Below are 115,343 nucleotides of genomic sequence, written 5' to 3'. Positions count from 1 at the left end.
ACCCTCCTTGAATGTAGTGTTGTTGGCGAACGGCCGCCGTAGCGCCCTGATCAAAAAAGCTGGCCCCCTCGATGTGGTCATCACCACATATGGACTGCTACAGGCGGAAGAAAAATTGTTGTCGACCGTGAAATGGCCTACCGTGGTGCTGGACGAAGCGCATACCATTAAAAACTTCCAGACCAAAACCTCCAAAGCGGCCATGTCGCTGCAGGCAGGGTTTAAACTGATGCTAACAGGCACGCCTATACAAAATCATATGGGAGAGATCTGGAACCTCTTTAACTTCCTTAACCCTGGCCTGCTGGGTACCCTGGATCATTTCAATAAACAATTTGTATTTCCATCTGTCCGCAACCCGGAAAGCACCGTGAAGCTACACCTGAAGAAATTGATAGCCCCCTTTATCCTGCGGCGTACCAAAACCGCGGTGCTGGACGAGCTGCCAGAGAAAACAGAGATCCTGAAAATGGTGCCTTTATCGCCCGATGAAGCGGCCTTTTATGAAGCGGTGCGCAGGAAGGCGCTGGAAAATATCAAAGCACAGGAAGGAAGTGCGGCCCAGCAACATATCCGCGCGCTGGCAGAAATCAGCCGCCTGCGCATGGCGGCTTGTAGTCCGCAGCTGGTGGATGCGGAAACGGATATCGCGTCTTCTAAATTACAGGTATTCCGGGAGATAGTGGAGGAGCTGGTATCCAACAATCACCGCGCGCTGGTGTTCAGCCAGTTTGTAAAACATCTCGACCTGGTGAGGGAAGCATTGCAGGCACAAGGCATTCCTTACCTGTACCTCGATGGCAGCACCCCCATTTCTCAGCGCGATAAACTGGTGAAAGATTTCCAGTCGGGCAAGGGCCAGTTATTCCTGATCAGCCTTAAGGCGGGTGGTCTTGGGTTAAATCTTACGGCAGCCGATTACGTGATTCACCTGGACCCCTGGTGGAATCCGGCTATCGAAGAGCAGGCCTCCGACAGGGCCTATCGCATCGGGCAAACCAGGCCCGTTACCATTTATCGCCTGGTAACACAGCATACTATTGAAGAAAAGATTATTGCCCTGCACAATAGTAAAAGAGACCTGGCCGACCAGCTGCTGGAAGGCAGCGACCAGTCGGGCCGTCTTTCTGCAAAAGAGCTGCTGGCACTGATTGCGGCGGAGCATGATGTATAAGCGAACCGTGGCAACAGCTTTCTGCTTTTTGCTCAAAAAGGAGAGGGACTGATGCTTGTCCATCCTCCATCAATGACCAGGCTTTGTCCGGTGATATGCCGGGCATAATCTGATACGAAGAATAGCGCTGCCTGGGCAATGTCCAGCGTGCCGGCGGGCCGCCCCATTGGCGTAATGGCCGCCCAGGTTTTTTCGTAAGAAGGATCATCCTGCGTACGTTCGGTGAGGGTGGCGCCGGGAGCAATGGTATTGACCGTAATTTTAAAAGGAGACAGTTCTATTACCAGGTTTTTAGCCAGCATTTCCAGGGCAGCCTTACTCATGCCGTAGGCTGCCAGGTCTTTATGTGCCTGGTGGCCTGTTACAGAGGAGGTAAAGAGGATGGCGCCTCCCTGTTCCTGTCGCTTCATTTGATTGGCCGCCGCCTGGGCCAGGAAAAAGGTACCTCCCAGATTCACCTGCATTACCCGGTTGAATGCCGTGGGACTATACGTAAAGAAATCGCCAAACAGGGTGATACCGGCATTGGCAATTACGATGTCCAGGCTGCCATAGCGACTTACTGCCGTGTTGACCATTTGTTGCAGAAAGGTTACATCACTGGAATCGCCAGGCATGGCGATGCAGATGCCTTTGTCGGAGGTAATTTCATCGGCGGCGTTGCGGGCCAGTGCTTCGTCGATATCATTGAGTATAACAATGGCGCCCCGTGTAACCAGCTGTTTGCATATTTCAAATCCAATGCCCTGGCCGGCGCCGGTAACGATGGCTACTTTATTTTCGAAATTCATAACGGTTCTTTTAGTGTGATCAGCCTAGTTAGTGAGAATCGCGGGTTACCTCGCTGCCGGAGCTGCCTTTGAGAAAGTCGAGGTCGGCGCCGAGATGGGCTTGTTCTACATGCTGTTGGTATAATTGTACATATCCGCGGGTCGACTGCGGGTATGCCGGGTGCCAGGCAGCTTTTCTCTTAGCTATTTCTGCATCGGAGAGTGCCGCATGCAGGCGGCGTTCATGTACATCCAGGGTGATGATGTCGCCGTCGCGGAGAATGGCGAGGGTACCGCCGGCAGCGGCTTCCGGTGATACGTGCAGCACCACGGTACCGAAGCCGGTACCACTCATCCGGCCGTCGGAAATACGCACCATATCGGTGATACCTTTTGCCAGGAGTTTGGCGGGCAGTCCCAGGTTACCTACTTCCGGCATGCCGGGGTATCCTATGGGGCCTGCGTTTTTAAGCACCAGTATACTGTTTTCATCCACCTCCAGCGCCGGGTCATCGATACGTTTTTTATAGTCGTCAATATCTTCAAACACTACCGCTTTGCCGGTATGCTGCATGAGATGGGGGCTGGCAGCAGAGGGTTTGATCACGGCGCCGTTTTCACAGATATTGCCTTTCAGCACCACGATGCCTGATACCGGGTTAAAGGGGGTATCTATACCAGTGATCACGTCGGGATTATAGCTGATGGCATGTGCGTAGTTGACGCCGATAGTTTTGCCATTGGCGGTGATACAGTCTTTGTGTAAATGGCCCAGTAGGGCATTGATCACTGCTGGTAGTCCACCGGCATAATAAAGATCTTCCATAAAATGGCTGCCCGAAGGCTGCAGGTTGGCGATCAGGGGGATGTTCGCCGAAAACGTGTCAATATCTTCCAGGTTCAGTGGAACGCCTATGCGGCCGGCAATGGCCAACAGGTGTATCACGAAGTTGGTAGACCCGCCGATGGCGGCATTTACCCGGATGGCGTTTTCAAAGGCTTCCCTGGTAAGGATGTCTGACAACCGCCGGTTGTCCTTCACCATTTTCACGATTTCTGTTCCTGACAATTGCGCCAGTACTTTCCTGGCCGCATCCGGTGCAGGGATGGCGGCGTTCTGTGGTAGTGATAGCCCCAAAGATTCTACCATGCAGGCCATCGTGGATGCGGTGCCCATCACGGCGCAATGGCCGTCGCTCCGGCACATCCCAGCTTCGGCCAGGGCCAGCTCTTCCTGTGTCATGCGCCCCGCTCTTACTTCTTCGCTGAACCGCCATATATCGCTGGTGCCAATGGCACGACCTTTATGCCTACCGGTGAGCATAGCGCCTCCCGATACTACGATGGTGGGGATATTCACGCTACAGGCGCCCATGACCAGCGCCGGCGTGGTTTTGTCGCATCCGCATAATAATACCACCCCATCCAGTGGGTTGGCACGGATCGATTCTTCCACATCCATACTCACCAGGTTGCGATATAACATGGCGGTGGGCTTTATGAGGGTTTCCCCCAGCGACATCACCGGGAATTCCAACGGGTAACCGCCGGCCTCCAGTATACCCCTTTTTACCGCCTCGGCCAACTCCCGGAAATGAGAATTACAGGGCGTAAGTTCTGACCAGGTATTACAAATACCTATAATAGGCTTGCCTTCCAGCTCATAGGCAGGAATGCCCTGCTTCTTCAGCCAGGCGCGGTAAATAAAACCATCTTTGCCTCCACGGGCAAACCAGTGACTACTTCTAAGTGAATGTTCCTGCATAACGGGAATGGATATAGTGTACTTTATTACAGATGTTGAAATTTACGGATTTTGACAGTGGTATGCAACCCTAAAATTATCAGGTGAAATAACCTGCTTTCCCTACATGATAACTAGGCTATTATTTAACAGATGTTTATCACACATGGTAATATAAGCTCAAAATAATTTATGGAATTTCGCCTTTGTTGCGTCTGTAATTAACAACCCGTAATTCCAACAATGAAAAAAATTCTATTCACTGTCCTGTGCATTATTGTGAGTTTGTGCTGTGCTGCCCAACAGGCTACCCTCAACGGAAATGTGTCGGATACACTAAATGGCGTCAAATTATCCAACACGGTAGTAGCATTGCTCCATGCTAAGGACTCCCTATTATATAAATTTGCCAGAGCGGATGACAAAGGTCACTTCGACATCAAAAATATTCCTGCGGGCAATTATGTCCTGCTGGTTACTTACCCCACCTACGCCGATTATGTAGAATCATTAACACTAACGGATACTTCTCATATTCATCTCAATAAGATTATCCTGATACAGAAATCCCGCCTCCTGAAAGAGGTAGTGATACAGCAAAAAGTGGCCGCCATCAAGATGAAGGGAGATACTACGGAGTTCAATGCAGAAAGCTTCAAAACTGCGGCCAATGCCTCTGTGGAAGACCTGTTGAAGAAATTGCCAGGTATCCAGGTCAATAGTAAAGGCCAGATTACCGCCCAGGGAGAAACAGTAAAGAAAGTACTCGTAGATGGGGAAGAATTTTTTGGAGATGATCCTACCCTGGTGACCAAAAATCTCCGCGCCGATATGGTGGATAAAGTACAGCTATATGATAAAAAGAGCGACCAGGCCACCTTTACCGGCGTAGACGATGGCGAAAAATCAAAAACCATTAATATCCAGTTGAAGGAAGACAAGAAACGGGGATACTTCGGAAAGCTGGCTGCAGGCGCCGGCGATCATGGCTTCCATAACACAGAAGGGTTGTTTAATTTATTCCGGGGAAAGAAGAAAATTGCAGCCTATGGTATTGCTTCCAATACAGGAAAGATTGGCCTCAATTGGGAAGACCAGGAAAAGTTTGGCGCCAGTTCCATTTCTGTAGACGACCAGGGTAACATGGAGTTTTTTGGCGCCCGTGGCGATGACCTCGATAATTGGAGTGGCAGATATGAAGATAATGGGTATCCACTGGTGCAAACCGGGGGGCTGCACTATGGCGATAAGTGGGACCAGGACCGGAAAAACCTGAATGTGAACTATAAATTCATGAAGCTGTATGTGGACGCTGATAAAACGATCTCCAGCCAAAATATCCTGAAAGATACCATCTACTCCAGTAACTCAGCGGAGCAATCGAAAAACAGTATCATGAGAAACCGGATCAACGGTCTTTATGAATTGCAGGTAGATTCTACTTCCTCTATTAAATTATTGGTAGACGGGGGGCTCGATCATAAAATCACCAGTATGCGCAATACTTCTGAGATGCAGAAGAATGATATGCTGATTAACAACGGGCATCGTATTACCAACAATACGTCTGATATCGGTAAACTCAATGCGAACCTGCTTTGGCGGAAAAAATTAAAGAAGAAGGGACGTACCATTTCCCTGAACATCGCTGAAAATTACAGCCGTACCAACGGGGAAGGTACCCTGGATGCGTTGACAGCGTTCTATCAGAAAGGGCAGGTGGATTCTACCCAGCGTATTGATCAGCTGAAGACCGTTAATAACGAGCAACTCAACATCAATACGAACATTACCTATACAGAGCCGCTTTCAAAGAAATCGTCGCTCGTCTTTAATTATGGCATTAATATCAGCAATAGTCATTCGAACCGTAACTCGTTTAACAAAAATAATGGCGGTAAATATAGCCTGCTGGATTCGCTGTACAGCAACGACTACGCCTTTAATGTACTCACGCACCGCGGTGGCATCAGTTACGCCTATACGTTAAATAATAAATTAAGGCTGAACCTTGGAGGTAATGTTGGATTCACCGATTTTAATCAAAAGGATATGTTCCGGAATCACCAGCAGGAGCGGAGCTTTGTAAACTGGTATCCCAATGCGTCGGCGCGGTATAGTTTTACCCAGCAGCGCCGTCTTAATTTTTTCTACCAGGGGTATACGCAGCAACCGGATATCAACCAGTTACAACCCATCCGTACCAACGATGATCCCCTGAATATCACCATTGGAAATCCTAATCTGCAACCGTCCTTCAATAACAGCTTCCGGCTGGCCTATTCAGACTATAAGGTAATGAGTGGCCGGAGTATCTGGGCCTCTGTTGGTTATAATTTTGTTTCGGATGCTATCAGCAGCCGGAGCGACCTGGATACTTCCGGTAAAAGAACGTCGCAGGCAGTGAATGTGAATGGTAACCGGAACATCCATTATAACCTGGATATGGGCTGGAAGATCAGCGCATGGGATTTAAGGATTGGCGGCGGTGTAGACGGCGATTTTTCCCGGAATGTGAATTATGTCAACTCCCTGTTGAATATTACCAACTCCAGCCGCACTGCTATCAGTTTCAACATGCAAAAAGAGGCGGAGAAGAAATACCAGTTTTATTTTACTGCCAGCGCTAATTATAATGTTGGTGTATCTTCTGTACAGAGCACTTTTCGCACAGACTACTGGTCGTATTATATAGAGCCTAACCTAAATGTGTATCTGCCTTGGAAGTTGCAGTTGCACGGAGATATGAATTATGCCATCCGGCAGCGTACTGCGGTGTTTACCGGTAATAACAATGCGATGATTGTGAACGCATTTCTTGCGAAGAAATTTGGAAAGAAAGAGTTGATGCAGGTAAATTTTTCGATGAATGATATACTCAATCAGAATATAGGGTTCGACAGGTCGGTGCAAACCAATACCGTTACGCAAACGCGCTACGGCACTATTGGCCGGTATGCGTTATTGTCTTTTATCTGGAATTTTAATAAACTGGGTCCGGGCGCCCCGAAACAATAAGTGACCATGAATAACATCCGATTGAAATTACGTTTAACCGTTTTAGTGGTATCAGTTGCTTTGTCCTTACAGGCGCAGGTATCCCCTTTTCTGTTGCAGGGGCGTATTGAATATGAAAAGCGGGTGAACCTGCATGCCCAGATGGATGAGGCATTCAAAAAGGAGCAGGATCATTCCTGGTACGAATCCATTAAGAAGAGCGCTTCCCAGTTCCAGGTCACTTATTTCGACTACTCATTTGCGGGTAATACCAGTTTATATAAACCGGGAAGAGAGAACCCTGAAAATAAGAACCCATTTATGGGGGAAGCGCCAGCGAGCGCGAATATTGTATATTCGAAGCTGGATAGTATGCAGTCGGTATCGCAAAAGAAAGTGTTTGAGCAACTATTCCTGGTAAAAGACAGTATCCGGCCTATCCATTGGAAAATCACCGATGAAACGCGCAAAATAGCGGGTTTTGATTGCCGCCGGGCTAATGCCATCATCATGGACTCCGTATACGTGGTGGCATTTTATACCGATGCCATCGTAACGCCGGGAGGTCCGGAATCTTTTGCCGGTTTGCCGGGGATGATACTGGGAGTAGCCTTGCCCCACGAGCATACTTCCTGGTTTGCCACCAAGGTATTGGTAGATGATATCAAGGAAGGTACCCTGGTGCCGCCCACTAAGGGAAAGGCGGTAAATAATAAAGCCCTGCGGGAAAGCCTTAACAAAACTATTGGGAAGTGGGGTGGATTTGGTCCGCTTTATCTACGGTCAATTTCCTTATAATTGCAGTTCAGACCACTGACATTATGGAGGGATTACAACATTTCCGGCAGCTTTATCAGCCCGTTCAGCCCGCAGCAGAACAGGAAAAGGGGCCGGTGTTGTATCGCGAATTATTGCCACATGCCGGATTGCTGGCATATGTATACTGCTACTGGGAACTCAAATCCACGGGTGCTTTAGCGGTGCCTTATCACTACCGGGTGATAGCAGACGGATGCATAGATATTTATTTTGAACCCCATCAGCCAACAGAAAGTTACCTGATGGGGTTTAGCAATTCCTATACAGCCTTTCCGTTGTATGAGGATTTTCATTTTGTGGGCATTCGTTTTTTGCCGGGTATGTTGCCCTTGTTGTTCCGGTTAAATGCCGCAGAGCTGACCGACCAGTCGGCGCCACTGGATGCTATTTGCCGGCCATTGGCTACTTTTTTGGCAGCGCGTTTTCATCCCGGTTTAGCTTTGGGAGAGATGAAAGCTTTGCTGGATGAATATTTGCTTGGATTGGTGGGTAAGGGTATCGTTACTGCTGATAGCCGCTTGTATGAGGCCATTTCGACGATCCTTGATACCGGGGGAATGATTGGTATCGAAAAGGAGTTAGCAGTCGGTATCAGCCCGCGGCAGTTGCGTCGATTATTTCAATTTTACGTGGGCGATACGCCTAAAGCTTTCAGCGAAGTAATCCGGTTCCAGAAAACATTGCAACGCATGACGCGTCATCGGAAGCAGCGTGCTTACCTGGATACCGGTTATTATGACCAGGCTCATTTTATCAAATCGTTTAAGCAATTATACGGTCTCACTCCTTCGAAAGTCCTGCTTTAATTTGTCCGTTTTTTACAATGTTTGTTTTCCCGGGCAGCCTAATTTTGCTGTCATCTAACTAAAAAAATATGAAGCAGGGCTTATTATGGGTATTATTATGCTGCTTTGCAGGGCCCATTTATTCACAGACAAAACCAGGAAAAATGAAATTGAATGCAGGTATTATTACGTCGAAAATAGCGGAGAGTAAGCGGTTTTACACGGAGATATTGGGCTTTGGGGTGACGTTTGAAAATGATTTTTACCTGTTGTTGCATACGCCGGACAAGCAATCGGAGATCAGTTTTTTATTGCCGGAACACGCGTCTCAACAACCCTTATTCCGGCCGGCCTTCGAGGGGAAGGGTGTTTATTTGACGATAGAAGTGGAAAAGGTAGATGAGATGTATGAGCGTATCAAAGCGCAGGGGGCGGTGATTAAAATCCCCATCCGCAATGAGCCCTGGGGCGACCGGCATTTCGCTATTGCAGATCCTAATGGTGTAGGGATCGATATTGTAACTTATTCACAGCCATAGCGCGTTAACATTTCTTTAAGATAATGAAATCTTAAAATCGGTTGGTACTGGGCTAAACAGGACTCATTTTTGTTTCGGTGATGGTAACTAAAAAATTTTAACCATGGCAAAACAAAGCAAGGATGCAGTAAAGCATGAGATCCAGGAATTAGCGATTGGCAACTACAAGAGTTATCCTGCCGATTATGAGACAGGCCCGGTAGCCGTTTCGCAGAATATTCAGTCGCTGGCCAGGGGCTACTGGGACTGCAGGGAATATAAAGAAGTAGAACGGGACGAGCGTTTGGGAATAGGATTGGAAGACTATCAGCATTGGACCAGTGAAGCCTACGATATCTTTATGCGAGCTAATGGACAAACGATGAATTAATATTCCTTCGTATTGTTGCGATAGGCCCGGTACCACGGTACCGGGCCTATTTTTTTTAATAGTGCAACTATTTAAAGCATAAAATTGTTTTATTGATTACGGTGGATTCACTGCCATTTATGTAGTGGGCACTACACCTGCTTAATGATCTGTTTACGCGAGCGTCACCGCCCTTTTGAGCTGGTGTTCTATACCCTCTAATGCATGGGACCAGTGGCTGAACCTGCCATTAATCCTAAAACTTCGACACATGAAAAATTTTATTTGTTTGGTGCTGCTGCTGGTAGCGGGCGTTGGGCTGTCTGCCCAAACTACTACCGCCGTTACTACTGCCGCCGCCGTGGTAAAGGAAGACGACCTGGTAACACAGATCTTTGGTAAGAACAAGGAGTCACTGTTCAGCGAGTTCCTTAAAATTTCCCCGGTAGAAGAGCGGGCTTTCCAGGAGGCGTTCCTGGAATATGAAACAGAAAAGAGTCCGTGGTTATCGGAACGTATTGCGTTGTTAAAAATGTACAATGAGGAATTTGCCTCCCTGGACGAAAAGAAGTTGAATTCACTGACCAAGCAGTTGATTAACAACGACCTGGAATTTGGTCGTTTGCAGATGCGTTATTTCCGTCGTATGAACAAATTGCTGGGGGCTACCCGTGCCGCGGCCTTTTTCCAGCTGGACAACTACCTGGAGCAATCATCGAGGGTATACCTGCAGCACAAGCTACCTTTTATCAAGGAGCTGGAATCCGACCGGCAGGAATATACACATGAGGGCAAGCCGTTGACCAGGAGATAAATCAAACTTTTTCTTCCACGAAGTCGTCACTACGTGGAATGGCATTAAATTTCTCGAGCAAATCTGGCGTAAGTCCTGTCAGCTTACGTTTGCGGGTATCTATCCAGGCGCCGTCCACCAGCACCGTAGCGGATTTGGTACCATCGCCCCTGAAAATTTCGTGTTTGATAGACCAACGGGAAGCGTCAGATTTGCATCGGGTCATTTCGCAGGTAACTTTCACGGTATCGTTGGGATTTATTTCCCGGTGATACAGTAATTCCTCCCGGAAAAGGATGGGGCCTATTCCCAGGCTCAGGAATTGACGGGCATCCAGTCCTACCCGTTCCAATAGGCTAAGCCGGGCTTGCGCCGCAAAATCCGCATAGGCCGAATGCCGCAGATGCATATTAGCATCAATCTGTGACCATAGTACAGGTCCTTCAAAAAATACGTTCATCTTTAAATTTACGGAAAAAAAGGATAGGAAGAGATAACTACCTATAACGGCTATACGTTGACAGTGGCCACCGGTGTATACCTGCCAGGACGGGCTATTTTAACGATTTTTTTTTGTAAAACAAATTTTTTTAGGATCGATAGGTTTTATACTTTCGCGGCATGGAGAGTTGGCAGAGCGGTCGATTGCGGCAGTCTTGAAAACTGTTGACTGTAACAGGTCCCGGGGTTCGAATCCCTGACTCTCCGCTGTGAGGGATAACTGAAAAGTTATCCCTTTTTTTGTCATATATCTTTCGATAGCCATGTTTCCATTTCTAAGAAAACCCAATTCGCGTGCTCTTATTTTGATATCGATTAATGGAACATTCTTTAGGTACATTTCATAAATCATCTGGACGACCTTAGCTTCTTCAGGATTTAGTTCTAAAGTGATAGTACTTTTCTTTCCATTAACACCCGCTTCTACCTTTTTTAAAAATCCAAATAGAGCGATGCGGTTGACAAATCGTCCACTGGTTCTTGCAGCATACATATCGCTGCGAAACTACGACTAACTTTATCAATTCTCCATAACAGATCAAAAGCGCCTATGGAGTCATGCATATCTGCAACACTTACACTAATTGCTATCGGCAGGCCTAAACTGTCAACTGCAAAATGTCTTTTACGGCCATTGATATTCTTTCCTCCATCAATACCGGTTTCTATACTTACAAACGCGCTTTTCTTTATACTCTGGCTATCAATTGCTGCCACTGAAGGAGCATAATTCCGGCCCTGACGCATACGTTCTTTTCTTACAGGTTTCAACATCACTTTTTCGATCAATCCGCTTCTTTTCCATTTGTTAAAATAGTAGTAAACTATTTGCCAGTAAGGAAAATAGCTGCTCAGGTTACGCCATTGACAACCCGTTCTAATAATATTCCGTTTAATATGCTGCGAAGGCAATATTTACGCTTTCTGTTGCTTGTTAATATTTTTTCTATACTTTGCCACTGCGAATCGGTCAGTAAAGTGAACTTTGTTCTCATAGTTTGTTTTGTAGTAAATCCAAACTAATTGATCGGTTCGTTTTTTTCTAATTTCCCGCCTTTAAATTTTTAAACAACTTCTTAAAAGTTAATTGCCCTGGTAATACAGGCGCAGCTGATTTCAATTCAATTTGAACCGGATGCTGAACAATGTGCTCCGGCAACTTTACTTTCGTTCCTTTACATCACAGGCTCCATTATCACAGCAGGTGGAATTGATAATTGCCTGAATAAGGACCATACTTCCCAATATGCCGATCATCAGCATTTTCATTTGTATGGCCAGAATAATGATACTTACACCGATTACTAATCTTACTATCCGGGAGATGCTCCATCTATTTAATATTCTTTTCATAATGCTGAAATTTTCACAGTTTTATTCACCCGCATATTACTGGGTTTCTAATAATGTAAATTTCCTTCTTTATTAACATGAATATGGTGACAATAGTCACACTATTTCTTAGCCGGGATAATTACCTGCTGAATCGTTTCATTGGCCCCGTCTGTTAATCCGGCGAATCATTTTCTTTCAATTGCCGGGAACCGAAATTTGCCTGGTATTCTTTTGGGGAGAGATAATTTTATTTACCGGTTAATTGTTTGGAACGCTGGAAAGAAACCGGATGATTTCCTTTGCAATTGCTTCCGGTGCTTCATTATTTTCCGGTGAAAGATGGCTTAAACCGGCAAGTGATCGCAATTGTGCGCCAGGGATGGTATTGGCTAATACCTGGTTAGTGGTATGCACAAATTCTGGGCTCTTGCCTCCGGACATCAATAATACACTGCTTTTAATTCCCTGGTAATGATGATAGCTGCCGCTTAACTTTTGTGTTTCTTTATGCTCACACAGGTTCGTGTCCAACAGTGCCACTGTTTCCTGCCAGTGCGTACCTCTTATCATCATCCGGAGAATGAAGCCTGCCAGCCAGCGTGGCATTTTACTCAGTGGCGTATGGCCGGCACCTTGTACAAAACTGGTAAAGGCTTGCCTGGGTTGTCCATTTTTTAAAGCCTGTTCATAAGTGGTGATCCATTCCCATGTTGCAGGATTATTCTGCAAATCAACACCTGGTTCATAAAGTACAATCCCCTTAAAGGATGGATGCCGGGTGGCAGTTTCCAGGGTTACAAGCCCTCCGAAACTGTGGCCAAATATATAAGTTGCCCCTGTGGCTTCCTGGACGGCTTTCACATCTTCACATTCCCTGCTCATGCTGTAGGAAGCACCTTGTGCCCCACTGCCACCACGCCCCCGGCGATCCATGATATACAACGTAAAAGAGGAAGATAACATTCCTGCCAGCCTGGTATAGTCTGCTGAAGTACTGAGCACGCCTGGTACAATGATGAGCCCGGGGCCTGTGCCTCCCTGCTGAAAGCCAATGGTAGTGCCATCTGTAGACTGAACGTTGGAATAGGTGAATTTGTGAGTGGTCATAGTAACTGTTTTATGATTGAATTATATTTCAATCATAAAACAAATGTGATTTTATTTTCTGGATAAAAAAAAATATTATTGAAAAATATTTCAATAATAAACGAACAGATGCCAAAGCAAAAGGAGCAATTTGAGGAAATGAGGCAGTTGACCATTTCCCGTTTAAAAAAATCGGGGCTGGAGCTTTTTTCCAGGAAAGGTCTGGCAGCCACCAATATTAAAGAGATTGCAGCACATACGGGTATCAGCCTGGGGTTGATCTATCATTACTATGCTTCCAAAGAGGAGCTGTACCTGCTGTTGGCTAATGAGGCCATGGATAAATCACAGGCGTTATTTGATCAGTTGCAGGCACAAGATATCTCCGTGAAAGATAAGATCACCCAATTTCTCGCCGCTTTTGTGCAGGGTGTGCACAAAGAAGAAGGGATTTATTATTTCATCCTGATATCGCAATTATTTGAAACAGGCAATAAAACGGAAGACCGGAAGCTGCTGAACAGAAAGATGCAATCTATCAGGAACCTTGCTGCCATTGTAAGTGAAGGGCAGCAAACGGGTGAATGTGTAGCAGGCGATCCCTTTGAACTGGCTGCTACCTTCATTTCTGCCACGCAGGGTTTGGCCGGGTTTAAACTGATGTTTAAAAGTAAATTTCACATACCGGATGCGGCCGTACTGACCCGTATATTGCTGAAATGATGGTATAAATTTCACAAGCCCTTTATTTGTTTAGTTTATCATTTAATACCTTCATAAAATAACCAGCCACCACGCTTCTTGCCTGAAATCCAGTCTGTTTCCCGTTGGTTGTTTCATGCCAGTCGCTCAAAGGCACTCTGCTGGGTGTTTCCAAAACATATTTCTGAAACGGTAAAATGAATTTTTCAAACTCAGTATTATCCTTCGCCAATACTGCTGTCCACATGATCCAGTCAGACTTGGTATAGGTTTTACGGGAATCCAGTGGAAGTCCGTAGTTCCGTTGTTTTAACAGATAATAGCTTATTTCTTTGTCAAATGCACTTTTCGGAAACAGATTGAAATCCAGCACTTTGGAGGGCTTTCTACTAATGCATGAGCGGCGATGCTTTGACGGTAAGCCAGCTCGCATAGTTTGGCATAAGCCGCTCCACCGGCATGAGGGGCATCTGCATAGATCTACATCCTGTTGCGCTGCTTCCATTATCATTTTACTATCCGCCGTTTCCATTCTTCTTACAATACCAGCATCCGGGAAGCGGTCGCCGGCAGTATTGCGCACATGAAAAGCCAGTACGTTTTTGCTAACCTTCAGGTTGGCTTTCAGTTGTTCTCCCAGGTTGAGGAAAATATAATTATTTACCCAGCCCTGCTTATAATAAATAGGTTTACCATTCAGATAGATGAATTAAGCGCTTGCATAAGAAACTATCCAAATGCAAAATGGTTTGCTCATTTCAGTTTTGGTGAGTAACAGCGTCCGGTTGCCATTGGTAGTTTACGCGGCTGTCATCTGTCTGTCCGGATATTTTAGTTTTCAGTTGTAACAGCAGATAAGTGGAGCGTAGAGGAGGCTGGCGATTTGATGGCGCCGGTGTTTGCGGGAATATTCAATTTGAGAAGCGGCCGTAGGATATATCTTCAGGATTGTTTCCGCATACTTTGCCTGATTTTTTCCCGGTGTTGTCCACCCCAGGCGCTCAGTTCTCCTATCAGGCCTTTTAAAGACCGGCTATACCCGGTGGCTTCATAGATAATGGTTACCGGCGTAGTCGGATATACATGACGTTTGATAAAGTCATTCAATTCCAGCTCTTTTAACTCCTTAGCCAGTATCCTGGAAGAGATACCGGTCATTTCGTGCTGAATCTCACTGAAGCGCTTTGAGGATTGCATTAAACAGAGGATCAAAGCCAGCTTCCATCTTCCGTTAATAACGGATAGTGCATCAAGGGCGTTTTTAAGCGAACTTGTACATTCTTCCTTGTCTGGAAGGGGCTCATTTATAGTCGTTCTCATAAACACAAATGTAATTGTATTACATAGATGTAACCGCTTTCCTTTGTGTAAGTAGCCTCTTTTGACGACCTGGTACCTATAATTTTGTTGTTGATAATTCGGGAACAGCATCCTTTTAGCTTTAAAAAAAATCGGATGACCCCGGAATTAAAATTGATAAAATTATTAAATAGGTAAATTTTTATGAAACGTATTCTTCATTTAATATCAAGTATACAAGAGAAAGGATCGCATAGCATTCAGCTGGGTCGTGCTATCGTCGAAAAAATTCAGGAGAAATATCCGGGCAGTATATTGGAAGAATTAAACCTGGTCGATATCGACATTCCTCATTTGAATCCTGCTGTTCTCCGCACATTCTTTATTCCCGGAGATCAGCTCACGGAAGAAGAAAAAGTATCGATACGTTTTTCTGATGAAATGGTTGCACAGTTGCTGGCGGCAGATATTATTGTTATTGGCGCTCCGCTTTACAACTTTACGATTCATTCTTCATTAAAGGCCTGGATTGATCATATCACCAGGGCGGGCATCACTTTTGGATATGGTGAAAACGGTCCTGTTGGGAAGGTAATGGGGAAAAAGGTGTACGTCGCCATGTCCTCGGGAGGCGTTTATTCAGATGGTCCCGGCAAAGCTAACGACTTTGTTGCGCCCTACTTGCATGCTTTCCTGGGCTTTTTAGGTATGAAAGATTTGACGGTAGTTCGTGCCGAAGGATTAAAAGTGCCAGGGGTAATGGAAGATGCTATGGAGAAAGCAATAGGCAGTATCAGTATTGATTAAAATGCGCAAAACGAAATGGAAGGAATTATTTCAATCAGAAATAACTCCTTCCAGGTTTTATATGTGGCGGATGTTATTAATTTGCCGGGGCTTTTTCTGCGTCATACCATTCAACCGTCTTATGAAGCACCTCCTCGAATTTAAAGAGGTCATCGATCGTGATAAGCTCTGTCTTTGTTTCTTTCTTTTGCTCGTCAAAAGTGCCAATATATTTTCGGGTGCTGTTAAAATACAACCGGCATATCGTTTTCCGGTTATTATCATCCAGTAGGATAGCGAAATAGGACTGCGCATCCCGATAGGCTATCCTGGCTGGCTTTATCTTTTGGCGAAGGATAGTCTTTACGATCATGTAGCCTTCTTTTTCCTCCTCGGTGGTTTCAATCACAGTCCCCTTTTCTTCAGTGACGGCAGCTACTGTTACTATTTCTTTTTCTGCCTCAGGTGGCCCGGCGTCATTTTCCTTTTTCAGCGCTGATTTAAGTCTTTCGGTGATTAGGTCATTGATGTATTGTTGTATAGACTTCTTCGTAAGAGCGCTCAACTGCTCCACGACTTTGGAAGTCAACATTCCCCTATATATCTGTTTGGCAAAGAATTTAACCAGCCCTTCAGACGGATTTTGGAATTCAGTATTTATCAGCGTTTTGAGCTCATTCATATATTTTAGCTCGCTCGCCGTAGTTTGAATACTTTCCAGGTTAAAATACGACTTGTGGAATTTCTTGAGTTCTTCGATCTGGTTGTCTTTTATATCCGTCACGTTAAACTCAAAGAATGGTTTATCATCCATTTTATTCTGCTCGGCAAGATCTGTATAGAACCGGTAAATAATGCCATTGGACAACAGGCCAAACTTGGCGCTGGTGGTATGGAAATACCGGAAAAGCTGGGAGTTGTGCGGATCCAGGCTTTCTCCCCAGTGTTTACATTCGATGAGTATAGAGGGCTTGCCTTCTTTCAGGATCGCATAGTCGACTTTTTCCCCCTTCTTGATGCCGATGTCTGCAATGAATTCCGGCATTACTTCAAACGGGTCAAACACATCGTAGCCCAGCACTTTAATGAAAGGCATGATAAAGGCATTCTTGGTAGCTTCTTCTGTTTGAATCTGGTTTTTGAGCTTTTCGACTTTGTCGCCGAAGAGTTTGATTTCATCTTTAAAATCCATCGTAAATTTTTTTTCGATATTGATGTTGTCAGCAATTTTATCATTCAAATCCTTTTCCCAGGGCATCGAGCCGCCGCATCTGTAAGTTCATGTGGTGCATGACTACCTTTTCGTAATCATTAGACTTGTCACCCATCTTACTGAATAGTACCAGCATCTCGATAAAGAGGAAAAACAGGATCCAGAGGCACCAGAAAGCCAGGGCAACGTGGGAGGCAGATAGCATCTGGATCATGATGGTTAAATCATCCAGGAATCCGGTATGTGCTTTCATTTCGTTTTCTATAGCCGGTCTGATATGTAGTAATTCGTTTTCCTTTTGCGCTTTTTGCTGCCGCATTGCGCCAATGGTAGAGTCGATCGAGGGAATCAATGCTATTTTGGGATTGGGTACCAACATAGATGAAACGGTGCGGTCAGTCACCGTCTTCCAGGTCTCCATATCCTTTCCGGAAGATGTGACTGTTTGTACTGGCACCCGTTTGGTGGTCGTTTGCACCGTGGTGGCAGTTGTAGTGGGATGTTTGCTAATATCCGCGACGTAATTATCTTTTTCCTGCTCTTTTTTACTAATCGTCGTATCCAGTGCAGCGATCTGCTTGCGTAGTTCTTCTGTTTTTAAGGGCAGTATCTTGTTTACTTTTTCCGATATGTACGAAATCTTTTCAATCTCAATATCTTTCTCGAACAATATCTGGTCGATGATCACCGCGCCCAGGTTAGACATGATAAAGGCCAGGCAGCCCCTGAGGATGAGCAACAGCCGGCTTGGATGGATGGAAAGCACGATCTGCTTTTCCACCTGTACAATGATCAGGGTGGAGAGCATGCCCGCCAACAGGCAACCTGGCAGGCTAAGTGACAAATACCGATGGGCAAAAGCAAAACCAATAAAAAACCACAGGATGCAAACAATCAGTATGGCAGCCGTAAATTTCTTCACGGATTTAAAAGCAGCTTCGCTGCAATTGCGTAAAATGTTATAGTTGTATCCTGTCATGAAGCAGCCGAAGCGAATCCATAGATGTTTCATAGCGCCCGATTTTAAAAGTTTTTGTTCAGTATGATGTGACTGGAAATAGCGGCCAAACCATTCCTGAATCCACGGCTGTAACTGATAATGATACCATGCCCGACGCCCTCGTTGAGCTTTGCCTGCGCTTCAATTTCTTTTACCTGGCTGATATGGCTCTCCGCAATTTCTTTCTTAATGGTGAGCTCTTCCACCGTATCGATCATGCCACTTCTGCTCCTGCTCGAAATGTGGAAATTGATTTGCCGGATAAAGTCTTCATAGAACGTTTTTACCTTTCGGATCGATCTTTCCAGGTCATTCTTTAACGCAATCACATTTTGCTCCAGGTGCGTTGTATCCGGATTGATCAATGCGTCGTTATACCCTTTGGATTCATAATTCTTGTCGAGGAACTCGTATAAGAGATGTATGCCGCCGCTAAATGGTGTAACTGGTTTTTCTTCAGCAGGCTCTTTTTCCGGTGGCGCTTTCTCAATAAAAGTTGTTTCCGGGATATCCGGTATGGCAGTATCAATGGCCATTGTGTGGGTGTGCCCATTCTGGCGTTGTCGGTTGAAAATATCAAATAAGCTCATATCTACTTTATTAAATAGTGATGGTGGGTACTTTGTATTTATGATGCCCTTTATTATGACAGGGTTCGCAAAGCGTGATGAGCAAATGACCGGGGTACTCCCAGGGAAGGCGGAATTGTTGCTCGCTTGCTATAAAGTGGTATTGCCGGTGATGCACCTGCAAGTCTTTGTCGCTGCGGCAATGCACACAACGATGCGTATCGCGTTGTAATATTTCCTTTCGTTTCGCCTTCCAGTGAGGATGAAATAAAAGTGCGCCGTAGCTGCCGTGAGATTTTCGATTGAGGAAGCCGGGGTCCGGAAGTTTTGCCGGGGGAGTTGTTGCAGGAATATCTTCCTGGATATACCTGCTATATAATTGATCTCCCTTAAACTGCAAATATCTATGCGGTGCATTGCCTGGAGTGATCATAATAACAACAATTGGAGTGTATTGAAATATATTTCCGGTCGTGGCCAGGTCATTGTTCCCACTTGCAAAGGGTCCTGGTGGCCATTGCTTTCTCGAGGGGAATACTGATGATTTGATGCTTGCAGTTGCTGAGTCCACGGCAATTAGCATTGTAATGATACCTGGTGGCGGATTTGCTGTCGCAGATAAACACGTTTACTGGCTTGCAGTGAACACAGCTTATAAGCAACCAGGCGTATAAGCGTTTCATGGATCAATGGATTCGGAGACAAGGGGTTACAAAAGAACTGGCAGTGTCGTTTAACTCGTATGGCAGGGTCTACAACAGGTAAAGCAGCCATTTGCCTTTGGATAGAGTTTCTTTGCTTTACGGATGGCGTCCTGGCAAGTTTCAAATTCTCCTATTTCTGTCCGGTTAAACATCATGGAAAAGTATTCACAGGTGCTAACATGTACTTCATAGTCACCGTTATACTGGACGTTGTTGTTTACATAGTATTTTCGTTTCATAGCGTTGGTTATTTTATGAAACAAAAATAGATGTCGTCCAACTCGTTTTTTTATGGGAAACCGTAACCGCGTATTTTTTTTGAGATGTTTATATAGCGCCTAAATCTTTGCAGTGGGCCACCAGTTGCTCATTCTTGGTAAAACCAAGGGCATCTTTCATCTGGTTGAGTTTTTTTTCTACGCTGCTTAAGCCAGAAGGTTTTATTCCATTACGTTGAAGATGTGCAGGTATGTCTTTCTGCAGCATTCCCTGTGCCAGCAACGTAATAATGGTGATATCGAATTCCGAAAAGGAGTAGGCGTTCTTTTTGTCGATCAACTGCCTGATATGTCGGGGGAAATAGCGCCGGTGCTGCTCTATTTCCTTGATAGCCTCTCCAAGATTCAGCATGTCGTTCCGGCCTTTGGATACAAAGCCGTCGATATCGTACTTGTTGTAAAGCTGATCGATGATGGCTGGTTTGTTTTCTATGGAGAATACCAGGATATTCAGGTCGGGCTGTACCTCCCTGGCGGCGGCAATCAGATCCACCCCTCCAGATAGAACTTGTTTGTTACCATCCGGAATGAAAGACAAATCTGTAATAAGAAGATCGAACGAGCTGCTGGCGTTAACGGCCTGTACTATTTTATTTAAGGCATCATCGCAGTAATAAGAATAAGCTATATCTGTGATGGCCAGTTCTTCCAGTATTCTCTGTAGAGAGAGATTAACGCTTTGGTAATCTTCAGCAATGAGTACCTTTGTAATCATAAGGATTGAGCTATTGGAAAGGAAATGCGAATTTTTAATCCTTTTGCAGGACGTTCAAATGTATATTGCCCGCCAATTCTTTTAATACGGTTTTCCGTATTCTGCAATCCATTCCCATACTTAACTTGCGGAGAAATACCGACACCGTCATCGGTATAGAGCACCTGAACCTGGCCCTGCTGATAGTCGAACTTTATCATGACAGCATTAGCCTGGCTATGTTTTTTCATATTAACCATCAATTCCTGTAGGATATGTTCCACCTCGTGCTGTATCTGCTCATTGGTCCGGCTCCAGAGTAGCGGGCCGTTGCCAACGATCAGGACTTTGATATGTTCGGAGCCGAAGGACTGGAGCAGTTCGTCAATTTTAGCATGAAAAGGAGTAGCTGAGGTGGTGGGGTGCTCGTACGAGATATCGCGGGATCGTTCATACAATACCTCGATCTTATCTATCAGCTGCTCCTTATCTATTGCTGCTTTATACTCCAGGTCTGTCATGATGCGGTACAGGCCATTGGCCACGACGTCGTGTACTTTCTGGGAGGTTTTAAGCTGATGCTCCTGTATAGCCTGCCGGGAGGCAAGTTCTATCTGTTGGCGGCGCCTGCGGTATCGAAGGACCAGCACAATTCCGGCGATGATGAAGAACAGGATGGTGAGTGCCAGTATGAATCGTTGTACCACCAGTTGGGTTTTCTTTTGGGCATTGTCCTTTTGCAGCTGAAGGTTATCGGCCTTATTTTTTGCGGCTTCATACCGGATTAAGGCAAACTGGTTCTTGGCGGCGTTCTTGGCTGTTTGGATGCTATCGGTCAGGTATTGGTAACGGGCAAAGTAAGATTTCAACAAATTGGTGGGGCTAAGTGTAATAAGTTTTGATAATGCCTCGACTTCGTCGTCCGGGCTTTTCATTTCCCTGGCCATTTCATACCTTTTCCCGGCATAGTAGAGTGCTGAATCGGGTAAGGAAACGGTATAATAGTCCGACAGATGGGCGTAGCTGGCATTGAGCCCCCTGATATCGTTGGAATCCTTGCGGATTTGTAATGCGCGTTGCAGCTCTGTCCCGGCTGGATAAGCGGAATCTTTCAGCCATTTGGTCCTGGCATAGTTGGAGAGTACCCGGGCATATTCTTTTTGCTTGTCCTTACTCCTCAGCAGCAGGGATTTGTATAAATCGATGGCCTGATCATAGTCGCCTTTTTTCTGGTAGGTAAGCGCTATACTGTTGAGGGCAATGGTTTCGAAGTCCGGATCTTTTATGTATTTAAGCGCTTTCCGGTAGTAGTCGATCGCCGCGTCATAGTTTTTAAGATTAAGACAAGCATTGCCCAGTTCATGGTAGTCGGAGCTTAGGCATCCCTGGTCTTCTTGTTTGTATTCATCAAGATAATTGAGGGATTTCAACAGGCTTTCCTGCCCTCCGTAATGGTCTCCTTCATATGCCTGGATAATACCCATATAGGTATAGGCCATGGCGATATCCAAACTGTCGGTAGCCTCGGTTGCCACCAGGTTGAAATAATAAAAGGCGGAGTCGTTATTCTTGTTGAAAAAAGATTCCCCTTTTTTCAATGTGGGAGCAGGGAACGGTTGCGTGGGCTCCGGGTTGGAAGTACAGGCTAAAAGACAGCCAAGGAATAAGGTCAGGATGATGTTTGAGGGGCGCACCAGGGATTATTTCTCTTAAAAGTATTGAATTTCTCCATTTTGAGAAATTATTATTAACCGCTACCAAAAAAAGTGAGGCAAGAAATTACTTGCCTCACAGAGATGATCTATCAGGGTTTTCTTGGAGGAATAGTCCCTGTTTCTCCACCAGTATCATCAAGAACAGTGACCTGTGGATCGTTATTATGGTGACCATTATTGGAATGGTTGGGGCTCAGGAGTGCCAGGAAAAAGGATAATATAATCTGGATCATTGTTTTAGTTTTTAGAATTTTTAAGAAATGGGCTGCCGGTTGCCGGAGCTGCCGGCAGCGGAGTTTTGAGTCGGTGAAGAAGCGCTTCTTGCTTTTTTGGGAAGGAGTGGGCGTGGATGGCGGAAGCTGATCATCGCTTCCCAAGCCGGTAACCGGCTTCCGCTTTCTTTGCCCGGGGTGCATTGGTTCTGTACAGAGAGCCTCTTAGCTAGGGAGGCGTTTACCCGATTGCAAAACAAAGGTAGATTGGTGTAAGAGGTTGATTTACAAACAATTCCGATAATTCCAATAATTCCTGGTATTCCATTTATAATTCCGGGAATGCGGGTTCAATTCCGATTATTCAGTTCTATACTTTCATTTATGGCAACAGTTTTTATCGACTATCAGCGGCTGGTTATGCAGGCGTATGAACAACAAAAGGAGAATAATACGCTACCCCACGGCCTGATGCATCTTACACCTGCAAAACTCAAAGAGGAGTGTATGAAGAAATGCACAACAGATGTAAGCAGGAAAGATGAAAAGGTGATCAGGGATTTCTGTGGGGATTTGAACGATTCGAAAAGCTGTCAGGTTATTCTTCAACGATGTGATACGGATAAGTTCAGGCCGTTGGTGAATTATCTGAAAGGGAAATCTGTAAGTACAGATGAGAAGAATATTGAGCTGCTGGCGTGGCTGATTGACTTTCCAGGCAGGCCGTGGGAGATGAGAAAAACGATTACCGGCGATGACGGTATAAAGGAAGGGGTGGTGTTAAATGACACCAGCGCGGCAGCAGGAATACCGGCAGCACGATTTGGTTTCCTGGCCATGCCGCCCGCGACAGGTAGTAATACCCACCCCGGAGATCCGGTAATTCCGGAAATTCCGATACATCTGTCCTCGACGGATGACGCAGGGGACAAGGAAAATGAGGGCATTAAAACCGTTGAACCCAGTCATCAAAAGCAAATAGGGAGAAAGTCAACGAAAATACTGGCGGCTGCGGTAATGGTATCGCTGGTATTGGGAACGGGCGGTATGTGGTGGTGGAGGGATAAACTGGGCTCCGGAGGATGCATGTACTGGCATGAAGATCATTACGAGCCGGTAGCCTGTGACCAGAAAATACCTTACACGACGGTCATCGCGTTAGATGCAGAGAAGCTGAAACATTTCAGGAAGATAACCAGGCCCGATACCATCACCTACGACGCTGTTGGAAAGGTTTGGTATGCTAAGATTAAAGGGAAAATGGAATATTATACATGGGCAGGAGAGCATCCGGAGGTATCGGGCTATCAGCTGAAGAAAATTACTCCTTATATTATTGACGTCCACATTCATCCGACGGTGAGTACAAAACAGTAGCCCCATGAAGGTAGTACCTGCATGGCACTAACCTGGAGGAAACCGTTGTGGTAAATGAAAAAGAGATAATATTGGGTTATTTTTCTCCCGAAACCAGATTTATGAAGAAAATAGGATTTTTATCGTTCGGGCACTGGTCTAACCATCCGGCCTATAGCACCCGCACAGCCAGCGACACATTGCTTCAATCCATCGATCTGGCGGTTGCTGCGGAAGAAATAGGTTTAGACGGCGCCTATTTTCGGGTACATCATTTTGCAGCCCAGTTAGGCTCCCCATTTCCTTTGCTTTCGGCTATCGGTGCCAAAACAAGCAAAATAGAAATTGGAACAGGCGTAATTGACATGCGTTACGAAAACCCGCTGTATATGATAGAAGATGCCGGGGCAGCGGATTTAATTTCAGAAGGGCGATTGCAATTGGGAATCAGCAGAGGGTCGCCAGAGCAGGTCATTGATGGGTGGCGCTATTTTGGATATGAGCCGGCCGAAGGAGAAACGGACGCCGATATGGGACGCCGTAAAGCATTGGAATTCCTAGACAAACTAAAAGGTGTCGGCTTTGCTGAGCCAAATCCGTACCCGATGTTTCCGAATCCGCCGGGCCCGCTGCGTTTAGAACCCTACTCAGAAGGCCTTCGGGAACGTATCTGGTGGGGAGCCGCTTCCAATGCAACCGCTGTCTGGGCCGCCGAAAACGGCATGCACCTTCAAAGTTCTACCCTGAAGTACGATGAAAGCGGCAAGCCTTTCCATATACAGCAAGCCGAACAGATCAGGTTGTACAGGGAAGCCTGGAAGAAAGCAGGACATACCCGCGAGCCAAGGGTTTCGGTAAGCCGGTCTATTTTCGCATTGGTAAATGACCAGGATCGCTATCTATTCGGACAGGAGACGAACCGGGTTGATAAAATCGGGATGATTGAGGCGGACAAACGCGCTATTTTCGGAAGGAGTTATGCTGCTGAGCCAGATCAGCTCATCAAAGAGTTGGCTAAGGACGAAGCGATCCAGGAAGCCGATACGATCCTGTTGACCATACCTAATACATTGGGTGTTGATTACAACGTGCATGTATTATCTGCTATTTTGGAGCATGTAGCGCCGGGACTAGGTTGGCGTTAAGTTCTAATAATGATGCTCCTCAGTAATAAAGAATAGGCCGCCTACCAGCGGCCTATTCGCATGTATGGGATTATAGAGGTGGCTGTATCTTATTATGCCATTTCTCCACTACCTGGGGATCCCAGGGTGACTTTTTGCCAGTGAGCACACAGGCCATATCTATGATAGATGTTGAAAATATTGAAAGAAAGAAAATTTGATGGTATATTTATTTGACCACGCTTCTCAAATGAGCTGTTATGCTCCATGGCATGCATATACGCTGGATTATATGAAGGCAGCTTTAAACTTGATGTAGAAATTAATCGTTATGAGCAGAAAGAAAAGTATATCAATTATTTCGTGTGCTTCCATCGTTTTATTGCTAAATGCTAACCCCTTGCCTGGGCAACAAAAGCAGCAGTTGCCCGTATCCATGGATTTTAAAGTACAAAGATTCTACCGGCATCGTCCGGATGGTAAGCCGGGCAGAGAAGTGATGATATATTTCAGGCAGGGAAAGTTCATTGGTAAAGGTACTTTAGGAGTGGAATGTGGAGGCGGGAAAGAAACAATACCATTGGAGAGTAGGGAGGGGATTGATAGTTTTCGTGTTATTCTCCCCCCGGGAGCTGGCGTAGCCGCTGATGGTGAAGCAAAATTTGTGCTGCACAGCGGTAATAAGGAACTGGAGGGCACCGTATTAGTGCCGGCGCTTCGCCAGTGGACGATATACATATACCCGCATGCTCATGTGGATATAGGTTATACTAACACCCAGGCAAATGTGCAGGTTATCCATTCCAGGAATCTTATTAATGGAATTGAATTGGCGAAAAAAACGGCCGACTATCCTGAAGGCGCCCGATATTCCTGGAACCCAGAAGTATTGTGGCCTGTGGAAAGGTATTTAAAGATGGCAAGTCCTCAGCAGAGACAATATATTATAGATGCTGTAAAAAGAGGATATTTAAATTTGGACGCCAGCTACGTCAACACAAACACCAGTGTGGCTGCGGATGAGGAACTTTTTGAATTTATTGATCATAGCAAAGATCTTGAGAAATTAACCAGCACCAAAATTAAGACTTATGTTCAGGTAGATGTTCCCGGCATGTCCTGGGGATTAGTTCCAGTAGCCGCCAGGCTCGGTATTAAATACGTCTTGGCGTTCAACAATGGTTCCGACAGGGTAGGTCGTTCCACAGAACTGAGTTTTAAGCCGTTTTGGTGGATGGGGCCTGATGGTAAATCAAAAATTCTTTTCCTGCAACCCGGTAGCTACACTCCAGGAGAAAGAGCAAAGGGTCATGACTACTGGCCCAAAATGCTGGGTCAAACAGATACTTCCAAATTATTACAAATTGTGAAAACGGATAATCCCCGCCGGCAATTTGTTGATAAATATCTTGCTGAAAAGTTGCCCGAACTTGAAAAATCCGGGTATTACCCTTATGATATATTTGCGATGTCCTGGGCTATGGCGGATAATACTCCTATTGATGCAGATTTACCGGATGCTGTAAAAAGTTGGAACGAGGACTACGCATTTCCACACCTTATTATTTCGGGTGCAACGGAAATTATGCAGGCATTTGAAAAAAAATACGGAGATCAATTACCGGTATTGTCTGGCGATTTTACTGAATACTGGACGGATGGTCTTGGCGCGGCAGCTAAACAAACCAGCATGAACCGTGTTACGAAGGAGAGATTGATACAAGACGAAACACTCTGGACCATGTTACATACCGGAAAGCCTGCACCACGTTCAGAAATGAAGGAAGCCTGGAGAAATGTAAGCATGGGTACTGAGCATACCTGGTGTTATTTCGATCCTTCCAAACAACCGATTACAAACGATATACTGCAGGTTAAGTTTGGGTATTTCCAGCGTGGTGCGGATATAAGTGATTCCTTAAAGGTTTTGGCATTATCTTCCGTTACTCAAAACGGTAGCTCAACAATAGCTGTATTCAACACCCTTTCGTGGAACCGCTCGGGACTAGTGCTTCTTTCCAAATCGCAAAGCGAAAAATTCAACAGTATTAATGATAACAATGGTAAACCAGTGTTATCACAGCGTCTATCAACAGGAGAATTGGTATTTGTAGCGAAGGATATTCCTGCTTTAGGTCAGCGGAATTATTTCCTCAAAAAAGGGAAGTATAATACCAATGGCGCATTAGCACACGACAATATACTGGATAATGGATTGGTTCGGGTGGCGGTTGATCTGAAAACCGGCGATATTTCCAGCTTATCAAGTGGAGGAGAAGAATTTGCTGATAACGCCTCTCCCACTAAGTTAAATAGCTATAGGTATCTGCATGGAGATGATAGCCCGGAGAAGGCAAGCGGAACGTCAGATGTTAAAATCTCCATTAAAGAAAACGGGCCATTGATGGCCACTATCAGGGTGATGTCATCTGCTGAAGGTTGCAATAGTTTAATCCGGGAGATCACTGTTATTGCAGGGCAACCATATGTGGACATAAAGAATACGGTTGACAAACAACCGGTTCTTAAGAAAGAAGGTATTCATTTTGGATTTGCATTTAAGATAAATACTCCTGTCACCCATATGGATATTCCGTGGGGAATTGTAAAAATAGACGATGATCAGCTCACTGGGGCAAACCGCAATTGGATAGGATTCCAAAGATGGGTGGACGTTTCAGGTCAGGATAGGGGCGTTACCTGGTGCTCGCTGGATGCACCGGTTTTTGAAGTGGGTAATATGACCGCAAATATTATAGGCAGCGCCACCAATTCGGAAAAATGGATTAAGAAAATTGATCCAAGCGCCACTATTTATTCCTGGGCGCTGAATAATCATTGGCATACGAATTTTCCATTAAGCCAGGAAGGGAAAATCACTTTTCGTTATCGTCTCCTTCCTCACAATACTGGCTATGATGCCGGACTGGCTAATCGCTTTGGACTCGAACAGATGCAGCCGCTGATTGTTAGCCCGGTGAAAGATAATAAGGAAACTACACCGCTCCTGTCCCTCCAGGGAAATAAAAATGTAGTGGTATCTATTCTTAAAACTGACAGCACTGGTGATGTCGTTCAAATCAGGCTTCGTTCGGTATCTGATAAAGATGAAAATGTAAAACTGAACTGGTTGAGTCGAAAACCTGTGTCTGTAGATTTATTGAGCAATAACGCAGCAATGGATAAAAGCCCGCAGGAAGAGATTCTTGTGCCCGCAATGGGAGTGGTAACAGTGGAGGCGAAATTTGGCAGGTAGTCTGGGCATGGATGCATCTATAGCGGTGATCCGTGGGCGTCTGTCATAAACAAAGGAGGGCACTTATGAATTAAATGCCCTCCTTTTTCCTGAAATGTTATGTATAGCTGATCTTATTGCTAATTATATTTCAGCTGAATGGTAATTTTCCAGATACCTTCTTTGAGAATCGACATGTCGAACCAATAGTTGAAATAGTCTCCATTAATATCCCCGTTATTATACATATCAATTCTCAGCACCTGTCCTGAAACAAAAGGTAGTGGGAACCCGGCTATTTCCAGCTCCAGGTGGTCAGGAAATTCGGTATACTTTGTTGGGTTATTTAGCCCGAGATTGTGCCAATCTTTCAGATCGGTAACCCCGGGTGTAGTGGAATAATCATATCCCAGCAGTGTTTTCGGATCTACCGGTGACCCATCTTTCTTCAGTACATATACGAGGATCTTATTGCCCGTATTTGCTTGCCTGTCGAAGTTTACGTCGATACCTGTTATATTACCATCCAGGCCTCTAAGTCTGTAGGTATAAGGCAGTGCATAACTTACGTCAATGGTCAATGCGCCCTTCAGCACCCGCTCGCCGCCGCTATTCTTTACTTTTACATCAATGATATACTTACCTTTAGTAAATATGGTGGTATCAGTAGCTTCCGGGTAAATCACTATATTTCCGTTATCAGGATTGATGTCAACTGCCGGACGGTTTACTTTTGTGCGTTTCTTATTCAGTTCCTCTACCGTTTTTTCCTTGCCTGTATATTCTGCCTTCCAGAAATAAGTATCTACTTTATAATTCATCAGCTTATCAGCGATTTTGCCATCTTCATAATGTATGGCTTCGATGGTAAATACCAACGGCTTTGTGGACTCGTCAGTTACCATTGCTCCTGATTGTATGAGGGAAGCACCCACTGCTATCTTAATAGAGGGGTTGGTATATTTGAGTGCCGGGCTTAAAAAGCCATCGGTGCTGTCTTTCTTACACGAAAACATAAACAGTGTCAGGGATAGCCATGACATCCATTTTATGGTCAATGATTTTTTCATGGTAAAATGATTTAGACTATCTGTTATATTTTTGTTTCAGTCCTGCTGCAAAACTGGAACCATTGGTTAATACGTGTACAATAGCATTGGCAGTAACCAGGTTATGTGTCTGAATGCTGGCAGCATACGTTACGGTGTCCACGCCTGGTATCTTTAAATGCGTATATACCATTCTATAGGCAGATGTTTGCAATGAGCTGCTTGCACTGGTGCCACCGTCTACGCCACTAAGTAACAGGGAATCTCCGTTGGCAGCAGGGTAATATCGCTGCTTGTCCTTTACTGCTGTTTCCAGGTCTACTTTGGCATTGGGCACTATAAACCGGGCAAGCAGGGTTGTTAGTGTATCTTTCCCGATATCGGCCAGGGGCTTTGGTGTTTGCCTGTCGTCCGGGTTGTAATTCATTTGGAGCCGCAATACTGCATTATTCGGGGCTGCAAAAAAAGTGATGTTAGCGGCATTGACAGCGGCCTTGGTGTTTGTCAGGTCAATGATCTTGACCAGGGAGTCGAACATATGATTGGATCTGCTCTTCAGAAAATCATATACTGTCATTCTTTTTTCTTCTTCCGATTGTTTAGACAAGCCACCGTCTATGTAGTAATCATTTTTCCTACAGGCTGAAAATACCAGCATACCAATTGCTGCCAGGAGTGCTGTTTGCTTCAGTGAAATATTTTTACGCATATGTTAAGTTATTTCCAGTAATCATTCTGAGTGATCAAAAAATTGCTTTTCGCGATAATGCCCTGGTCTATCGGAAGTAGCCATGCACCTTTTTCATACCAATCGGCCTGGGTGATTTTTGAATCTTTGTTCAGTTTCCTGGTTCTTACCAGGTCAAAGAAGTATTGTCCTTCCCCGATCAGCTCTTTTCTACGCTCGAGTAAAATGGTGTCTTGTATATTTCCGCCACCGGTATATGGCGTAGCAAATGCACGTGCCCTTACCTGGTTTAATAACATGGCTGCCTCTCCAGCTCTGCCTACGGAGGTGCTGGCCAACGCTTCTGCTCTTAACAGCATGATGTCTGCGAGGCGGGTGACAATAATATTTGATTCGTTGATATTCTGGGAAGCAGTATCTCCTTTCAGCTGCAATGTTTTGTATTTCCCAAAGTAAATACGGTCGTCATATACGCCCTTCAGGTAAGTTACCCGGTCAAACCAGGTAAACAAACGGGCATCGACAGCACTTGGAGGAAACATATTGTTCAGCTGTTGCCGGGTAGGACACAGTAAGAACTTTTCCGTACCGCCACCACCATCTGACTGGTCTTTATACCAGGGCCGCCCCAGTGTTCTATTATAGACGCGGTTTTTTTGTACTTCTCTTAAGTTGGCATCAAAATTAAGTTCAAAGATACCTTCCCTGGATTTTCCCACGAAGATGCTGATGAGATTTAAAGTATCTGTAACCAGACTATACGGTCCCCGGGTGATCACACTGTCGCACAATTTCTCGCATCCGGCATAATCCTGCAACCATCCCAGCACATGTGCTTTAATAGCCCATGCCGCTCCCTTGGTAGCTCTTACCGCTCTGTCGCCATCGCCGTAATCCAATTGCAAATCTGCAATCGCTATGTCCAGGTCCGCTTTTATCTGGTTAAACACATCTGCCTGCGGTGTCCTTGGCAGGTTATCAATATCTACGCTTCTCAGGTTCATCGGTACATCGCCCCAGAAACGCACCAGGTAAAAATAGGTGAGTGCCCTGATAAAGCTGGCTTCCCCGATATGCCGCTTTTTGAGTGTTTCATCATAATTAGGGATAGACGGAATTTTCTCAAGCACCAGGTTACACTGGGCAATGACAGTATAGAACTGATTCCAGTTGCCCCCACCGTTGCTGATCAATGCTGGCGCTGTATTAGTGGCAATAAGGGTTTCAGGACGAACATTAGAGCTCTGGGAGTAACTGGAAAACACGTCAGCCCGAACATCGCCCATCAGGAACACTTTATCCGGCACTACTGTACGTAGGTAAGCGTAAGCAGCGGCGACGCCTTTTTCTATATCGGCAGATGTAGAAAACGCATTGTCGGCCGTCGGCATTTCAATAATTTCAGGATCCAGTATTTTTTTGCAGGAAAATAACAATGCGCTGCACACCAGCAGGAAACACATTTTACTTTTCCAATCAGTTATTATCTTCATAATCTTAGAATTCAAAGTTAAAGCCGCAGTTAAATTTATAGGGGATAGGGTATCCATTACCCAGGTCATAACCGTACGAGTCCACGTTTTCTGGATCTACACCACTGTATTTGGTAAGGATAAACACGTTACTCATACCTGCATATACTCTAAGTTTCCTGACGTTGAAACGGTTGAGCCCAGCCGGTGAAAAATCGTAACTCAGGTTTACGTTGTTTAACCTGATAAAGCTGCCATTTTCCAGGAAGAGATCTGTATTGGTTTCATAGTTACCGATAAAGTCATAGCTGGAAGTGCCATAATACCTCCATGGATTAAGCACAGGGTATTTGGCATTGGTATGTGTAGGCGTCCAAAAATCCAGGTCAGATACATCCAGGAGGTTTCTTTGTCCGCCGGGATAGTTCACATTTTCACTGGCCGTCCAGCTTACCCCTTTAATACGATCTGCCAGTACTTTATTCATCACCTTATTGCCAATGGAGTAATTAAAGAACAGGTCCAACTGGAGTGTAGCGTTGTTTTTAAACCTATAGCTAAAGGAATGGGAAATACTTCCGGTAAATTTAGGGTTAGGGTCTCCGCAATACACCCGGTCGGTATTGTCGATTACACCAATCATGCCATCACCGTTTACATCCAGCAGCATAATATCGCCGCCCCTGTATGGATCCTGGGACGAAAATCCGCTGGTGTTGGGGAAAAGACGTTTACCGGTATATTTATTTACCGGAACCGATTCGTCTGTTGGATATACGCCCAGATACTTCATCAGGTAAAAACCGTTAAGCGGACGGCCTACCTGCAGGTAAGGCTGCCCTACTGCATAGCCGCTCCTGGAAACACTTCTGCCAAAATCCGGCAACTTGGTTAGTTCATTACGGTTAATTGCGCCGATGAATGTAACGGAGTACTGGAAGTTTTTACCTGGCTTTGTGATATACCCGGTAATGGCGGCTTCGTAGCCGTGATTACGCACAGCGCCGCTGTTAATATAACGGGAAGCATATCCGCTGGTGCCATTCAGTGCATCCGGGAACAGGAAGCCGTCTGTATTTTTATTGTAGTAGTCCAGCGCCATAGTCAGGCGGCTGTTGAAAAATTCGAGGTCCAGCCCTACGCCCTGGTCTTTGGTGGTTTGCCAGGTGAGGTTGGGTAACGGCATACCGTTGCCGCCGGCATAATTGGGGGCCAGCAGCGGGACCCCGTTATAGGTGGCATTGTCGCCACTCTTGGTTTGATAGGCACCTACGGCGAGATAGTTGTCTTCGTATTGCGTACCGGATTTACCCGTGCTTGCCCGGATCTTTCCAAAGTTTAGCCAGCGACCTATATTGTTATGGACAAACTTCTCCTCGGTGAATACCCATCCGGCAGACATCGACGGGAAATAACCCCATTGATTGTCTTTACCAAATTTGGAAGATCCATCTGCGCGTATTACCCCCTGGAGCAGGTATTTTTTATTGAAGTTATATGACAACCTTGAATAGTAAGATAACAGGCCATACTTGATGTTATGTGTTTCCAGTTGCAGGTTGGCCTGCGGGTATCCCAGGATCACTTGTTGTGCATCGCTGGGGCCACCAAATGCGCCGCCAAATATGCTGTTATTTTCGCTGGTATTGATGGTATTACCTACCACCAGATCGAACGAGTGCTTAGCGGCAAACGTGTGATATAAGCGGAGAAAAGTTTCACTCAGCAGGTTTACCTTTTCCTGTGAGTAGTAAGAAGCCGCTGCTTTTTGATCAGTTCTGGTAGCTGATGGCTCGAAACTGCGTGTACGATAAAACTCATAGTTACCCGATGCCCTCGAAGTAAGGTTCAGAAACGGCGTAAGATCGTAACTGAGTTCCAGTTGGGCTAATGCTCTCCTGGTCAGATCAATATTAACACCTTTGCTATATGATGCCAGGAAAGCATCATAGAAGCCGCTGGCGGGTCCGGGGCGGAAAGAGGAAGAAAAATTATTACCTACTACAGCGGCATTATAGGTATCGCCTCTTTTCTTGCTGGCATCAGTTTGGCTTAAATTTGCCCGGCCGGTGATCGTGAGTTTGGACGTAGGTTTAAAAACGCCGTTATAAGTCAGTGAAAACCTGGTAAACCCGGAGCCGAGCACGATACCTTTTTCGTTATAATAATCTACCCCGAGGCGATAGCTGGCATTTTCCGTAGCACCACTGATACCAAGATTAATATCCTTTAAGTCTGCGTCACGGAAGTATAGCTTTTGCCAGTCGGTAGAATTGTTGTAAAAACTATTTAAGCTGTCGCTCAGTTCAATGGGCATATCCGTATAGCCGCCACCTACTTTAGAGGACTTGTACTGATTATACAGATCAATTTTAAAATCGCGCTCCGCTTTACCGCCAAGTGTTTTACGTAAAGATGGGTAATAACTCAATCCATATTGTGTATTTAAAGTAACGATTGGTTTTCCTATTTTGCCTCGTTTGGTATTAATGATGATAACACCGTTGGCGCCTCTTGAACCATAGATGGCAGTTGCAGAAGCATCTTTCAATACATCTACAGATTCCAGGTCGAATGGGCTAAACCCCGCCAGCACGCTGGTGATCGCCTGGCGCGGATCGGACGGATTGAATACATCCTGTTCCAGCGGCACGCCGTCAATAATAAACAGGGGAGTGCTTACCACGTTGGAGTTAGCAGAATTGGAAAAAGAGGCTAGGCCCCTGATCTGCACCATACTGCGGGCTCCCGGCATACCTGAATTATTCTGTACCACCAATCCTGGTGCAAGGCCCTGGAGGAGTCCTTCAATAGAAGCGCTCGGCTTGTTCTGCAGTTGTGAGGCTTTGATAGATGAAATAGCCGCGGTAGTTTCTCTTCTTTTCTGCGTACCATAACCCACGGTTACATTTACTTCCTGTAGCTGGGAGGCAGAAGGCTGCAGTGTTATCAGCAGGTTCTGCAGGGAGTTTCTGACCAGCTGGTTTTTAAATTCCCTGGCAGCCACCGTTAATGCACCATTATTTAAATGAAGCGTCAGGGAGTTAAAACCGATGGAAGTGATTACAATGTTGGCGTCTTCAGGCACTCCCGGAAGTGTGAACTTTCCGTTTTCATCGGCGGTAGCACCCTGACGGGATCCCTGCACAATGATAGTTGCGCCAATAATAGGCTGGTTATCCGGGCTGACGATTCTTCCGGATAACGTAACGACAGCTGCTTTTGCCGATGTCAGTACCGTTACAATTTTGTCGTTAATTTCATAGGTGAACGGTTGTCCTTTAAATACCTGCGGCAATGCGCTTTCCACCGGCTCGTTTTTCAGGTTTACGGTCACTGGCAACGCGCTCTTTGCATAACGGGCGTCAAAAATAAAGGAGTACCCCGTTTGGGTTCTGATAGCCTCAAGTACCTGCTCCAGTTTTGCTTCGTTTACCCGCAGTGTTACCTGTTGTGAAAAGCCAATTGCAGATGTTGCCAGATAATGGAAGATCGTCAGCGCCATGCAGCAGACATAGCGCTTCCAATGGCCCCGGCGGGGGCCACGCTGATTTTTCATAAGTGTAGTTTTTACAAGTGAGAAATGATTCCTGGTTGATAAAATACCGGGGCTATTGCTCTACATATAGCCGGCTGTTATTTACTCTCAGTTTTATGTTGGTTGTTTTTTCGATTACTTTCAAAAGCTGCGGCAATGGCGTGCTGCGAGGTAGTTGTCCATATAGCTTCGCTGCTGGAAGCGATGAAAAATCTACATCAATATCATACCAGCGCTGCAGCTGATAGGCTACTTCTTTTAGATCGGTGTTGGAGAAGTAAAAAAGGTCGGACCGCCATGCTATATTTTCACGGGTATCCACAGCTTTTATCTGAAGCCGGCCGTCATCGAGCATACCCTGCTCTCCTGGTTTCAAAATAATGCCGCCGTTGTTTGTACCAGGTGATTCCAGTTTTACGCGGCCCTCGATCAAGGTAGTTTTAGTATAAGATTCATCTGTATATGCCTTCACGTTAAAAGCTGTGCCCAGTACAGTGATAGTCTGTTTTTCGGTTACTACCTTAAAAGGTTTCCGGTCATTTTTCACAATGTCAAAGTAGGCTTCTCCCGATAATTCCACTTTTCGTTCTCCGTCGGGAAACTGGGTCGGATAGTGAAGGGAGGAGGCTGCATTCAGCCAAACCTGGCTGCCATCCGGTAATATAACTTTATATTGCTTTCCTCTCGGTATGGTAAGGGTATTAAAAACAGTTTCCGCCTTTCCCGTAGTGTCTTCAACAGGCAGCGTATAACTCAGTGTACCTTTTTCATTGTTCACTGCGCTGGATCCTTTTTGTTCAAATGTTTCCCCTTTTTTGGCACTATCAAGGGCTATCTGTCTCCCATCGGCCAATGTAAGCATGATACCCGTCGCTGGCCGGGGGGCAGGCATTGCCTTTGCCATCTTTTGTTGCGCCGTTTCCCATTTCGTGCGCACAAAAAAGCGATAAGAAAACAGTGATATCAACAACAACATACAGGCAGCTACCCCAGCGAGTATTGGCTTCAGCTTAAATATTTTGGGGCTAACAACCGGGCTTTGATCCCTGATTTCTTCATTGATTTGTTGGAATAAACTGGTCGCTTCCTGCGCCGAAAAAATATTGTTTCCCTCAACAGATTGCTCTGCCAGCTGCTCAAACAGGTCATCATATATCGACTTCCCCTCCGGTGTTGCCAAAAATGCAAGTAGCTCTCGTCGCTCTTCATCAGCGATAGTGCCGTTAATGGCTTTTTCTATTAAATCATCTAACCGGTTTGGCAGTTTCATATGTTGTCTCCTTAACAAGTGCTTCTATATATAAAGACAACCAAGGGGGTAAAAAAGGAGATATTGCTGGAAAAAAAATTATTTTAAAAAGTGGAGGGCGGCCAACGTAAAGAGGATGGTTACGCGCACTTTAATAAAGCGGTGAATGGATCTGAGGGCCAGTTGATTATATTTTTTTACCGATTCGGTAGATAGATTCATGCGGGTAGCAATTTCGGGGTTCCTGTATCCTTGTACACGCAACAGGAATACGGTTTTTTGTTGCACCGGCAACGCCTCAATAGCTTTATCGAATATTTCCAGGCGCTTGTCTGCTTGTTCATCTCTCTGTTCCTGCTGCATCAATTCGAACCGGGTATACTGTTCCTGTTTCTTTTTGTCTGCCGCCATACTCTTTAGGGAATTAAGCGTATGATTGCGCAGGAGAATAAAAAAATAGGCATTAAAATCTTTAATAGTGGTCAGCTTCTCCCTGTCGTTCCAGAGTTTTACAAACAGATCCTGGAGGATTTCTTCGGTTTGCTCCCTGGACCCGATAATAGCATATACAACCCGACCAGCCTGATTTAAATAATTATGAAAAAGTACTGAAAATGCATGTTGACAGCCACCAGCGATAAGCTCTAGTATTTCACGTTCATTATCAATACGTTTTAACGCCATAATGCATTAAAAATTTGGTTGACAGATACCATCGTAGGCTGGTACAATTAGGAGTAATGACGGCAATATTAAATATACTTGTTAATATAACCTTATAAAATTTTAGCAAAATACGATAGTAAGTTAACAAAAAAAACCATTAACAGTCGTTTAAATGAGAGAAGCCTGTGATGCTTTTGGTCTTCTTCATTCATTAACCTTCCTTAACATTAAAGCAACCCTTATTAACCTGCTTTGGCGTGCAGTGAAATTACATTCGTATTTGTAAAAGTATACTATGAAGAAATACTACCTGCTACTCATTGCCTGGTGTTGGTCCTTTGCCGCCTATGCACAAAAAAATGGCTCCATTAAAGGGAACCTGCTCGACACTATAGCGCATCACCCGGTGATTTCCGCCACGGTGACACTGCTGAAGGCAAAAGACTCCTCGCTTGTAACATTTACGATGACCAATAACAAAGGCGACTTTGAACTCAATGGACTGCCGCCGGGTGACTACCGGCTGTTGTTTACCCATGTGAGCTACCACAACAATCGCCGCCTTGTTACCATTCCAGCCGGTAGTCCGGAGGTGCGGCTACCTGCCATTATAATGCATGACTTAAGCAGAACCCTCGATGAGGTGGTGATAGCAGGAGAAGCACCCCCGGTAACCCTTATCGGCGACACCATTCAATACAACGCCGGTTCGTTTAAAACCGTCCCCAATGCCAGCGTGGAGCAGCTGCTCAAGAAAATGCCCGGTATACAGGTAGCTAAAGACGGTACCGTAAAGGCGCAGGGGCAAAAGGTAAACCGTGTGCTGGTGGACGGTAAAGAGTTTTTTGGCAACGACCCCAAAATAGCTACTAAAAATCTCCCCGCCGATGCGGTTGATAAGGTACAGGTATACGACCGCCTTAGCGATGCGGCGCAGCTTACCGGTTTCGACGATGGCAACAGTGAAAAGACGATTAACCTTAAACTGAAGCAGGATAAAAAGAAAGGCATGTTTGGCAAAGCCAGTGCAGGCGCGGGAATCAGCGACCGCTACGAAGGTCGTTTTAACGTGAACTCCTTCAAAGGCGCCCGGCAGCTTTCCGTTATCGGAATGGCCAACAATACCAATGCTGAGGGCTTTTCGTTCATGGATATGATGAGCTTCACTGGTGAACTGAATCGTATGCGGCAAAGCGGTAACGCCAGCTTTGCCATCAGCTCAGACGATCCCATGAGCGCCCTCATGGGAATCGGCAACAACAACGGCTTCAGAGATATCTGGGGCGGCGGTGTTAACTATAATAATATCATTGGCAAAAAAGTGGATCTTACCAGCAGTTATTTCTATAATCACTATAATCCTCACCAGGAAAGCAGTTTACAGCGGCAGTATTTTTTGCCCGACTCCACTTACAGTTACCTGCAACAGGCCCGTAGCAATAATATCAATAATACCCACCGCGCAAATGTAAGCGCCAACATACAATTTGACTCCTCCCAGTCGCTGAAAATTACCGGTACAGTAGGCTACCAGGAAAATGCCAGCAGCAGCACATCTGATTATAAAACGTTGACTGGGGCGCAGAAAATGGCGAATGAAGGATTCAGCAATAATCAGTCTTCCGGCAAAGGCAGCAATGTAGCGGCAGATATATTATACCGGAAGAAATTCCGGCGGCCCGGTAATACTTTTTCACTGGGACTGCAAACCAGTTTCAATCATACGGAAAGCAACGGTAGTTTATTATCGGCCAATCACTTTTATGTCCACAGCGGTTCGCAACCGGAATATGATTCCATACATCAGCGAAATACGGTGTCTGGCAACTTACGGAGCTATAACGCCCGCGCCGTATATACGGTTCCGTTACTCAAACATTCGCTGCTGGAGTTGAGCCTGGGCAACAGCAGCAGCACCAATACGGCCGATAAGGTTACCTACGATTACAACCGTCAAAATGGTAAGTTCGACCAGCTGAATCCTTTGCTCAGCAATAATTTTGAAAATACCTATGGCTATAACAACGCCGGGTTCCGGGTGCGTACCAAACAAAAGAAATTCAGCATTGCCGCTGGTATCAATTGGCAACAGGCCGCACTGGAAGGAAAAATCATTGCCGGTACCAAAGACTCGGTGATCCGCAAAACGTTTTATAACCTGCTTCCCTCTATGCGGTTTAAATATGACTTTACCCGCTACCGGAACCTGAGTATCAACTATGCAACGGTCACCAATCAACCGATTATGTCGCAGTTGCAGCCGGTTCCCGATATCAGTGATCCGCTCAATATCCGGGAGGGAAATCCTTACCTGAAGCAGGAATTCACCCATGCGGTACAGCTGAGTTTTATTTCGGTAGATCCTTTCAGGAACAAAAATATTTTTGCTTTTTTTAACCTGCAGGAAACGCAGCACAAGATCGTTGACTATGACGTGGTGGATAGTTTGGGCATCAAACATAGCCGCCCGGTAAACATCAATGGCGTGTATAATATGACCGGTAGCGTTAACTGGGGCCTGCCGTTGCGTGTATGGGCCGGCAATTTGAATATAAGCAGCAATATGGGTTACAGCAAAACGCAACAGTTTATAAATGCCGTTGCCAATACTATCCGCACATTTACTTTCGGCCCCGCTGTTCGCGCCGATCTAAACCCTTCCGAAAAGCTGGATCTGTCGCTCAGCGCAGGCATTAACTATTACAAAACGGACTACTCGCTAAAATCCGCCCTGAGCACTGATTATTTCTCGCAGCAATATGAAGGAAGCCTTAACTGGCAGCTGCCGGCGAGCTTCTATTTCTCTGGTAGCCTCACCTATATCATCAACAGCCAACGGGCCAATGGTTACAACAAAAGTATCCCGCTCTGCAATGTGTCGCTCAGCAAACAGTTCCTTCATTTTAACAGGGGGGAGTTAAAGCTGAGTGTATCAGATCTCTTTAATGAAAATGTAGGGATCAGCCGCAGTACTAATCAAAATTATATTGAAGATAGCCGCATCACTAATCTTCAGCGTTTTTTCCTGGTGAGCTTTACTTATAGCCTGAGTAAAAGTGGGCTTTCGGCCGGCGGTAAAGCGCAGATGTTTAGAATGAAAGCCCTGTAACAAAAAAGCTCCGGGGGTACCCAGTCATGGTGCTGCCATTGAAGAATGATATTTTTATCTCTTATTGTAGAATGCATAGCTAACATACAGTTGCCTATCAATACTTAGTTGTATTTCTCTAGCATTTGCCTGGTCTCCTGCTTTATATTATCTACTTCGTCAGAAGGAATTTTGGGAGACATTGTAATGATTGTATTACCAGTTTTTAGGGCTTCCGTTATATTTCCGGATTGTAAGTATAGCTTAAGTAGATTAAATCTTGGAGTAAATAAACTTGGTATATAATCACTTACCCACTTGTAGCACTCAATGGCATTATTATAATCTTTTGTCTTCCAATAGGCATTACCGAGTGCTTCCATTGTTGCCTTTGACATAAATTGTCCTTTTGCTTGTTTTAATATGACAATCGCTTTATTCTTTTCCAAAGAATCCTGAGAAAGGAAGATCCCATATTCGGTCAAAAATTTTCCATCCTTTTTTAGTAATGGATAAATATTCTCATAGATAGATTGTTGTTCGGAACGCGGGAGCCCATTATCGGTCCCTGTTTTCTTCCATTCTGATATTGCTTGGTACTGTCTACCTGTTTGTATCGTTAAGTAGAGCGATGCTATTAGGCAGATTGTAAGAATAGCGTAGCTGATTTTCTTGTTTTTAATTTGGAATGTATTGAAGAATAAGGGAGTACTTTTATTTTCGTCAAATTTAAAAGCAATACATATGGAAAGCATTAACACAAAGAGGGTGATATTTATATGAAAAGGGTATGATGTAAACCCGCAAGACAAAATAGAAATTACAGTCAGCTTAGCTATGTGTAGCAAGTCGCTGTCCTTTGCAGATTTAGTTCTTAGGAATCTGATAAGAAATATGCCAAGAATGATAGTCCCAAAAATGCCTACCGTTTCAAATAATTGAAGATATTCATTGAATACGATATAACTTTCGCCAGCGCTAAGTAAAAAAAAATGTGGAGGATTGGGGGTACTGCGAAAATAAGCAGCTTGCCACTCTGGATAATATTTTGTGAATGCCCCAATTCCAGTACCTGTCCAGAAATGGTCGGTGATATGATCAAATGCCACTTTATTCATTAGTAATCTACCGTTGGTAGACCCCTTTTTTATGGAAAGTGTATAGTAAGTAATTAATGATATGCTTATTAATGTTATTGGAATTGCTACTAATAACATTTTTTGAAAAGGTAATTTCCATCTGGTTTTAGCATAGTTCTGGTTATATTTCCAAAGCGAGAGTAAAGTAATAATTGCTATAGCAATTTGGGCTGTGCGGGATTGGGATTGAATGAAGATGTAAATAATGAATACGAGTACGAAGACGCAAAAAATACGTATGGATATTCCAACTAAGTATGCTATTCCCACAGATAATATTCTTGATACAGAGACAGAATTCTTTCCTATAATGAAATAGAATAGTAGGGGAATTGTGCTCATTAAGTAGATAGTAAATACTCCAGTATTTAGCAAAGTGCCCTTAATTGGATCTTCATTTGATATTTGGATACCAGCAACAGACAACTCATAGATAAGAAAAGCAAAATTTCCGTAGCAGAACAAAAAAACTAAAACCGTACGTTCCGCATAATACAGCAGGGTTCCTAATACGGTTAATATACCCACCACACATAAGTATTCGTTTTGGCTTTTGCAATAACAATAGAATAGTAATAATGTACAACAAATAATGCCACTAAGCGAAATTGACTTTCGTCTAAAAAAGAAAAGTATGGCTAATGAAAAGAAAAATGAAGAGAAAAATAGTAATTGGTAGTGCCAGCAAATGCCAGTTTTAAAATTGAAGGAGAATCTATAAATAAAGAGATGATGGTATAAAAAGAATAAAGAGAAGAATAAACAAAGAAGCGCGAACACTCTGTCTCCAGTATCAGAAGTAATTGGTTCTATGAAGCTTTTACTATCTCTCATTTAGGAAGCTCGTTTAAACCATTATAGATAATTGTGTATGGAAAATATACTTTTTCACACATAACATGTTGATTTCTATAGGGAAAAGGCATTGAAATTTTCTACTTAATAAATAATTACAGGAAGCATTGTTTTACTAAAATATAGAATTATATTTGACTGAGCACTAATTTTTGTAATTAAAAACCCTGATACAATGAAAAAAAAACTATTCAGTTTCTTGACTGTTAGCGCCATTGCTGTAGCCTCAGCTTTTTTGTTTTCTGCATTTGTTGGAGGAGAAATTACTGACCAGGCGGTTGCTGGTGGTGATATTGATGCTGGTGGGGCAACTCAATGCTATAATGAACGATGCATTCCCTGTTATGATGGGGGACTTAGTTGTATCTGTGAATTTACAGGAGTTTACGGCTCACCCTACACTTGTACTACATTCTATTGCGATAATGTAGTTGCTCCCCAATCACGGAGATGCGTTCTCAAAAATTAACTATGAGTATCTTGGTTAATGCATCAGCACAATATCGAAATATATATTGTGCTGGTACATTTGTTATGTGAGTCAAATGTCGGAGAGCTTCTTGATAGCCATTAATTATAGCACATTTACTGTGCTGAAAATTATTTTCGTAAGGTGTAGAATTGAATTATTTGTGGTAATTGAGGTCTTAACCTCGGATTCTGACTGATCGAAATCAACCACTTATCTCAAACTGTTTTTCTTATCTTCGGAATGTAACAACTACGCATTGCATTTACCACTAGATATAGCAATGTATAGGAATGGATGTGAAGAAGTGTTATGAAAATCCGTTTATAAAAAAATATATTAACCCGTACCTAAATAAACTTATGAACCGAGCGGTAATAACATTTTCCTTTATTAAACCTATAGGAAGAAGTATATTTTTTTTTCTATGGGTGTTGCCCATAGCAATGATTTTATTTTCATGTTCAAGTAATGAGCGTGCTGAAATTACTGATAATTATGTGGAGCTACACATTGATAATAGTTCAATATCTGATACTTTAGATATCTCTTCAATTGTTGACTCCGTTGAATTATTAAAGTTGGCTAATGTTCCTAACAAACAAATAGGATATATTGGTCAATTGTATGCTCTGGAAGATGCCTATGTTGTTGTCGATCCAATAAGTACCAAGAGAATAAATGCCTATAAATCTAATGGTGATTATTTGAAGACCATAATGGAGAACGGTGTGTCGGATTCAAATGCGTTAAATATAACGGATTGTTATGTTAATGAAAGGAAGGAGGTTATCGTTTATGATTACGCACAAATGAAATTAACTATTTTCGATTCTGATTTAAAAAGAAAGAAGGATATAAAGGGAGGAAATTTATTTCATTATAACCATATTGCATCTATACCAGGAAGCGATAATTTTGTCGGATATGCGAGCTATAATAATAGCAATGCTTATCTCCAAACAGGAAGAAGAAGTCCATCCTCTTTAGATCTTTTAAGTGATACGCTCAGTTTAGTGAGGAAATACTTACGTTATTCAAAGAAATTTGAGAATATTGCAGCCATTACATTTGATAAATCTTTCTTCGCGTTTAGAGATAGTCTTCGTTTTTTTCGTGCATATGACCCTTATGTTTACAGCATCAATAAAAGTGAAGTTGAGCGGCGATATAAGATAATTTATTCTAAAGGCAACTTTCCGTCAGATTTTTTGGAATCAGTAATAAGACCGCACCTGAGTAATGTTAAGATAAACGGGCATAAGATGTCATCACTTAAATCAATATATCTATATTGTAATGGTTATACTAGTCAGAAAAACTGGTTGGAATCTGATAGCCTTATCTATTTGTCGTCTATTAGCTTTAAGGAGCAAGGCACAGTTGGATTTGGATCGTTAGTAGTTAAAGGAAAAGGAACAGCAGGCACTTTAGTTGCGCGGAATTTCGTAGATGCTAAAAAGTTTAAGGTCTCCTTTCCTGAATTTAGCGAATATGACAGTAAAAGTAATCAATTTATTGCTTTTTGTACGGGAAATGAGTTGAAAAGGCGTTTGTATAATGATAGCCCCTTAAGAAAAAAGATGGATATCATTGATGATTGTTTTTATTTGGTAAAGGTTAGACTTCATGTGAAAGATAGCCATTAAGTTGTACACAGTTTTACAATCGTAGAAAAACATGAGATCTGATAGATTAATGACATATTTGTCTTTTTTTGGCGTAATATTTTTTCTTTCATGGTTATTAATCACGGCTAAGAAGCTCGACACCCAAAGAAGGCAGAATGTTTCTTTAAATGATAGCATTCGGTATGTGAATGGTGCTAATCGCTATTATTTAGACTTAATGGAATTTAAAATGAAATACTCTAATTCATTGGTGAATAAAGATGAAATAAAAGCGTATGATATATCAAGAGATACTGCTAAGTCAATACCCATAAATATTCATTCCTTAATAACGAGAAGCAGACAAAGCCTGTTTTTAAGATATACTGAAATAGGTTGTAATGAATGCTCAAGTTTAACAATTAAGAAATTGAAACAACTTAGTCAGGATCATCCAGAGTTGCCAATCTATGTATTGACTGACTTTACGAATTATGATGCTTATCTTCAATGGAGAAAACTTGCCGAGGTAAATTTTCCTGTTTTTTATGTCAAAAAAGGGGAAATTACTTTTGATGAAGGGTGTAATGAGTATTCTTATCTATTCTTGACAGATAATAGAGAGATTGCTTACGATTTTTTCATCCCCAATAGCCAAATGTCAGGATTGCTAGATTACTATTTGAACAATATTTATAAACAACCAGCTGAACATGGCTTTAAAAATTAACGTTTTTAGTTGTTCTGGAAACAAACTACTATTGTTGATTCTGTTTACATCATTGCAGATGTATTCATTGGCACAACAAAAGCAAATTCCGGATACGACTATTTTGAGAATTGACCCTAGTAATGCAATGGGAGGAAACTGTGATAAAATATACAGTGATATAAACTACATACCACTAGAAAATAGTAAGCAATGTTTGATTAGTGAAATTAACAAATTGGAAGTAGTTGGTGGATATTTCATTGTTCTTGATGCGAGTTCAGATCAAATACTAGTTTTCAATAAAGATGGTTCGTTTCATGCGAAATGTGGTAATATTAAAGGGCTCCATAAAAACCCGAGTATAAGACGTAACATGTTCCGGGATTTTTGCATTAATCGATATAGAGATCAAATAGTTGTAAGGAGCGGGCTGGACCCGGAAAATTTGTATTTATTCGATTACAATGGTGAAGAAGTTGGAAAGACAGCGTTGGCTAACATAGATAATGTAAAAGGATTAAATGGGATTAATTACCTTGATAAGAGTACATGTGTGTATGCAATTTCGTCAATTTACGCTAATCCGGACACGAGTAAATATAAACCGTTTGAGTTGTTTATCGTTGATAGTATTTCTTCAAATACCATCGCCGAAGTTCCATACAATCCAAATGAAATTGCCAATGCTAAATGGATGGATGTTCAAATTGTTCTTGCGGGCCCACTTTATTATTCAGGTATTAACGGAACGTGTTTTTTTACCAGGTCATATGATTACAATATTTATAAAATCAACAACAGGGGAGTCTCTGATATATATAAAGTGCTACTTCCAATTGACATTAGCTTGCCTGTAGATTTTCTAGTAAATGAGGAGAAATATAGGGGTAAAAGAATTGATTATCTCACCAATAACAGGCAGAAGGTGTTTGTAATAAGTAATGTTTTTGTACTTGGTGATAATCTTTTATTTACCTTAAATACTACACGATATGGGGACGAAAACAAGATACTATCCTATAATTTAGGAACAGGTGCTCTTTATAGTCTATTGCGTATATCTCCTGATGTCACTTCGTTTTTTTTGCCGGTATTGGGTGATCGGGCTTCGATACAGGCTTGCGATGGTCAAAGTATTTATTCTTCAGTATCTTCTTTACATATGTTTAATTCCTTTGAGGATAATAAGGATAAGCATCCAAATTATCCACCGGTTCTGAAAAAATACTTCTCAACCCAGACTCGAGAAGGAAACCCTGTGATAATACAATTGAAGCCCAAAGCAATGTTTAAATGAATTGGCCAGGTAAACTTATATTGTTAACCCTATTGCTTGTATTCACCTATAGTATCGCTTGCTATTCACAGGTAAAGAAAGATTCTACGTGGGTGGGCAAGGTAACTGGCATAACTCGAGATTCTGTTCATGATTATGTCTTGAAATCGGCATCCATTGCCATTTACAAGGTAAAGGACTCTGCTCTTATTAGTTATCAACTTAGTAACAATTTTGGGGAGTTTAATTTTAATGAAATGCCAATTGGTGTTTCGCTAAAAATTATTATCAGCTATACCGGGTATAAAAGTGTTCAAAGGAAATTTACTATTCTGCCGGATAGTAAAGTGATTAATTTAAAAGAAATTAACCTTGAAAGAAGCACTAATGAGTTACAGGAGGTTGTTGTAAGATATGTTCCTCCAGTGCGTATGAATGGCGACACACTGGAATTTAACGCGGATGCATTTAATTTGGATAAAAATGCAGTGGGAGAAGATTTGCTACGTAGGTTACCGGGCGTAACAGTCTGGGGAGATGGCACTATAACTGTGAACGGGAAACAAGTAAGCCAGGTATTAGTTGATGGAAAACCCTTTCTGAGTGGAGATATTAAAGTGGCCACACAGAATATTCCTAAAACAGCTATAGACAAGATACAAGTTTACCAACAGATTAAGAATCCAAGGAATCCATTAGATTCCATTACGCAGATAAATATTAAACTGAAGAATGGGAAGAACTATGGTTATTTCGGTAAGCTATCTGCAGGATATGGCACGGATAAGCATTACGAGACTGATGTTAATATTAATTTTTTCAATAAACAGACACAATTGGGGCTTGTAGGCACAAGCAATAATGTAAACAAAGTAGCAAACGATGCTAACACATTGATGCGCAACAGTACTTATAAGGGAGTGGGAGCCAGTATAGAATATCAACCCGATTTCAGAATGCCGGGAACTAATCGGCCTAATTCCGGTGGAGTGATGTACCAACATGATTTTATCCCTAGTCCTGATTATTCAAACAGCAATCGTCTGGCAGGTAATTATTTTATTAGAAATAATATTAGTACGGTTGTAAACAATAGTCAGGTAATTTCTACGATAAGCAAGGATAGTGCCCAAACTCAACTTAGTAATAGTATTGCTACATCGAATAGCACAGGTCAGGTATTGAATGCCCGCTACGATAGACGTAAGAATAATCTTACAGTTAATGCTTCCTCAAATTTTACTGCTGGTAGGATTAATAGTGAATCCAATAATCAAAGCAGTACCTATGGAACGACTGGGGTGTTGCAAAGCACCAATAATACAATTAATGAAACCACTTCAGATAGTAAGAATATGCTTTTTCAGTTTGGGCTGAGCAAACAGAAAAACTATGCGAAAATGAATCTTTTGCCTGGAGATTTGGATGTCAATTATTCCCTGAATGTGGGAAATAACCGTAGTGACCAAGTAAACATTACATCCTTTACCTCTATTGTTGACCCATCCAAGAGTAAAAAATTTGATCGCCTGTACAATAAAGATAGGAATGATATAAACCAACATTTATTTTTAAGTTTTGGAAATTTATCAGGATTACTAAAGGGGTTTTTGGGACTTTCAATAAGTCTGCAGAATAGTTTGGATGTAAACAGGCATAGCGAAGATAATCTTGTGAAAAACCGAGATACGGTTAAGAATACATATCAGACCGATCATTATCTTTCTTATGCAAGTAACCTTACTACCATCAACGAGTTGCCGACATTAGCTGTCAGTAGAGTATTTACGAGGACCTTGACTAATCGCTATGAAAAAGTATTGTTTTGGGGATTTGATGCGCAGGTGCAGTTTTACCATCAGCAAAATAGTTCAGATCACCTTTTTCAAAGGTTTACTAGAAGCTATCAAAAATTTGTACCGAACGCTTCTGTGACCTATTTAAATAGCCATTACGGAAGTTATGAGGATAACTATGATATTAGTTTTTCAACAGAGAATAGGTATCCTACAGTCGATCAGTTATATCCTATCGTAGATAGCTCCAATCAGTATTATATTCTGCAGGGTAATTTTCGCTTGAAAGAAGCTACTGACAGAAAATTGAGTTTTAAAGTAAAACATATTAGTAAAAAGACGAAGAATACATTTAATTACAATTTCGATATAACAGCAGGAGTAATAACTAACAACCTTTCGGATAGTAGCATAACAGATAATCTTGGACGTAGTGCGCATTATACAGTGAACGTAGGCAATAACAGGTATTTAAATATTTCGGCTACAATTAACAAGGCATTTAAATTTGGTCGTAATCAATTGCAGCTGCAGTTTTCACCCACACTGAGTCTCGGACGTGTTCCAAACTATATCAACAACACGATTAATTTTTCCAATAATTTTTTCAATAGTAATTCATTGAGCCTTAATTATACACTGAGCGACTGGTGGGCTATTAATCTACAGGAGTCGTTGTCGTTATACCGATCCAAACAAAACGGGGCCACAGACAACGAATTTAAAAATAGTATTCATTCCACCTCTCTTAGTTCAAGCATAAACTTTACCCGAAGGCTGGGTATAGGTAGCAATATTGCTTATAATTACGCCACCTCAACTGGTTCTGCACCTGCTACTTTTACAATTTGGAATGCAAATGCTACTTATCGTCTGCTGCCGGGCAATAACCTGGAACTGAAAATGGCTGCTTTGGATTTGCTTCACCAGAATGCAAGTATTATTAATATTGGATCTAACAATACCCTTACCCGGGGAACTACAAATGTGTTACAGCAGTATTTTATGTTGACGGTATCTTATTTCCCAAGACAGTTTGGGAAAAGAGGAAAATCAAAGGAGTGATAGGTGGGTAGTATATAGACCTTTTAAAGGATTATGTTGGGTGCCTTCTGATGCTAATTTACCTTGAGTTATTGCACATCATGTACCTTGAAATTTATGACGATGAACTTTACACAACGACTTTCTCCTACGATTCTTTTAGGAGTTGTAATTTGCTTGTTAAGTGGCTGTAAAAGAGAATCAGTGAATTGGAGCACCTTAATTGAGAAGTATTCAAAAAAGGGAGATAGTTTATATCTGAAATCTGTTTTGTATTTACGAGAGAATAATAGAGACCTTACATCTGAGAAGATTACATTTATAGATAATGCGACTGGGCGTGAGAGAGATATCCGGCTAGATACTATTGCTAATGATAGTATTCTTGATGCGATGTTAACCAATATGGATCTTGATTATAAAAGAGAGGAAGTGAGTGATTTGCAGATTTTTTCTACCGATTATATCGATAGACATATAGAGCAGGCGGTGGGAATGTGGCGACGATATCCATGGACTAAAGATAAACCTGATAGCTTATTTTTAAATTATCTGTTACCATATAAGGTGCTGCGGGAGGCACCAAGCAAGAACATAGATTTTTTCATAGAACAGTATCGGACGGTTATTGATTCTATGGCCTATGAAAAAGCTAACACTGATGTCGTTTATTGGAAGCTTAATAGAGAAGTTGGTAAATGGTTTAGCTTTTCGGGAGATGATCATACTATACTCAGCCATTCTCCTTCGTTAGACGAATTACTTTGTATTAAGAAAGGTGCATGCTATCATTACGCAATTCTATATGCCTATATGCTTAAATCTGCTGGTATTCCAGCTACGGTTGCCCTTGTGCCTAAATGGGGAAGTAAAAATGGAGATCATGCAGAAGTTCTTTTTATGGATTCTACGGGAAAAATGGTCACTCCTGAAAGAAATCGCTTAGCCAATGCTAGTAAAATATTTTGGATGACCTTCAAAAACCAAAGGATATGGTCAACAGAGATCAAACCGCTCGTAGGCGGCTACAATTTTGCTATTCCTTACTTAAAGAATGATCATTGGATTGACGCCACAACCCAACACAGAGAGACTGTGAATATTCCCTTTAGTCTACCTGGAGATATCAAAGTTCCTTTTGCCTATATCTGCGTATATAATTATGGTAGATGGACCCCGGTATTTTGGGGTAAAGTTGAAGCAGACAATAAGGGGATTTTTAAAAATATGGGAGTCGATATGCTCTATAGTGTAGGTATTCCAGATATCCAGGATGGATATAGGCTTATTGGTAAAACTTTTTTGGTAGATACATCAGGTAACGTACATATAGTGGCTCCGTCAAGTGGCTTTTATGCTATTATGTGTTTGGATAAAGTAAATACCGGTGCGCGTTCTAGTGTTGCTAAAGGTGAATCATATACTTTAGAATATTATGACGTTAATGGAAAATGGGAAAAACTTGCTACAAAGAAATGTGAATCAACTGGAGTTATTGAATTTCAACATGTCCCGGCAAATACGATATACCGGCTTATCAACGAAGTTGGGGATGGACGGTTGGAACGGCCATTTACTTATGACAACGAGAAGCCATATTGGAGATAGTGGTGATTGGAACTTTCACTTTAGTAGAGGCACTATCTCATAAATCAGGGATCTGACAATTGCTCAAATTGTTGTCTTATGTGGAGGAGACCCTGATCTTTACTTTAAAACATAAAAGAAATGGGCGAAATTTCTTCCGACCATGACTGGGTTACTCCCGGAGCTTTTTGATCATTACTGACTTCTACTGCGCAATACGTATGGTTCCTGCCGCCCTGGCGCCGTGACTGCGTTGCATCGTTCCCATTAGTTTATCCCGCTCTTTTTCAAATTCTGCCCGGGTCACTTTCTTTCCTTTTGAAGGCGCTTTGATCACTGTGAGATCTGCCTGGTCGCTTAATGAGGTGGCCGTGTACACCGTGCGGCCGTTGTTGATATCAATTCCCAGGATCAGCCCTGGCAGCTGTCCCTGGTACTCTGGCCCCGCCGATACGGGGATGGAAGGCGTGAACCAGACAACGATGTCGGCTGTATCGGCTACCTCTTTCGTTTCCAGTTTACCGTTTTCCATCGTGGTGCTGGATCTTTTGCCAATGCGCTGCATGACTGCCTGTTGACAGGGATAGTTCAGAATGGTAGTGGTGGCCCCGGTGAGCTTCCAGTTGGGATGCCGGACGCTATCGGCGATGATATAATTTTTTGCGCCAAATTCAGTTCCTTCTATTATTTGTCCTGTTGCCAGGTTGGTGTAGATTATATCTCCTGCGCCAGCCATTACCATGTGTACCTGCATACCACCTTCCGGTTCTGCCAATTCTTCCGGTGTATTATCCTCCACAGCGCGGCGAAGGGACTGGTCGTTGGCAAACAATACTTCGAGCTTGTCTTTATGCGAACGTGGTAATGATTGCGCCATGTCGTCGGCCAATCCCTGTATGTGTATTTCCATCTGTGTGGTGCGCTCATATACCACCTTTCCCTGTTTTTGCTGCCCATATACCGAAAGCAATATCAGCAGGGCGGGAAGCGTACAAATAGTTTTTTTCATCTGGTATATATTTTAAGAAAATAAAGCTATTTCCTTCTGGCGGCAACACAGGTTAATGTAGCTTGACTTAATGTTAATTTAGGTTAATGTTCTCTGGCGGGGTCCTGGGATTTGATAGATTTGCGTTAGTATTGTTATTACTTACCACACATGCGTTATAAACTTTCCATACCGGCTACCGCTTTCCTGATAGCGTTGTCGATCCTGCTTATTACTGCTTTCCAGGCATACTGGCTAAGCAAGAATTACCGGGAGGAAGAGAAGCTGTTTAAATCCCGCACCAATATTCTTTTCCGGGAAACCATTTTCCGGTTGCAGGCAACCAAGCTGAAACTGGATTCCACCGTCAGCATACACATTACCGACAGGGAAGGGGTGATGGGGATTTCCAGTGTGTTACATGAACGTTTTAAGGATTCTACGGTTACAATAGCACGGGCAAAGCCGGCTATGATCGTGGCAATGAAGGCCGATGACCAATCGGCAGAACCACTAAAAACGGTAAACCCACCGGTACATGAAACTTATAATGTGCAGTATGCCCGTACCCAGAACGCGCCGTCTGTACGGGTATTTGATTTCCTCACCGGCGTGGATTCCCTCCGTGATTCCATTACAATCAACGAGGTGGTAGACCGCTATGCTAAAGCATTACAGCGGGAAAAAATAGATGCCGGCTTTACTGTTACTACCGTGCCTGCTGATACCACCCGCAGCTACTTTGGTCCTTTCCCCGACGACCTGGAGAATAATATTGTTACCGTGGGTTTTACTAAACCAATTAGTTACCAGGTGAATTTTGAAAATAACAGCTGGTATCTGCTCCGGCGTATTAGTCAGCCGATACTGATATCTGTACTATTACTCGGCGTCACCATTTTCTCCTTCCTGCTGCTATACCGCAACCTGAAGCAACAACGGAAGCTGGCCCAGCTCAAAAACGACTTTATCAGCAATATGACCCATGAGCTGAAAACACCCATTGCTACGGTGAATGTAGCGATTGAAGCGCTGAGGAGTTTTGACGTGCTCGACGACCGTAAAACTACCCATGAATACCTTGATATTTCCGCGCACGAAATGCAGCGACTCAGCTTACTGGTGGATAAGGTGTTAAAATTGTCGATGTTTGAAAACAGGGAAATTGGTCTCAATAAAGAACAGTTTGACATCAGGGAGTTAGCCAGAAGCGTTATGAGCTCTATGAAACTACAGTTCGAAAAACAACGGGCGGTTACCACCCTGCAAACTACAGGTAACAATTTTATTGTGATGGCCGACAAGCTGCATCTTACCAGCGTATTGTATAATTTGCTCGACAATGCGTTGAAGTATAGCTCAAAAGAACCCAATATCCTAATACACATTATTGACCATAAACAATACCTGGAAATTCGTGTAGTGGACAATGGTATCGGCATTGCGAAAGAATACAAAAGCAAGATCTTTGAGAAATTTTTCCGCATACCTAATGGCAACCGGCATAATACAAAGGGGTATGGACTTGGATTAAGCTATGTGTCACATATTATTCAACGTCATATGGGCTTTATAGAAGTTGAGAGTGAGTTAGATAAAGGCAGTATATTTTCCGTTAAAATTCCTTTTGCAGAAGCTGCCGTTATTTATTATGATAAAGGCCGCATCATAAGGCAAAAAAAGATATGACATGAAGATTAAAATTCTATATGTTGAGGATGAATTATCATTGGGTAAGATCGTAAAAGAAAGCCTGCAACGGCGGGGCTTCGAGGTAGTGCTGGAAAGCGATGGCGCCAACGTGCTGGATGTTTTTAAAGCGATCGATCCCGCAGTATGCATACTGGATGTGATGTTGCCCAACAAAGATGGCTTTGAAGTGGCTGCCGAAATACGCAACATCAACCCGGAAGTACCTATATTGTTTCTCACTGCCAAAACCCAGACCACAGATTTGGTGAAAGGATTTACGTTGGGCGGCAACGATTACATCCGGAAGCCTTTCAGTATGGAAGAACTGATTGTGCGTATCGATAATGTATTACGTTACTCACCTGCCAGCACGGCTCCCATGGCAGACCATGTCAGGATTGGTAAGTTCCATTTTTATACAAAGAAACAGGTACTCGCCCATGGCAATGAAGAAATAAAGTTATCGTACCGGGAAAGCGAACTGCTTAAACTGCTATACGAAAAACGGGACGGCATTATCGGCAGGAAAAATATTCTTGATCTGCTGTGGGGGCACGATTCCTTTTTCAACAGCCGGAACCTGGATGTATATATCACCCGCCTGCGAATACATTTAAAGGAAGATGAAAACCTCCAGATACTCACGATCAAAGGGGTTGGATATAGATTTGTGCTGGATTGAGCCGGAGTATATATATTGCAGGGGGTAAGGGTCGGATTTATAGAAAAAAGCGACCCTTACTTTACCTATAATGGCTACTTTACATAAAAAACTGCTCAGCAATAATTTTGCCGTCCTTCACAGTATACACGCATAGTTCCGATATCTTCCCACGGTCTCTACCTTTCATTTTGACGTCCATCGTGAGCATAAAGCAAAATGAATTTCCGGCAATTAACGGGGTAGACACGGTGGTGCCAAACCTGGATTCCACCATTGCGTTAAATTTTTGATCTTTCTCCTTTAAGGCGGCCAGTCCTTTGGTCTCTTTCTCAAAATCAGGGGTGCTGTAAGGTTCTATACTAACCGCATCGTCAGCATACAACTCCGCTTGTGCCTCAGTAAATTTTTCATTGCGGCAGTATTCTGCCAAACGAGATGCAATTTGTTCAACTGTCATGGTTAAAAATTTAAGTGGTTAAAAAATAATCTAACAGGCCCCGCCTCCTTGCCGGACGGCCAATTATAACGGATGAGCGTTTCAGGGACAGCATGATAATCCCTGCCTGCAATGTGCGAATCAATTATTTTTCCTGTTAGAAAAAAAGAGCTACCATTTTTTTCTGCAAACATTGTTCCTGTTAGGGTTGCTGAATTACTGATCGTAGCTGCAAAATACGATAATTAGCTGTTTACAGAGCCAACCACCGGAATGGCTATTGTATTGTTGACAAATGGTAGTGTTCAATACTACAGCAACTTGTTTTTTATTTCGATTGTAAAGGAGGTAATAGGCTTCATTTGATGGCTACTCCATCGACCGCAACCCAATCATATTCCCTTCCGAATCTTCTATCAATGCAATGAATCCGTATTCGCCAATATCTTGTTTGGGACGGATAACCTTACCCCCGGCGCTTTCCACGCGGCTGAGGGTATGTTCAATGTCTGCGGTATCGAAGTATATGAGGGTGCCACCAATTCCCGGCGGAGCTACATCGAGTTTTACCAGGGCGCCACGGGCGTTGGGGGCCTGTTCATCGCCGGCAAAAACGGCGTATTCCATCTGGCTATGCCTGTCGTTGCTGACCGGCAGATCCGTAAGCGTACATTTAAATACGTCTGTATAGAATTTTTTAGCTCGCTTAAAATCGGACGTATAGATCTCAAACCAATTCACTGCATTTTTCATATTACCTGTTTTAAAGTTGAATCAATGATTCAAAATTAAAACGGGCCGGTAAAAATGGACTTGCCCTATGGCAAGAAATGCTAGCCTGCGGTAATTTCTTTCCGGATCCGGCTCAGCGAGCTGTCGGTTATACCCAGGTAAGAAGCAACGTACTTTAGAGGAGAAAGAGCGATGATGGTTGGTCTCGTCGCTATCAGCTGCAGGTATCGGTCGGTGGCGCTGATCATGAATGCCTGGATAGAGCGTTGTTTCAAAACGAATAGCTGGTGGGTGGCCCAGTGTCGTCCCCATTCCCGGAATCCTTCCACTGTTTGCAGCAGCTGCTGGAAATCATCATAAGATATCTTCCATGCGGTTACTGCCGATACCGTCTGGAAGTTTTCATTGGAAGGGATGCGTTGAAAGAGAGAGAAAGATTCTATCAGTATGTCACCCGGACAATAATATTCGGTAGTTATCTCATTGCCATTATAATCATACAGGAACGACCGGCATAGCCCCTGTTCAATGGCATAAAATTCCCGGGCAGTTTTGCCGGCTTCCAGTAACAGGGCGCCCGGTGCCAGGTCGATTTTCGTATGCGCTTCGGCGATAGCTTTATAGTCGTGGTCCCGGAGGAGAGGATGATGATATATGGTTTGGAAGAAGGCAGTGTCGGTCATTGGGCAAACATTTTCTATTTCGACACATATCTCAGCCACACCACATCTCCCGCTAACTTCTCCACACCCGCCAGTTTCAGCAGAGCTGCTTTTCCTTTGCCGGCCTGGTTGGTAATTTCAAAGACAGTAGGGGTATTGGGGGTGCCATCCGCAATGGGTACAATGAGTACGCTGAATTCATCAATAAGCCCTTCATTGAGGAAAGTGCCGTTGAGGATACTGCCGCCTTCCAGCATGAGCTGTTTGATGGGAAACAAGGTGGTAAGATGGTGTAATGCTTTTTTGATATCTACTTCTTTCTTCCCGGCAAAGACATAGGATATTTTTTTACGCTGCAGGTAGTAGAGATAATCATCGCTGACATCTTCAGTAAGAACGGCAATAATATGATCGCCACCGATTTCATTGGTATCCCAGGCTAGTTTTCCTTTGGTGTCGACGGTTATCGCAAAGCTTTTGGCTGTTTTGTCGCCTATGAAAGGGGCCCTGCTCATGGTATTGGTGGGTTGGATGAGCTCTGCCTTGGCGCCCTCATAAAAATCTTTTTCCAGCGATACCCGGCCAAGTATCCAACCCTGTGTGTGATAGTCTTCGTGAATTTTATTATAGAGTGCAGAATACTGCTTTACTTTTTGTGGATGTTCCCAATTTTCGGTAAGTATTTTTCCGTTGATGGAGGCCACCATGTGGCAGATGATATATGGTTTGTTCATTGTTGGAAGTTAAGGGTAATGCGGCCCATTGATAGATATCCTTTTAAAAATGCAAAGGAATACCGGACTTTTCCCGGCTAAGGTAGAAAAAATGGGCCGTTTAGCGCAGGTAGGATTACCAGACCTATGCTGATGATATTATATAAACGGTATTTTATTGTAATCTTATTTTATTTAGATAAAATAAAACAATTTCCAAAGAGATGCCTTACACATAATTGCTATCCAATATTTATACAATGTTAAAATTGCCAACTGCTGCTCTATCTGCTATCGGCTGTAGTGATTAACGGGTGCTGGTTACAGCTATTGAGCTGCATTGTGCCCTTACTCTTCACCCTGCTGGAAATACGCAGCGTAATACCTAATAACGGACCTTTGTATTGGTAACAGATTCTTTCATCTAAAACCATAAGACTATGAAAAAGGTGATGAATTATGTATTGGTAGCAGGTATAGGACTGGTTGCCTTAGGAATGATACCTGCAACTGCCACTGGGCATACGATGGGACATCGTCACCATATGAAGAAAGAAGAAAGAAGGGAAGAGAGGAGAATGCGTAAGGAAGAAAAGAAACATATTGAAATCGTCGCACCCGCGCAATCCGGGAATATGATGCCACAGGCTGCACTTCCTGTAATGGAAACTTATGTTCCGCAGGATGTAGTGAACAAGCTGGAATCGAAGTACGGATCCGCATTATATGATATTACCACCTTACAATCTGTTAATGGGGTAGATCGTTATTGCGTGCGCACATTGAACAACGGGATAGCGGAAGCTGTCACTGTAGATGGTTCAGGTGCTCCTGCCATGTAATTGTTTCCCTTTTATCTGTGGATATTTTAGCCTCCTGGTATAATGCCGGGAGGCTTTTTGTTTATTGCCTGTATTGATAAAATATCCCCGTATCAAAAATCGTCCAGCGGCAGGCTTTTTGTCCGCAGCTTTTTAACCCACTGTTAGCCCAGGTATTACAGGTATGAAAGAGGTTATAGCTGCCTTTGGCTTCATAAAAGGCATCGTTGTTATCATAATTGGCGTGGGTGTTTATCTTCACCGGCAGGCCATTGGCGCCGGTTTTAAAGCTGTTGTTGATATATTGTACTAACCGGGTGTATTGGGAGGCGCTGATCATAATCCTGCGACAGCTTTCATCTTCTCTGAGTTGATGATAGTAGGTAGCATGAATGGCGGCAGTGCTTAAATTAAAGGCGGCTTTGAAGGCGGTACTTGCTTTCAGATCGGCCCAGGTGGGCGTTTCCAGGTAAAATCCTTTATCGCCCCAGCCGAAGGCGAGGAGCTGGGCGGTGCTATCGTTGGCAATGGTGTTATGGTATGGAATATGGGTGCTCCAGTCGATTTGTGGGGTACGAACAGGCACTACCAGGTCGGTATGCACTCCATTGGTAAGGATGTAAATGGGAATATCTGCGTCGCTCACCAGTTCTTTGGTGGTGCTCATACGGGAAAGGGTATACGCAGATAGCAGGTATATACCGATCAGGCTAAAAAAGGTTAACAGCGTGTAGACGATGTACTTCAGTACTTTCTTCAAGGCAACAGTTTTATGAAACCAACAAATTAGCCATTTTATTTATTATGCTGTTATTAAAAAAGCCCCCGCTGAAGTGGGGGCTTGATCGCTACGCTATAAATTACGGTTCTTTGGGAAGAACGCCTTAAACACAAAGTATCTTTACAGCACATAGTAGGCTGGCTTTTCTTCTGGTTCTTCCGGCGCATGGTATTGCTCATGCAGCATTTGCCGGAGGTCTTTTTCGATATTCCGGGAAATGGTGGTCACCGGCGTATCGGTAGGTTTGTTCTCAAACGGATCCTGCAGGTTGATCGCCATCTTTTCTATCAGCAGGAAAGAAGAGGCAATGGCCACTACCAGTGGGATCTCCATAAATCCCAGCACATCTATTAATGCAAAGGGCAATAACAGTATAAAGAAAATGAGCGTAAAGTGAGTGTACAGGCTGTAGGTAGCCGGGAATACTGTGTTTTTAATGCGTTCACATTTTCCCATGGCATCGCAGAGCCGCGACAAGGTTTCATCCAGCGCTATTTGCTGATACTGGTTAATCCATCCTTGTTCCAGGGCATATTTGAGGTCCTTTCCATGTAAGAGCAACAAGGCAGCGGGCACATTATCATATTTCATCAGGTAGTTAAGCTCCCTTCTTGTTAATAATCTGTCTACACCTTTGAGCGGATCTGTCTTACGTAACGATTGTCCGAGGCTATAGCACCATGCTGCCTGTCGCTTTACAAAGCGCTCCTGGAATAGGGTCAGGTCTTCCGACTGATACGTTGCATCCATCAAACTGAGTACCTGCCTTGTGAGCGAGCGCGAATCATTTACAATGGCGCCCCATATGGTTCTGGCTTCCCACCAGCGGTCGTAGGCCTGGTTAGACCGGAAGGCCAGCAGGAGGGAAAGTACGGTACCCAACACCATGGGCACTGCAATGGGGATCACCAGGTTGGTGACATCATACTGGTAATAAAGGATGTTGATGGTGAGCGAATAAACCGCTACCAGCAAGATTTCAAACCTGATTTTACCGAATACATATTTAAGGGGGATATTTTTCTTGAGTAACATAACCTTGCTTTTATTCTGTTGCCAGCAAAAGTGCTGATATGGTGGACCTGTTGGCCACAAACCGTTGTTTCTGCAATTGAATCTTCATCTTCGGGTAGTTGCATTTGCTGATCAGTTTTTCCGGATCATAGCTTCTTTTGGAAGGCGGTGTATATTCATGATCTACGGGTTGTATGATCAGGTCGATGTTCTGTGCCAGCAGGAAGTTGCGCAATGCTGCGCGGGTGCTGCCGTGAAAGAATTCAATTTTCAACTGGTGAATGGCGGAAGAATATTTATTACGAATAATTTCACAGCCATCCTGGAAGTCGGCCGAAATCAGTTCTACGTGTCTGCTGTTGCGGGTGTAGGTAACCAGGTCGAACAGCGAGTCGGGCATCTGTAAAGCATGCATCAATATGATATTTACCTGTTCGTATGGGTGTTGTGCCACAATGCTGTGCACATAACTAAGAGATCGTATGGAGAAGTCTGTTGGAATTAGAATATTTTTCATATCTGGTAGCTTTTATGATCACAAAATTATTGGGCGCATATAAGGAACCAGTAAGAGTGGGGTTAAAAGGTTGTAAGAATGTGGTAAGAATTCGGTAAGAAAACAGGCTCTACAGTGGAAGTTCCACCCGGATCTCGGTTCCATAATTTACCTGGCTGTTCACGATGATATCGCCCTTATGCATACGGATGATATTCATGGCCAGTGGCAGACCGATGCCATACCCTTTAAAATGGGAGGTATTGGAGGCCCGGAAGAAGGGGGAGAAGATGTAAGGGAGGTCTTCCGCGGGGATGCCGATGCCCAGGTCTTTTACGATGATGATATTTTTCTTTTCGGTGGCGGCCAGCGCAATGGATACCGGTTGGTTATTGGAATATTTCACGGCATTCATCACAATATTGCTGAGGGCCAGCTCCAGCAGCTGCTCATTGCCGGGGATCAGCAGTTTATCTTCTTCTTCGGGGAAGAGGCTGTAATCGATTTCCACCTTATTACCGGGATGGAGTTTATCGATGGTATGTTTTACGGTAAACAGCAATTCATCGCTGCGGAGCTGGCTCCATTCCTGCTTTTTGCCATCGAAGCCGGTCTGGGCCAGGTGTAGAAGACTTTTGGTGATATGTTCCAGTCGCCCTGCTTCGCTCAGGATGTTTTGGAGGGAATAGATATATTTTTCGGAGGTCCGTTCTTTATTAAGGGCCAGTTCAGCTTCGCCGATGATGGCGGTGAGCGGGGTGCTCAGTTCATGGGAGGCGTTGCTCACAAAGTTATTCTGGGTTTCGAAGGCTGTTTCCAGGCGGTCGAGCATATTATTGAAGGTATTGGCCAGGTCATTGATTTCATCGCCGCTATTGTCTACGTTGAGCCGTAGGTGGAGGTTGCGGGAGCTGATACTTTTCACTTGTACCATCATATGCCGGATGGGCTGGAGTATATAGCGGGAGAAGAAAATGCCGGCGCCTACCAATATGAGGCTCGATGCCACGGAGCTGATGATTAAGATCCTGCGAAGCCAGCCCAGGTATTCTGCGTTGTATTTGTTGATAGCGGAAACAATCACAATATAGAGGCCCTGTTTGCTTTTGTAGAGCACTCCTTCGTAGAAGTGGTTGCCCTCGCGGTAGGTGGCCTTTTTTTCCCGGATCACCCGGGAGTAGAAGTCGGCGGGGAGCGCCAGCTGTTCATTGTTATGGATGGAGCCGTCGGCGGCTACGGGGAGGAAGTATTCCTTTTCAGAAGGGAGTTTTTCCAGGTGTTCTTCCCGGATTTCATTATAGATGGCCGAATCGGATTCGTAATAGGGGAGGGTGGCTTTGGCACTGAGATAGGCGCGTATTTCCAGTCGTTTGTAGAAGTCCTCGAAAGAGTGCTGGTTGGCGAAATAATACACCAGTATACTCATCATGAGGATGGTAGAAACGGTTAAACCGGCAAACAGCAGTAATATCTTAGTACGTATTTTCATCGGCCTTATTTTCCCTGATCATGTATCCGAGTCCCACTACGGTATGAATGAGTTCTGCCGGGTTATGTTTATTAATTTTTTTCCGGAGATAGTTGATATATACGTCCACCACTTTGGTATTCATATTAAATTCGATGCCCCATACCTGTTCCAGTATTTCCAGGCGGGAGAGTACTTTCCGCGGGTTTTTCAGCAGGTATTCCAGCAGCCGGTATTCTGTAGCGGTCAGGGCAATGGTTTTCCCTTGCCGGTTGGCGGTTTTAGTATCTGTATCCAGTTCCAGGTCGGCCAAACTAAGTATAGCCGGCGACGTTGGTACAACAGGAATATCGGTATTATTGGTTTTCCTTCTGAGCAGGCTGCGGATGCGGGCTTCGAGCTCCTGTAATTTGAAGGGTTTTACGAGGTAGTCATCGGCGCCGCTATCGAGTCCCATCACAATATTTTCGGTGGTGCCGAGGGCGGTGAGCATGAGTATGGGCACTTCCAGCTGCGCTTTTCGCAGGGAGCGGCATACTTCTATGCCATTGAGGCCGGGCAGCATTACATCGAGTATAATAAGGCGGAAGGATGGGTTATTGAGCGCCATTTGGAGGCCGCTGTTGCCGTCGGGAGCTACGCTCACTTCGTAGCCGGCTTCGGCGAGGCCACGGGTGATAACGGATACTACAGCAGGTTCATCTTCTATCAGTAATAGCTTCATGACGGGTAAAGATAAGGCTATTCGAGATGGCGTACGCAATTAAAGAGGTCGCAGCGCCAGTGAGGATCAGTAAACTGTAGTTTGGTGAGGGAAGTATTTTTCATGGGCGGTGTAGGATGCATTTCCGGCAGGAGGGCATCCAGCATCTGGCGGATGAAGCTTCCGTGGGTGATGAGCAGTATTCTTTTGCCCGGGTTTTCGGCGAGCAGGTCCTGGATGAAGGCATTGCCCCGTTGGAGTACGGAGGCGCTGGTTTCCATGCCGAGGTCCATTTGTTTCCAGTTTTCACCCCATTTAGCGAGTCGTTCGGCTTCGGTGGTGCCTTCGATGAGGCCTCCCCCGGCTTCCCCGATTCTGCTGTCTTCAATAACCGTGTTGATTTGTAATTCCTGGGCTATGATCGCAGCGGTTTGCCTGGCCCTTATTAAATGACTCGAATACACCAGATCCCATGATTCACGGGTGAGCCACTGCCCAAGTTTAAGCGCCTGCATAATACCCTCTTCATCCAGGGGGATATCTGAATGTCCTTGTAATCTACCGGCTTTGTTCCAGGAAGTAGTTCCATGGCGGATAATCGCAATTTGGGTCATATGGGCTGTTTTGAATTCCGGGGGACAAATATAGGTAAATCATGGCGGGGTTAATAGTAAAATTACGGTAGTAATTATAATTCAGTGAATTTTTGTATATTAAAAGTATAATATATTTGTTCAAACTATTTCCCGGTATACCTTTTCATCCCTTAGCTGAACCTGCAAGACACAGCCCTCTCTTAAATCAGGACCTTATTAAAAATTGGTTTTTCATCTTTTCTTTTTTACTCAAAACAAACAATTATGAAACACAATGTTCAGATGCTGGCCCATTCCAGAATGCAAAAAATGCAAAAAGAGTATGTAGCAATGATGGCGAATGGAGACGTATGCTTTTCGTTATTCCAACTATTTAATCATGATGAGTTCCGGTTGGATGAATTTTGCCAATCATTCAGACCGCACCCGTATTCACGCCAATTAAAAAGGGCAGCCCAGGAGTTTTGCGAAAAATACGATATCTGGCTGGAGAACGCGGAGCATTACGTAACCTGCGCGATATATCTTTTCCCAACAGCTAATTTGTATCGTATGATCAACATCCTCAAGAATTGTACAGTTGATTTCTACCTGAATGATACCATGGGAAGGGAGGTTTTTACACATCTCAGCGCGGCGGAACAGCAAAAATGCAATGTGATAAGGGAGCATATGGCAAGGTTAGATAGCCCATTTATTTGCCAGCCCGATGTTGCTGATGTCGAAAGAGCCAATGCAGAAATGATGTCAGATATCCGTAATACTTCGCCTGGAAGATGGTTTGAGGCATTTCGCAAGATGTACAATTATCATATCGATGTTACGCATTTAGACTGCAATACTAATACAATGGGACGTATTCCCAGCGTTGATGAGTATATTGATATGAGGGGGCATATTTCCGGTATGCATCACACGATTCAGTTAATTGAATACAGCGATGGGCAATTTTTGGATTGGGAGTGGATGGACAATGTGAATATCTCGTCAGATATGCAGCGTTTGCAGTACGTTACTGCTGCCATTGGCTGCTTGATGAATGATCTCTTCTCTTTCGAAAAAGAAGTGATTGACAACAGCTCAGATTCAAATTTGTTGATGATTATGGCGCTAAATGACACTAACCTCACGCTAGAAGAGGTCATTTTAAAATCAGCCGGAATTGTACAGCAACTACTATTGGAATTTACGGTGTTGGTTAACAGGGTGCGGACCCGGAGTTATCAGCGGTTACCTGCGGACACGGAAATGGTTGACAAGCTGGATGCTCACATTGGAGGGCTTGAAAGATGCGTCCAGGCAAGCTGGATGTGGCAAGTTTATACAAAACGGTATAAGAGGGTCAATTCCATGTGGAAAGAAACACAACTGGCTCCCGTTACGGCTGCTGCTGTCTAATTAAGCATTATTCCTGTAATTCGCCACTGAGTGGATGTAATTGTTGGTTGAGAATCTTTACCAGGGACTTGTAATCAAGCGGCTTTTCAACAAAAGCGCTTGCACCTGCGGCTATCATTTGATCGCGGGACTCCAGGAAGGCATCGCCAGTGGCGATTATAACGGGTATTTTCTTAAGTAGCGGATTTCTTTTTAAACGTATTAAAGTGTCTTTTCCGTCCATAATATCCATGTGATAGTCCATGATAATAATGTCGGGAATACGTTTCTGGCAAGCTTCAAGGACCTCAGAGCCATTTGCTGTCAGGCAAACAGAACAACCTATTTGTTTTAGAAACCTGGAAACCAGCATCGCACTCATTTCATTATCTTCTGCCACGATCACGTGGATGTCACTCAGATCTATAATGGCGTCTTCTTCCAGGATATCCAGTTGAATATCTTCCAGGCTGCCGGCAGTTAGCGGTAGCACCACTTTGAAGCTGTTAATTCCTGAGGGACTACTTTCTGCCGTAATCGTGCCGTTCATTGAATTGACCTTATTTTGCACAATATAGAGTCCCAAACCAGCACCTTCTGTATATTTCCGCTTGTCTGTGGTAAAAGGATCGAATATAGTTTTAAGCTTTTCTTCCGGAATATGATTTCCCATATTAACGATATGCAGCGACCAGGTTGTTTGATTGCCGGTAATATAACAATTAATAGTGGAGCCTTTGTCGGAGTACTTGATAGCATTTCCCAATAAGTTGGTGGCTACCTGGTTTAGTTTTAACGCATCACCAATAATTACCTGTGGCATTTCGCTGATACTAAGTTTAATTTTAATATTTCTCGATTTAGCGATTACCCTGCTTACATCTACAAGCTTTTCAATGAATGGAGTTATCTCAAAGGCTTCATTGGAGGTAGTTTCAGTATTTCCAGATTCTATTTGTGCCATGTCCAGTACATCATTGACGATGTTCCTCGTATGGTTACTCGCTAGTAGCAGTTGATCTATCAATAGCTCTATACTTTTCAGGTTTTCGTCTAATTTTATTTCCCGCTTTAATAATTGAGCCACACCATAGATGGCGTTTAACGGGGTTCTGAGTTCATGTGTTACCTGGTAGACAAATATTTTCTTAAAATGGTTACTTCTTTTTAATTGTTTGTTGAAGTCGTTACTATGAATGTACGGTCTGCTAACAACGATGATCAGGGTTAAAACGCCAAACATCGCTGATAAACGGAAGATATAGGCGGCATGTATATTCAATGGGATGGTAGATACCAAATGATAATGATAGTAGGTTTCCAGCATAGTCAAAATGCATATCGCTACTACCAGAGCAACCCTCCTCGTTGGGCGGTCCTGGAATATCAGGTAAATAATAGATATCAGGAATATGATCATTGCCTGTAGTTCAATGATGTTGCTCAACAGTATACCGAAATAAACTGACGCAACACACTGAATGAGGAACGTACTCGCTGCAGCTGCCCAATAACGTCTTTTGTGGTTCAAATAAATAGTAAACAATGTTGCGAAAAATTCGATGCTGCTTGGAATGATAATAGACAACTGCGGTGTTATAATGATGAATGTAGTTCCTACAATGAAGATAAGCGTAGCTAACACGAGACTGAGGGTATTTACAAGCTTTATTCTTGCAACCAGCTCATCATCATTTACTCCCTCTGTACCGGTTTTGGTTATTTTTCTGAAGACTGTTTTTAGTCTTTCTATAATTTTCATAGTCATAATTAAGTAGTCGTAGGATTTAGCAGCATTAAATTCGAAACAGACTTAATCAGTAAGCAAATGTTTAAGTCTCGTTGTAGGTAAATGTCTTAGTTCATAACGCATTAATGATCTTCTGAGGGTTGATTTCCAGTGCTAATTCTTCCGGGTATCCTTTTTAAGGGGTTGGATACCTACCATCCAAAGTTATAGTATTTCCTCCTAACATCAAATTATCATTATTTTTTTCAAAACCTCCCCCAGACCTGCATTTTCCCCGTAATCCTTACATTTGTCATTATGGCCATGAATATTACTCCTAACAAAGAAACAACATCAGTGGAACCGGCACCGGTTAAAGAAGAACCTGTTATTCACGACGGCTCTGGCGGCGCCTTTGAAGGCACAGAACTGGTAACGGAAGAACGGGATGACAAGCCTACACCCAAGAGTCCTACTCCGTACTAAGCGGATGCTATTAAATGTTTAAATTAGTTGTACCAAAAAAGTAAAGCTTATGTTATCCTTGGAAAAAATCAGCGAATTATTAGGAAAAGAAAGCGATACCCTCCTGCAGCATCAAAGCAAGACCATCAGCAAAGACTTGCTGCATCTGCCAGGTCCTGATACGGTAAATAAGATTTACCTGCCTTCCAGCCGCAACCCACAGGTGCTGCGCAGCCTGGGACAACTGTTTAATCACGGGCGACTCTCCGGTACCGGCTATATGTCGATACTCCCGGTTGACCAGGGCGTAGAGCATAGCGCCGGCGCTTCTTTCGCGAAATATCCCGCTTATTTTGATCCTGAAAATATTGTGAAGCTGGCGATAGAAGGCGGCTGCAATGCGGTGGCTTCCACCTTCGGCGTGCTATCGGCCGTATCGCGGCACTATGCGCACCGGATTCCATTCATTGTTAAAATCAATCACAATGAACTGCTCACATATCCCAACCGGGCCGACCAGGTAATGTATGGCACCGTAGAAGAAGCGTGGAATTTAGGAGCCGTAGCAGTAGGCGCCACCATCTATTTTGGCTCCGAACAATCCGACCGGCAGCTGGTGGAAGTATCGCAGGCTTTTGAAAGGGCGCATGAACTGGGTATGGCGACCATTCTCTGGTGCTACCTGCGCAACGATGCCTTCAAAAAAGATGTGGATTATCACCTGTCGGCCGATCTTACCGGGCAAGCCAATCACCTCGGTGTAACCATCCAGGCGGATATTATCAAGCAGAAATTACCTACAGTAAATGGCGGATACAAGGCATTAAATACCGGCAGCTCTTCCTACGGTAAACTGGATACACGCATCTATACTGAGTTAACCTCGGATAACCCAATTGACCTGTGCCGCTACCAGGTAGCTAACTGCTATATGGGACGTATGGGATTGATCAACTCCGGTGGTGCGTCAGAAGGGGCGGCCGACCTGGCAGAAGCTGTACGCACGGCAGTCATCAATAAAAGAGCCGGCGGTATGGGATTAATCTCCGGACGTAAGGCATTTCAACGTCCTATGGCAGAAGGAGCCGCTCTGCTGAATGCCATCCAGGATGTATACCTGAACGAACAAATTACAATTGCCTAGTGATACATAGCCCCGCGCCATGCGGGGCTATTCTTATCTTATCTCATCTCACCTGGCCATTACCATATACAAACCACTTCTCTGTTACCAGCTTCTCCAACGCAAATGGCCCGCGGGCATGGAGTTTCTGCGTGGATATACCTATTTCGGCACCCAGGCCAAATACGCCTCCATCGGTAAACCGGGTTGACGCATTCACGTAAACTGCCGCCGCATCTACCTCATTGAGGAAACGCTCACTTACGGCCGTATCCTTTGAGATAATCGCCTCGGAATGGCGGGAGGAAAAATGCTGTATATGCAACAACGCAGCGGTGGTGTCGGGCACTACTTTCACGGAACATTTCAGCGATAAAAACTCCCTCCCAAAATCTTCCGGCGCCGCGGCAAATAACCGCGGGTATTGTTGTTGCTGTAAAATGCCAAAGGCGATAGGATCGGCGTAGATGTCTACTCCATAGGCTTGCAACTGTGGCGCCAGCAGGGCCAGGAAGTCTGCTGCTACGGCTTCATCTACCAGTACGGTGTCCAGCGCGTTGCATACAGAAGGGCGGGACACCTTAGCGTTGGTAACGATGGTGGCAGCCTGTTGTAAGTCCGCCGTTTTTTCCACGTAGGTATGGCAAACACCCGCGCCGGTTTCAATGACCGGTACCCGGGAGTTGGCCCTTACAAATTCGATCAGCTGCTCAGAACCACGGGGGATGATGATATCGATATATTTTACTGCGGTCAGCATTTCCGTTACCAGGTTACGGTCTGTAGGCAGCAGCTGCACAGCGTTTTCATCTACCCCAAACTCCTTTAATACCGTTTGTATCAGCTGTACGAGGATGGTGTTGGTATGAAAGGCATCGGTACCGCCACGTAATACACACACATTACCGGAACGGATACAGAGCGCTGCTACGTCGACGGTTACATTGGGGCGTGATTCATAAATAACGCCTACCACGCCCAGGGGGACGGTTTTTTTCTGTACAAGCAAACCATTGTCCAGCGTGCGTTCCAGCAGGAGCACGTTGGCGGGATCGGGCAAGCCGGCAATCGCTTCCAGGCTGGTGGCCAGGTCGCGGATACGGGCTTCGGTGAGCAGGAGCCGGTCCTTTTTAGGATCTTCATCCGGCATACGGTCCAGGTCTTTTTTATTTTCAGCGGTAATGGCGTCCGATTGAATCAGGATCACGGCTGCCAGTCGCCGCAGGAGCAGCTGTTTCTCCGCATCAGGTAAGGTGCGTATGGATACGCCTGCCTGCTGTGCCTTTTCCAGTAATGGTTGTATCGTTTGCATGATTTATTTCCGTTTATAACAACACAATATCATCGGCATGTGCTACCTCTGTATTCTGTGCTTTATGATGAGTATCCAATACGTCGGAAGCGATTTTAGCCCTGCCTACGGCGATGGCTACCTGGTCTTCGTTCACGATTTCGATCACTTCCCCGCATTCAAATTTTTCGAGAACAGCTTTTACGCCCACTGCCAGGAGACTGTGGCGTTTTTCCAGCGCCTTTTGCGCGCCCGCATCTATCTGTATACGGCCGGTAACCAGGCTGCCGCTGGCCAGCCACTTCTTACGGGCAGGCATGCTGCAGGGTTGAGGCAGGCACAAGGTACCTGTTTTGCCTGCTATGGCATTGAGTATCCCATCTTCCGTACGAATACCAAAAATGACCACCCGGATGCCCATGCGGGTAGCTAAACGGGCAAAGGTGAGCTTAGACACCATACCTCCCAGTCCCAGGGCCGATTTTTCCTTGTCGGCCAGTCCCAGCGCGGCTTTATCAATAACATCTATCTGCGGCACCACCTTCCCTTCCCGGTCCAGCACACCGGCTACCGACGTGCTGAAGAGCAGGAGCGAAGCGCCAAAACCTACGGCTATCAAGGTGGCCAGCTCGTCGTTGTCGGAGAATTTTAACTCCAGGCTGCTCACCACATCATTTTCGTTGGCAATGGGAATAATGTTGCTGGCCCACAATTCCTCGTAAGTGCGCTTCAGTTGCAGGAACTGGTTGCGGTCGGAGAAATGCGTTCTTTCACAGAGACTCTGGGCCACAGCGATATTATACGGCGCAAAGTAGCGGCTGTATTTGTTCAGCAACAACGGGTTCCCGATGGCGGCAGCGGCTTTACGCTCGCTGATGGTGCCGTTGTACTGGCGTAAAAACTGTTTGCCGGCGGCTACTGCCCCCGATGATACCAGCACAATGTGGTAATCCTGGTGTAATTCGGCCACCTGCCGCGCGATGCCGGCAATAACGGTTTCGTCCAGGTCCCCATTTTGATGGGTGATAGAAGCCGTCCCAAATTTTATAACAAGTATCGGTTTGCTCAATTTGTCCTCGATTTGGCGCCTAAAATAATATTAAGGCGGCGAAATTCTAAATGTAAAATTTACCGGGTCGCCGGAATTATCTGTTATATTAGCGTTTATATTTTCATTATCATCGATATGAAGAAACATTATATATTTTCTGTAGCAGCCACCATAGCTTGTTTGAACGTTTTGGCGCAATCCGGTAATCGTCATCCTACACTCCGCCAGCAGATTGCCGATATCGCCGGAAATATATCTGGAAAAGTAGGCGTGTATGCACAATTACTGGAAACGAATGACACGGTATCGTTTAACCGCGACCAGCATTTTCCCATGCAGAGCGTGTACAAGTTCCCGGTATCTATGGCGGTATTGCAACAGGTAGATGCCGGGAAGGTAGGACTGGATCAACCGGTGGATATCAACAAGACGGATCTCACCACGGCGGGCGTGAGCCCACTCCGCGACAAATACCCCGACGGCAATGTAAGCCTTACGGTACGCGAACTGCTGGATTACAACGTACGTAAAAGCGACGGCAGCGCCTGCGATATATTGTTTAAGTTGCTGGGCGGACCGGAAAAAGTGAATGCTTATGTACATGGGCTGGGCATCCGGTCTATCAACATTGCCACCCTGGAAGAAGCACAGGTGCATAAAGAAAATTTACAGGTACAGTACCGGAATTGGTCTACCCCTGCCGCCATGGTACAGCTGCTAAAGAAATTTTTCCAGGACCCGGTGTTATCAGATTCCAGTAAAGAGCATTTGTTATACCTGATGACTACTTCCGGACCGGGGGCTAAACGGCTAAAGGGATTACTTCCCGAAGGAACGGAAGTAGCGCACAAAACTGGCACGTCATGGACGGTAGACGGCGTAACGGCTGCCAACAATGACGTAGGCATTATTACGTTGCCTAATGGTACCCATATGGCAATTGCTGTATTTGTATCCGATTCAAAGGCGAATGATGAGGAGCGGGATGCTACGATTGCGAAGATTGCGAAAGCAGTGTGGGATAGTTGGAAATAACAGGAGAACGATCCGGAAGGATCCTTCTCCTGGCAGGTATTTATTTCATGTATTTTGCGTACTCATTTTCGATATCAGTAACATCTACTTTGTGTAATTTGTTACCATCATACAACCATATTTCCCAGTTGTATTTTTTATCATTCAGATCCAGTTCTGTAGGTTGATTTTTCGGAGAACGAAAGGTCATCTTTCCGCCGGCAGGTTCCAGTATATTTACGCCTTTGCCTTCGAGGAAGTTACGCGCATCTGTCATGTAGTTCTGGTTATCGTCGGCAATCGTGTAAAAGGCTTCTTCCCCGTTATCTTTTTTTAATTTTTCCAGTTTAATGCTATCAGGTGAATATAACACGGCGCAAGGGCGTGTGATGGTAGTTTCATTTTCTGCAACAGCCTGTAGTGGCGGCGCAGATTCCGTATGAACTTTTTCTTCCGGCGCTTTGGTATCGTGACAGGCAGTAAACGCGGAAAGTGCTACTACTGGCAGGATGAGATGCTTCTTGATGGTTTTCATAGTAATAGTTTGGCATATTTAATAACACGGCTGTTGAGTAGATCAACAGCCGCCGGCGCCTAAAGATAGTATAAAAATATACCGCTGGCAATAATTAAGATTTCATCATAAAAGGATAATCTGTGCACGCTCCGGAATGCCTCCCGGGCGCTTGTCCGGCCCCATAATCGTTATCATGTTGGTATCCGGAGTGATTATTGTAATTTCGCAGGTTATGGGCGCACGTAATCTACATACACCATTTGAGTTAACCCAGGCAGATATGTCGGCCTGGGATGTAGCACCGAAGGTGTATTATTTCTTTGAGATCATGCAGATCCGCGAGGGGAGTGGTTTTCGTATTATTAACCAGAACAGGTTGCCTTATGATAAAGGGAGTATATTCCTGTTTACGCCGCAGGACTGCCGGGGCTTTGAAGTAGGAGCTGCCACGGAGTTTGTGTCTATCCGCTTTTCCGAGTTGTTTATGGGACTAAGCCAGGTGCCGCAGCAGAAGGCCCGGCTGGAGGAATGGTTACGGCAGTTGGAATACCTGTTTTTTGCGCATAACCGGCAGGGGCAGTTGCAGATCCGGCATACGAACGATTGTAGGATGATTGCGTCGCTGATCGACAATATGGTGGAAGAGTATGAGCACAAGCCGCCTTATTACCAGGATAATTTACAGCATTACGTAACCTTGTTACTCAACATTGTGGCGAGAAATGTAGCAGAAGATGTGAACCTGGGAGAAAATACGGCGGAGTCGTCGCTGATTAACCGCCTGGTAGCGCATATCCGGCAGCATATTTACCAGCCGGAGTTGCTGAAGCAGGAGTACCTGGCGTCGGTGTTCCACCTGTCGTCTAACTATATAGGAGAGTTTTTCAAGAAGCAAACGGGGGAGAGCCTGCAGCAGTACATCGTAAATTATAAGCTGAACCTGGTACAGCTAAGGGTTACCCATAGCGATTTAACTATCGGGGAGATAGCGGACGAGCTGGGGTTTACGGATGAAAGTCATATGAGCCGTTTGTTCAAGAAGTACCACGGGCTTACGCCGGCAGCATATCGGAGGGAGAAAATGCAGGACCGGAAAAATATGCTGGAAAAAAATATTCATTGAAATATTTCGATATTTGGAAAATAGTATTACTTTTGTTCTATGGATTTAGCAGTTATAGAAAAAGCAGCAAATGCCATCGCAGACAAGCACCGGTTATCTATAATCATGGAGGTTGTTAAGAAGGGCAAGCTGATTTGTGGTGATGTATGTGAGTTTACATGTTTGTCGCAACCAACAGTGTCGCACCATGTAAAGATCCTGGTGGATAGTGGGGTGCTGAATTCCTCGAAAAATGGCAGAATTGTGGAGTTAACGCTCAATAAAGAGATGATGAAGCAATTGTCCATGTTCTTTTTACAACTAAGCTGAGGGGCCAACGGGCAGGTTACCACCGGCTTTTTTTATAGGTAAATACATTGAAGTTTTTAAATTAATGGATTAATGAGAAAGTAATTTCTCTTTTTTTTAAAGTAATTATATCGATAATCTTAAATGAATCAATAGGATGGGACAGTTACAACATAAAACAGCGGTAATTACAGGAGGCAACAGCGGAATAGGATATGCCACAGCAGCAGATTTTTTGGCGAAGGGCGCAAAAGTATTAATCACAGGACGTAACCCGGAAGCCGTACAGCAGGCAGCGGGTACATTGGGTAATGACACAGACAGTTTTATAGCGGATCAGGGAAAGATAGCAGATACACAAAAATTAGCGGAGTATGTACGTGACCGTTATGGAAAGATTGACATCCTGTTTGTAAATGCAGGTATCGCCAATTTCGGGCCTTTTTCAGCAGTAACAGAAGAATCATTCGACCGGCTCATGGACATCAACCTGAAAGGCGCCTTCTTTACGGTACAGTACTTACTTCCGCTGATAAAAGACGGAGGCACTATCATCTTATTATCCTCCATCAACGCCCTTGCCGGTATGCCAGGCGCATCGATCTACAACGCCAGCAAAGCGGGACTCAATTCACTGGGTCGTACATTATCCCGTGAACTGGCCAGTCGTAAAATTAGGGTCAATGTAGTCAATCCTGGTCCGGTGGAAACGCCTATCCTGCAAAAGGCCGGCATTCCCGAAGAGGCGATTAATAAAGAGGAGATGGCGAAGAAATTACCTGCCGGCAGAATAGGTCAGCCGGAAGAAATTGCCAAACTGGTATCCTTCCTCGCTTCTGATGAAGCCTCTTTCATCACCGGTGCAGAATATAATATCGATGGCGGTTTTAGTGTTCATCCCCTCATTGGTTAATCTTAAAAAAACAGTATTTCATGTCATCATCTCTGAAAGATAAAGTAGTTGTTATCACGGGCGGTAACAGCGGTATAGGGTATACAACAGCAGCCACATTTTTAAGGAAAGGAGCAAAGGTATTGATAACAGGACGTAATCCGGGTGCGGTACAACAGGCCGTATACGCACTCGGGCACCCTGCCGAAGGATTTAAGGCCGACCAGGCCGTGCCGGAAGATGCAAAAAAACTGGCAGAATATGTTCAACGCCGCTACGGGAAAATAGACAGCCTGTTTATCAACGCAGGGGTAGCCAAACTGTCGCCCTTTGGCAACGTAACGCCGGAGTTGTACGATGAATTGATGAATGTGAACTTTAAAGGCGCTTTCTTCACCATCCAGCGGTTACTGCCACTGATCAATGATGGCGGCTCTATCACCCTGTTGTCGGCCCTGAATGCCTATTCGGGCACGCCTAATGCTACCGTGGTATCGGCCAGCAAGGCAGCACTGAATTCATTGGGAAGAACATTGTCGAGGGAATTGGCCCCCAGGAAGATCCGGGTTAACGTAGTGAATCCTGGCGTAGTGGTAACCCCCTTATTGGAAAAAGTAGGGATGCCCGACGTGTTCAGAACACATATTGGCAGCATTACGCCGCTGGGAAGATTAGGGCAACCGGAAGATATCGCTAACATGGTCACCTTCCTGGCTTCAGACGAAGCATCGTTTATTACTGGTGCAGAATATAATGTAGACGGTGGCCTTATGGTACACCCGTTGATTGGTTCATAAATGATCCTGGGCGTTGCAGTGTGCAGCATTGTGCAAATGCTGCACCGGCAGCAAGGACTTTAAAAGATTTTCTTTGTTGATTTACAGTTATAACGGTTGTTTAGGTGTTAATCCCATTGGTTGCCCGCCGGATGCCGCTTGCTATACAGGCGTCTGGCGGCAACTTTTACAGATTTTTTAGTTGTAGGTGTAATAGTGGAGCGGTGCGCTGTTATCATTAACAACGCACCGCTTTTTTATGGCTGTTGCGTTTTCTTATCCAGGTATACGGTAAACGTACCGGTTACACGTAGTTTGGTAGCACCGCAAACATCGGGATTGTACATCGGGATACGGCCGCTATGGGCAATGGCTTCCGTGGTACAGGCATCAGACAGGTTGGAAGAAGAGCTGGCTGCATTGAAATGAAACTCCCCGCTTATCTTCAATAAATTGGCCGTATCCTGCACCTGGCGTAGCGTGATATAAGTCATGCTGTTTTTTTGATTCGGATCGGTATCGTAAAACAGGAAGTAGTCCATACCAGAATAATTCTTTGTGCTATTGCCGGTCGACTGGCTAACCCCTCCGGGCGCTGCTTTCTGCTCCACTCCCGTAGTGAAAGGGATAGTAGCCAACCCACTGTTGGCGGTCAACACGCTTTTACCATTCACGATTACATTAGCCACCAGGGCAAATCCCTTTAAATTGGTTTTGGTAAAGCCGAGCAGGCCTACGCCTACATCCGTCCCGGTTAAGTGTATTTGTTTGTTGATATCGCCTTCAATGCTTACAGATAAGCTATTGAGCGAGGCCGGATCATCATCTTTCGTAGTATTCTTTTTTGATTTGCTACAGGCAACAAGACTGCAGGCTAACAAAGCCAGGTAGGTTTTTTTATAAAGCATAGTTTTTTAAGATAGGCAGCAAAAATACAGAAATGATTGATATCAGATATATTACCTACAGGCGGCAATTTCTTTTCCTTCATATGTCTTTCCCCAGTTACATAGGCTTTCCAGGATAGGCACCAGGTCCAGCCCTTTATTGGTAAGAATGTATTCAATGCCGATAGGAACGGTGCCGGCAATTTCCTTTTTTACAAGAATGGCATGTGTTTCCAGTTCTTTAAGCTGCCTGCCTAACACCTGTTCAGAGATATTAGGTAACTCCCTTTTTAATAAATGAAACCGGTTATAGCCCCGCGAAACAGAATATACTATCTGCGACTTCCAACGCCCGCTGATCACGGCTATGGCTGAATTTAGCTCGCATACCCCGAACAGGAACTGCTCATTCATGGCATTGGTGGAATGTTCTTTTCGCATCGTACACAAAATTTTAGACTAACAAATTTGTTCGTTATTGCAAACGATATGCCGCCTGCTGAACTTTGCTGCAAAAGTACGAAAATGAAAAACCTGATAGTAGTAGCACTGGTGTGCCTGATGAATAGGACGACAAATGCACAGGAAAGATGGATCATCGCTTCCGATCATCTCAAGCGGCCAGACACCGTTTTAATATTCAAGCCCTCCTGGTATAAACACGCCCGGGAATACCCGGTGGTGTATCTTTTGCATGGCTATAGCGAAGACTACCGGCAATGGCCGAAGACAACCAATCTTCAGCAGTTGGCAGATCAATATAATTTTATCATCGTTGCTCCAGATGGCTTCACATCTTATTATATCAACAGCCCTATCGATAAAACCGCGCTTTATGAAGACTTTTTTTTCAAAGAATTGGCGCCAAAAGTTCAGCGATCATTTAAGGTAGATAAAAAAAATATTTTCATCAGCGGGCTGAGTATGGGTGGTTACGGCGCATTGAGGTATTTTATTTTACATCCTGATTATTTCAATACCGCAGGAGCAGCCAGCGGTGCCCTGGAAATTGACTACCCAAATTTTCAACGGGTAAGCCAGCTATTCTGGCAATCCAATAGGATGGTAGCCGACCTGGCTAAAATTATCGGTAACCCGGAAACCACGGACTGGCGCCAATACAGCATTTCCACGCTTTTACGTCAGCATCCTGATTTTCGGAAACCATTTATTTTTGACTGTGGTACGGAAGATGTGTTGTATCCACTTTCCGTGCAATTGAAGCAACAAACGGATAGCCTAAAGATTCCCACTACATTTATCAGTCGCCCGGGAGATCATAATACCGCCTATTGGCACACGTCTATCGAATATCATTTTATTTACTTCCGGCAAAGCCTGAAAGAATAACCGCCGTTACACGCTCATCTTCCGGATCAGTTTTCCCAATGTTTTCAGTCCATCATCTACCTGCTTGCTCCAGGCGTTGCCGAAGCTGATCCGCATACAGTTGTTGTATTTATTTTGCAGGGAGAAAATTCTGCCGGGGCAGAAGCTGATCTTATGTTTCAGCGCCTGCTGGAATAGTTCGAAAGTATTTATCGATTCTTCCAGTTCTATCCACAATACGCAGCCGCCCTGGGGCCGGGAGATGCGGGTGCTTTCCGGGAAGTATTCGCTGATGGCCTGGGAATACCGCAGGCATTGGGTATGCAGCATTTTCCGGAGATTACGCAGGTGAAATTCATAGCGTCCCATTTCCAGGAAGTGCCCTACGGCGGCCTGTGGCAGTGAGGCGCAGGCAATAGAGTGGTTTTGCTTCATCAGCAATACCTTCTCTTTATATTTTCCCGGCATAGTCCAGCCCACTCGGTAGCCCGGCGCCAGCGATTTGGAAAATGAATTGCACAGGAGTACATGCCCGTGTTTGTCGAACGTTTTACAGTTCACGGGGCGTTGTTTGCTGAAGTATAAGTCGCCGTAAATATCATCTTCTATCAGGGCGATATCATATTTAACCACGATGTCTACCAGCATCTTCTTATTCTTATCCGGCATGCAGGAGCCCAGCGGGTTGTTGTAGTTGGTTACAAACAGGCAGGCGCGGATTTTATGACGGGGAATGGCTTTGTCGAGATAGTCGAGGTCTACGCCCGATACGGGGTGCGTAGGGATTTCCAGCACTTTCAGTCCCAGGCTTTCGGCCAGCTGCATAGAGCCGTAGTAGGCGGGACTTTCAATGGCGATGGTATCACCGGGTTGGGTAACGGCCGTGAGACATAAGGTGAGGGCATCCATGCAACCGCTGGTGGTGACTACGTCATCGGCGGTGAAAGCGCCGCCCCAGGCCAGGGAGGTACGGGCTATTTGTCCGCGTAGGAGGGCATTGCCCTGCAGCGCTTCGTACCCGATGCCATTGTTGGGCAGGTTGCGTAGTGCATGCGTCACTGCTTTCGCCATTTTAGCTGCCGGCAACAGATCTGCCGGCGGTGTGGCCACTGAAAAGTTCAGGATCTGCGGATTGCGCATGTGGCTGAACACTTCCATCACCATATCGCTTACCGTAGCTTCGCTGGCCTTTCTTACCGGGGCGCAGGTACCCGGTAGCGCAGGCATGCGTTTAGAATTAAAGCGGATGTAATAACCCGATTTGGGGCGGGACTCGATCAATCCTTTTCCTTCCAGGTGATAGTACGCCTGGAAGGCAGTAGATAAACTGATGCCCTGTTGCTTGCTCAGCATGCGGACAGACGGCAGTTTTTCCCCTATTTTCATCACTTCTTTTTCTATCAGCTGTTCAATGTTATCAGCTACCTGGAGATACAGGTGATCGGCAGTTTTTATCATGGCAATACTATCTGATATGGTCAAAAGTACAAAAATGCCATCTGTTTTAACCTATTTTTTCTTCCTTATCCATTAAGCTGTTGTTGGCTGAGTTGACCGATGGTGCGGATAGCCCAGTCCTGGTCATCATTCCAGGGGTTGGCATTGGTAAGCCGGATACAGTTTTGGTAGCGGTGCTGGCTGGAAAACAGGGCGCCGGGCGTGAAAGTAATGCCCTGTGCTACAGCCGCATCGTGCAGTTGCCAGGTATTTACTTTGGGGGGCAGCACTACCCATAGGCTGATACCGCCGTTGGGGCGCGTAAGCCGGGTATCTTCCGGGAAATATTCCTGGATGGCTTTGGTGACCTGCATGGTTTGCATGCTGAGAGCCTGCCGCAGCGATTTCAGGTGCAGGTCCAGCCGTTGCTGATCCAGGAATTTGGTGAGCACCAGCTGTGGGAGTATGCCGGTGGCGGCGGAGCTCATGAATTTTAGCTGCGCTATTTTTTCATGATAGCGACCGCCAATCACCCAACCGATGCGCAGCCCGGCGGCAATGGATTTGGAGAAGGAAGAGCAGTAGAGCACCAGTCCTTCTTCATCGTAAGATTTGATAGTGCGGGGACGTTCCGGTGCAAAGTGCAAGTCGCCATACACATCATCTTCTATCAGCGGCACCTGGTATTTTTGCAGCATTTTGGCCAGTTGTTCCTTGCTGTTATCAGGCATGCAGCTGCCCAGTGGGTTGCTGTAATTGCTCACGAACAGGCAGGCCTGTACTTTTTTTTGTTTGAAGGCATCTTCCAGTACACCCAGGCTTACGCCGGTAACGGGGTCGGTAGGAATTTCCAGCGCTTTCATGCCAAGGCTTTCTATGGCCAGCAACAGCCCAAAGAAAGTGGGCGATTCAATGGCAATGGTATCACCGGCATTGGCCACGGCCCGGAGGCAAAGAGACGCCGCTTCTATGGCGCCATTGGTCACAATAATTTCGTTGGGAGAGAAGGCCCTGCCCCAGTTGAGGCAATGCCTTGCAATATGCCGCCGGAAAGGTTCGTGGCCGGTAATATCACCGTAAGGGATAAACGAATTATCCAGTTCCCGGGAGGCGAGCTGCAACGCTTTCTTCAGCTTGGTGGCCGGCATCAGCGACGTGTCGGGCGAAGCGCCGATCAGGGAAATAGTTTTCTCAGATCGTGCCGTTTTCCGGAACACCGCCAGCTTTTCATTGATCTGTACCCTGCCTGCCCTGGGAGCAGGATTGGTAACAGGAGGCAGTGGTGGCCTCATTTGCCGCGCATAGCGCACAAAATAACCCGATTTCTCCCGGGAAGTTACCCATCCCTTTTTCTCCAGGTGAGTATATACCTGTAACGCCGTGCTGATACTAACGCCATGTTCCAGATGTAAGGAGCGCACAGATGGTAGCTTATCGCCCGCTGCATATACACCTTCGCTGATCATATGCTGGATATTTTCTGCCAGTTTAAGATATATGAATCCGTTGCTTTTTTTCATCTCGCCAAAGGTAAACTGTTATGGTTTAATATTGGTAAATCTGTATCTGTTTTGGTGATATTTATTGCCGTTATTTTGTACCCGTAAATCAATCATGATGACGGTGGTTAAACGACTCGCACATAACCTGGTGGCCCTTTGCCGGGAATGGAAATTCCCGGAAGCACAAGCCACGCTATTCCATGAAGCCGCGGTAAACATAGAGCCCGACGGGCGTATTACCGAGGGGTTGCCCGCCATAATGGCCAAAGAACGCCAGTTTCTCGACAGCATCGAAGAAAGGCACCTGCTGGAAATTTCAGAACCGGTAGTGGCCGACGACTATTTCGCCATCCAGCTGCTGGTAGACGTCACCATCAAAGGCTTCGGACGCCGAACGCGCAACGAGTTGTGCATATATCATGTAGCCGATGGCAAAATTGTCCGGGAACAATTTTTTTATTAATAATTAAAAGAGATATAAAGATGGAAGCAAGAATGGATATTTATGAGTTAGCACCGGGCTCCATGCAGGCCCTGATGGGATTGCAGGATTTTGTAGACAGCACCGGGCTGGACAAAACCCTGTCGGAACTGATCAAGATCCGGGCGTCCCAGATCAATGGCTGCGCCTTTTGCTTGAATATGCATACCAAAGACGCCCGTAAAATGGGAGAAACGGAACAACGCATTTATGGACTGAACGCCTGGCATGAAGCGCCTTATTATACCGACAAAGAACGTGCTGCCCTGGCGCTTACAGAAGCGGTAACCCTGGTAAGTACTTCACACGTACCGGATGATGTATATAACAATGCCTTGAAAGTATTTACCCCGGAAGAAGTAGCGCACATCACCCTGGCGATTGTGATGATCAACGCCTGGAACCGTGTGGCCGTAACTTCCAGGACGCAGCCGGTGGGATAAGTGGAAAAAATCGCAAGAATCCGTAAATGTAACCATACTCATTTACGTATTTTTGTGCATGGCTTTGCAAAAGATAAAAGTGCCGATCAACGATCCGCAAAACTTTTCCTTCCAGGAATGTTTGCGCTTCCTGGGAAGGTCAGATAAAGAATGTTTGCATTATATCGTGGAGGGTAAGGTGCGGCGCATGTTATTGTCGGACGGTGAACCGGTGGTGATAGAAATAGCCCCCGGCGCTTCCGCCGGCCACCTGGAAGTAACCGTGCTGGCGCCATTGAACGTACCCGTAGCAGAAGCACCGATTATAAAATATATTACCCATTGGTGGCACCTCGATGCCAACCTGCAGCCGTTTTACGATTATACGGTGAAAGATCCGTTGTTAAAGGGACTGGCAGACGAGTACCGGGGACTACGGCTGATCGGTATGCCCGACTTGTTTGAAGCCATCAGCTGGCCCGTTATCGGGCAACAGATCAACCTGGCATTTGCTTATACATTGCGGCAGCGGTTTATCACGCATTTTGGTTATCATGCCGTGGTAGATCATACCGACTATTACCTGTATCCGCATCCTGTGGTAGTAGCAGCCCTGGAGCCGGAACAGTTAACGCCCATGCAGTTTTCCCGCAGTAAGGCATTATACCTGGTGGAAACCGCCAAACAGATGGCCAGCGGCCATTTGAGTGAAGCAGGCCTGGATGCCATGAGCTATGAAGAAGCGTTACAAAGCCTGGTGGCAATGAAAGGCATCGGCAACTGGTCGGCCAACTACGCCCTCATGAAATACCGCCGTTTCCCGCAGTCTGTTCTACTGGAAGATGTAGGCCTGCAAAATGCGATAAAAAATAGATTACATTTGGAGCGCAAACCTTCCATGCCAGCATTGCAGGAGTATACCCGACCCTGGAAGGAGCATGCAGCATATGCCACGTTTTATTTGTGGAGATCTTTATTACCCCAGTAGATTATTTTCATGGAAGAAGGAATGCATCATCTGCGTATAGACAGTCCCGTAGGACCATTGCTCATCAGTGGTACAGGGGAATTTATTAATGCGGTATCGTTCACCGAAGCACCGGCTGTGGACTTCCCGCAGCCACCAGCGTTGCTATTGGATTGTGCCCAGCAATTATATGAATATTTCGGAGGCGAGCGTAAAACATTTGACCTGCCTATTTTCCAGGAAGGTACCGGCTTCCAGCAATCGGTGTGGCAACAGTTGCTGGAGATCCCGTTTGGGCATACCATTTCTTATCAAACACTCGCCAAACGTATTCATAATCCCAAAAGTATCCGGGCGGTGGGTACTACCAATGGGAAAAACAGGCTGGCCATTATTGTGCCCTGTCATCGTGTGATAGGCAGCAATGGTACACTGACCGGCTATGCCGGCGGACTATGGCGCAAACGTTGGTTGCTCGAACATGAAAGAACAGATTTGTTTACCGGCCTTGTTTAATCTGATATGCTCAAAATTTTAAAAACTGCATCTGTTTTAAGATAGTTATTTGTCTCAATTTTGACCCTGAATCAGCACCGATATATCTCATTTATATATTGCCTAGTCATGGATACAAAATTGCAGGACGACCTGAAACATACAGATCAGTTATTACAGTTAACCAAAGATTTCAGCAGTAAATTTTTATCCGCGATAGATAAGCTGGCCGCTGACAAAGAGATAGCGGTCAATTGTCGTATATCCATGCCCGATAGTGGGGCGGGAGGCGCGGCTGCGCTGGAAATGTTCCGGCAGCAGTATGGTAATAGTCTCACTGCACCTGCAGGTCCGCGCTACTGGGGATTTGTAACCGGCGGTGTAACGCCGGCCTCCTTGATGGGCGACTGGCTTACTTCGGCCATGGATCTGAATTCATCTGATAAAACCTCCGCTGCTTTTTATATAGAAACGGAAACCATTAGCTTATTGAAAGAGTTGCTGGGATTGCCGGAGTCCTTCCTGGGTTGCTTTGTAACGGGAGCTACGATGTCCAATTTCACGGGACTGGCTGTAGGCCGGCAATGGGCTGGTTTGCAGCAGGGCGTGGATGTGGCTAAAGATGGTGTAGCTGCCTTACCGGGGCTCAAAGTGATTTCCGGCACCCCGCATTCCAGCGTAGGAAAGGCCATGTCAATGCTGGGCATGGGAAGGAGTAATATGGTGCACATCCCGGTAGTACCTGGCCGCGAACAAGTGGATGTAGCCGCGTTGGAGCAATACCTGGCTGCGCACACCGGTGAACCGATTATTTGTGTAGCCAATGCGGGCACCGTTAACACGGTAGATTTTGATGACATTGCCGCGCTGGTAAAACTGCGGGAACGTTACCCATTCTGGTTGCATGTAGATGCTGCTTTTGGCGGATTTGCCGCCTGCAGCGATCAGTGGAAACACTTGCTGGCAGGTTGGGAGCAGGCCGACAGCATTACTATCGACGCGCATAAATGGCTGAATGTTCCCTATGATGCTGCCATGATTTTTTGCCGGCATCCACAGTTGCAGTCGGTCGTATTCCAGAATGCCGGTGCGGCATACCTGGGTGATCCGGCCGCACAATTTAACTTCATCAACTATGTACCCGAAAACTCGCGTCGCGTACGCGCTTTGCCTGCCTGGTTTTCCCTGATGGCCTATGGTAAGAATGGTTACCGGCAGCTGGTAGAAAATAATATCAACCTTGCTGGTCAGCTGGGACATTTATTGGAAACAGATCCCCGGTTTGTGCTGTTGTCGCCTGTGCGGCTTTGCGTGGTGTGTTTCACCCTGAATGTAGCACCACCAGATGAAGCCAGGGCGGTGAGTGAGTTCCTGACCGCGCTCAATGGATCGGGGGTAGCTTGCATGACGGCCACGGTATACCAGGGGCGGCAAGCCATCCGGGCGGCATTGGTGAACTGGAGAACAACCGGAAAAGATGTGCAACTGGTATACGATACCATGAAAATTTTAGCAGAACAAGTTGTGAATAAATACAGTTATGCGTAAATCGAATACAAATGCTTACATCGCGCTGGCAATTGTAAGTATTTTCTGGGGCACCACTTACCTGGCGTCGAGGGTGGGCGTAAGACATATACACGGCGTGATGCTGGCAGGATTGAGGCAGGCGGTAGCAGGGGCGTTGATTACCGGATTTTTTTTGTTGCGCGGATATAAGCTACCTGAAAAAATGGTGTTGTCGAAATTATTTGTGATCGGCACCTTGATGCTTTGCGGTGGCAATGGCTTGCTTACCTGGGCCATGCAATATATTCCCAGCGGACTGGGCGCCATTATAGCGGCTACCATTCCACTCTGGATCACCATTGCCAGCTATTTCCTGGTGCAGCGCACCCGGCTTAGTTTACAGCTGATTATTGGTATGATACTGGGCTTCGGCGGTGTGGCCGGCATCTTTTATAATTACCTGTCGAATTTAATGAACCCTGATTTCCAGTTTGGTATTTTGATCGCATTTTGTTCCTGCATCTTCTGGGCGCTGGGATCTGTGCTTACGGCCCGCTGGGCATTGGGCGTAAATTATCTCTATGGGGCAGGATTCCAGATGGTGTTCAGCGGTGTAGTGATGTTGGTGGTAGCCCGGTTGTTCCTGGGGCAGCACCTGGAGCCGAGCGCCTTTACCACAGAACTCTGGGAAAGCCTGTTGTACCTGGTACTGGTAGGATCGGTATTTTCTTATTCCGCTTATGTATTTGCGCTGAATAACCTGCCGCCGGCACAGGTATCTGTGTATGCTTACATTAACCCGGTAGTAGCTGTTTTGCTGGGAGCGTTGATCCTGCATGAACAACTGACCTGGCTCACAGGTATTTGTTCGCTGGTAACGATAGGCGGCGTATTCCTGGTAAATAATGCATTTAATAAACACAAGAAAACACTTGCTGCGGCAACAAAATAAGTAATAGCTATATTTTTTAAGGTAGAAGTTTAGCCAGATGTTCGCCCCGGTTTTTACCGGACAGGACATCTTTTTTTCTATTAGCGAAATGCGTTAAATTGAGTAGGTATTCAGTTAAATATTTGAACTATGGAAGTTATTCAGGCAACAGAGTTACATATTTATGAAGTGGCGGTTTTGTTTGAAGCTTACCGCGCTTATTATGAGCAACCTCCGGATTTCGATGGTGCATTGGCTTTCATCACCGAGCGGATTGCCCAAAAAGACAGCGTTATATTTGTAGTATTACTGGGAGAGGAGATCATCGGGTTTACACAGCTTTATCCCATCTTTACTTCCCTGGGAATGAAAAGAGGGTGGTTGCTGAATGATCTGTATGTATTGGAAGAGCATCGCGGCAAGGGAGCCGGGAAGGCGCTGCTGGATGCGGCCAGTAATTACGGTAAAAAAACAAATGCTGCCTGGCTGATGTTACAAACTTATATTGCCAATACTACAGCGCAGGCACTGTATGAGAAAGAAGGATTTAAGAAGGATGTTAATTCCTTCTACTATTATAAGTCCCTGTAGTATTCAATATTTTTCTATTTAAGAGATGGACACAACAAAGAACCCGTGGACGATTCATTCAAGGGAAACGAAGTATGACAACAACTGGATTAGCGTTTGGCATCATGAAGGATTGAATCCCACTGGTGGACAGGGCATTTATGGCGTAGTACATTTTAAGAATCAGGCCATTGGGGTAGTAGCCCTGGACGAGGAGAACAACATTTACCTGGTGGGGCAATATCGTTTTCCACTCGAACAATATAGCTGGGAAATTCCCGAGGGAGGTGGTCCACTGGGTGAGCCGGCACTGGATGCGGCCAAAAGGGAATTACTGGAGGAAACAGGATTGGTAGCCAGGCATTGGGAAGTAATTACCCGGCTGGCGTTGTCTAATTCGGTATCAGATGAAACCGGGGTGGTATTCCTGGCCCGGGGGCTGGAGCAGCGGCAGGCAGAGCCGGAGGAAACAGAGCAGCTGATGGTGAAGAAGGTGCCTTTTGAAGAAGCCTACCGGATGGTAGACCGCTTTGAGATCACCGATTCGCTGTCTGTAGCGGCTATACAAAAAGTGAAGCTAATGATGTATGAAGGCTTATTAAACAAATAAACCCTTTACCTTTGCAGCAATGGAAAGGAAATTTAATGCTTTCAGAGGTGAAAGAAAAGAGGGCTCAAAAGGGCCGAAGAAATATGCTACCCAACGGCCCAAGCAATCGTCTATGATTATTGGTCGTCAGCCGATGATGGAAGCACTGAGTACGGGTAAGCCTATTGAGCGCATTTTTATGCTGCGTACGGCCACCGGCGATATTATCCCTCAAATCCGGGAACTGGCCCAAGCCAATAATATCCCGGTAAATTATGTGCCGGTAGAGAAGTTGAACGGCCTTACCCAGGCAAACCACCAGGGAATTATCGGGATTACCGCCAACGTTACCTACCTGGATTTACAGGATGTGATTTCTCATGTTACCGATAAGGGCGAAACGCCCCTGTTCCTGATACTGGATGGTATTACAGATGTACGTAATATAGGCGCTATTGCCCGCAGCGCGGTTTGCTGTGGGGCACAAGCCATTATCATACCTGACAAGGGCATCGCTGCATTGAATGAAGAAGCGATGAAATCTTCCGCTGGTGCGCTGGAGAAAATTGCCGTTTGCCGGGTGAACAGCCTCAACAAAGCTATTGATACCCTGCATCTCAACGGGATCAAGGTGTTGGCCAGTGAAATGGAAACGGAAATAAAATTATATGATTGTGACCTGAAAGAGCCGGTAGCGGTGATTATGGGATCGGAAGACAAAGGGGTATATCCTGCCCTGATAAAAGCTGCTGATGTGTTGTTTCGTATACCCATGGCAGGTAACTTCGAATCTTTTAATGTATCGGTAGCAGCAGGGATTATCCTGTATGAAGCGCTGAAACAAAGAACCATCAATATTTAGGGAGCAAAAGGTTTGTTATGCTAAAATTAATTGAATGCCCGCGCGACGCGATGCAAGGATGGCACCGGATGATCAGTACTGATGAAAAGGTAAAATATCTCAATGCTTTGCTGCAGGTGGGCTTTGATACGATTGATTTTGGCAGTTTCGTTTCTCCTAAAGCCATTCCCCAGATGGCGGATACGAAAGAGGTGCTGCCGCAATTGGATTTATCGCGTACCAAAAGCAAGCTGCTCGCTATTGTAGCCAACCTGCGCGGAGCAGAAGAAGCCGTGGTATATGATGAAATCAGTTACCTGGGCTTTCCTTTTTCCGTATCGGAAACTTTCCAGTTGAGGAATACCAATAAAACCATTGCCGAATCGCTCGAACAGGTGCATTCCATGCAGGAGCTTTGCATTAAAAACAGGAGGGAGCTGGTCATCTATATCTCCATGGGATTTGGAAATCCCTATGGAGATCCCTACAGCCCGGAAATAGTGCTGGAGTGGATAGCAGAAATGGTGAAGATGGACATCGGTATTATTTCCCTGGCAGATACCGTAGGGGTGGCTGATCCGGCTACGATCACCGGTTTGTTTAAACACCTGGTGCCGGCTTACCCGCAGGTGGAGATTGGCGCGCACTTCCACGCGGCGCCCCACAACTGGGAAGAAAAGCTCAAGGCGGCCTATGATCAGGGCTGCCGGCGTTTCGATAGTTCCATTAAAGGGATAGGGGGCTGCCCCATGGCTAAAGATGAACTGGTGGGCAACCTGGCCACAGAAAACCTGATCGCTTTCTGCCAGGAACACGGGGAATCACTGCCCCTGGATATGCAGGCCCTGGGCAAGGCACAGCTACTGGCTGATGCCGTTTTTAAAGATTAATTGTCAATCATGCAGTTTCATTTGAATGTTCCGGTAACACCGCTTCCGGCAACCATCCAGTATCAACAGGAATTGTTGCTGATGGGCTCCTGCTTTGCAGAAGAGATAGGCGAAAAGTTACAGGAGCACCGGTTTAATACACTGATCAATCCCCACGGTATTTTATATAATCCGCTCAGCATCACCAAAGCGCTTACCAGCTATATGGATGGGCAGGTATACACCCGCGAAGATCTTTTCCAGCACAACGATTCCTGGAATAGCTGGGACCATCACAGCCGCTTTTCCGGGCTTACGCCGGAAGCCGCGCTGGACCACATACAGGGCATGCAAACTGCTGCGGTGCGCGCCATCGATCATGCCGACTGGCTCATTATCACCCTGGGTAGCGCACATGCCTATGTGCTAAAGGAAAACAACCGCCTGGTAGGCAATTGTCATAAAGTGCCGGGAGGGAATTTTTACAAGCGTTTATTAACGGTCGATGAAATTGTAACGGCGCTCGATAACATGATGCACCGGTTATTTTTCCGCAACCGGAAAATTAATATACTCTTTACCGTTAGCCCAGTGCGGTATATCCGCGATGGGGTGGTGGAAAACAATCTCAGTAAAGCAGTATTGCTGCAGGCGGTACATCACCTGGTCAATAAATTCAACCGCCTCTTTTATTTCCCCGCCTATGAACTGGTGATCGATGATTTGCGCGATTACCGGTTTTACAAAGAGGATATGGTGCATCCGAATGAGCAGGCGATTCAGTATGTATGGGAGCGGGTAGTGAAAGGATGTATCAGTGAGGGCAGCCAGGAATTGCTGCACCGTATTGCCGAATTAAACAGGGCTGCCCGTCACCGGCCGTTTAACCCCGAAAGTCCGCAACACCAGCAGTTTTTGCATACCTATGCGGCCAGGGTGAAACAATTGATGGGCGAACACCCGGAGTTGCCACTGGATGATTTGCTGGCCTATTTTCAGTAAGTATCTCTGTAAAATAATTGAGGGAGATAACAGCCAACCAGTTGGCCGTTATCTCCCCCATATTTTTAAAAAAGCCTAGAGGGCAATACCTCTTTTATCTTTCAGGTAAATCAGCCCTACTACAAAACAGATCAGCGCAATACCTATCGGGTAAATCAATCCCGCCAGGTGATTGTTGGTATTCGTTACCAGGATGGTAGAAATAGTGGGTAGCAGTCCGCCGAATACCCCATTCCCGATGTGATAGGGAAGCGACATAGACGTATACCGGATGCGTGTGGGAAACAGCTCTACCAGGAAAGCAGCAATGGGCGCGTATACCATGGTAACAAAGATAACCTGTATAAATATCAGGATCACCAGCCAGGCAATGTTTACGCGGCTGACGGTGAGCTCTTTTTTAGCATCCGTTTCTTTCAGGATGCTGCCGTCGGTGTAGCTATGAACGCGGGTAGTTTTGGTCACCATTTCGCCGGCGTCATTTTTAGCGGTATTACTTTCTATGCGGAACAATTCCGTCTGTTCTTTTTTCAGGGAAATGTTGCCGATATTATCCATTGCCCGGTAGATGGGAAAATAGGCCAGGGCCGCCACCAGCATGCCGGTGAGCATGATCTTTTTCCTGCCAATGCGATCGGACAGAGAACCGAAATAAATAAAGAAGGGGGTACCCAGCAGCAGTGCAATGGCAATGATGATATTGGACTGTACAAATTCTATGTTCATGGTTTTCTGGAGAAAGGAGAGCGCATAGAACTGACCGGTGTACCATACCACGCCTTGTCCCATCGCGGCGCCAAAGAGCGCTATCATTACCAGTTTCAGGTTTTCTTTGTTGGCGAAACTTTCTTTGATAGGATTGGTGGAGGTTTTACCTTCTTTTTTCATTTGTGCAAACAGCGGTGATTCCTGCAGGCGTATGCGTATGTAATACGACATGATTACCAGCAGCACCGACAGCAGGAACGGGATGCGCCAGCCGTAGTTGTTGAAATCGTCTGGTGTCATCACCATGCGGGTGAGCAGGATAACGCCCAGGGAAACAAAGAGGCCGAGGGTAGCGGTAGTTTGAATGAAGCTGGTATAATAACCGCGACGGTGGTCGGGTGAGTGTTCGGCCACATAGGTAGCCGCGCCGCCATATTCGCCGCCCAGGGCCAGTCCCTGCAACAGGCGAAGCAGTAATACCAGTATAGGCGCCAGTACGCCGATGGTATGGTAGCTGGGAATGAGCCCGATGGCGAAAGTAGATCCGCCCATGATCAACAGCGTAAGCAGGAAGGTGTATTTACGGCCTACCATGTCGCCCAGTCGCCCGAATACAATAGCGCCGAAGGGGCGTACAATAAATCCCACGGCAAAGGTGGCGAGGGTGGCAATATAGGCCAGCTGGGGATTGCTGGGAGGAAAGAATTTCTCAGCAATGATGGCGGACAAACTGCCGAAGATGTAGAAGTCGTACCACTCAATCAGGGTACCTGCCGAAGAGGCCAGGATAACTTGCCAGATATTTTGCGGGGAAAGCGAGTTTTTCATAAGTGTTAATTGCTATGTCTTTTTTGTCGGTTGATGACGGCAGTGTGAAGTCGCTTTCAATCATATACCCCGGTAACATGCCCCTCGCGTCAGCGAATAAAGCGAATAAGATAATAAATATTTAGAACTGCCCCAAATATCCTGGCAAAAACTCCGGCAGGATAAACATTATAAATCTGTATAAAGCCTTATCTTTAAAGAAGGGGTCAATCATATACTATGAAGCCAGGTTTAATTGTTCACGTCAGCAGGGGAATAAGTGTATTGTTGTTAATTATTTTTGTAGGTAGCAGGGAGGTGGCCGCGCAGCAAAGCGTGAGCAATCGCCCTAAAGTAGCGCTCACCCTTAGTGGCGGCGGCGCCCGGGGACTGGCCCATATTGGCATCCTGGAGGCTATTGATAGTGCAGGGCTGAAAGTGGACCTGGTTACCGGTACCAGTATGGGAAGTATTGTAGGAGGCCTGTATGCCATGGGGTATTCCGGCAACCAGATCGAAGCGGTGGCCCGGCAGCTTCACTGGAATAGCCTTTTTGCCAACCAACCCGACCTCACCGACATTTCCTATGAAGAAAAGCGGGAGTACAACCGCTATATCATCGAAATTCCTTTTGAATATGGAAAGCCCAAACTGGCTTCCGGCGTGATTTCGGGGGAAGCCTTGTGGCTGGAACTGGCTAAATTGTGCTGGCCGGTAAAAGATGTGAAACATTTCAAAGACTTTAATATTCCGTTCAAATGCGTAGCCACCGATGTGGCTACCGGCCAGATTGTGACGCTGGACAGCGGCGAGGTGGTAACCAGTTTACGCGCCAGCATGGCCATTCCTTCTATTTTTACAGCGGTGAAAATTGGTGACCGTAAACTGGTGGATGGCGGTGTGGTACGCAATTTTCCGGTGGTTACCGCCAAAGAAATGGGCGCGGATATCGTGATAGGCGCCAACGTGAGCGGGGGATTACGTAAATCGGATCAACTGGTGACACCCATTGATATCCTTTACCAGCTTGGATTTTATAAAGATGCGGAAGATTTTCAGAAAGCGCGTCCCCTGTGCGATGTGTATATACCGATGAGCAAGGAGCTGGAAAATTACTCTGCTGCGAGCTTTGGCAGCGTAGACTCCATCATAGAAGTAGGCCGCCGGAAAGGAAAGGAGCTGTACCCGGTTTTCAAACACCTGGCCGACTCTCTCAATGCTTTGTACCCCGAAGCGCCCTTCCAGGCCAACCGGCTGCCATTTGCTGCCGATGTGGAATTGAGCAGTATTAATGTGTCGGGCCTCGTGCATTCCGATCAGAAATTCTTTTTGCAACGCCTGCATCTCAAGCCGAATGGCTGTTACAGCGCTACACAGATTAGGAATGCCATACAGAATGTATTTGGTACCCGCTTCTATAAACTGATCACCTACAACCTGGTGCCGGAAGGCTATGGCCGCAGCAGGATGGATATTACGGTAGAAGAAAACCCGCTCACCTACGTAAAGGTGGCGCTCAACTACAATACTTTTACCGGCGCCAATGCCGTTATCAACCTTACGCAGCGCAATTTTATTGTGCCCAACTCCCGGTCTTTTGTAACAGCAGTGATCAGTGAAAATCCACGCCTGGAAGCGGAGTATTTTAAATACCTGGGACGTAGCCGTAACTTCGGATTTGGCCTGAGCGCCTATTATGAAAACAATGGCTTTACTTTTTATGACGATAATTTCGCCCGGCAGCAACCTTACCGTAACAAGTACGCCAATGTGAATATGGACTTTCAGTATACGATTGGCCGGAATATGGCAATAGGCGCGGGTACACGCTGGGAATATATTAAATACAAAACACCGTATTCTATTTTCCAGGATGTACGGGGCAGCACTAACCAGTTTAATACTTATGTTTCTTATGGGATCAATTCGCTGAACCAGAAAGTGTATCCTACCAAAGGATTGTTGCTGGATTTTGAGGCCGGGTATATCTACAATCAGCATCCGGGTATCAAAGTGAGTCAGGATGGGGAAGAGCTGGACCTGGAAACATTGGGCGTGCGGTTCAACAACTTCCAGCGGGCGATGCTGAATATGAAGTATTACATTCCAACAGGGCGTAAATCGGCTGTGGAGCTGGATGGTAATGCAGATTTCAGTTTTAACTATCACCAATCAGTGGTGAATGGTTTTGTGGTAGGAGGGATGACTAACATTACGCATAACCAGGTGCCTTTTGTAGGAATTTATGAGGGAGAAGTGATTACGCCGCGGGTAGGCGCGTTACAAGTGGCCTGGCAATATGAGTTTATGAGAAATTTATATGCTATTCCGCGGGTGGGCGGCGCTGTTTATGATGGAGAGCTAACGGGCGGAAACCGTTATAAATACCTGAGTGGTTATGGGCTGGGAGCAGCTTACACCAGCCGTTTGGGTCCTATAGAAGCTACGATGATGTATTCCGATCAGTCGGGGCAGATTAAGTTTTACGTGAATATGGGATTTAATTTTTAAGCTGAGCGCATTCAGCGCTCAGCTTAAAAGTACTAATGCATTCTGTCGCCCCGCACATCTATATTTTGGAGTATTTCCGCTTCCATTTTCAGCCATTCCTGCCAGCGGTTTCTTACTTTTTCTTCCGGGAAATATTCATTGGCGAGGTCAATAAAGAGGCGGTAATGGCCTGCTTCAGACACCATGAACTTGCGATAGAATTCGCGCAGGTATTCATCTTCGAGGCCTTCGCTGAGGAGACGGAAGCGTTCGCAGCTGCGGGCTTCAATCAGGGCAAATATCAGGAGTGCATCGAGGAAGCTGTCATCGGCATGGCCTCCTTTCACGCGGTTATCCATTAATGCGTTTACGTAGTCGTCTTTGCGCTGCTTGCCGAGCGACAGGCCGCGCTTTTTCAGTTCGGCCAGCACTTGCCGGAAGTGGCCCCATTCTTCCGTAACAATAGGCGCCAGTTCCTCTACCAGCCTGGTTCTTTCCGGGTTGCGCTGAATCAGTGAAATGGCGGAAGATGCCGCCTTTTGCTCACAGTAGGCGTGGTCGGTAAGAATGTCCTGCAATGAAATAGCCGCCAGGTTTACCCATCGTGGGTCGGTAGGCAGTTTCAGTCCGAGTATAGATACTTTGCTCATGTGAATATAATCCTTGGTAGATCGCTTTTTTGCGAAGATAAAGGCAAAGTTTAAATTGTGCATCGCTAAAGAGGAAACTATGCATACTGCTGATATATCATTTCTATCCCAATTGCTCGATGAACGCAAGGCCCGGCAGGCATTTCGCGAGCTACGGCTACCGGGCGATAAAGTAGATTTTTGTTCAAATGATTATTTGGGACTTACCCGTCACCCGGCGGTGAGGGCTTATATACATACGCTGATGGAGGAGCGCCATCCGGCGCATGGCAGCACCGGCTCGAGGTTGCTGGCAGGTAATTACGAATGGATAGAATCGGTAGAAAAAGACCTGGCAGCCTTTCACCGCGCCGAAGCGGGATTGCTATATAATTCCGGCTACGACGCCAACCTGGGGCTGTTTTCCTGCATGGGGCGCAAGGGCGACACCATCATTTACGATCAGCTGATACATGCATCTATCCGTGACGGGGTGCGGTTGTCGGCCGCTCAGTCCTTTTCCTTTCAGCACAATGACCTTACCGACCTGGAGAAAAAGTTAAAATATGCCACCGGTCATATTTTTGTGGCTGTAGAATCTGTGTACTCCATGGATGGAGACCTGGCGCCGTTAGCAGGCATTGCCGCGCTGTGTAGCCAGTACCAGGCCCACCTGGTAGTAGATGAAGCTCATGCCACCGGTATTATCGGTGAGGCGGGAGAGGGGCTGGTGCAACAACTGCAGCTGGAAGCACAATGTTTTGCACGGGTACATACCTTTGGAAAGGCAGTGGGGTGTCATGGGGCTGTGGTACTGGGAACGACGCTGCTGCGGGAGTATCTCATCAATTTCTCCCGGTCTTTTATCTATACCACCGCTTTACCTCCTGCCTCCCTGGCTGCTATAGAAGCGGGATACGCTACTTTCCCCTATATGCAGGCAGAAAGGAGAAAGTTGTCGGAGCTCATTGAGCAATTCCGTGCCGGCATTTCACGCGCCGAGTTACTGCCTGGCCATACGCCTATACAAGCCGTGCTTACCCGTGGTAATGAAAATACCCGGCAAGTGGCGGCGCGGCTGCAACAGGCAGGCCTGGATGTGCGGCCTATACTGCATCCTACCGTGGCTAAAGGGGCCGAGCGACTGCGGGTGGTGCTGCATAGCTTTAATACTCCTGAAGAAGTAGAGCGGCTTGTAAAAGTATTGGAGGTGTAAGTGGTTATAAGACAAATTTGATGTATTTTACATATTACATCCGATCCGTATTATGAGAATCATTCCAGCTGTTATAACCGCCGCAGTTACCTTATCGCTTGCTTATGCTTTCAGCCACAAACTGGGCCAGGTACCACCCCTCGGAAATTTGTTAAGCCCGCAAACCGGTTTCTGGCAAAATGCAGAGCCAAATGGCGAATTTCCCCACGAACAATTGGTATTACCCGGCTTATTGGGCAAAGCAGAAGTATGGTACGACGACCGCATGGTACCCCATGTTTTCGCCGACAACGATGCAGACGCGTTTTATGTACAAGGTTATATAACGGCCCGCGACCGGCTCTGGCAGATGGAATTGCAGACCTACGCCGCCGCCGGGCGTCTCTCTGAAATACTAGGCACCCGGACTATTGAATATGATCGCCGGCAGCGCCGCCTCGGTATGGTATACGCCGCCGAGCAAACGGTGAAGGAAATGATGGCGGACCCTGATACTAAAACGGCCGTGACTTCCTACGCCGCTGGTATCAATGCTTATATTGCTACCCTTACACCGGCAACCTACCCGGTAGAATATAAAATACTCGACTATAAGCCAGAGCAATGGGATGTAATCAAATCGGCCCTGCTATTGAAATACATGGCACATGACCTGGCAGGGTTTTGCGAAGACCTGGAGTTTACCAACGCCCGCCGTCTCTTTTCCATGAAGGATTTCAACCTGCTATACCCGGATTTTCATGATGCAACCGACCCGATCATTCCCAAAGGAACCGCTTATGCTGCTGCGTCTGCAAAGGCCATAACACCACCGGATAGTATAGTGGCTGCCGATGCCGCCTTCATGAAATACCAGATGGATAAGCCCGATCCGGCCAACGGCAGTAATAACTGGGCTGTAGCCGGCAGTAAAACCCGTTCCGGCGCGCCTATCCTATGCAGCGATCCACATTTGGGTCTCTCCCTGCCTTCCCTCTGGTACGAAATACAGCTGCAAACGCCCGGTATGAATGTGTACGGTGCATCGTTGCCCGGCTCTCCCGGCGTCATCATTGGCTTTAACGATCATATCGCCTGGGGCGTTACCAACGGAGAAGAAGATGTAAAAGACTTTTACCGCATGCAGTTCCGCAACGGTAAACAAGAATACCTGTATAATGGCAGCTATCGCCCGGCTACGCTCCGCGTAGAGGACATCAAAGTGCGCGGTGGCGCCACTATACATGATACCGTTGCCTACACTGTATTTGGGCCGGTCATGTTCGACAATACCTTCCCGGATAAGACCACCCGTCAAACTTTCCTGGCCATGCGCTGGAAAGCACTGGATCCTTCCAATGAGCTGGCCACCTTTAACCGGTTGAATAAGGCACGCAATTACGACGATTACCTGCGGGCATTATCGATATATACCTGTCCCGCGCAAAACTTTGTATTTGCCGATAAAGCCGGTGATATTGCCATCTGGCATAATGGGCAATATCCATTACGCTGGAAAGACCAGGGTAAATGGATCATGCCGGGTACCGACAGCGCTTTCTCCTGGCAGGGATTTATTCCACATGAAGACCTGCCACATATCAAAAATCCTGCACGTGGATTTGTGAGCTCTGCCAACCAGCGTGCCACCGACAGCACGTATCCTTATCGTTTATATGGACATTACGACCTGTATCGCGGCGTGCGCATCAATGAGCGGCTGGCAGCTATGAACGCCATCACCACGCAGGATATGATGCAGCTGCAAAATGATGATAAGAACCTGTTTGCCGTCGCTGCGCTGCCAATGATCCGGCAGCATATCGACAGCAGTTCCCTGACCGCCCAGCAGCAGCCGTACTGGCAACTGTTGTCGTCGTGGGATTGCATGGCTACGCCCGACAGCAAAGGCGCTACCATCTTCAATACCTTCTGGACGCACCTGGAAGATACCCTCTGGGGAGATGAACTTCACCCCAAAGACACTACTATATTGGCTTATCCGCAGGCCATCACAACACTACAGATCCTGTTGCGCGATACCTCGTTTCATTTTATCGACAACATCAACACCCCACAGAAAGAAACTTTGTCGCAGTTGGTGCACGGTGCTTTTATCGCCACCGTAAATGAAGTGAGCGAGCTGAATAAAGCCGGCAAACTGGAGTTGGGCAAGGCCCGCGGAACCAATATCAACCACCTTTCCCGTGGCATCCCTGCTTTCAGCGCCCTTCACCTGAACACTGGCGGTGGTCAACATATCGTAAATGCTACCAAGAAAGACCATGGGCCTTCGTGGAGAATGGTGGTGCAGCTGTCGGATAAAACAGAAGCATACGGCATTTATCCTGGCGGACAAAGTGGTAATCCCGGCAGTCCGTTTTACGATAATGCAGTCAATGACTGGGTAGCGGGCAAGTATTACCTGCTGCATATCTTCAGCAAGGAAGAAAAAGATGACGCTGTAATCCGCTACAAGCTTGTGTTTACCGGGAAATGATAAAAATATTTCAAATAAATTTGGTCGGGAGTAAATAATTACTATCTTTGCACTCCGTTAAACAAAAACGGGGTGTATGATTCCCTAGCTCAGTTGGTAGAGCAATACACTTTTAATGTATGGGTCTTGGGTTCGAGTCCCAAGGGGATCACTGGAAGATTACAAAGCTCGCGCTAGTCGCGGGCTTTGTTGTTTTGGTCTATTTGTTAGTCTATCAAAGTGTGAAATACTAAAAATCGAGGTGAAACACCCCGATTTTTAGTATCTACACAGTTTATGAGATAGTGTCTCCTTAATCAGTCCTTAACTATTTTTGATAAAAGGGTGAGAATCTAATTGTTATCCTGATTCCCCGATTTTTAAGTTTACATACTTATTGAAATAGTCCCACTGTATTTCGTTTGACCAGTACCTTGAGTGTACTGGCTTTCTGTATTTGTCTTTATTGTTTGATGATCTTCGTCATATTCACTTCCTTTACTCCATTCTTAATCCTCATTATATAAACACCTGGAGGTAATGCAGAAATATCAAGCTGCGTGTTAACCGCGCTCACTTCACGATGCAATACCACGTGGCCATTCACATCAAACATACTCAAATCTGATTTTCCCTTGAAACCTGGAAGCTTAATGGTTACTACATTATTGGCAGGATTCGGGAATACAACCACTTTTTGCACGTCTTTTTGCACATCGCTGGTAACAAGATCATTTCCGCGGCTGGCAGTACCTAATTGTACCCGTAATGTATAACAAGAGGTAGTACTATTGGCTCCGCTGTAACCATACACCTGTGCATAATAGGTACCCGAACTAACAGTTCTGCTGATGCTTTCACTGGTGGTGCCACCTGCCTGTGAAATAGCGATCTGTGTACCTGCGCTGTTCAGCAGTTTCAGGTCATAATCGCCAGGCAACGTGCCTAATGTAATAGTAATAGTACCGCGGGTAGTAATCACAAACTTATAATTATCAATATCCCCACTCGGGCTGATGAGACCAGTGACATCCGTATTAAATGGAATGGTGGCGGCGCCGGAAATTGTTCCATTGGTTGAATTGTCTAGTGGATTTGAACAACCTGATGACGTTAAGGTCGTGAACTGTGCAGTGGCATATGTACTGCTGCCACCTGAACAATTTGTTCTTACTCTCCAATCATATAATGTGGCGGATGTTAATCCGCTTAAATTAACAGATATAGAAGCAGTTCCGGTTACGGCATTGATCCAGGTAGAGGAGGTATTAGGTTTATAATCAACATCGTAACTCAATGCACCACTTGCGGCGGTCCAGCTAACAGTAGCCCCGGTGCTTGTTACAGCTGAACTGGCGGAGCCAGTGGGTGCATTACAAGTGCCTGTTGATGTGGTAGTAAACTGTGCAGCTGAATAAGAACTGCTGTTACTGGCGCAATTAGTTCTTATCCTGTAATCATAAACAGTTCCTGCTGTAAGCCCTGTTAAGCCCAAAGAAATAGCTGTTGTTCCTGTTGCAGCATTGATCCATGTAGAAGATGAGGTAGGTTTATAATCCACATTATATGATACAGCGCCGCTTACAGCTGTCCATCCTACCGTAGCCGATGTAGTGGTAATAGCAGATGCTGTTAACCCTGCCGGAGAAACACAGGATGAACCGGATGTAATAGTGAAGTTAGTATTGGAAATATCAAAGAAAATATTTCCTACGGCTTCTACTTTTATTCTGGCTGTTGTTGTGGGTGTATTAGGAATGGTTACCACCTCACTACCGTCATTAGGAGTGCTTGCCACTAACGTGCTGAATGTAGTGCCTCCGTCTGTAGAGATGGATATTTTTACGTTGGCGCAACTAACAGGTGCCGCTGTTGTATTAGCTACATTCCACTTTATCGTTTGTGATGAATTGCCAGCCCATGATACAGCCGTATTAGGAGCTGTCACAGAAAAAGGCCCTGATGAATTGGTGACGGTTACTGTCATATCCGCAAAATTGGTCTGCCCGATAGTGACCGGTGCTGTAGAACTATAAGGAGCATTATCCCTTACAGTTAATCGGAAGCCCAATGTTCTTGAAACGGAACTCAATGCTTCCGTATTTGCTCCCGCATCACCACCTGGCAACGGGCCGGACACTAAACCGCCTGCAAGAATGGTCGCCATTTTGGGGAAATATCTTGTTGGTGTCGTGGTAGGGGCAAATGATATCCAGTTGGGGCCGGATGCTTTGGTAGGACTGGCCACACTGCTAGCTCCTGTTTGTGATGATGAAGCATTATCATTTTGCTCCCAGCAATAAGTCAGCACGTCGCCGGCATTGGCATCAGTAGCTGAACCAGTAAGTACAAACGGGGTGCTGACGGGAATAGTAAAATTACCACCGGCATTGACAACAGGTGTTGCGTTATTGCCGGATATACTGGTAGTTATTGGGCAAGTCTTGCTGGAAAGATTAGACTGGATTTGTGCAATGGAGGCGGCGTGATAAATATCAATAGAATGTGGCGCAATGTCCTGGCTGGTAATACCGGCATACCCCATAATACTAATACCTGAACCAGGTTCCACATTCACTCCTGTGCCTTCATTGCTCATAGAGAAAGTATGGTTAGCACCTAACTGGTGTCCTACTTCATGCACTACATAATCGATGTCGAAATTATCTCCCTGTGGAATATTGTCGGCAGGGGAGGTAAAGCCACTTCCTTTTGAATTATCGACGCAAATACAGCCGATGCAACCGGCGTTACCACCGCCACCGGATGCACCGAACAGGTGGCCAATATCATAATTGGCTGCACCAATCACAGATGTCAAGGTACTTTGTAACTCACCGTTCCATGCGCCACCAGCACCTGAACTGGCGTCGGAATATGGATCTGTGGTGGGATTGTAATAGAACACATTGGTAGCTGCCGCGATCAGGTTAAGGTGGATAGCCAGGTCTTTCTCATAAACCCCATTGCAACGGGTCAACGTAGCATTAACAGCCGCCAATACCAATGAAACCTGTGAAGCGCTGGTGGCCCCAAAATAATTTGAATATTCCGCAGTCACTGATTGGGCCAGCCGCAATGTTTTCATATCGCCGGTTGACCTGGCAGTAACGTTCGGGATCTGGCTGGCGATATTAGCTGCCATTTTTTGCTCCGGCGTAGAACACTTCCAGGGTAACGTCTTGGGTTGTTTTTTGAATACAGTGTACACAGTGTGGTCTGCAGAATAAGGTTCAATAAATTCATTTTCCTTTCCTGTACGAAAGACCATCGCCTGTATCCCCTGCGGAGAAATGCTCAGCTTTAATGTGGCATATTTATCGGTAATACCTTTTCCTGAAAATGCCCTTATTTCTGGAAACTTAGCCTGTAATGCAGGTTCGAAATTGGACGCTTCTATAATTTCGAACTGTTCAATTTGTCCGTCTGCATTGGGTAAATTGATAATTGTTGAATGTGCAGACTTATTACCGACGGATTTGAATGCTTCATTCCGCAAAGGAGTGAAATTCAGATCAAATAATTTGAAGTTAACCGGAAATGCAAGGCGGGCTACGGCTTTGTCGGTGGTAATCCTGGCGCCATCTGTGTGTGGCCTCCAATAATCCTGGGCAAACGATACTGTACTGCACAGCAATGCTGTTGCGAAGAGTAAGACTTTTTTCATGGATAGCTTAGATTTTGTTGTCAAAATGGTTAACATTATAAATGTAGTTGAACTCCCTGCGATTTTAATGCACTGGTTTGCAATATCCTCGCACAATGCCGGTATAATTGGAGTAAAGTTGTCTGCTGAAAGGCGCTGTGTTTTTATTATGATCAAATTGAAGTTGTCCGAAAGAATGATTTTTTCCAACCACCAAGATTTCTGTACACAAAGCTTTGAACTCATATCTTAAGGTGAATACTAGAGAACAGGAGATGAATAGATTTTAGAGAGGTTGATGAAATAGTTACAACTAATCTGGCAACTGTCTATATCTTGTATCTATTTGATTATCAATTATTTTAACTCGTGAAGTGATTTCAAATACTCATAAAAACCGGTTCGAGAATTGTTCTAACGGGATCACCACAGGGAGTAAAAATAGATACTCTGACATAATTAAAACCTTGTAGAAGCTGATTCTACAAGGTTTTTTTTGTTTTTAGTGATAAAGTTGTGAAAAGATAAGTAAGGGTAGAAAGTAGAAAAGGGATCAAGTTGAAAACTTTAGGGATAGCATAAATTTTAAGCATACAGTTTAGTTCAATCTCTAAAGAAAGAATTCTACATTCCGGCCCCTCGCAACGCATTTCTAAAGGACTTTATTTTTGCATTGAAAGATTCTGCCGCATGCCCTCCCCAAGGCTTTGCTAATTTGATCACTTTTTTTTACTACGCCACGCGCAATAGGCTCAAAACTTTCGGCCTGCTGTTGATTACTTTTCCTTAGCAGCCCCGGCTGCAAATCAGCATGCTATGTACAGGATCGCAGGGATTTTCTGTCAACGGATCAGAAATCAGGCGGCCAGCCATATTATTGGCGGGTGCTGTACTCAGTCGTGCAACAATTTTTTTACTCAAAACGAGTTTTTGTGAAGGCATTTTCTTTTTCATGACTTTTTCAATTTATGGTGACAGAGAAACATCTGTACTTTAAGGTACTGGATAATTTGCTGCCACGGTATCCCATAAAAGCGGGATTTTTCACGCAAAGAAGTAAGCTGAAACAACTTGAGAATAAAGTTAGCAACCACGGCGAGGATATAAGATACCCAATAGAGGTGGGCTTTGTTGTTTAGATCTACTTTACTCGATCAAATTGCGGATTTGCAGAGACTATTTCATTGTGATAAATTGAAGACAACCTGGTAATGAAAGAATCATATGCTCCAATGAAGTCATTTGAAAAAGTAAGTTCAAAGGTAACCTCTTTATTTTCCTTAGGAAGGGAACATTTCATTACGTGTGTAAACTTAATGAAATAGTCCCTGTTCTTACCAGGGTATTTCTCCTGTTTCGGGATTATTTTCCTCACTGAAGAATTTTCCTGTAGGGCCATCATTGTCAATTAGCGCATATTTTGCTATTCGTTTTCCGGCGTCTTCAACAGATCCGGGCCCACGATGTCCATTGAAATCTGTTTTTGTATATCCTGGGCAAACGGCATTTATTTTGAAGTTGGTATTTTTAAATTCGTATGCCAAAACAACCGTGTACATATTCATGGCCGATTTTGAAGAAAGATATACAACACCTTTGTAGTCGTAGTATTTATAGGTGGGATCACTGTGAAGGGTAATTGAGCCCTGGCTTGAACTGACATTTACAATACGGGGGGCTGATGAATTTTCCAATAAGTCAATAAATGCCTGTGTAACCCGCACCACACCGTAAACATTTGTATCATAGGCGGCTTTAAACTGGTCGATAGTTGAGTCAAGTGCCGTTTGTGGGTAACCACCATAAATACCCGCATTGTTAATAAGTATGTCCAGCACTTTTGTTTTCTTGCCTATTTCTTTGCGGGCCTTAATGACTGATTCGTCGTCTGTAATGTCGAGCGCGATAAGTTCTACATTGTTTAATCCCTTCGCATTTAATTTAGCGACGGCTTCAACACCGCTTTCTACATTACGGCTGCCGAGGTAAACATAAATTCCTTTTTGAGCAAGTTGCTGTACTATTTCAAAGCCAATGCTTTTGTTGGCTCCTGTTACTAATGCAAATTTCATTTCTGTGAATTTTATAAAGCAAAAGTAGAGGGCCAAAAAATAGCGGAAATGGACAATTCAACTTATTTCCCTGACAAATCTTGCCTGGGCAAAAAATCACTGGCACTTTTTCCCGTACTTTTCTTGAAGAGCCTGGAAAAATAATCTGGGTCGTTAAAGCCCAGTTCATAGGCCAGTTCTTTGACAGAGGTATTGGAATAACGTAATCTTCGCTGAGCTTCCGCCATTAAGCGGTTAATAAAATAATCTTTGGGCGATGTTCCGGCGTATTCTTTTACAATCCGGTATAAACTGTTTGTAGATAAAGCTAATTTTTCTGCAATTGCGTTGATGGAAGGTTGCTCTGTAAGGGACGTTTCCACGACTAATTTAAACTCGGTAAACTTTGAAAGGTTAGTGTTTAAGATATTAACGGGTCCTTTGTTTTTGAAATAGGCGCTGTTAAATTCTGATAGCAATGAGTTCAGATAGGCTAATATTATCTCTGTGTCGGTCTCATATTTATCTGAGATAAGTAGCTGGTTTAAAATTTCAAAAACCTTTATTACCCTTTCTTTTGCAGGATTGTCAAGAACCAGCGTTTGTGCATTGGAAGGGTTGACTAAAAAAGGAAACTGTTGTGGTAACAATGCCAATGTATTTTCATCAAACAGTAGCTTGAAATATTTAAGGTCGCCAGTTTTAGCGGGGGGCGTAAAAATTTGATTGGGCATTGCAAAAAGCAGGTGCCCGTCAGTAAGCGTAAAGTCTTGTGAGTCGAGATGATATGTAATTGAACCGCTTTCAATTAATACAATAAAATAAGAAGATAATCTGCGAGGTTGCAGGATTTTTTGTTGAAGATCAGCTGAAAGATAAGGATTGTCGTCCGAGCGGACCTTTATTCCCAGCTCATCATGTTTTAAGTCCTCGTATTTCCCTTTTTGTTCTTGCATATTATTTGCTCAAAAGTTTGTAAAGTATCGCCGTACAATGACGACTAACTAGGATTGGGTTATTACGAAATTCGCACTCTTTTTTTTATATTTCATAATCGCTTTTTTATCCTTTGAAGAGTATAATTTGTAATATGTGCATTTTTTTCCTCATAGTTCTCAAACAGATGGGCTACCGGAACCTGCTACTTTTGACCACTCATGTTTTCCCGGCCGAGAATCGATCCGCTAAGTACTATACCTGCCAAACTTAATACTATGGCTAGGATTGCGCCTGCTTTTCCACTGCCCGACCCAAATACAGCACCTGCTGTTGTAGCGAAATGCATGATACTGGAAGTAATTGCAAGTAAGCCTAGCGCAAGAGCTGCTTTTTTTCCTGTTAAAGAAGAACGTTTCCTGGCCCGAATGGCAAAGACTATACTTAGTACACTTAAAAGCAATTCGGCTAATCCGATAGCGCGCGCAGGCGTGATACCTTTTACATAACCACCTTCGTTAAAAAGGCCTGGCTTTTTTGTTTCAGCAGCTCCTGTTTTATTTACTATGTTGGCGCCCTGAGAAAATGTTTTTGTAGCTGTAAATAAACAACCAGCTACGATTAAGATTACGGATAGAATGAATAAGGTAATTTTTCCCATATCGATATGTTTATACTTTCAATTGCAAAGTTATCATTTCTAATGAAAGACAAAATTGTAAAAAAACGACATGCTGTTATGTAAACTCTACCGTACCTCTGCCGGCTGCTGCCAGCGATTTTCTTTTAAAATATTCTTTGGGGCTGATCCCGGAAAACTTTTGGAAATCATGAATGAAGTGCGATTGGTCGTAATAGCCGGATTCGACACCTATTTCGGTTAAAGATTTGTCTTGAAAATCTTTAGTGAGAACAGAATTAAATCTCATGATCCGCAAAAATGACTTTGGCCGGAAACCCGATAATTCTTTGAATCGTCTTTCGAATTGTCGCAATGACAGGAAATTGGTATCAGCTAAAGTTTGTATCGAACTTGTATGATAAGCATTCACGATAGTGGTAATTGCGGAGGAAATAGGTGAGTACTCGGTTCTTACATTTTTTAGCCTTGCTTCCAGGAAGTTTGACACAATTTTCGCTCTTTGGGCATTATTGGACGCCAATATCATTTTATCTTCAAGGATCTCACCATCTTTTCCCAGTACAGCGTTCATGGCGGCATAATGATCGGAAAGTTCGCTTGCCGGTAGGCGAAATAATTGAGGAAATGCATGAGGATACAGGAAGATACCAAAAATGCCAAAGTTATCATTGTTTAAAGTTACCCGGCTAAAGGTTGCTGTTTGTCCGAATATGCCCGAAGTAAGCGTGGTGTCTTTACGATGCTCCATACCATATTTGAAATGTCCTTTGTAACAAAAGATAAATTCGGGGCAAGGATAGGCAAAGGCATGATGAACATATGGAAGATTCCCCTCTACAAACCAGTAGAATCGAACATAGTCAGTAAGATGTTTGGGCGGTTGTATGATACCATATTCCATGTGTAATCCGGATGAATTGCTTGTGTAATAGCTGAAAAATCATATTGATTTTTCAGTGGGTTTACTTTTTATTATTTGTAAAACACTCTCTGCCCAGTTTCGGACATCCTGGCAGTAAGCGGCTGCATCCAAGGTGCTAATACTCAATATATCTATTTCCCAGTCAAATCGATTTAAATTTCGTTGCTGCTTATTTTCAATACCATGATTATAATCGGATGAGTTTTGATGGAACTCAATAAATTGTTTCGGGGATACGCCTTTGTAAAGAAAGCCCTCGAGTAATTTGACTGCTTCATGAGAATATGCAGGGTCGTAACCATCTGTTTGCAACATATAGGTGATTACAAGTAAATGGTGAACCTTGAAATAGGATGGATCAGAAAATTCAATTGCCAGGCAATCATAAAATTTTTGTTTCCACAATCCACTTGTGTTGGTATTTGTTTCCATTTTGTTCATCCCAAAAATAAGAAAGATATCCTGACTTTAAAAGATAAGAAAGTACCAATTATTGTTGTATGGCTTGAAAATAGGTTTTGCGGGCACAGCTTGATATAATCAGCAGTGCCCGCAGTATATTTATTACGCTTCCAGCGCCTTTGCAATATTATTATCCGGGATAAACCAGAGTACTGCCACCAGGAAAATCAGTACGCCGGAAATAGCCGTATTTACGAAGGTCGTTCCAATGGCTACCAGGTAAATGGTAACAGATAACAAGGCTTTGCGTTGTTGCCGTTTCAATGCCACCTGCATCTCTGGGGAATAAGGATTGGATTTGACAATAGTGAACTGCAGGATAGTAAAAGCGCCGCCTACTAACATCAGGAATAATGCATAAAGGACAACCGTATGCGCCGCGAAATGGTTTTCTCCCATCCACGCGGTGGCAAAAGGAATCAAGGATAACCAGAACAATAAATGTGCGTTGGCCCAGATAATGGATGGTGTCACTTTTTTGACCGTGTGTAGCAGATGGTGGTGATTGCCCCAATAGATAGCTACATAAATAAAGCTCAGGATATAACTCAATGCTACCGGGTATAACGGCAACAGGTCCTTCCACTCGGCGCTGTGCGGCGTTTTTATTTCCAGGACCATGATGGTGATGATGATGGCGATTACGCCATCGCTAAAGGCTTCCAGCCGGCTTTTGTTCATAAATGATATCGTTGAGGAAATAAATATAAGGGAAAGAATGGCTTGCTCCTAAATATAAGACAATTTCATGCCTGTTTATTTTAATAAATTGAGTACCTTTTAATTAATTATCATCATCAGGATAATACAATTTGAGGTAACCCAACAGGAACGAATTTTATGAATAAACTATTGATTGTACTTGGCGCTCCCAATGATCATTTGGGGAACTTATCACAAATAGCGGAAGACAGGTTAGCATGTGCTTATAATTTCTATGACGCAAACAATGATTTTAAACTTGTTTGCACAGGAGGTTTTGGTCAACATTTTAATACAACCGATGAGCCGCATTATTATTACGCCAGGAAATATCTGACAGACCGAGGCATCCCTGTGGATGCTTTTCTCAACTGTCCGTCTTCTTCCAATACCATCGAAGACTTTCAAATGACGAAAGATTTGGTGCTTGAGGAGCAACCTGATATCCTGGTAATTATAACATCCGATTTTCATCTTACAAGAGCCAGGGCGCTGTTTTATAGGATTATCAATTACCCCAGGGTTGTTTTTATACCGGCTCCTTCCTCTTTGCCGGAAGAACGGCTTTTGGCATTGATGGCGCACGAGGCCAGAGCACTGAAGAAGCTAAATGAGGCGGAGTCGATATAACATTTTATGATACAATTCAAATCATCCTATGTGGTATAAATTATATTTGTTAACCGGTGTCATTTTATTGGCTGTTTCATTATACAAATTTAAACAGTCTATTGATTTTATCCGCAGAAGTGAGCGGACCGTTGGCACTGTTATCTCGCAGGAAGAGATCGACGGCGCCTACTCGCCGGTTTTTGCCGTAAAGACAAAAGAGAATGGCCAGATTATTTACCATCATGCGGCAGCAAGCAATCCAGCGGCCTGGGATATCGGAGAAGAAGCTACCTTTTTGTACGATCCGGGGAATCCAGATTCCGCTAAGATGATGAGTTATTTCTGGCTTTTCAACTGGGCAATACTTTTTCTGGCAGTTGCTATTCCGTTGATTATTGTTGGCGCGGGTTACTTTTTGCTTAGTCCGCTGATAAGATTGCCAGAGACGACTACCATTGCTAAAAAGAGAATTATTTAAAGTTAAACAGATGATCATATATCTCATTTTTATAGTCGTTGGGGCGTTACTGTTAGCTGCTGCGTTAGCGGCCCTGAAAGGAAAACTGGACTTTGTGAAAAATGGCGAAAGAGTGTTGGGTACTGTTGTACAACTTGTTGAGAAAAAGGATGATGAGGGCACCTGGTATGTGCCTGTTTTCGATATCCACGGCCGGCAGCAGGAAACAATTACGAGCCGACATGACACTGCATCTTCGTCTGCCGAATGGCAGATAGGTGAGAAAGCTGCATTTATATTTGAGCCGGGAAAGCCGGATACACTAAGGTTTCTCAGCTACTGGGAAATTTTTGGCTGGTCATTGAGCCTGCTGGCGGTGGCAGTAGATCTTTTGCTGATTGGCGCCGGTTATTTCCTGCTGAGAGGATATTGGGGTACGTAATGTAACGAAGCAGCTTTACAAGTTGCAGGCAGGATAAAAATGGAAATTTAATACGTATATACAATGCGGATCGTGGAATTATTTTAGAAGCACATTCAATTTTTTGTACTTCTAAAATTTCAATCTATGATTATTCAAAGTATTTCGTCCTTGTCTACAACCCCGGGAACAGCAAACGATGTAGCAGAAGTATTGGGCTACTATACAAAGGGAGATGATGGTGGTGGATCTTTCTATTGGTCGGCCACCAGTGTCGTTGCTCCGAATGGAGGAACCGTGATATCTGCAAATGGAACCGGTTTTTGGATAAAACGGTTAAATGGTACAGTGAGCGTTAAGGAGTTTGGAGCAAAGGGAGATGGCGTAACAGATGATACGGTATTTCTTCAAAATGCAGCCAAATATGTATCGGAATACAAAATGCATCTTTTTTTTCCGCCTGCGAGTTACCTGGTCGGGGCTGACATCACCTTTAATGGGTTAACGGCTAAAACGGACTACTCTTGTTCTATTTCAGGGGAGAATGCGGTCTTAATTAAGAAAGGAGATGAGAACACCTATTTCAATATGTTTCGCTTTGAAGGCGCCAATACCAGGGCGAAAGTAGCAGGTATCACTTTTGATGGCCGGAGAGACCAGATCAATAGCTACTGGGCCGGGCGGGAGCAGCAATTTGGTGTTTGGCCATGTATAATTGATAAAAGAACAGTAGGGATAGCTTCTATTAACATCAATGCCATTAATATTGATAGGTGTTACTTCCAAAATATACATGGCAGAGCTATTTACGATTATTATACCAGCAAACTGATCACGGTTACTAACTCTTACTTTAGAAATATCGCTGAGAATGCCTGTACAAGCGAATCTGCGGGAACCTTAGCAGTTGCTGATTGCCACTTTGAAGCTATCGGCATCATGCCTGAAAATTTTTTCGTGAACGGTACTGCTTATTCTTTCGATGGAACAGTAGGCGGAACGAAATGGTATCATATCTATGGAGATGGCGTTTCGTCAAGAAATGCCTATACTAAAGTGTCAGATTGCACCTTCATTAACATCAACCGCATTGCTGTTGTTAGTGATGTCGCCTCCGGAACAAAGATGGATACCATTTGTAGCAACAATTCTATTTTACACGACCACCTTCGATTAAGATGTGCGAACCCGCAAGGCTCTATATGGTTAGAACAAGGCTACAGTGGAATGATTAGCAATAATAGTATTAAGTATATCAACAGAGCCGTAGATGATTTGCCCGGTGCTGTTATTTCTATTGCGCAATCCAGCGATGCAACAGAAGGCCGGTTTGTGGTAGATGGAAATTTAATAGACACTACTTTGGCGAATAAGACGTCTATGTCAGCTATTATTGTCGCAAACAGCCCCAATCGCCAGCTATTTGTCAATAATAACCATGTTTATGGTCCGTTCATCTTCTGCCTGAATTTCTCCTTCCAGATTACCGGAGCAAGCTTCAACCGGGTAAGCATTATCAATAATCACTTTGACAATACCTCAACAGCAGCCAATAGCTCCTGTATTAATAAGGAATATTTGCAAAACGCGTCAGGAACTATTGAGGAATTTACATTGAAGGGAAACTTTCTCAAACAAGGGAATCTCTCGGATACCAGGGATCCCTATTTGTTCGGCGTAGAAGCAACCTATCCAATCAACTATATCGAAGATAATAACTTCAACAACGCATCAATTTCCCTTAGCTATGCAAGACTAGGTACCTACTACATAAAAGGAAATATTGGGGTAAGATTTTTGCGCTCATTACTCGATACAACTGATAAGCTGGTGGTTAAAGTGATGGATAACGAGATTGACTATATCCAGATGCACAACCAGTTTGCCGTTAGCATTCCCAGTATGTCCGGACATATCCTGCGAAATAAACTCAAGGGTCTCTCTATTCATGCCGCGGATGATTTAACGATCAGTGGCAATGAAATTAGCCCTGAGAATACGAACGGTATTAATATTAATCCACTTGGAAAGAATATTGCTACGAATAAACTCAGAATATACCGGAATAATATTATTATCCCAGCCAATTTTAAAGGAATATCTGTCAATAACTCTCCTTCCGCACCGTTAACCAATAGCATCATATCCAACAATACCATTGATGGGGAAAATAATACTGCGACAACGGGCGTGAATTTCGCTACTGCTGGTAACAGGAGTAATGTGGTGTTCCAGGATAACACTATTGTCAGGGTAACAACTGCCTATGTGAATCCCGCGTAACCACAGGTTTCAAGTCCTACCCGTTTCCAGGTTTTGTTACGGTCGATTTATCTGAAATGATATTTTTTTGTGTTTAGCCACAGCAATGTTGCCGAAAATATTTCGCCTGATCCCCCTTGAAAGCCATTTTAGTAAGAAAAAGGCGAAGAGGGGGATATGCTGTTCCTCATCCGGTCAGTTCTCCGACCGCTTAGCTTGCAATACTTGTTCGGTACGCCAGGATCTGCCACCATCCTTACTCCTGATAGCGCGCCAATTAAAATCATTCCAAGTAATGTCAGAAAATATCCAGCGAACGATATCACGGCCTTCCAGTCTTTCCTGGACAATTTCATTGCCTATCGGGTAGGCCAGCATATTTATGGTAGTTCTGTACAAAGGTCCATGGAACGTAAATTTCCACAAATCCAAAACTGGATCATACACCCTAACACAGAGTCCGCATTCTACTGAGATACCGGTATCTAGAGCTGTTGCCCGTGTGGGGATTTGCCATACATCAATGACAGCCCGGCCTTCAAGCGCATAACCAAATTCCCATTCACCTATCGCTGTCCTCTCCGGCCCGTTTATTGGGTAGTAGGTAATTGTTGTTTGCCATTTTCCCGCTAACTGGCCGTACAACTGCATCGCATCTTTTCTATCTTCACCAGGTGCTGTAGAAAGAAGTAATCTCATAATTTTCTTTTCTTAGTTTTTAAAAACTGATAAAAGTGATTTTTCAACTACATGTGACAACTGCGGCAAATATTTTTTTTCAGGGTCTAAATCCGGGTCGTAAATCGTAAAGTCTATTCCTGTAAAAAGGCCGGATTGTAATAGTTCCGTTAACATTATTTCCAATCCTTTAAAGTCGAGGCCCGGACTGCCGGGAGAATCTACAGCAGGCAGGTGTATTTGATCAAGGATATCAAAATCGACATGCAACCACACGTTTTTTAACCCCCTGGAGGTTATCTTTTTACAGATATCTTTGGCCGTTGTTTCAAGGCCTTGCGTTAAGAGTTGCTGGATAGTAATCAGGCTAATACTGGAAGAAGCAATATCCCCGTATGTTGCCGGGAATTCCGGGTGCTCCGCATTTCTCTCTCCAATTTGAAAAGCATCCCCTTCCTCAACCAGGGCGCCCCTGATACCTGGCCAGTTTGTCAGCAACAGTTCACCTTTCCCGGTAGCCAATGCCAGGTCCATTCCGGCCACTGTTCCAAGGCGGGAAGTAACATCATAATTCCCCGGATGAAAGTAATCGCAATGACCATCTATATGCACTAATCCTTTTCCTCCCCAACGCCTTGTACCCAATAGGCAACCCAGGAGAATGCTACAGTCGCCACCAAGCACCACCGGGAAGGAATCGCTTTTTAGGCTGTTGTCAACGACATTGGCTAACCTTAACGAAAATTCCCGGATACTCAGGCCATTTCGGATTTTGGTTCCGAATTGGGCGTCAAAATCGTAGGATGGATGATCTAATTTTACCACTTTGGCGTTTATCCTTTCTGCAAGTCCTGATTCCAGGAAAAGCGCCGGGGCTTTCCAGGTTCCGGGCTCGAGGCCGTGCTCATTGGGTCTCAGACCCAAACTGCTTGGAGCCAGGATTATTTCAATGGATTTATTTTTGTACATAAATTGAAATACTAAAATGAAGCAGGAACGAATTTTATGCTTTTTTTGATTTTTCCCGGTGGTAATACTTCCTGGCTTTATCCTGTCCGCCACACACTTTCATATTGCACCATTTTCGTGTTGCACTTTTCGAGGTGTCAATAAATAACCACCCGCAGGACGGGCAGGATTTAAACCTTGCCCAGTCATTTGTCTGTAACACTTCATAGGCCGATTTTCCAATGTACCATAAAGGTTCCCGGAGGGATACCATTTTACTTTCAATATTCGTTTCCAGGGCACCGTTTTTTATTTTGATGCTTAAATGACGCATCGAAAAGCTAAGAAGTGCGTTAAAACTTTCTATCAAATGAGCAGCAGGTGCTTTGCCAGATATTATAGCGTAAAAGAAGTCATGCAGATTTTCGCGGCACCTGATTATCTCGTCAAACGCTTCGGATTTCTTTTCCGTCCCTTGCCTGGCATGCTCCAGTAATGCCTGGACCCTGCTTTTCCTGGTGATTTTTACCTTACATGACCAGAGGAGAAATGATTCGTAATTACTTAAGTAATCAATGTGCGGATTTTTGTTCCTGTTATTAATGGTATTGATAAAATCAAACACCAGGCAGCCGCCATCTAATTGTAACTTATCTAAGTCCATATATTGCTAATATAGTAATTTTTACCATCAAAGTATAAATAGATGGTGATAATTTTTAGCACAGGGGGAATAATATTGGCCGCTATTGAAACAAAAAAAATAGAAAAATAATGTAGATTAGCACCAATAAATTTTATTATATCTATGAAGAAATGTTTGTTCACCACCGCCCTGGGACTCCTTACTGTATGCGCTAAAGCCCAGGACCTGCAAACTGTAACCACTAATGGAAATACAACCACCAACCGTGTTGTATTGGGCTCCGCCGATGATGGTTTCAGCAAACTCCAGGTAAATGGAGGAGTAGCCCTAAGTTGGGGACTGAGTAATACCTCTAATCGTCCGCCTATTACTAATGGTACGTCTTGTGAAATCAGAGGGAAGAGCACTTCCTATTATCTCGATGACGGCTTTTTGCGATTAACTGCAGGAGGAGGGACCAATGCGAGTACGAAGTCGTATATAGACTTAAGTGGATACTCCAACGTGCCCGACATGCAGCAGAACATTGTTTTCGGAACTTCCGCCCTGGAACGTATGCGTATCAACGCTGTAGGTCTCGTTGGTATAGGGGTTGTAAGTCCTACAGCAAGACTGGAAGTTGGAGGAAATGCAAAGATAAATGGACCGATCACTAGTACTGTTAGCGACCCAGGCATTGGTGGGATGATTGTTTTGGAGAACCCGGCAAAGAAAACACTGGGAACCGCCCGGAGCTGGAAAATAATGAACATGAGTGGAAGCTATGGTAATAGCCTCCAGTTTTGGGCATATGATAGCCTGGGATGTTCGGGTGGATTATGCGCGTCCCGGTTTACATTGATGGATAATGGAAATGTAGGTATTGGCACAAGCACCCCTCAATCGCTATTGGCCGTAGCAGGAACGATCACTGGGCAAAGGGTCAAAGTAACCATGACAGGCTGGCCGGACTATGTGTTTGATTCCAGTTATGTACTCCCGTCGTTATCTGCCGTAGAAAGATATATCGCCGATAATATGCATCTTCCTGGTATCCCGTCGGAAACAGAGGTTGTTAGTAATGGCCTGGATGTGGGGGATATGCAGCAAAGACAAATGAAGAAAATAGAGGAGTTGACATTATATCTGGTTGACCAGCATAAGCAACTGGAAAAACAACAGCAGTTGATACAGCGCCAGCAGCAAATGTTATCTGAGCTAAACAACCGGGTAAAGGAATTGGAGAAAAAATAACCTGATCGTTTGAATAGCGATGGGATGTTTGCAACAACGTCCCATCGCTATTCTATTTTTATTAATGCTATTGGCTCCCCGGCAACCGCCATGCGAACTCCTCCTATCCAATTTTGGCACGCAAAAGGTGTTAGTTATCTGTATGGAAAATACGGTAAAAACATTAGAACAGATTGGCCGTGACCCTAAGTTTACGGCAAAAGCGATCGGATTGCGTCATGTTTCAGATACAACGCCGGGCTATTCCCGTAAAAAAGCCGGCAAAGGCTGGAGCTACTATGACCCCAATGGGATACTGGTGAAAGATAAGGCACTGATCGACCGGTTCCGTAAACTGGTCATCCCTCCGGCGTATACGCAGGTGTGGATATCTCCTTATGAAAACAGCCACCTGCTGTTTACGGGCATCGATGCGGCAGGGCGCAAGCAATACCGTTATCATGCGGCGTGGAATAAGGTACGCAACCAAACCAAATATCACCGGATGCAGCATTTCGCTGACTCTTTACCAGCTATACGGGCACAGGTAGACAAAGACCTGTCCCGGCATCAGCTCGACCATGAAAAAGTAGTGGCCCTGGTAGTACGCTTGATGGAGCTCACCAGCATCAGGGTGGGTAACGAATCGTATAAAAAACTCTACGGTTCTTTTGGCTTAACCACGCTGATGAATCATCATGTAAAGGTAGACGGGGCAAAAATCTGGTTCCAGTTCAAAGGAAAAAAAGGAGTGCTGCAAAAAGTATCGCTGAAAAGCAAAAGGCTGGCCCGCATCGTAAAGCAGTGCCGCGATATTCCTGGCAAAGATCTGTTTGAATACTACAATGAGCAAGGCGAGCCCTGCACCATTGGGTCGGGCGACATTAACGACTACCTGAAAGCCATTACCGGGGAAGACTTTACTGCAAAGGATTTCCGTACCTGGGCAGGTAGTATCAATGCGCTCTATGCCATTAAAGAAGCGGGCCAGTTTAGCAGTATGGCCGAGTGCAAACGAAAAATGGTGATGGTGATTGATAAGGTTGCGCTTAACCTGGGCAATACACGGACGGTCTGCAAAAAGTATTATATACATCCCACTATCATGAAAAGCTATGAAGAAGGAACCATCTTTCGCTATACAGATCAATTCAATGGCGCGGAAGAGATGGAAGTGGCCAGCCTGAGCCTGGCAGAACAGGTGTTACTGCAACTCCTGGAAAAAGAACAGCTGCTGGAAACAGTGGAATAAGTGACTGCTTTGCCTTAAAAACCCCGCTAATACAGCCCTTCAGATAGGTACCACCACCCTCACCTACGAAGCATTAAACCGGCAAGCCAATCAGCTGGCGCGATTGCTGGTGACACAGGATGTCACGACCGGAAGCAATGTAGGGCTGATCACCACACGCGGCTTTAACATGGTGATCGCCAGGTATGCCCTTTATCGCACCCTCCATGCAGGGAAGAGGATATGGAAAGCTGCTGATCAGCCATGCAGAGCAGTTTGCACGGGAACAGCAGTTAGGTACCATTACACTGATGACACACCGGTTTATGCCAGCCATGAAGTTTTACACCGGTATTGATTTTATGCAGGCGCCGCCTTTTGTGATCTTATTTAAGCCATTGAATGGCGATGTATAAATAGTTACTGATACACTTTTACCCAGTCTACAATCATTTGCACAGGCAAATCAGATGAATTAATCTTGCCTACCCAGTCGCCCCCCAACTGCTGATCTATCAGCAGGTAGAAGGGTTGGTTGTAGGGCCACTGTGAAGGATCTACACCAGCCACCCTTGGATAGGTGAACGTTTCTTTTCCATTCACGGTAAACACAATTTTATCCGGGAACCATTTGATACCATAGGTATTAAACTCCAGCGGATGAATGGCGGCAGTACCATAGTGCGGCGGATTTTTATCCTGTTTTAGGTTAAGCGTATAATAGGAGTGAGTAGTCTGATAAACGATACTGTCGTAGTTCAGGTGTTCCATGATATCTATTTCTCCATTCCGTGGATACTTCCCATATTTATCGGTTTCCGCCAGCATCCACATGGCGGGCCAGGCGCCCCGGGCACATTCCAGTTTGGCACGGATTTCCACTTGTCCATATTGAAAAGCGAACTTGCCCTTGCTGTATATCCCGCCGGTAATAAAAGGTCTTGGATCTTTCAGCGTATCAGGATTGATGATGCCGCGGAGAAATAACTTCCCATCCCGCAAGGCATAACAGCGGGGATCTGCGCTCATATGCTTATCCCACGCCGAACCACCCGGAGGTACCATGGCCCATTTGCTGGTATCCAATTTGGGCTGGTCGAAGTTATCTTCCCAAACCAGTTTCCATTGTTTTTTTTCGCGGCCATCTTTCTGGATATACATATAGCCGTTACTGATAGTGCTCCTGGAACTGGTGCAGCACGAGAATACGCCCAATAAAATAACAGGAGTAAGCCGGGTAAGACCATTCCGGCCTTTTCGGAATGCATGCAGTAACTTCATCGTTCACGTTGATTTAAAAAAGCGCGGCAATCACCTGTAACCGCCGGCTGGCGCCAATTTATATAAATATCCCAGATAGTTTCTTTTGAAGTGATGAATGGTAATACAATCGATATTATTTAAATGCCTATCTTTGCAAAAAAATATAATAACCCTGTAACCCAGATAACTGTAGACATTTTATTTAATAACAACACCAGAGAAACCCTGTACGCTGCCCCTTTAGCTCCCCGGATGCCCATATTACCCACTTAATTTTTTTAAATACATATCATATGAACAAGTACGAACGACTCAAACAAGAGCTGGCCATAGCTGGCACAGGAAAGATGAAGGCTTTTGGCACTTCTATGTTGCCCATCCTCAAAAGCGGTACGCTATTGACTTTTATCAGCTCGCCCGATTATGCCATTGGCGACATTGTATTTTGCAAGGTAAAAGGCCGGTACATCGATGCCCATAAGATTATTAAGGCAGACAAGAACAAAGGTTACCTGATTGCCAACAATCATGGCTTTGAAAATGGCTGGACGAAGATCATTTATGGTAAAGTCATACTGGGAGAATATGAAAAGGGGATCATCTACAGAAAAGTATGATCCCCTTTTTATTTGTAGGCCTATTATTGTAACATCCCCGCCAATTTCCCCAACTGCTTCAATTTT

At 44.8% G+C, this 115,343-nt stretch carries 110 protein-coding genes, 2 tRNA genes and 1 pseudogene (2 of these 113 cut by a window edge); 56 read left to right on the top strand and 57 right to left on the bottom strand.

The features are described from left to right. A protein-coding gene (locus tag FHW36_RS27445) for a DEAD/DEAH box helicase (protein WP_145674066.1) crosses the window boundary here: on the top strand, positions 1–1,174 show its final stretch. 2,861 nt of this gene lie to the left of the window's left edge; the window shows 1,174 of its 4,035 coding nt (coding positions 2,862–4,035); the start codon falls outside the window, past its left edge; its stop codon occupies positions 1,172–1,174. A gap of 32 nt (positions 1,175–1,206) precedes the next feature. On the opposite strand, the gene FHW36_RS27440 is transcribed toward FHW36_RS27445, so the two are convergent. Both FHW36_RS27440 and FHW36_RS27435 read right to left on the bottom strand, forming a co-directional pair. Beyond that, entirely contained in the window at positions 1,207–1,965 is a 759-nt protein-coding gene (locus FHW36_RS27440) for an SDR family NAD(P)-dependent oxidoreductase (protein ID WP_145674064.1), read from the bottom strand. Between the two features lie 28 nt (positions 1,966–1,993). Beyond that, a complete protein-coding gene (locus tag FHW36_RS27435) occupies positions 1,994–3,709 on the bottom strand; it encodes an IlvD/Edd family dehydratase (protein ID WP_145674062.1) in 1,716 nt (571 codons plus the stop codon). 222 nt (positions 3,710–3,931) lie between these two features. Here FHW36_RS27435 and FHW36_RS27430 point away from each other — a divergent pair, with 222 nt between their 5' ends. From FHW36_RS27430 to FHW36_RS27405, 6 genes are all read left to right on the top strand, one after another. Then, entirely contained in the window at positions 3,932–6,706 is a 2,775-nt protein-coding gene (locus FHW36_RS27430) for an outer membrane beta-barrel family protein (protein WP_145674060.1), read from the top strand. A 6-nt stretch (positions 6,707–6,712) separates the two neighbouring features. Next, entirely contained in the window at positions 6,713–7,483 is a 771-nt protein-coding gene (locus tag FHW36_RS27425) for a GLPGLI family protein (RefSeq protein ID WP_145674058.1), read from the top strand. Between the two features lie 23 nt (positions 7,484–7,506). Then, the gene (locus tag FHW36_RS27420; RefSeq protein WP_145674056.1) at positions 7,507–8,310 is read left to right on the top strand and encodes an AraC family transcriptional regulator; all 804 of its coding nucleotides are present in this window, start codon (positions 7,507–7,509) and stop codon (positions 8,308–8,310) included. 143 nt (positions 8,311–8,453) lie between these two features. Then, positions 8,454–8,828, top strand: a complete 375-nt coding sequence (locus FHW36_RS27415; RefSeq protein WP_145674054.1) for a VOC family protein — start codon at positions 8,454–8,456, stop codon at positions 8,826–8,828. Positions 8,829–8,931: 103 nt separating this feature from the next. Continuing rightward, positions 8,932–9,198: a hypothetical protein gene (locus tag FHW36_RS27410; protein ID WP_145674052.1), complete on the top strand. Its 267-nt coding sequence runs from the start codon at positions 8,932–8,934 to the stop codon at positions 9,196–9,198. A gap of 250 nt (positions 9,199–9,448) precedes the next feature. Next, positions 9,449–9,991: a hypothetical protein gene (locus tag FHW36_RS27405; protein ID WP_145674050.1), complete on the top strand. Its 543-nt coding sequence runs from the start codon at positions 9,449–9,451 to the stop codon at positions 9,989–9,991. 1 nt (position 9,992) lies between these two features. Here the strand turns inward: FHW36_RS27405 and FHW36_RS27400 are convergent, their stop codons facing one another. Then, positions 9,993–10,430 (bottom strand): acyl-CoA thioesterase, encoded by a 438-nt coding sequence (locus tag FHW36_RS27400; RefSeq protein ID WP_145674048.1) that lies wholly within the window; start codon positions 10,428–10,430, stop codon positions 9,993–9,995. A 163-nt stretch (positions 10,431–10,593) separates the two neighbouring features. Here FHW36_RS27400 and FHW36_RS27395 point away from each other — a divergent pair. Continuing rightward, positions 10,594–10,678: transfer RNA gene (locus FHW36_RS27395), tRNA-Ser, on the top strand. Positions 10,679–10,903: 225 nt separating this feature from the next. Here FHW36_RS27395 and FHW36_RS27390 read toward each other — a convergent pair. The 3 genes from FHW36_RS27390 to FHW36_RS27375 form a co-directional block, all read right to left on the bottom strand. Beyond that, the gene (locus tag FHW36_RS27390; RefSeq protein WP_186452631.1) at positions 10,904–11,383 is read right to left on the bottom strand and encodes a transposase; all 480 of its coding nucleotides are present in this window, start codon (positions 11,381–11,383) and stop codon (positions 10,904–10,906) included. Between the two features lie 249 nt (positions 11,384–11,632). Beyond that, on the bottom strand, positions 11,633–11,824 hold the full coding sequence (locus tag FHW36_RS27380) for a hypothetical protein (RefSeq protein WP_145674041.1): 192 nt from the start codon (positions 11,822–11,824) through the stop codon (positions 11,633–11,635). Between the two features lie 240 nt (positions 11,825–12,064). Then, on the bottom strand, positions 12,065–12,913 hold the full coding sequence (locus tag FHW36_RS27375) for an alpha/beta fold hydrolase (protein WP_145674039.1): 849 nt from the start codon (positions 12,911–12,913) through the stop codon (positions 12,065–12,067). Positions 12,914–13,021: 108 nt separating this feature from the next. Between FHW36_RS27375 and FHW36_RS27370 the strand changes: the two genes are divergently transcribed. Next, positions 13,022–13,615 carry a TetR/AcrR family transcriptional regulator gene (locus FHW36_RS27370; RefSeq protein ID WP_145674038.1) on the top strand — a complete coding sequence of 198 codons (594 nt, stop codon included), beginning with the start codon at positions 13,022–13,024 and terminating at the stop codon, positions 13,613–13,615. Positions 13,616–13,637: 22 nt separating this feature from the next. On the opposite strand, the gene FHW36_RS27365 is transcribed toward FHW36_RS27370, so the two are convergent. Together FHW36_RS27365 and FHW36_RS27360 are read right to left on the bottom strand one after the other, a co-directional pair. Further along, the gene (locus FHW36_RS27365) at positions 13,638–14,177 is read right to left on the bottom strand and encodes a DUF1793 domain-containing protein (protein ID WP_246121238.1); all 540 of its coding nucleotides are present in this window, start codon (positions 14,175–14,177) and stop codon (positions 13,638–13,640) included. Between the two features lie 359 nt (positions 14,178–14,536). Beyond that, positions 14,537–14,914, bottom strand: a complete 378-nt coding sequence (locus tag FHW36_RS27360) for a winged helix-turn-helix transcriptional regulator (RefSeq protein ID WP_145674036.1) — start codon at positions 14,912–14,914, stop codon at positions 14,537–14,539. A gap of 183 nt (positions 14,915–15,097) precedes the next feature. Here FHW36_RS27360 and FHW36_RS27355 point away from each other — a divergent pair, with 183 nt between their 5' ends. Further along, positions 15,098–15,700 (top strand): FMN-dependent NADH-azoreductase, encoded by a 603-nt coding sequence (locus tag FHW36_RS27355; RefSeq protein ID WP_145674034.1) that lies wholly within the window; start codon positions 15,098–15,100, stop codon positions 15,698–15,700. A 76-nt stretch (positions 15,701–15,776) separates the two neighbouring features. On the opposite strand, the gene FHW36_RS27350 is transcribed toward FHW36_RS27355, so the two are convergent. The 8 genes from FHW36_RS27350 to FHW36_RS30635 all read right to left on the bottom strand — a co-directional run bounded on the left by FHW36_RS27350 (position 15,777) and on the right by FHW36_RS30635 (position 22,085). Beyond that, positions 15,777–16,871 (bottom strand): type I restriction endonuclease, encoded by a 1,095-nt coding sequence (locus FHW36_RS27350; RefSeq protein ID WP_145674032.1) that lies wholly within the window; start codon positions 16,869–16,871, stop codon positions 15,777–15,779. A 40-nt stretch (positions 16,872–16,911) separates the two neighbouring features. Beyond that, entirely contained in the window at positions 16,912–17,904 is a 993-nt protein-coding gene (locus tag FHW36_RS27345; RefSeq protein ID WP_145674030.1) for a DUF4407 domain-containing protein, read from the bottom strand. 11 nt (positions 17,905–17,915) lie between these two features. Then, positions 17,916–18,482, bottom strand: a complete 567-nt coding sequence (locus tag FHW36_RS27340) for a hypothetical protein (protein WP_145674029.1) — start codon at positions 18,480–18,482, stop codon at positions 17,916–17,918. 10 nt (positions 18,483–18,492) lie between these two features. Further along, positions 18,493–18,894 (bottom strand): HNH endonuclease, encoded by a 402-nt coding sequence (locus FHW36_RS27335; protein ID WP_145674027.1) that lies wholly within the window; start codon positions 18,892–18,894, stop codon positions 18,493–18,495. 300 nt (positions 18,895–19,194) lie between these two features. Continuing rightward, positions 19,195–19,404 (bottom strand): hypothetical protein, encoded by a 210-nt coding sequence (locus FHW36_RS27330; protein WP_186452630.1) that lies wholly within the window; start codon positions 19,402–19,404, stop codon positions 19,195–19,197. A gap of 88 nt (positions 19,405–19,492) precedes the next feature. Continuing rightward, complete coding sequence (locus tag FHW36_RS27325) at positions 19,493–20,158, bottom strand: helix-turn-helix domain-containing protein (RefSeq protein WP_145674023.1); 666 nt, start codon at positions 20,156–20,158, stop codon at positions 19,493–19,495. Next, positions 20,155–21,831: a tetratricopeptide repeat-containing sensor histidine kinase gene (locus tag FHW36_RS27320; RefSeq protein WP_145674021.1), complete on the bottom strand. Its 1,677-nt coding sequence runs from the start codon at positions 21,829–21,831 to the stop codon at positions 20,155–20,157. Before FHW36_RS27320 ends, FHW36_RS27325 begins: the two co-directional genes overlap by 4 nt. A gap of 110 nt (positions 21,832–21,941) precedes the next feature. Then, a complete protein-coding gene (locus FHW36_RS30635; protein ID WP_186452634.1) occupies positions 21,942–22,085 on the bottom strand; it encodes a hypothetical protein in 144 nt (47 codons plus the stop codon). Between the two features lie 363 nt (positions 22,086–22,448). Between FHW36_RS30635 and FHW36_RS27315 the strand changes: the two genes are divergently transcribed. From FHW36_RS27315 to FHW36_RS27305, 3 genes are all read left to right on the top strand, one after another. Further along, complete coding sequence (locus FHW36_RS27315) at positions 22,449–23,441, top strand: hypothetical protein (protein WP_145674018.1); 993 nt, start codon at positions 22,449–22,451, stop codon at positions 23,439–23,441. A 101-nt stretch (positions 23,442–23,542) separates the two neighbouring features. Continuing rightward, positions 23,543–24,565 (top strand): LLM class flavin-dependent oxidoreductase, encoded by a 1,023-nt coding sequence (locus FHW36_RS27310; RefSeq protein ID WP_145674017.1) that lies wholly within the window; start codon positions 23,543–23,545, stop codon positions 24,563–24,565. Between the two features lie 310 nt (positions 24,566–24,875). Next, entirely contained in the window at positions 24,876–27,800 is a 2,925-nt protein-coding gene (locus tag FHW36_RS27305; RefSeq protein ID WP_145674015.1) for a glycoside hydrolase family 38 N-terminal domain-containing protein, read from the top strand. Positions 27,801–27,919: 119 nt separating this feature from the next. Here the strand turns inward: FHW36_RS27305 and FHW36_RS27300 are convergent, their stop codons facing one another. The 6 genes from FHW36_RS27300 to FHW36_RS27275 form a co-directional block, all read right to left on the bottom strand. After that, complete coding sequence (locus FHW36_RS27300; protein ID WP_145674014.1) at positions 27,920–28,849, bottom strand: DUF5007 domain-containing protein; 930 nt, start codon at positions 28,847–28,849, stop codon at positions 27,920–27,922. A gap of 16 nt (positions 28,850–28,865) precedes the next feature. Beyond that, the gene (locus FHW36_RS27295) at positions 28,866–29,537 is read right to left on the bottom strand and encodes a fasciclin domain-containing protein (RefSeq protein ID WP_145674012.1); all 672 of its coding nucleotides are present in this window, start codon (positions 29,535–29,537) and stop codon (positions 28,866–28,868) included. 8 nt (positions 29,538–29,545) lie between these two features. Beyond that, positions 29,546–31,009: a RagB/SusD family nutrient uptake outer membrane protein gene (locus FHW36_RS27290; protein WP_186452628.1), complete on the bottom strand. Its 1,464-nt coding sequence runs from the start codon at positions 31,007–31,009 to the stop codon at positions 29,546–29,548. Positions 31,010–31,013: 4 nt separating this feature from the next. Then, on the bottom strand, positions 31,014–34,547 hold the full coding sequence (locus FHW36_RS27285; protein WP_145674008.1) for a SusC/RagA family TonB-linked outer membrane protein: 3,534 nt from the start codon (positions 34,545–34,547) through the stop codon (positions 31,014–31,016). Positions 34,548–34,599: 52 nt separating this feature from the next. Further along, a complete protein-coding gene (locus FHW36_RS27280) occupies positions 34,600–35,796 on the bottom strand; it encodes a FecR family protein (RefSeq protein WP_145674006.1) in 1,197 nt (398 codons plus the stop codon). 78 nt (positions 35,797–35,874) lie between these two features. Continuing rightward, positions 35,875–36,459 (bottom strand): sigma-70 family RNA polymerase sigma factor, encoded by a 585-nt coding sequence (locus FHW36_RS27275; protein ID WP_145674004.1) that lies wholly within the window; start codon positions 36,457–36,459, stop codon positions 35,875–35,877. A 277-nt stretch (positions 36,460–36,736) separates the two neighbouring features. Here FHW36_RS27275 and FHW36_RS27270 point away from each other — a divergent pair, with 277 nt between their 5' ends. Beyond that, positions 36,737–39,550 (top strand): outer membrane beta-barrel family protein, encoded by a 2,814-nt coding sequence (locus FHW36_RS27270; RefSeq protein WP_145674002.1) that lies wholly within the window; start codon positions 36,737–36,739, stop codon positions 39,548–39,550. 104 nt (positions 39,551–39,654) lie between these two features. Here FHW36_RS27270 and FHW36_RS27265 read toward each other — a convergent pair whose 3' ends face one another. Next, positions 39,655–41,199, bottom strand: coding sequence for an O-antigen ligase family protein (locus FHW36_RS27265; RefSeq protein ID WP_186452627.1), 1,545 nt, complete (start codon positions 41,197–41,199; stop codon positions 39,655–39,657). 499 nt (positions 41,200–41,698) lie between these two features. Between FHW36_RS27265 and FHW36_RS27260 the strand changes: the two genes are divergently transcribed. From FHW36_RS27260 to FHW36_RS27235, 6 genes are all read left to right on the top strand, one after another. After that, positions 41,699–41,992, top strand: coding sequence for a hypothetical protein (locus FHW36_RS27260; RefSeq protein ID WP_145673998.1), 294 nt, complete (start codon positions 41,699–41,701; stop codon positions 41,990–41,992). Positions 41,993–42,354: 362 nt separating this feature from the next. Further along, positions 42,355–43,641: a 6-bladed beta-propeller gene (locus FHW36_RS27255; protein WP_186452626.1), complete on the top strand. Its 1,287-nt coding sequence runs from the start codon at positions 42,355–42,357 to the stop codon at positions 43,639–43,641. 31 nt (positions 43,642–43,672) lie between these two features. Further along, the gene (locus tag FHW36_RS27250; protein ID WP_145673994.1) at positions 43,673–44,332 is read left to right on the top strand and encodes a hypothetical protein; all 660 of its coding nucleotides are present in this window, start codon (positions 43,673–43,675) and stop codon (positions 44,330–44,332) included. Continuing rightward, positions 44,316–45,611 (top strand): 6-bladed beta-propeller, encoded by a 1,296-nt coding sequence (locus tag FHW36_RS27245; protein ID WP_145673992.1) that lies wholly within the window; start codon positions 44,316–44,318, stop codon positions 45,609–45,611. Before FHW36_RS27250 ends, FHW36_RS27245 begins: the two co-directional genes overlap by 17 nt. After that, positions 45,608–48,451 (top strand): outer membrane beta-barrel protein, encoded by a 2,844-nt coding sequence (locus FHW36_RS27240; protein WP_145673990.1) that lies wholly within the window; start codon positions 45,608–45,610, stop codon positions 48,449–48,451. The genes FHW36_RS27245 and FHW36_RS27240 overlap by 4 nt, the downstream gene beginning before the upstream one ends. Before the next feature lie 102 nt (positions 48,452–48,553). Continuing rightward, complete coding sequence (locus FHW36_RS27235) at positions 48,554–50,038, top strand: transglutaminase domain-containing protein (protein ID WP_145673988.1); 1,485 nt, start codon at positions 48,554–48,556, stop codon at positions 50,036–50,038. Positions 50,039–50,222: 184 nt separating this feature from the next. Here FHW36_RS27235 and FHW36_RS27230 read toward each other — a convergent pair whose 3' ends face one another. Further along, positions 50,223–51,026, bottom strand: a complete 804-nt coding sequence (locus FHW36_RS27230; protein WP_145673985.1) for a GLPGLI family protein — start codon at positions 51,024–51,026, stop codon at positions 50,223–50,225. Between the two features lie 150 nt (positions 51,027–51,176). Here FHW36_RS27230 and FHW36_RS27225 point away from each other — a divergent pair, with 150 nt between their 5' ends. After that, positions 51,177–52,694 carry a sensor histidine kinase gene (locus FHW36_RS27225; RefSeq protein WP_145673983.1) on the top strand — a complete coding sequence of 506 codons (1,518 nt, stop codon included), beginning with the start codon at positions 51,177–51,179 and terminating at the stop codon, positions 52,692–52,694. 1 nt (position 52,695) lies between these two features. Beyond that, positions 52,696–53,379: a response regulator transcription factor gene (locus tag FHW36_RS27220; RefSeq protein ID WP_145673981.1), complete on the top strand. Its 684-nt coding sequence runs from the start codon at positions 52,696–52,698 to the stop codon at positions 53,377–53,379. Positions 53,380–53,458: 79 nt separating this feature from the next. Here FHW36_RS27220 and FHW36_RS27215 read toward each other — a convergent pair whose 3' ends face one another. The 4 genes from FHW36_RS27215 to FHW36_RS27200 form a co-directional block, all read right to left on the bottom strand. Beyond that, the gene (locus FHW36_RS27215; protein WP_145673979.1) at positions 53,459–53,818 is read right to left on the bottom strand and encodes a nuclear transport factor 2 family protein; all 360 of its coding nucleotides are present in this window, start codon (positions 53,816–53,818) and stop codon (positions 53,459–53,461) included. Positions 53,819–54,166: 348 nt separating this feature from the next. Continuing rightward, positions 54,167–54,550 (bottom strand): VOC family protein, encoded by a 384-nt coding sequence (locus FHW36_RS27210; RefSeq protein WP_145673977.1) that lies wholly within the window; start codon positions 54,548–54,550, stop codon positions 54,167–54,169. An 80-nt stretch (positions 54,551–54,630) separates the two neighbouring features. Then, positions 54,631–55,212, bottom strand: a complete 582-nt coding sequence (locus FHW36_RS27205) for a Crp/Fnr family transcriptional regulator (protein ID WP_145673975.1) — start codon at positions 55,210–55,212, stop codon at positions 54,631–54,633. 14 nt (positions 55,213–55,226) lie between these two features. After that, positions 55,227–55,925, bottom strand: a complete 699-nt coding sequence (locus tag FHW36_RS27200; RefSeq protein ID WP_145673973.1) for a dihydrofolate reductase family protein — start codon at positions 55,923–55,925, stop codon at positions 55,227–55,229. A 419-nt stretch (positions 55,926–56,344) separates the two neighbouring features. Here FHW36_RS27200 and FHW36_RS27195 point away from each other — a divergent pair, with 419 nt between their 5' ends. Further along, complete coding sequence (locus tag FHW36_RS27195; protein ID WP_145673971.1) at positions 56,345–56,746, top strand: hypothetical protein; 402 nt, start codon at positions 56,345–56,347, stop codon at positions 56,744–56,746. 61 nt (positions 56,747–56,807) lie between these two features. Here FHW36_RS27195 and FHW36_RS27190 read toward each other — a convergent pair whose 3' ends face one another. The 6 genes from FHW36_RS27190 to FHW36_RS27165 form a co-directional block, all read right to left on the bottom strand. After that, a complete protein-coding gene (locus FHW36_RS27190) occupies positions 56,808–57,485 on the bottom strand; it encodes a TIGR02117 family protein (RefSeq protein WP_145673969.1) in 678 nt (225 codons plus the stop codon). A 141-nt stretch (positions 57,486–57,626) separates the two neighbouring features. Continuing rightward, on the bottom strand, positions 57,627–58,541 hold the full coding sequence (locus tag FHW36_RS27185) for a bestrophin family protein (RefSeq protein WP_145673967.1): 915 nt from the start codon (positions 58,539–58,541) through the stop codon (positions 57,627–57,629). Positions 58,542–58,551: 10 nt separating this feature from the next. Then, a complete protein-coding gene (locus tag FHW36_RS27180; RefSeq protein WP_145673965.1) occupies positions 58,552–59,037 on the bottom strand; it encodes a hypothetical protein in 486 nt (161 codons plus the stop codon). 109 nt (positions 59,038–59,146) lie between these two features. Next, positions 59,147–60,505 carry a sensor histidine kinase gene (locus FHW36_RS27175; protein ID WP_145673962.1) on the bottom strand — a complete coding sequence of 453 codons (1,359 nt, stop codon included), beginning with the start codon at positions 60,503–60,505 and terminating at the stop codon, positions 59,147–59,149. Next, a complete protein-coding gene (locus FHW36_RS27170; protein WP_145673960.1) occupies positions 60,489–61,208 on the bottom strand; it encodes a response regulator transcription factor in 720 nt (239 codons plus the stop codon). Before FHW36_RS27170 ends, FHW36_RS27175 begins: the two co-directional genes overlap by 17 nt. Before the next feature lie 17 nt (positions 61,209–61,225). Continuing rightward, positions 61,226–61,801: a histidine phosphatase family protein gene (locus FHW36_RS27165; RefSeq protein WP_145673959.1), complete on the bottom strand. Its 576-nt coding sequence runs from the start codon at positions 61,799–61,801 to the stop codon at positions 61,226–61,228. Between the two features lie 246 nt (positions 61,802–62,047). On the opposite strand from FHW36_RS27165, the gene FHW36_RS27160 reads away from it, so the two are divergent. Beyond that, positions 62,048–63,181 carry a terpene synthase family protein gene (locus tag FHW36_RS27160; protein ID WP_145673957.1) on the top strand — a complete coding sequence of 378 codons (1,134 nt, stop codon included), beginning with the start codon at positions 62,048–62,050 and terminating at the stop codon, positions 63,179–63,181. Between the two features lie 7 nt (positions 63,182–63,188). Here the strand turns inward: FHW36_RS27160 and FHW36_RS27155 are convergent, their stop codons facing one another. Continuing rightward, entirely contained in the window at positions 63,189–64,922 is a 1,734-nt protein-coding gene (locus FHW36_RS27155; RefSeq protein ID WP_186452625.1) for an ATP-binding response regulator, read from the bottom strand. 285 nt (positions 64,923–65,207) lie between these two features. On the opposite strand from FHW36_RS27155, the gene FHW36_RS30630 reads away from it, so the two are divergent. Together FHW36_RS30630 and FHW36_RS27150 are read left to right on the top strand one after the other, a co-directional pair. Beyond that, positions 65,208–65,375 carry a hypothetical protein gene (locus tag FHW36_RS30630; RefSeq protein ID WP_186452624.1) on the top strand — a complete coding sequence of 56 codons (168 nt, stop codon included), beginning with the start codon at positions 65,208–65,210 and terminating at the stop codon, positions 65,373–65,375. A 49-nt stretch (positions 65,376–65,424) separates the two neighbouring features. After that, positions 65,425–66,498, top strand: a complete 1,074-nt coding sequence (locus tag FHW36_RS27150; RefSeq protein WP_145673953.1) for a class I fructose-bisphosphate aldolase — start codon at positions 65,425–65,427, stop codon at positions 66,496–66,498. Positions 66,499–66,541: 43 nt separating this feature from the next. On the opposite strand, the gene FHW36_RS27145 is transcribed toward FHW36_RS27150, so the two are convergent. Together FHW36_RS27145 and proB are read right to left on the bottom strand one after the other, a co-directional pair. After that, a complete protein-coding gene (locus FHW36_RS27145; RefSeq protein ID WP_145673951.1) occupies positions 66,542–67,789 on the bottom strand; it encodes a glutamate-5-semialdehyde dehydrogenase in 1,248 nt (415 codons plus the stop codon). Positions 67,790–67,802: 13 nt separating this feature from the next. After that, entirely contained in the window at positions 67,803–68,837 is a 1,035-nt protein-coding gene (gene proB, locus FHW36_RS27140; protein WP_145673948.1) for a glutamate 5-kinase, read from the bottom strand. 117 nt (positions 68,838–68,954) lie between these two features. Between proB and bla the strand changes: the two genes are divergently transcribed. Next, positions 68,955–69,854, top strand: a complete 900-nt coding sequence (gene bla / locus FHW36_RS27135; protein WP_145673946.1) for a class A beta-lactamase, subclass A2 — start codon at positions 68,955–68,957, stop codon at positions 69,852–69,854. Between the two features lie 40 nt (positions 69,855–69,894). Here the strand turns inward: bla and FHW36_RS27130 are convergent, their stop codons facing one another. Beyond that, positions 69,895–70,368 carry a hypothetical protein gene (locus FHW36_RS27130; protein WP_145673944.1) on the bottom strand — a complete coding sequence of 158 codons (474 nt, stop codon included), beginning with the start codon at positions 70,366–70,368 and terminating at the stop codon, positions 69,895–69,897. Positions 70,369–70,582: 214 nt separating this feature from the next. Between FHW36_RS27130 and FHW36_RS27125 the strand changes: the two genes are divergently transcribed. From FHW36_RS27125 to FHW36_RS27110, 4 genes are all read left to right on the top strand, one after another. Beyond that, a complete protein-coding gene (locus FHW36_RS27125; RefSeq protein ID WP_186452623.1) occupies positions 70,583–71,473 on the top strand; it encodes a helix-turn-helix domain-containing protein in 891 nt (296 codons plus the stop codon). A gap of 39 nt (positions 71,474–71,512) precedes the next feature. Then, positions 71,513–71,782 (top strand): ArsR/SmtB family transcription factor, encoded by a 270-nt coding sequence (locus FHW36_RS27120; protein ID WP_145673940.1) that lies wholly within the window; start codon positions 71,513–71,515, stop codon positions 71,780–71,782. A gap of 136 nt (positions 71,783–71,918) precedes the next feature. Further along, positions 71,919–72,674, top strand: a complete 756-nt coding sequence (locus FHW36_RS27115; RefSeq protein WP_145673937.1) for a glucose 1-dehydrogenase — start codon at positions 71,919–71,921, stop codon at positions 72,672–72,674. Between the two features lie 20 nt (positions 72,675–72,694). Further along, positions 72,695–73,450 (top strand): SDR family oxidoreductase, encoded by a 756-nt coding sequence (locus FHW36_RS27110; protein ID WP_145673936.1) that lies wholly within the window; start codon positions 72,695–72,697, stop codon positions 73,448–73,450. A 236-nt stretch (positions 73,451–73,686) separates the two neighbouring features. Here FHW36_RS27110 and FHW36_RS27105 read toward each other — a convergent pair whose 3' ends face one another. Together FHW36_RS27105 and FHW36_RS27100 are read right to left on the bottom strand one after the other, a co-directional pair. Next, on the bottom strand, positions 73,687–74,337 hold the full coding sequence (locus FHW36_RS27105) for a hypothetical protein (protein ID WP_145673934.1): 651 nt from the start codon (positions 74,335–74,337) through the stop codon (positions 73,687–73,689). Positions 74,338–74,388: 51 nt separating this feature from the next. Beyond that, positions 74,389–74,757 carry a winged helix-turn-helix transcriptional regulator gene (locus tag FHW36_RS27100; protein ID WP_145673932.1) on the bottom strand — a complete coding sequence of 123 codons (369 nt, stop codon included), beginning with the start codon at positions 74,755–74,757 and terminating at the stop codon, positions 74,389–74,391. A gap of 84 nt (positions 74,758–74,841) precedes the next feature. Here FHW36_RS27100 and FHW36_RS27095 point away from each other — a divergent pair, with 84 nt between their 5' ends. Continuing rightward, positions 74,842–75,666, top strand: a complete 825-nt coding sequence (locus FHW36_RS27095; protein ID WP_186452622.1) for an alpha/beta hydrolase — start codon at positions 74,842–74,844, stop codon at positions 75,664–75,666. 6 nt (positions 75,667–75,672) lie between these two features. On the opposite strand, the gene FHW36_RS27090 is transcribed toward FHW36_RS27095, so the two are convergent. Beyond that, complete coding sequence (locus FHW36_RS27090) at positions 75,673–77,103, bottom strand: aminotransferase-like domain-containing protein (RefSeq protein ID WP_145673931.1); 1,431 nt, start codon at positions 77,101–77,103, stop codon at positions 75,673–75,675. A gap of 65 nt (positions 77,104–77,168) precedes the next feature. Beyond that, positions 77,169–78,602 carry an aminotransferase-like domain-containing protein gene (locus FHW36_RS27085; RefSeq protein WP_145673929.1) on the bottom strand — a complete coding sequence of 478 codons (1,434 nt, stop codon included), beginning with the start codon at positions 78,600–78,602 and terminating at the stop codon, positions 77,169–77,171. Between the two features lie 97 nt (positions 78,603–78,699). Between FHW36_RS27085 and FHW36_RS27080 the strand changes: the two genes are divergently transcribed. From FHW36_RS27080 to FHW36_RS27030, 11 genes are all read left to right on the top strand, one after another. Beyond that, positions 78,700–79,047 (top strand): nuclear transport factor 2 family protein, encoded by a 348-nt coding sequence (locus FHW36_RS27080; RefSeq protein ID WP_145673928.1) that lies wholly within the window; start codon positions 78,700–78,702, stop codon positions 79,045–79,047. A 20-nt stretch (positions 79,048–79,067) separates the two neighbouring features. Continuing rightward, complete coding sequence (locus FHW36_RS27075; protein ID WP_145673926.1) at positions 79,068–79,508, top strand: carboxymuconolactone decarboxylase family protein; 441 nt, start codon at positions 79,068–79,070, stop codon at positions 79,506–79,508. Positions 79,509–79,566: 58 nt separating this feature from the next. Then, positions 79,567–80,475 carry a DNA-3-methyladenine glycosylase family protein gene (locus tag FHW36_RS27070; RefSeq protein WP_145673924.1) on the top strand — a complete coding sequence of 303 codons (909 nt, stop codon included), beginning with the start codon at positions 79,567–79,569 and terminating at the stop codon, positions 80,473–80,475. Between the two features lie 9 nt (positions 80,476–80,484). After that, complete coding sequence (locus FHW36_RS27065; protein ID WP_222429201.1) at positions 80,485–80,970, top strand: methylated-DNA--[protein]-cysteine S-methyltransferase; 486 nt, start codon at positions 80,485–80,487, stop codon at positions 80,968–80,970. 108 nt (positions 80,971–81,078) lie between these two features. Continuing rightward, entirely contained in the window at positions 81,079–82,497 is a 1,419-nt protein-coding gene (locus FHW36_RS27060) for a pyridoxal phosphate-dependent decarboxylase family protein (protein ID WP_145673922.1), read from the top strand. Then, positions 82,490–83,410 carry an EamA family transporter gene (locus FHW36_RS27055; RefSeq protein ID WP_145673920.1) on the top strand — a complete coding sequence of 307 codons (921 nt, stop codon included), beginning with the start codon at positions 82,490–82,492 and terminating at the stop codon, positions 83,408–83,410. Before FHW36_RS27060 ends, FHW36_RS27055 begins: the two co-directional genes overlap by 8 nt. Before the next feature lie 129 nt (positions 83,411–83,539). Beyond that, complete coding sequence (locus FHW36_RS27050) at positions 83,540–83,980, top strand: GNAT family N-acetyltransferase (protein ID WP_145673918.1); 441 nt, start codon at positions 83,540–83,542, stop codon at positions 83,978–83,980. Between the two features lie 25 nt (positions 83,981–84,005). Then, positions 84,006–84,569 carry an NUDIX domain-containing protein gene (locus FHW36_RS27045; RefSeq protein WP_145673915.1) on the top strand — a complete coding sequence of 188 codons (564 nt, stop codon included), beginning with the start codon at positions 84,006–84,008 and terminating at the stop codon, positions 84,567–84,569. A gap of 19 nt (positions 84,570–84,588) precedes the next feature. Then, positions 84,589–85,410 carry a 23S rRNA (guanosine(2251)-2'-O)-methyltransferase RlmB gene (gene rlmB, locus FHW36_RS27040; protein WP_145673911.1) on the top strand — a complete coding sequence of 274 codons (822 nt, stop codon included), beginning with the start codon at positions 84,589–84,591 and terminating at the stop codon, positions 85,408–85,410. A gap of 17 nt (positions 85,411–85,427) precedes the next feature. Then, the gene (locus FHW36_RS27035) at positions 85,428–86,279 is read left to right on the top strand and encodes a hydroxymethylglutaryl-CoA lyase (RefSeq protein WP_145673909.1); all 852 of its coding nucleotides are present in this window, start codon (positions 85,428–85,430) and stop codon (positions 86,277–86,279) included. Between the two features lie 9 nt (positions 86,280–86,288). Continuing rightward, positions 86,289–87,260: a GSCFA domain-containing protein gene (locus FHW36_RS27030; RefSeq protein ID WP_145673907.1), complete on the top strand. Its 972-nt coding sequence runs from the start codon at positions 86,289–86,291 to the stop codon at positions 87,258–87,260. Positions 87,261–87,335: 75 nt separating this feature from the next. Here FHW36_RS27030 and FHW36_RS27025 read toward each other — a convergent pair whose 3' ends face one another. Next, complete coding sequence (locus FHW36_RS27025; protein WP_145673906.1) at positions 87,336–88,796, bottom strand: MFS transporter; 1,461 nt, start codon at positions 88,794–88,796, stop codon at positions 87,336–87,338. 219 nt (positions 88,797–89,015) lie between these two features. Between FHW36_RS27025 and FHW36_RS27020 the strand changes: the two genes are divergently transcribed. Next, positions 89,016–91,286: a patatin-like phospholipase family protein gene (locus tag FHW36_RS27020; protein WP_145673905.1), complete on the top strand. Its 2,271-nt coding sequence runs from the start codon at positions 89,016–89,018 to the stop codon at positions 91,284–91,286. Between the two features lie 32 nt (positions 91,287–91,318). Here FHW36_RS27020 and miaE read toward each other — a convergent pair whose 3' ends face one another. After that, the gene (gene miaE / locus FHW36_RS27015; RefSeq protein WP_145673904.1) at positions 91,319–91,915 is read right to left on the bottom strand and encodes a tRNA-(ms[2]io[6]A)-hydroxylase; all 597 of its coding nucleotides are present in this window, start codon (positions 91,913–91,915) and stop codon (positions 91,319–91,321) included. Positions 91,916–91,994: 79 nt separating this feature from the next. On the opposite strand from miaE, the gene FHW36_RS27010 reads away from it, so the two are divergent. From FHW36_RS27010 to FHW36_RS27000, 3 genes are all read left to right on the top strand, one after another. After that, on the top strand, positions 91,995–93,110 hold the full coding sequence (locus FHW36_RS27010; RefSeq protein ID WP_145673902.1) for an aminotransferase class I/II-fold pyridoxal phosphate-dependent enzyme: 1,116 nt from the start codon (positions 91,995–91,997) through the stop codon (positions 93,108–93,110). A gap of 52 nt (positions 93,111–93,162) precedes the next feature. Then, positions 93,163–95,589: a penicillin acylase family protein gene (locus FHW36_RS27005; RefSeq protein ID WP_145673900.1), complete on the top strand. Its 2,427-nt coding sequence runs from the start codon at positions 93,163–93,165 to the stop codon at positions 95,587–95,589. Positions 95,590–95,667: 78 nt separating this feature from the next. Continuing rightward, a tRNA-Lys gene (locus FHW36_RS27000) sits at positions 95,668–95,740 on the top strand. 291 nt (positions 95,741–96,031) lie between these two features. Here the strand turns inward: FHW36_RS27000 and FHW36_RS26995 are convergent. From FHW36_RS26995 to FHW36_RS26965, 8 genes are all read right to left on the bottom strand, one after another. Next, positions 96,032–99,235 carry a zinc-dependent metalloprotease gene (locus FHW36_RS26995; RefSeq protein WP_145673899.1) on the bottom strand — a complete coding sequence of 1,068 codons (3,204 nt, stop codon included), beginning with the start codon at positions 99,233–99,235 and terminating at the stop codon, positions 96,032–96,034. 765 nt (positions 99,236–100,000) lie between these two features. Further along, entirely contained in the window at positions 100,001–100,168 is a 168-nt protein-coding gene (locus FHW36_RS30625; RefSeq protein ID WP_186452621.1) for a hypothetical protein, read from the bottom strand. 380 nt (positions 100,169–100,548) lie between these two features. Then, the gene (locus tag FHW36_RS26990) at positions 100,549–101,286 is read right to left on the bottom strand and encodes an SDR family oxidoreductase (RefSeq protein WP_145673897.1); all 738 of its coding nucleotides are present in this window, start codon (positions 101,284–101,286) and stop codon (positions 100,549–100,551) included. A 62-nt stretch (positions 101,287–101,348) separates the two neighbouring features. Then, positions 101,349–102,221 carry an AraC family transcriptional regulator gene (locus tag FHW36_RS26985; protein ID WP_145673896.1) on the bottom strand — a complete coding sequence of 291 codons (873 nt, stop codon included), beginning with the start codon at positions 102,219–102,221 and terminating at the stop codon, positions 101,349–101,351. Positions 102,222–102,406: 185 nt separating this feature from the next. Further along, on the bottom strand, positions 102,407–102,862 hold the full coding sequence (locus tag FHW36_RS26980) for a DUF6223 family protein (protein ID WP_145673894.1): 456 nt from the start codon (positions 102,860–102,862) through the stop codon (positions 102,407–102,409). A 76-nt stretch (positions 102,863–102,938) separates the two neighbouring features. Then, positions 102,939–103,745 carry an AraC family transcriptional regulator gene (locus tag FHW36_RS26975; protein WP_145673893.1) on the bottom strand — a complete coding sequence of 269 codons (807 nt, stop codon included), beginning with the start codon at positions 103,743–103,745 and terminating at the stop codon, positions 102,939–102,941. Positions 103,746–103,784: 39 nt separating this feature from the next. Further along, entirely contained in the window at positions 103,785–104,198 is a 414-nt protein-coding gene (locus tag FHW36_RS26970) for a DUF5946 family protein (protein ID WP_145673892.1), read from the bottom strand. Between the two features lie 132 nt (positions 104,199–104,330). Continuing rightward, on the bottom strand, positions 104,331–104,909 hold the full coding sequence (locus FHW36_RS26965; protein WP_145673890.1) for a TMEM175 family protein: 579 nt from the start codon (positions 104,907–104,909) through the stop codon (positions 104,331–104,333). Between the two features lie 159 nt (positions 104,910–105,068). On the opposite strand from FHW36_RS26965, the gene FHW36_RS26960 reads away from it, so the two are divergent. The 4 genes from FHW36_RS26960 to FHW36_RS26945 all read left to right on the top strand — a co-directional run bounded on the left by FHW36_RS26960 (position 105,069) and on the right by FHW36_RS26945 (position 108,703). Further along, a complete protein-coding gene (locus FHW36_RS26960) occupies positions 105,069–105,560 on the top strand; it encodes a YdcF family protein (RefSeq protein WP_145673888.1) in 492 nt (163 codons plus the stop codon). Positions 105,561–105,627: 67 nt separating this feature from the next. After that, complete coding sequence (locus tag FHW36_RS26955; protein ID WP_186452620.1) at positions 105,628–106,020, top strand: DUF3592 domain-containing protein; 393 nt, start codon at positions 105,628–105,630, stop codon at positions 106,018–106,020. A gap of 10 nt (positions 106,021–106,030) precedes the next feature. After that, positions 106,031–106,441, top strand: a complete 411-nt coding sequence (locus FHW36_RS26950) for a DUF3592 domain-containing protein (RefSeq protein ID WP_145673884.1) — start codon at positions 106,031–106,033, stop codon at positions 106,439–106,441. Between the two features lie 126 nt (positions 106,442–106,567). After that, positions 106,568–108,703, top strand: coding sequence for a glycosyl hydrolase family 28-related protein (locus FHW36_RS26945; RefSeq protein WP_145673882.1), 2,136 nt, complete (start codon positions 106,568–106,570; stop codon positions 108,701–108,703). Between the two features lie 174 nt (positions 108,704–108,877). On the opposite strand, the gene FHW36_RS26940 is transcribed toward FHW36_RS26945, so the two are convergent. The 3 genes from FHW36_RS26940 to FHW36_RS26930 are packed head-to-tail and all read right to left on the bottom strand — an operon-like array spanning position 108,878 to position 110,972. Continuing rightward, positions 108,878–109,381 (bottom strand): hypothetical protein, encoded by a 504-nt coding sequence (locus tag FHW36_RS26940; protein ID WP_145673880.1) that lies wholly within the window; start codon positions 109,379–109,381, stop codon positions 108,878–108,880. Positions 109,382–109,393: 12 nt separating this feature from the next. Then, positions 109,394–110,329, bottom strand: a complete 936-nt coding sequence (locus tag FHW36_RS26935; protein WP_145673878.1) for an arginase family protein — start codon at positions 110,327–110,329, stop codon at positions 109,394–109,396. A gap of 34 nt (positions 110,330–110,363) precedes the next feature. Continuing rightward, the gene (locus FHW36_RS26930; RefSeq protein ID WP_145673877.1) at positions 110,364–110,972 is read right to left on the bottom strand and encodes a CGNR zinc finger domain-containing protein; all 609 of its coding nucleotides are present in this window, start codon (positions 110,970–110,972) and stop codon (positions 110,364–110,366) included. 144 nt (positions 110,973–111,116) lie between these two features. Here FHW36_RS26930 and FHW36_RS26925 point away from each other — a divergent pair, with 144 nt between their 5' ends. The 4 genes and pseudogenes from FHW36_RS26925 (at position 111,117) to FHW36_RS26910 (ending at position 113,813) form a co-directional block, all read left to right on the top strand. After that, positions 111,117–112,187, top strand: a complete 1,071-nt coding sequence (locus FHW36_RS26925) for a hypothetical protein (RefSeq protein ID WP_145673876.1) — start codon at positions 111,117–111,119, stop codon at positions 112,185–112,187. Between the two features lie 142 nt (positions 112,188–112,329). Continuing rightward, a complete protein-coding gene (locus FHW36_RS26920; protein WP_145673875.1) occupies positions 112,330–113,418 on the top strand; it encodes a DNA topoisomerase IB in 1,089 nt (362 codons plus the stop codon). 4 nt (positions 113,419–113,422) lie between these two features. Next, a pseudogene (locus FHW36_RS31100) lies at positions 113,423–113,557 on the top strand (hypothetical protein); the annotation flags it as partial. A 46-nt stretch (positions 113,558–113,603) separates the two neighbouring features. Further along, positions 113,604–113,813, top strand: a complete 210-nt coding sequence (locus FHW36_RS26910) for a GNAT family N-acetyltransferase (protein WP_145673874.1) — start codon at positions 113,604–113,606, stop codon at positions 113,811–113,813. 4 nt (positions 113,814–113,817) lie between these two features. On the opposite strand, the gene FHW36_RS26905 is transcribed toward FHW36_RS26910, so the two are convergent. Continuing rightward, the gene (locus FHW36_RS26905) at positions 113,818–114,678 is read right to left on the bottom strand and encodes a glycoside hydrolase family 16 protein (protein WP_145673873.1); all 861 of its coding nucleotides are present in this window, start codon (positions 114,676–114,678) and stop codon (positions 113,818–113,820) included. A 275-nt stretch (positions 114,679–114,953) separates the two neighbouring features. On the opposite strand from FHW36_RS26905, the gene FHW36_RS26900 reads away from it, so the two are divergent. After that, complete coding sequence (locus FHW36_RS26900; RefSeq protein ID WP_145673871.1) at positions 114,954–115,277, top strand: S24 family peptidase; 324 nt, start codon at positions 114,954–114,956, stop codon at positions 115,275–115,277. 23 nt (positions 115,278–115,300) lie between these two features. On the opposite strand, the gene FHW36_RS26895 is transcribed toward FHW36_RS26900, so the two are convergent. Beyond that, a protein-coding gene (locus FHW36_RS26895; protein ID WP_145673870.1) for an aminotransferase-like domain-containing protein crosses the window boundary here: on the bottom strand, positions 115,301–115,343 show its final stretch. 1,376 nt of this gene lie beyond the right edge of the window; the window shows 43 of its 1,419 coding nt (coding positions 1,377–1,419); the start codon falls outside the window, past its right edge; its stop codon occupies positions 115,301–115,303.

This window comes from Chitinophaga polysaccharea (assembly GCF_007829335.1).
Taxonomy (GTDB): domain Bacteria; phylum Bacteroidota; class Bacteroidia; order Chitinophagales; family Chitinophagaceae; genus Chitinophaga; species Chitinophaga polysaccharea_B.
Note: the sequence above shows the minus strand (reverse complement) of the source record. Positions and strands in the feature narration are given on the sequence as shown.

Excerpts from the sequence above, each read along its gene's own strand:
- FHW36_RS26985 (WP_145673896.1), bottom strand. The coding sequence starts at position 102,221 with ATGCAAGAACAAAAAGGGAAATACGAGGACTTAAAACATGATGAGCTG.
- FHW36_RS27150 (WP_145673953.1), top strand. The coding sequence starts at position 65,425 with ATGTTATCCTTGGAAAAAATCAGCGAATTATTAGGAAAAGAAAGCGAT.
- FHW36_RS27355 (WP_145674034.1), top strand. The coding sequence starts at position 15,098 with ATGAAACGTATTCTTCATTTAATATCAAGTATACAAGAGAAAGGATCG.
- FHW36_RS27020 (WP_145673905.1), top strand. The coding sequence starts at position 89,016 with ATGAAGCCAGGTTTAATTGTTCACGTCAGCAGGGGAATAAGTGTATTG.
- FHW36_RS26990 (WP_145673897.1), bottom strand. The coding sequence starts at position 101,286 with ATGAAATTTGCATTAGTAACAGGAGCCAACAAAAGCATTGGCTTTGAA.
- FHW36_RS27100 (WP_145673932.1), bottom strand. The coding sequence starts at position 74,757 with ATGCGAAAAGAACATTCCACCAATGCCATGAATGAGCAGTTCCTGTTC.
- FHW36_RS27410 (WP_145674052.1), top strand. The coding sequence starts at position 8,932 with ATGGCAAAACAAAGCAAGGATGCAGTAAAGCATGAGATCCAGGAATTA.
- FHW36_RS27080 (WP_145673928.1), top strand. The coding sequence starts at position 78,700 with ATGACGGTGGTTAAACGACTCGCACATAACCTGGTGGCCCTTTGCCGG.
- FHW36_RS27170 (WP_145673960.1), bottom strand. The coding sequence starts at position 61,208 with ATGAAGCTATTACTGATAGAAGATGAACCTGCTGTAGTATCCGTTATC.
- FHW36_RS27110 (WP_145673936.1), top strand. The coding sequence starts at position 72,695 with ATGTCATCATCTCTGAAAGATAAAGTAGTTGTTATCACGGGCGGTAAC.
- FHW36_RS27095 (WP_186452622.1), top strand. The coding sequence starts at position 74,842 with ATGAAAAACCTGATAGTAGTAGCACTGGTGTGCCTGATGAATAGGACG.
- FHW36_RS26910 (WP_145673874.1), top strand. The coding sequence starts at position 113,604 with ATGCCCTTTATCGCACCCTCCATGCAGGGAAGAGGATATGGAAAGCTG.
- miaE (WP_145673904.1), bottom strand. The coding sequence starts at position 91,915 with ATGAGCAAAGTATCTATACTCGGACTGAAACTGCCTACCGACCCACGA.
- FHW36_RS27175 (WP_145673962.1), bottom strand. The coding sequence starts at position 60,505 with ATGAAAATACGTACTAAGATATTACTGCTGTTTGCCGGTTTAACCGTT.
- FHW36_RS27375 (WP_145674039.1), bottom strand. The coding sequence starts at position 12,913 with ATGACCACTCACAAATTCACCTATTCCAACGTTCAGTCTACAGATGGC.
- FHW36_RS26925 (WP_145673876.1), top strand. The coding sequence starts at position 111,117 with ATGAAGAAATGTTTGTTCACCACCGCCCTGGGACTCCTTACTGTATGC.
- FHW36_RS27400 (WP_145674048.1), bottom strand. The coding sequence starts at position 10,430 with ATGAACGTATTTTTTGAAGGACCTGTACTATGGTCACAGATTGATGCT.
- FHW36_RS27325 (WP_145674023.1), bottom strand. The coding sequence starts at position 20,158 with ATGATTACAAAGGTACTCATTGCTGAAGATTACCAAAGCGTTAATCTC.
- FHW36_RS27415 (WP_145674054.1), top strand. The coding sequence starts at position 8,454 with ATGAAATTGAATGCAGGTATTATTACGTCGAAAATAGCGGAGAGTAAG.
- FHW36_RS27125 (WP_186452623.1), top strand. The coding sequence starts at position 70,583 with ATGGGCGCACGTAATCTACATACACCATTTGAGTTAACCCAGGCAGAT.
- FHW36_RS26900 (WP_145673871.1), top strand. The coding sequence starts at position 114,954 with ATGAACAAGTACGAACGACTCAAACAAGAGCTGGCCATAGCTGGCACA.
- FHW36_RS26950 (WP_145673884.1), top strand. The coding sequence starts at position 106,031 with ATGATCATATATCTCATTTTTATAGTCGTTGGGGCGTTACTGTTAGCT.
- FHW36_RS27370 (WP_145674038.1), top strand. The coding sequence starts at position 13,022 with ATGCCAAAGCAAAAGGAGCAATTTGAGGAAATGAGGCAGTTGACCATT.
- FHW36_RS27255 (WP_186452626.1), top strand. The coding sequence starts at position 42,355 with ATGAACCGAGCGGTAATAACATTTTCCTTTATTAAACCTATAGGAAGA.
- FHW36_RS27045 (WP_145673915.1), top strand. The coding sequence starts at position 84,006 with ATGGACACAACAAAGAACCCGTGGACGATTCATTCAAGGGAAACGAAG.
- FHW36_RS27275 (WP_145674004.1), bottom strand. The coding sequence starts at position 36,459 with ATGGCGTTAAAACGTATTGATAATGAACGTGAAATACTAGAGCTTATC.
- FHW36_RS27230 (WP_145673985.1), bottom strand. The coding sequence starts at position 51,026 with ATGAAAAAAACTATTTGTACGCTTCCCGCCCTGCTGATATTGCTTTCG.
- FHW36_RS27315 (WP_145674018.1), top strand. The coding sequence starts at position 22,449 with ATGGCAACAGTTTTTATCGACTATCAGCGGCTGGTTATGCAGGCGTAT.
- FHW36_RS27160 (WP_145673957.1), top strand. The coding sequence starts at position 62,048 with ATGAAACACAATGTTCAGATGCTGGCCCATTCCAGAATGCAAAAAATG.
- FHW36_RS27010 (WP_145673902.1), top strand. The coding sequence starts at position 91,995 with ATGCATACTGCTGATATATCATTTCTATCCCAATTGCTCGATGAACGC.
- FHW36_RS26930 (WP_145673877.1), bottom strand. The coding sequence starts at position 110,972 with ATGGACTTAGATAAGTTACAATTAGATGGCGGCTGCCTGGTGTTTGAT.
- FHW36_RS27240 (WP_145673990.1), top strand. The coding sequence starts at position 45,608 with ATGAATTGGCCAGGTAAACTTATATTGTTAACCCTATTGCTTGTATTC.
- FHW36_RS27055 (WP_145673920.1), top strand. The coding sequence starts at position 82,490 with ATGCGTAAATCGAATACAAATGCTTACATCGCGCTGGCAATTGTAAGT.
- FHW36_RS26975 (WP_145673893.1), bottom strand. The coding sequence starts at position 103,745 with ATGGAATATGGTATCATACAACCGCCCAAACATCTTACTGACTATGTT.
- FHW36_RS27345 (WP_145674030.1), bottom strand. The coding sequence starts at position 17,904 with ATGAAACATCTATGGATTCGCTTCGGCTGCTTCATGACAGGATACAAC.
- FHW36_RS27065 (WP_222429201.1), top strand. The coding sequence starts at position 80,485 with ATGGAAGAAGGAATGCATCATCTGCGTATAGACAGTCCCGTAGGACCA.
- FHW36_RS26920 (WP_145673875.1), top strand. The coding sequence starts at position 112,330 with ATGGAAAATACGGTAAAAACATTAGAACAGATTGGCCGTGACCCTAAG.
- bla (WP_145673946.1), top strand. The coding sequence starts at position 68,955 with ATGAAGAAACATTATATATTTTCTGTAGCAGCCACCATAGCTTGTTTG.
- FHW36_RS30625 (WP_186452621.1), bottom strand. The coding sequence starts at position 100,168 with ATGAAAAAGAAAATGCCTTCACAAAAACTCGTTTTGAGTAAAAAAATT.
- FHW36_RS27285 (WP_145674008.1), bottom strand. The coding sequence starts at position 34,547 with ATGAAAAATCAGCGTGGCCCCCGCCGGGGCCATTGGAAGCGCTATGTC.
- FHW36_RS27280 (WP_145674006.1), bottom strand. The coding sequence starts at position 35,796 with ATGAAACTGCCAAACCGGTTAGATGATTTAATAGAAAAAGCCATTAAC.
- FHW36_RS27180 (WP_145673965.1), bottom strand. The coding sequence starts at position 59,037 with ATGAAAAATATTCTAATTCCAACAGACTTCTCCATACGATCTCTTAGT.
- FHW36_RS27305 (WP_145674015.1), top strand. The coding sequence starts at position 24,876 with ATGAGCAGAAAGAAAAGTATATCAATTATTTCGTGTGCTTCCATCGTT.
- FHW36_RS27115 (WP_145673937.1), top strand. The coding sequence starts at position 71,919 with ATGGGACAGTTACAACATAAAACAGCGGTAATTACAGGAGGCAACAGC.
- FHW36_RS27005 (WP_145673900.1), top strand. The coding sequence starts at position 93,163 with ATGAGAATCATTCCAGCTGTTATAACCGCCGCAGTTACCTTATCGCTT.
- FHW36_RS27200 (WP_145673973.1), bottom strand. The coding sequence starts at position 55,925 with ATGAACAAACCATATATCATCTGCCACATGGTGGCCTCCATCAACGGA.
- FHW36_RS27425 (WP_145674058.1), top strand. The coding sequence starts at position 6,713 with ATGAATAACATCCGATTGAAATTACGTTTAACCGTTTTAGTGGTATCA.
- FHW36_RS27130 (WP_145673944.1), bottom strand. The coding sequence starts at position 70,368 with ATGAAAACCATCAAGAAGCATCTCATCCTGCCAGTAGTAGCACTTTCC.
- FHW36_RS27440 (WP_145674064.1), bottom strand. The coding sequence starts at position 1,965 with ATGAATTTCGAAAATAAAGTAGCCATCGTTACCGGCGCCGGCCAGGGC.
- FHW36_RS27205 (WP_145673975.1), bottom strand. The coding sequence starts at position 55,212 with ATGACCGACACTGCCTTCTTCCAAACCATATATCATCATCCTCTCCTC.
- FHW36_RS27185 (WP_145673967.1), bottom strand. The coding sequence starts at position 58,541 with ATGTTACTCAAGAAAAATATCCCCCTTAAATATGTATTCGGTAAAATC.
- FHW36_RS27060 (WP_145673922.1), top strand. The coding sequence starts at position 81,079 with ATGGATACAAAATTGCAGGACGACCTGAAACATACAGATCAGTTATTA.
- FHW36_RS26995 (WP_145673899.1), bottom strand. The coding sequence starts at position 99,235 with ATGAAAAAAGTCTTACTCTTCGCAACAGCATTGCTGTGCAGTACAGTA.
- FHW36_RS27350 (WP_145674032.1), bottom strand. The coding sequence starts at position 16,871 with ATGGATTTTAAAGATGAAATCAAACTCTTCGGCGACAAAGTCGAAAAG.
- FHW36_RS27435 (WP_145674062.1), bottom strand. The coding sequence starts at position 3,709 with ATGCAGGAACATTCACTTAGAAGTAGTCACTGGTTTGCCCGTGGAGGC.
- FHW36_RS27300 (WP_145674014.1), bottom strand. The coding sequence starts at position 28,849 with ATGAAAAAATCATTGACCATAAAATGGATGTCATGGCTATCCCTGACA.
- FHW36_RS27420 (WP_145674056.1), top strand. The coding sequence starts at position 7,507 with ATGGAGGGATTACAACATTTCCGGCAGCTTTATCAGCCCGTTCAGCCC.
- FHW36_RS27310 (WP_145674017.1), top strand. The coding sequence starts at position 23,543 with ATGAAGAAAATAGGATTTTTATCGTTCGGGCACTGGTCTAACCATCCG.
- FHW36_RS27380 (WP_145674041.1), bottom strand. The coding sequence starts at position 11,824 with ATGAAAAGAATATTAAATAGATGGAGCATCTCCCGGATAGTAAGATTA.
- FHW36_RS27210 (WP_145673977.1), bottom strand. The coding sequence starts at position 54,550 with ATGAAAAATGCAGTGAATTGGTTTGAGATCTATACGTCCGATTTTAAG.
- FHW36_RS27220 (WP_145673981.1), top strand. The coding sequence starts at position 52,696 with ATGAAGATTAAAATTCTATATGTTGAGGATGAATTATCATTGGGTAAG.
- FHW36_RS27145 (WP_145673951.1), bottom strand. The coding sequence starts at position 67,789 with ATGCAAACGATACAACCATTACTGGAAAAGGCACAGCAGGCAGGCGTA.
- FHW36_RS26905 (WP_145673873.1), bottom strand. The coding sequence starts at position 114,678 with ATGAAGTTACTGCATGCATTCCGAAAAGGCCGGAATGGTCTTACCCGG.
- FHW36_RS30635 (WP_186452634.1), bottom strand. The coding sequence starts at position 22,085 with ATGATCCAGATTATATTATCCTTTTTCCTGGCACTCCTGAGCCCCAAC.
- FHW36_RS27025 (WP_145673906.1), bottom strand. The coding sequence starts at position 88,796 with ATGAAAAACTCGCTTTCCCCGCAAAATATCTGGCAAGTTATCCTGGCC.
- rlmB (WP_145673911.1), top strand. The coding sequence starts at position 84,589 with ATGGAAAGGAAATTTAATGCTTTCAGAGGTGAAAGAAAAGAGGGCTCA.
- FHW36_RS27155 (WP_186452625.1), bottom strand. The coding sequence starts at position 64,922 with ATGAAAATTATAGAAAGACTAAAAACAGTCTTCAGAAAAATAACCAAA.
- FHW36_RS27270 (WP_145674002.1), top strand. The coding sequence starts at position 36,737 with ATGAAGAAATACTACCTGCTACTCATTGCCTGGTGTTGGTCCTTTGCC.
- FHW36_RS27030 (WP_145673907.1), top strand. The coding sequence starts at position 86,289 with ATGCAGTTTCATTTGAATGTTCCGGTAACACCGCTTCCGGCAACCATC.
- FHW36_RS27085 (WP_145673929.1), bottom strand. The coding sequence starts at position 78,602 with ATGAAAAAAAGCAACGGATTCATATATCTTAAACTGGCAGAAAATATC.
- FHW36_RS27245 (WP_145673992.1), top strand. The coding sequence starts at position 44,316 with ATGGCTTTAAAAATTAACGTTTTTAGTTGTTCTGGAAACAAACTACTA.
- FHW36_RS26970 (WP_145673892.1), bottom strand. The coding sequence starts at position 104,198 with ATGGAAACAAATACCAACACAAGTGGATTGTGGAAACAAAAATTTTAT.
- FHW36_RS27250 (WP_145673994.1), top strand. The coding sequence starts at position 43,673 with ATGAGATCTGATAGATTAATGACATATTTGTCTTTTTTTGGCGTAATA.
- FHW36_RS26935 (WP_145673878.1), bottom strand. The coding sequence starts at position 110,329 with ATGTACAAAAATAAATCCATTGAAATAATCCTGGCTCCAAGCAGTTTG.
- FHW36_RS27050 (WP_145673918.1), top strand. The coding sequence starts at position 83,540 with ATGGAAGTTATTCAGGCAACAGAGTTACATATTTATGAAGTGGCGGTT.
- FHW36_RS27035 (WP_145673909.1), top strand. The coding sequence starts at position 85,428 with ATGCTAAAATTAATTGAATGCCCGCGCGACGCGATGCAAGGATGGCAC.
- FHW36_RS27215 (WP_145673979.1), bottom strand. The coding sequence starts at position 53,818 with ATGACAGTTGAACAAATTGCATCTCGTTTGGCAGAATACTGCCGCAAT.
- FHW36_RS26960 (WP_145673888.1), top strand. The coding sequence starts at position 105,069 with ATGAATAAACTATTGATTGTACTTGGCGCTCCCAATGATCATTTGGGG.
- FHW36_RS27195 (WP_145673971.1), top strand. The coding sequence starts at position 56,345 with ATGAAAAAGGTGATGAATTATGTATTGGTAGCAGGTATAGGACTGGTT.
- FHW36_RS27405 (WP_145674050.1), top strand. The coding sequence starts at position 9,449 with ATGAAAAATTTTATTTGTTTGGTGCTGCTGCTGGTAGCGGGCGTTGGG.
- FHW36_RS27260 (WP_145673998.1), top strand. The coding sequence starts at position 41,699 with ATGAAAAAAAAACTATTCAGTTTCTTGACTGTTAGCGCCATTGCTGTA.
- FHW36_RS26965 (WP_145673890.1), bottom strand. The coding sequence starts at position 104,909 with ATGAACAAAAGCCGGCTGGAAGCCTTTAGCGATGGCGTAATCGCCATC.
- FHW36_RS26980 (WP_145673894.1), bottom strand. The coding sequence starts at position 102,862 with ATGGGAAAAATTACCTTATTCATTCTATCCGTAATCTTAATCGTAGCT.
- FHW36_RS27340 (WP_145674029.1), bottom strand. The coding sequence starts at position 18,482 with ATGAGCTTATTTGATATTTTCAACCGACAACGCCAGAATGGGCACACC.
- FHW36_RS27335 (WP_145674027.1), bottom strand. The coding sequence starts at position 18,894 with ATGATCACTCCAGGCAATGCACCGCATAGATATTTGCAGTTTAAGGGA.
- FHW36_RS30630 (WP_186452624.1), top strand. The coding sequence starts at position 65,208 with ATGGCCATGAATATTACTCCTAACAAAGAAACAACATCAGTGGAACCG.
- FHW36_RS27290 (WP_186452628.1), bottom strand. The coding sequence starts at position 31,009 with ATGAAGATAATAACTGATTGGAAAAGTAAAATGTGTTTCCTGCTGGTG.
- FHW36_RS27165 (WP_145673959.1), bottom strand. The coding sequence starts at position 61,801 with ATGACCCAAATTGCGATTATCCGCCATGGAACTACTTCCTGGAACAAA.
- FHW36_RS27295 (WP_145674012.1), bottom strand. The coding sequence starts at position 29,537 with ATGCGTAAAAATATTTCACTGAAGCAAACAGCACTCCTGGCAGCAATT.
- FHW36_RS27120 (WP_145673940.1), top strand. The coding sequence starts at position 71,513 with ATGGATTTAGCAGTTATAGAAAAAGCAGCAAATGCCATCGCAGACAAG.
- FHW36_RS27235 (WP_145673988.1), top strand. The coding sequence starts at position 48,554 with ATGAACTTTACACAACGACTTTCTCCTACGATTCTTTTAGGAGTTGTA.
- FHW36_RS27225 (WP_145673983.1), top strand. The coding sequence starts at position 51,177 with ATGCGTTATAAACTTTCCATACCGGCTACCGCTTTCCTGATAGCGTTG.
- FHW36_RS27330 (WP_186452630.1), bottom strand. The coding sequence starts at position 19,404 with ATGAAACGAAAATACTATGTAAACAACAACGTCCAGTATAACGGTGAC.
- FHW36_RS27090 (WP_145673931.1), bottom strand. The coding sequence starts at position 77,103 with ATGATAAAAACTGCCGATCACCTGTATCTCCAGGTAGCTGATAACATT.
- FHW36_RS26945 (WP_145673882.1), top strand. The coding sequence starts at position 106,568 with ATGATTATTCAAAGTATTTCGTCCTTGTCTACAACCCCGGGAACAGCA.
- FHW36_RS26940 (WP_145673880.1), bottom strand. The coding sequence starts at position 109,381 with ATGAGATTACTTCTTTCTACAGCACCTGGTGAAGATAGAAAAGATGCG.
- FHW36_RS27070 (WP_145673924.1), top strand. The coding sequence starts at position 79,567 with ATGGCTTTGCAAAAGATAAAAGTGCCGATCAACGATCCGCAAAACTTT.
- FHW36_RS27430 (WP_145674060.1), top strand. The coding sequence starts at position 3,932 with ATGAAAAAAATTCTATTCACTGTCCTGTGCATTATTGTGAGTTTGTGC.
- FHW36_RS27075 (WP_145673926.1), top strand. The coding sequence starts at position 79,068 with ATGGAAGCAAGAATGGATATTTATGAGTTAGCACCGGGCTCCATGCAG.
- FHW36_RS27105 (WP_145673934.1), bottom strand. The coding sequence starts at position 74,337 with ATGCTTTATAAAAAAACCTACCTGGCTTTGTTAGCCTGCAGTCTTGTT.
- FHW36_RS27360 (WP_145674036.1), bottom strand. The coding sequence starts at position 14,914 with ATGAGAACGACTATAAATGAGCCCCTTCCAGACAAGGAAGAATGTACA.